The organism is Labrys sp. F242 (genome assembly GCF_057813875.1).
Genome location: NZ_JBVASG010000001.1, coordinates 448,051 through 562,203, shown reverse-complemented (window position 1 = coordinate 562,203; position 114,153 = coordinate 448,051). Strand labels below are relative to the sequence as shown.

The following is a 114,153-nucleotide window of genomic DNA, read 5'->3' as shown; positions in this document are numbered from 1 at the left end:
CACCCTGTCGGCTACCCTGGCCGGCATTGCCGGCGCCACCAAGGCGCTGGTGTTCCAGCTCGCCTCGCTGACGGACGTGCACTGGACGATGTCGGGCGAAGTCGTGCTGATGGCGCTGGTCGGCGGCACCGGCACGTTGTTCGGCCCGATGCTCGGCGCGCTGATCGTGGTGGCGATGGAAACCTATCTCGCCCCGCTCGGCTCCTGGGTGACGGTGGCCCAGGGCGCGGTCTTCGTCATCTGCGTGCTCGCCTTCCGCGACGGGCTCGCCGGCACTTTGGCCAAGCTGCTGCGCAAGGCCGGCTAGGCGGTATTGCCACCCTCCTCAATCGGGGCCGCGGTGCTCCAGCCGTTCCGTTGCGAAGGAGGCCAGTCCGGCGATGCCGAGAGCGGCACCGGTCGCGGCCGTAAACATCCAGCCGCCGGAGTGATAGGTCAGCGTACCCAGCACCGATCCCAGGGCCCCGCCGACGAACACCGTCGTCATATAGAGAGCATTGATGCGCCCCCGAACCGCTGGGGCGGTCGAGAAGATGGTGCGCTGGCTCACGATCTGGTTGGTCTGCACCGCCGCGTCGATCACCAGCGTCGCAACGATCAGCACCAGAAGAGACAGGATACGCTCGCCCAGAGCCGTGGCGAGAAAGGCCAGCGCCAGAGAGGCCATCGCGCCGTAGGTCGCCATGCGCCCATGCCCATGATCGGCAAGGCGCCCCGCCAGCGGCGCTGCCAGCGCTCCACCCGCCCCGGCGAGAGCGAAGAGACCGATCGCATAGTCGGACATGCCGAAACGTTCCGTCAGCATCAGGGGCGCGGCGGTCCAGAACAGGTTGAAGGCTGAGAACAACAGCATCTGGTAGAGGGCGCGGCGGCGGAGGATCGGCGTGTTCCGCACGAGGCCCGGCAGCGAGGCCAGCACGGCCCCGTAATGGCTCGTGCCGGACGGCTGATAGCGTGGCATCATGCGCCAGAGAACAACGCCGATGCCGATCATCAGCCCAGCGGAGACGAGGAAGACCGCCCGCCAATTCAGATAGGCCGCCACGAAAAGCGCGGCGGGCCTTGCCAGCATGATGCCGGTGATCAGACCGGCCATCACCAGGCCGACCGCGCGGCCACGCCGCTCGGGCGGAACGAAATGAGTGATGAAGGGCACCAGGATCTGGGCACCGGCCGAGAATATGCCGATGGCGAGCGATGCGAACAGGAAAGCCACGACACCTTGTGCGACAGCCGCGAGGAGCAGGCTGGCGGCAGCGCAAACGAGCGTCGCCAATGCCAGAACCTTGTTCTCGATGAGATCGGCCAGGGGGACCAGCAGGATGAGCCCCAGCCCATAACCGATCTGGGTGAGGCTGACGATGGCGCCAGCCAGATCAGGGCCGATACCGATCTCGGGTGCGATCTTGGCGACCAGCGGCTGGGCATAATAGAGATTGCCGACGATGGCCCCGGTTGCGACCGCCAGGGTCAGGACCAAGGCGGGAGCAGCCTGCCGAACGGCGGTGGGGGCAGTATTTTCCATCTGATGCATCGGGTTCACGGCAGGCGGTTTCACGGCGAGTACTCGCCGATTAATGAAACGATACGTATCGTTATGATTGAATAAAACGATACGTTTCGTTATGTCAAGATGGGGAGGCACCGCATGGAGACGACAACCACGCAGCCAAGGCGCCGCTCGATCGGCGCCCGTCGCAATCCGCACACCGAGACCGCCATCATCGAGGCCGCACGAGAGCTTCTCGCGGATCGAGGCTATGCCGGGTTTTCCATCGAGGAGGCCGCCCGGCGAGCCGGTGCCGGCAAGGCCACCGTCTATCGCTGGTGGCCGACCAAGGCCGACCTGTTCATGGCAGCCTATGGAGCCGAAAAGGCGCGGGCGATAAGCCTGCCGGACACGGGCAGCCTGGTCGAGGATCTCGTACAGCATACCGCCGATCTATGGCGCTTCTGGCGAACTCCCCCCGGCGGCGCCTTCAGGGCCCTGCTCGCCGAAGCGCAAGCGAGCGAAGCGGCGGGCTCGCGCCTGCGCAACGAGTTTCTGCCCGTGCTGTTCCGGCCAGCGCGCCGTCTCTTCGAGCGGGCAGCGGCGCGCGGCGAATTTCCTGCCCGATTGATCGATGAACGCATCGCATTGTGGGCAGGATTCAACTGGTACCATCTGCTGACCTGGCAGATCGACGCCGACGAGGCACTCCTGCGTCGGATCGAAACACTGGTCGCCTCCGGCGGAAATGGCGCCGGATAGGGTTCCGGCCGGTTACGGCTTCACCCAGACGCCACCCTTCTTGGAGGATTTCACAGCCGCCTCGATGAAGGCCATGCCGGCGATGCCGTCGTCGATGCCCGGGAAGAGCACGGCCGGATCGAGGGCTTCACCGCCGCGGGCGGCCCGGATGGCACGGGCGATCTCGGTATAGATGTTGGCAAAGCCTTCGAGATAGCCTTCGGGATGGCCCGGGGGCACGCGTGTCATCCGCGCCGCATCCTCGCCGGCTGCGGCCGAGCCCCGGGTGATGATACGGGTCGGCTCGCCGTGCGGGGTGAAATAGAGATAGTTCGGATTGTCCTGGCGCCAATGGAACCCCGCCTTCTCGCCATAGACGCGCAGCATCAGGCCATTCTCGTTACCCGGCGCCACCTGGCTTGCCCACAGCGCCCCGCGCGCGCCATTGGCATAGCGCAGCAGGATCTGCACATTGTCGTCGAGAGCGCGGCCAGGCACGAAGGAAGTCAGTTCGGCCAGCAATTCCGAAACCTCCAGGCCGCCGACAAACTGGGCCAGGTTGAAGGCATGGGTGCCGATATCGCCGATGGCGCCGCCGGCGCCGGAGCGCTTGGGATCAGTGCGCCAATCGGCCTGCTTCTGGCCGCTCTGCTCGATCGGCGTGGTCAACCAGTCCTGCGGGTATTCGACCTGGATCAGGCGGATAGGCCCCAATTGCCCCGACTTCACCATCTCACGCGCCGCGCGGATAAGAGGATAGCCGGTGTAATTATGCGTCACCGCGAAGATCACGCCCTTGTCGGCGGCGAGCTTCTTCAGGCGCAGGGCGTCCTTCAACGTGGTGGTCACCGGCTTGTCGCAGATGACATGGATGCCCGCCTTGATGAAGGCTTCCGCCGCCGGGGCGTGCATATGGTTGGGCGTGACGATGGAGACAGCCTCGATGCCGTCCTTGCGGCGCTTTTCCTTGCGCGCCATTGTCTCGAAATCGGGATAGATCCGGTCCGCAGCGAGCCCGAGCGCCTCGCCGGAACGCTGGGCCTTCTCCGGCGTGGACGACAGGGCGCCCGCCACCAGCACGTAATCATCGTCCATGCGGGCGGCGAGGCGATGCACGGCGCCGATGAAGGCACCCTCCCCGCCACCGACCATGCCATAGCGCACGCGCCCGCCTGCCTTGCTGTCCGAACGGCCCTCGATCGCCATCGTATTTCCCTCTGCTTATCGGTTGAGGCCGAGTATGCGCCGGACCGCCTTGCGATCGGTGCCACCGCCGGCGAAATCGTCGAAGGCCTTCTCAGTCACGCGGATGATATGGGCGGCGATGAAGGGCGCCCCTTCCGCCGCACCGTCTTCGGGATGCTTGAGACAGCATTCCCATTCGAGCACGGCCCAGGAGGCATAATCATATTGCGCGAGTTTGGAGAAGACACCGGTGAAGTCGACCTGCCCGTCGCCCAGCGAGCGGAAGCGTCCTGCCCTCTCCGTCCAGGAGGCATAACCCGAATAGACGCCCTGGCGACCCGTCGGGTTGAACTCGGCATCCTTGGCGTGAAAGGCCTTGATGCGCTCGTGATAGATATCGATGAAGGCGAGATAGTCGAGCTGCTGCAGCACGAAATGCGACGGGTCATAGTTGATGTTGGCGCGCTTGTGCCCTTTCAGGCGGTCGACGAAACGCTCGAAGGTCGCGCCGTCGAACAGGTCCTCGCCGGGATGCAGCTCATAGCAGACGTCGACCCCTACGGCGTCATAGGCATCGAGGATGGGTTTCCAGCGCTTGGCCAGTTCGCCGAACGCCTCGTCGATGAGGCCGGCCGGCCGTTGCGGCCAGGGATAGGCGAAAGGCCAGGCCAAGGCACCGGAGAAGGTGACGCTGGCATCGAGGCCGAGATGGCGGGAGGCGGTTGCGGCAGCCTTCAATTGCTCCACGGCCCAGGCCTGCCGCTCTTTCGGTTTGCCGCGCACCTCCGGCGGCGCAAAGCCGTCGAAGGCCTCGTTATAGGCCGGATGTACGGCAACCAGCTGGCCCTGCAGATGGGTCGACAATTCGGTGATGGCAAGGCCATGCTTGGCAACCACGCCGGCGACCTCATCGCAATAGGCCTTCGATTCCGCCGCCTTCTTCAGATCGAACAGACGGCTGTCCCAACTCGGGATCTGTACGCCCTTATAACCCAGCGAGGCAGCCCATTTGCAGATGGAATCGAGGGAGTTGAAGGGCGCGGCGTCGCCCGCGAACTGGGCGAGAAAGATCGCCGGTCCCTTGATCGTGGCCGCCATGACTGCGTCTCCTGCGGTGATGCCTTTGGGCCGGAGAGTCCGGAGCGACTACGGATGCCGCCTCACTCTTTCGGCTTGGGACCATTTGTCTGACTTGTCCCTCGGCTTGCCTCACCATGGCAAATCCTTTTGGACTGCGCAACGGCGATTTGATGTACGTACCCCAGGAAGCAGTGATGGCTTGCCTTGCCCTTCGGGGCAGCGCAGGTTGTAGCCCACCGAGCCCCTTGGTTCGCATCACCGGGAGGACGGGAGCGGCGGCACTCGACAGGAGGCGCGAAGGTGGAAGGCGCATTCGATCTGGCCATCATCGGCGGCGGCATCAATGGCTGCGGCATTGCCCGTGATGCGGCGGGACGCGGGCTCAAGGTTTTTCTGTGCGAGCAGGACGATTTTGCCTCAGGCACCTCCTCCAAGGCCACCAAACTGATCCATGGCGGCTTGCGCTATCTGGAATATTACGAGTTCCGGCTGGTGCGCGAAGCACTGATGGAGCGTGAGGTGCTCTGGCGGATTGCCCCGCACATCATCTGGCCGCTGCGTTTCGTGCTGCCCTATCACCAGGGCTTACGCCCAGCCTGGATGCTCAGAGTGGGCCTGTTCCTCTATGACCATCTGGGCGGCCGCAAATTGCTGCCGCCCACGCGCACGCTCGATCTCACCCGCGACGTGACGGGCGGACCGCTCAAGCCGGGCGCGCAGGAAAAGGGTTTCGAATATTCGGACTGCTGGGTCGAGGATGCCCGCATGGTCGTCCTGAACGCGCGGGACGCCGCCGATCGCGGCGCCGTCATCTTGCCGCGCACCCGTGCCGTCTCGGCCCTGCGTGGCCCCGACGGCTGGACTCTCATCGTAGAGGATACGCTCACCGGCTCGCGCCAGACGGTGATCACCAGAGCGCTCGTCAACGCCGCTGGTCCATGGGTCGCCGATGTACTGGAAAACAAGCTCGGCCTTGCCAGCAAGGCCCATGTGCGCATGGTCCAGGGATCGCACATCGTCGTGCCCCGCCTTTACGACCATGACCGCTGCTACATCTTCCAGAATGCCGACAACCGCATCATCTTCGCCATCCCCTATGAGCGCGACTTCACACTGATCGGCACGACGGACCGCGATTATCACGCCGATCCCGCCACCGTGAAAGCGAGCGAGGAAGAAATCGACTATCTCTGCCGAGCCGCCAGCGAATATTTCACGCAAGCCGTCACGCCGCAGGACGTGGTGTGGACCTATTCAGGCGTGCGACCGCTCTATGACGACGGCGCCAGCGCGGCCCAGGCCGCCACGCGCGATTACGTGCTGGTGCTCGACGATGAGGCCGGCGCGCCGCTGCTGTCGATCTTCGGCGGCAAGATCACCACCTATCGCCGCCTCGCCGAGCATGCGCTGGAGAAACTGGAGAGATACACGGCCCCCGCCGCCAATGCCAAACGCGGCTGGTCGGCCACCGCGGCACTGCCGGGCGGCGACATTCCCGTGCTCGGTTTCGACGCCTATGTCGCGGACCTGAAGTCGCGCTTCACCTGGCTCGATGCGGACCATGCCCGGCGTCTCGCCCGTGCCTATGGCACCAAGGCGGAACAGCTGCTCGGCCAGGCCCGCTCCTACGCAGATCTCGGCCGCGACTTCGGCGGCACGCTGACGGAGGCCGAGGTCGACTATCTCATGCAGCACGAATGGGCCCAGCGCGCGGAAGACGTGCTCTGGCGCCGCTCTAAACTCGGCCTGCGCATGACGGCCGAGCAGGCTGAAGCACTCGATCTCTACATGCGGGAGCAGGCGCGAGGGCGTGCGCAAGCGACGTCCTGAGGATGCGGCCACATCATCCATCTCGCCAAAAGCAAAGGCCGGGCATCGACCCGGCCTCGCGTGAACGCCGCAAATCGGCGGATTTTATCTGCCTCAGGCTTCCGACATGCCCGGACCGAGGACGACCACGCGGCCACCGAGGGGCGCGCGCTTGTAAAGGTCGATCGCGTCCTGGACGATCATGCGGATGCAGCCCGAAGAGGCATTGTGGCCAATGCTGTAAGGCTCGTTGGTGCCGTGGATACGATAGAGCGTATCCTTGTTATCCTGCCACAGATACAGCGCGCGGCCGGTGATCGGATTACGCGGCCCGCCGCGCACGCCCACACCACTCTGCAATTGCGCCAGGCTGCCCCTCAGGTCGGGCCGACGGGCGATCATTTCCTTGGGCGGATACCAATCGGGCCATTCGCGCTTGTAGCGGATTTCTGCCGAGCCCGACCAGCCGAAGCCCTGCTTGCCGACGCCGACGCCGTAGCGCATGGCCCGTCCGCCACCCATGACGTAGTAGAGATAATGCGCCCTGGGATCGACAACGATGGTGCCGGCTGGCTCGCTGGTCGGATAATCGACCTCGGCTCGCAGGAATTGGGGACCGATACGCTTCGTATCCACGGCCGACACGACGAATTTACCGTCAGTCGTCTGACCGTAGATCGCCTTGTAGTCATAGGTCCCCTCGGGGGTGAGGGGCTGTTCGGGCTGCGTGATCTCATCGATCGGCCGGCCATCAACCGGCACCGCCGGCAGCGTTGCCGGATCGGCCGAAGCTACGACCACCGGCTTGATTGCGGCTGAATCGGTCACGCAACTGGCCAGGCTTAGGCCCAGTCCAGTCAGCGAAGCGCCCATGAGAAAGGCGCGGCGGGAGAGAGACGACATTACACATCCTACTGGGATCGGGAGAACCGGCACATACAATAAGCAAGACTTCAGTGTTCGGCTGTGCCTTTGCTGCAACGTTCCGAATTTCTTTATCTCGCGTTCTCGTGAACGTACCGCCGTTCACATTGGCTTCATCTACGCCCCGCAGACTGGCTGGGACGTGCTTTAGGACACAGTGCGCACCGAATGAAGGCTTGACCCGTCTCGTGCCCGCCTGCACAAGGCGCGCATGGCTCCTCCCCTGCTCTTCCTGCGCGACGTCCATCTCACCTTTGGCGGCACCCCGACCCTGGAGGGAGCCGACATATCGATCGCCCCCGGCGAGAGGCTCTGCCTCGTCGGCCGCAACGGCTCGGGCAAGTCGACGTTGCTCAAGATCGCCGCCGGCCTGATCGAGGCCGATCGCGGCGAACGTTTCGTGCATCCCGGCGCCACGGTGCGCTATCTGCCGCAGGAGCCGGATTTCAGAGGTTTTACCACCACACTCGCCTATGTCGAGGCAGGCCTCGGGCCGGGTGACGACAATTACCGCGCCCTCTATCTGCTCAACGAACTCGGCCTGACCGGCGAGGAGAGCCCCGAAAACCTTTCCGGCGGCGAGGCCCGGCGTGCGGCGCTTGCCCGGGTGCTCGCCCCCGAGCCGGACATCCTGCTGCTCGACGAGCCGACCAACCATCTCGACCTGCCCGCCATCGAATGGCTGGAAAAGGAAATCGGCTCGCTGCGCTCGGCCCTGGTGCTGATCAGCCATGACCGCCGCTTCCTCGAAAACCTGTCGCGCGCCACCGTCTGGCTCGACCGTGGCCTGACCCGCCGCATTGATCGTGGTTTCGCCTTCTTCGAGGAGTGGCGCGACCAGGTGCTGGAGGAAGAAGAGCGCGACCGCCAGAAACTCGACCGCAAGATCGTGGCGGAAGAGCATTGGGTGCGCTACGGCGTGACCGCCCGGCGCAAGCGCAATGTCCGGCGTATGGCCAACCTCAGCGCCCTCCGCCAGGAGCGCCGTGATGCCCGCCGTGTCACCGGCACGGTGAAGCTGACCACGACGGAGGGCGAGGAAAGCGGCAAGCTCATCGCCGAGGCGGTCGGCGTGAACAAGAGTTGGGGCGGCCCGCCGATCGTCAAGGATTTCTCCATCCGCATCGCCCGCGGTGACAGGATTGGCATCGTCGGCCCCAATGGCGCCGGCAAGACCACCCTGCTCAACCTCTTGACCGGCGCCATCCCGCCCGACAGCGGCGTGGTGAAGCTCGGAGCCAGCCTGCAGATGGTGACGCTGGACCAGCGCCGCGAGAGCCTGGATCCGCAGACGACCCTCAGCGATACACTTACGGGCGGAGGCTCGGACTATGTCGAAGTCGGCGGCGAGCGCAAACATGTGATCGGCTATATGCGCGACTTCCTGTTTCCACCGGAGCAGGCGCGCACGCCGGTTTCGGTGCTTTCGGGCGGCGAGCGCGGCCGGCTGATGCTGGCACGCGCCCTTGCAAAGCCCTCCAACTTCCTGGTGCTGGACGAGCCGACCAACGATCTCGACCTGGAGACGCTCGATCTCCTGCAGGAGATGATCGGAGACTATCAGGGCACGGCCATCGTCATCAGCCATGACCGCGACTTTCTCGATCGGGTCTCGACCTCGATCCTGATGAGCGAGGGCGATGGGCGCTGGACGGAATATGCCGGCGGCTATAGCGACATGGTCGCCCAGCGCGGCGCCGGCGTGGCTCGTAAACCGGTGGAGAAGACCGAGGCGCCCAGACAGGCGCCGACGGACCAAGCGGCGGCCCGCTCAGCGCCGGAACGCACCGGCAAGCGCAAGCTTTCGTTCAAAGAAAAGCACGCCCTCGAAACCCTGCCCCGTAAGATCGAGCAGCTTGCCACCAAGGCTGCGAACCTGCAGGAGCGGCTGGCTGACCCTGACCTGTTTGCCAAGGATTCGAAGAAATTCGCCGAGCTCGGCCAGCAACTCGCTAAGGTGGAAGCCGAGAAGACGCAGGCCGAGGAGGAATGGCTGACCCTGGAGATGCTGCGTGAGGAAATCGAGGGCTGACAGGCAACCTGCACGGCCCGCCTGCGCCGATAAGAATTATTCCATAGTGAATTCAAAAGCTTGCAATCTTTCGGGAAAAGCAACAAGGGTATTCGCCTGAGCTTTGCGGAAAAATCCATGTCTGCCTTCCAACGTCTTGCGCTGATCCTGGCTTTGCTTGGAGCGCCCCAGGGAGCGCTTTTGGCCACCTCGCCCGTTTGGGCCCAGTCCAAGCCGGCACCCACGCCTCCACCCATCACCGATGCCAAGAGCTGGCATACCGCTCTGCTCAGGCAGGTGTGGGCCAATACGCAGTTTCCCACCCTGCCTCAGCCGCCCTTGAAGGAAGGCGAAGTGCCGCCTCCTTTGCCATCCGCGCAGGTCACGGTCGGCTTTGTCCTCGATCGTGACGGACGCGTGTTGTCGGCCAGGGTGGTCCAGGGTTCAGGCAAGAGCGAGTTCGACCAGGCTGCGCTGGAAGCGCTCAAACGAGCTACGCCCTTTCCCAAACCGCCGGCCAATGTGACGGGAGAGAACTTCTCGCTTCAGCTCCCGATTCATTTCATGGGCGGGCCACAGCCACAGAATAAACCCAAGGCCAAGCCGCCCCGCGCAAATTGAGCGCGACAGCCCCGGCATCGTGCTTCATCCTGTCGGCCGCGCCGAGGACGATGCGACGGGATCGAGCATGATGGGAGCAGCGGAACCGTCCGGACCTGGGAATATCGGCCGTCGGCCGACGCAGGCCGAGCTGGACCAGGCCTTGGCGGATGTTGCGATTACACCCATCCCGCACGCGGCTCCGGCGATCGACGAGGTGCTTGCCCGGTTTCGCCAGACCTATTGCAATGGCAACGCCTTGTTCGCGGCTTTCGAAATCGGCGCCGAACCGGCTTTGGATTGGCATATCGGACGCAACCAGCTGCATCTTGATACCATCCTGGCGCGTTTCCTGGTCCACCCAGCCATCCGAGCCGGCCTCCCGGATCTGATAATTGATCCCTCGCCGCTTCCCGACATCGAATTCGAGCTCCATGACAGCCTCGAGGTGGATACGCTGCTCGCCCGGGCGCTCTATCATGGCGGCGCGTACTGGCACGCCACCGGTTCGGGCATGCCGGAAAAGGCATTGGCTTTGCGTTTTTGTGACGCCCTGTTCGAGCTGCGCTTCGACGAGATCGCATTCTATACCAGCAGCACGGCCTGGACCGACTGGTTCTACGACATTGCTTGGGACAAGACTTTCGTCGTTCTTGACAAGCGCCATCGGCGGCTCTTCCTGCTGGCTGTGACCGATACCGATTGAAATCACGCTGCCGTCATCTTTCCCATCTAGAGCAAAATGCGTTCGGGTTGACACGTTCCGTTGGCTGAACTTACTGAAAACAGAGCATTTTGCGGTTCTTGGCGATTCCACCTAATCGCAAAAACGCTCTAGCGGGATGGGCAATCCTCCATTCCCTTATCGCAGGGCCTGTCATGATTACCACGCATCGCTTGTGCCCGACGACCAAGGACAGGCTGCTGCCCCATACACTGCAACCCGGCGAGCCCCTCCCGGGGGATGTCTTGTGGATCGACCTGCTCAACCCGACACGTGAGGAGGACCAGCAGGTCGAGACGCTGCTCGGCATCTCCATTCCCACCCATGAGGACATGGACGATATCGAGCCCTCCGAACTCATCTGGTCGGAGAACGGCACGCGCTACATGACCACGCGCCTCCTGGTGAACGTCAACACCAGCGAGCCGGCCATTTCAGCGGCAACCTTCATTCTCACTGCCAGCGTGCTGGTGACGGTACGCTACAGCGAGCCGAAGTCCTTCACCACCTATACCGGCCATGCGGTCAAGCCCGGCGGCTGCGGGGGCGGTCCCGAGGCGATCATGGCGGGGCTGATCGACGCCATCATCGACCGTGCAGCCGAAGTGCTGCAGGATACCGGCGAGCGGCTCGACGCGCTCTCCCGCAGCGTGTTCAAGGACGCCGTCAAGCAAGGCAATCGCAACGCCACCCTGCAGCGTACCTTGCAGGCCCTTGGACGGCATGGCGATCTCGTCTCGAAATGCCGTGAAAGCCTGGTCTCGATCGAGCGGGTACTATTGTGGTTCTCGGCTGGCCTCAAAGCCGCCAAGGTCCCCTCTGAACTGCGCGAGGAAGTCAAGATGACACTGCGCGACCTGCAATCGCTCGAGGAACACGCGACCTTTCAGTCGGGGAAGATCCAATTCCTGCTCGACGCCACTCTCGGCCTGGTCAATCTCGAGCAGAACAACATCATCAAGCTTTTTTCGGTGATGGCTGTGATCTTCATGCCGCCGACGCTGGTAGCCTCGGTCTACGGCATGAATTTCGAGAGAATGCCGGAACTCAAATGGGCGCATGGCTACCCCATGGCCCTGATCCTGATGGTGGTGGTCGCTATCGCCCCCTATGTGCTGTTCCGCTGGAAGAACTGGCTGTAGCGCCAGGCAATTCCACAGCGGCGATTTGCTACTTCTTTGCCACGGACCTCGCCAACGCGGCCCGGCCGCGCGAAGTGAGGCAATAGCCGATGGCGCGATAGCCTGCCTTGATCACCGCAATCGAATCCATCTGGCTGGGCAATTCCGATCGTGTCTTCTGCGAGCCGTCCGGTAGATGGAACACGGCCTCGCACCAGCCGAACTTCCGGCACATATGTCCGGCCTGCCCGCTGATCGAAGGCCTCAACTCCCCCGCTTCCAGGGCCGTCAGATAGGACCGTTCGCGAGGCGTCGGATCGCGGTCCGGTAAGGGCATGAAATTCATGAGATTCCCGATCGTCGCTTTCGATGATGCCGGGGCATCCCGAATCTTGGAAAACCTGGGCCTGATGACGCTGGGGCAAGCGGCCGGCGTCTCATCCAGGGCGGTGTCGAACGCATGCCATGTCCCCTATTCCGCCGCCGCGGCCGTGCCCCTGCCGCCGTGACCGCTATCCAGAGCCACAGGCGCGCCGGCTTCCCCTGCCTCATCCTTCGGCCCCACCAGGGGCCCGAACAGGAAGGAAATGCCCCGCGTGAGATCGTCCATGACCGCATAGAAGGACGGCACGAAGATCAACGACAGCAAGGTGGAGACGATCAGGCCGCCGATCACGGCGATCGCCATCGGCGAACGGAACTCGCCGCCATCCCCGTGCCCCAGCGCTGTCGGAATCATGCCGGCCACCATGGCGATGGTGGTCATCACGATCGGTCGCGCGCGTTTGCGCCCGGCATCGATGATGGCGTCATGGCGATGCATGCCATGCTTGACCCGTTCGACCGCGAAGTCGACCAGCATGATGGCGTTCTTGGTGACGATGCCCATCAGCATCAGGATGCCGATCACCACCGGCATCGAGATCGAGTTGTGGGTAGCGAGCAGCGCCAGGACCACACCGAGCATCGACAACGGCAAGGAGAGCAGGATGGTGATGGCGTGGAAGGGGCTGCCGAGCAGCAGCACCAGCACACCCGCTACCATCAGCAGGCCCGTCCCCATCGCCATCGCAAAGCCCGAAAACACCTCTGCCATCACTTCGGCGTCACCAGTGGGTGCAAAGACCACGCCCTTGGGCAGGTTCTTGGCCTCCGGCAGTTCCATGGCCAGATCCAGCGCCTCGCCGATCTCCAGCCCCTTGCGCAAGTCGGCGCCGATCTTGATCTGCCGCTGACGGTCGTTGCGCTCGATCGAGGTCGGCCCCTGGCCGAACTCGACGTCGGCCACCGCGGAGAGCGGCACGCTGCCGCCCGAGGCGGTCGTCAGGCTGAGCGCCTCGATCAGGCCGAGATTGCCACGGGACTCTTCGGTCAACTGCACGCGGATCGGCACCAGCCGGTCCCCCGCATTGAACTTGGCCAGATTGGCGTCAATGTCGCCGATGGTCGCCACACGCACCGCCTCCGAGATCTGTTCGGTGGTGATACCATAACGCGCGGCATCGTCGGTTCGCGGCAGGATACGCACCTCCGGCCGCTCGAGGCCGGTATTGGCGGCGACATTGTTGAAGCCGGGCACATGGCGCATCGCGCCTTCGAGGCGCGATGCCGCCAGGGCAAGCGCCTTCGGATCATCGCTCTTCAGCGCCAGGTTGACGTCACGCTCACCATTGTCCTTGACGCGCCAGGCACGCAAATCGGGAATGGCGGTAAGGATATGGGCGATGTCATCCTGGATGGCGAGTTGGTGGCGCGCCCGATCCTCGCGCTTGGAAAGCTTGACATAAATGGCGGCCCGGCGCGGATCGAGTCCGCCGGTCGGCGAGGTGCCGCCGATGACGAAGACCTGAACGACTTCCGGAACCTTACGGATCTCGGCAACGATCTGGTCGGTCTTGGCCTGGGTGCTCTCGAGCTTGCCGCCTGGCGGAATCTCGGCGGAGATGACCACGCGTGCATTGTCCTCCGGCGGGATGAAGCCCTCGGGCAAAAAGCCCATCAGCCTGAAGGTCAGGATCAGCAGCCCAAAGCCGGCCAGGATGGTGAGATAGGGAGAGAACCAACGCGCCAGCGTCATCTCCAGGAAGCGGGTATAGGCCCGCATGATCCAGCCATCCCGCGGCTCGACATGAGCGTGCGGCCTGAGGAAATAGGCGGTCATCATCGGTGTTATCAGGCGCGCGACAAGGAGCGAGAAGAACACCGCTACCGCTACCGTCAGGCCGAACTGCTTGAAATACTGGCCGACGATACCGCCCATGAAGCTCACGGGCGCGAAGATGGCGATGATGGTCATGGTGATCGCCATCACGGCAAGACCGATCTCGTCCGCCGCCTCGATGGAGGCGCGGTAGGGCGACTTGCCCATCTTCATGTGCCGGACGATGTTCTCGATCTCTACGATGGCGTCATCGACCAGGATACCCGTGACCAGCGTGATGGCGAGCAAGCTGACGAGGTTGAGCGAGAAACCCATCACGCTCATCGCCCAGAAGGTCGGGATGGCCGAGAGCGGCAAGGCAATGGCGGCGATCAGCGTAGCCCGCCAGTCGCGCAGGAAAATCAGCACGACGATGACGGCGAGGATGGCGCCTTCCACCAGCGTCTGCATCGCCGCTTCAAAATTGCCATAGGTCGAGGCGACACCATCGTCCACCACCGCATAGCTGACCTCGGGGTGGGCCGTGTGCAGCGCCTGGATCCTGGCGGCGACCGCTGCGGCCACCACCGTGTCGCTGGCACCCTTGGACCGGAAGATCGAGAAGGCGACGATTGGCGTCGACCCATTCAGCCGGGCGAATGACGTCTGATCCGCATAGGCATCGGTGATGTTGGCGATCTCGTTGAGCCGTACCTGCCGCCCACCGGGCAGCGTGATCTTGGTATCCTTGAGTTCATCGATCGTATGGGCGCCGGCCAGGGTACGAATGGCCTGCTCACGATTGCCGACCTCACCCTTGCCGCCCGACAGATCGACCGTCGTCGCCCTCAGCACGCGATTGACGTCGGCAGCGGTGATGCCGAGCGATAGCAGCCGATCGGGATCGACGGCCACCCGGATCTCGCGTGTCACGCCGCCTATGCGGTCGATGCGGCCGACGCCGCGCAGGCTCTGCAGGTCTCGCTTCACCACATTGTCGACATGCCAGGACAATTGTTCCAGCGTCATGCCGGGTGCCGTGGCCGAATAGGTCATGATCGACTGCGACTCGATTTCGAGGCGCGAGATCACCGGCTCCTCGATATCGCGCGGCAGTTCGGTGCGGATCTTGGTCACCGCATCCTTGACGTCGTTGAGCACGCGGTCCGTGTTGGTGCCCAGCCAGAACTCGATGGCAACCGTCGAGGTTGAGTCCGTAATGGTCGACTGCACATGCTTGACGCCGGCGACGCCGGTGACGGCGTCCTCGATCTTACGCGTCACCTGCGTCTCCAGCTCGGAAGGTGCGGCACCGACCTGGGTTACCGTCACAGTGATGACGGGGATATCGATATTGGGGAATTTGGTGATCGGCAGGTTCTGGAACGAGACCCAACCGAGCGCCATCAGCACCACGAACAGGACGATCGAAGGCACCGGATTGCGGATGGACCAGGCCGAGACGTTGAACGACATCGGTGCCTCACTTGGACTCGGTCGCGGGCTGGGCTGCATCAGCCCCGTTGACGGCGCTGACCCTGTCACCGTCGCGCACGAAGGTGCCGGCAGTGGCGATCACCGTATCGCCCGCCTTGACGCCTTCGACCACCTCGGCCTGCTTTTCGGTACGCAGGCCGAGCTTGACGGGCGTGGTCGCCACGACACCGTCACGCACGACCTGCACCGTCGCGCCATCCTCGGTATAGAGCACGGCCGATTGCGGCACGAGCACGCCGGTATGACTGGCAACCGCTACGCTGGCGCGGCTAAAGGCGCCGATCGTCAGGCCCGGCGCCTGGTCGATGGCGATACGCACGCGGCCCAGGCGTGTGACGGAATTGACCTCAGGCGAAACCAGGCGCACGCGAGCCGCGAAAGGCTCCTTGCGGCCCGCCGTCGCCACCTCGGCCGTCATGCCCGGCCGGATGCGCGCCAGCGTCGCCTCCGATACGTCCGCCGCGAGTTCGATGTCACCGTCGCGAATGATGCGGAACAGGGGATCACCGGACGCCGACGCGATCGCACCGATACGAGCGACCCGGCGGCTGATCACGCCTGCCGCCGGTGCGCGCACCTTGGTGTGCTCCAGACGCACCATCAATTCGGAACGCTGCGCATCAGCGAGCTTCTTGTCGGCCCTGGCGACGGTCAGGGCATGTTCGGCCGCTCCCGCACGCGCGTCCGCCATCTTGGCGGCGGCCTCGCGCTGGTCGAGCTGTTCGGCTGTCGTATTGCCGGTCCGGACCAGCGCCTTGGAGCGCGCAAAGGCACTGGCGGTCTGTTCCCGATTGGCATTGGCTTCGGCTATGGCGCTCTCGGCCTGCGCGATCGCGGCCTCCGCCCTGGCGGTCTGAGCCTCATTCTGGGCGAGCGAGGTATCGATGGTGGTGGTCGAGAGCTCAGCCAGCATTTGGCCTTCGCTGACGCGATCGCCTTCCTCCACCATGATCTTGTCAACGGCATAGCCTTCGATCTGGGGCGACACCAGAATCTCCTCGCGCGCCGCCAGATTGCCGGTCACCACCGCCTGCTCGGTGATGGCTCCGGTCACGGCCGGCGTCACGGTGACGGCTGGCGGCTTGGCGTCCACCACAGGCGGTGGCGGCGGGTTGAGGCGGGCCATCAGGGGCTCGCGATAGGCATAGAGAGCCGCAGACACGGCGATGACGACAAGCACCAGGATGGTAAGTTTCGTATACCAGGGAGTTCGCCGATAATCGGTCGGTGCATGCTGGGCATGCCCCGACAGACGCACCGCCGTCAGGCTCGCCTCATCGACAAAGCCCCCTTCCCGCCGCTGCCGCTCGCCATCGCGTTCGGGCCGGTTCTGCTTTTCAACCGCGGACATGGAGCTGTTCCTCTGAAACGGGCTGCTCGCCCGGAGAATCTGAAATCGCAGGCAAAGGACGATCGAGCGGGATCTTTCCCGACATCAAGGCGTCCATAACGTTCACCAACAGCCGAAAACCGTCCTCGACATCGAAATCCGGCTCCAGGGCGCGACGGGTGAACATGCCGTCTCCCATGGCCGAAAGCACGGTGATCACAGCCGCGCTGTCCACCGATGTGGGGATCTGGCCTGAGGTCTTGGCCGCCTCCAGGATCGCGACCATGAAGTCGTTCACTTCCTTGTCGACGGCCGCGCACATCTCCGCCACCTGTGGGTTGCGGCTGGCCTCCGCCCAGATTTCCATGAACTGGACGCAGCGCTCGCGCGGCGTTTCGAGGAAATGCTTGCGCCCCAGCGCGACGAAGGACCCCATGACATCGCTGGAACGCGCCACATTCATGAAATCGGCACTGAAACGTTCGCGATCGCGCTCAATCAGGCCCGACACCAAGGCCTCCTTGGAGGGAAAGTAGCGGTAGAGATTGCCGGCGCTCATGCCGGCTTCCCTGGCAACGTCCTGCATGGTGGTGCGATGGAATCCTGTGCGCTGGATGCACACCTCGAAGGCATCGAGAATGTGAGTTCGACGCGCGTCGATTCCCTTTGCCACCGCGGGTGGCGGCACCACCACCCCTGCTTCGATCGCCACTATCACAACCCCGAACGAGAATGAACGTTCATTCTCAGTATCAGAGATTGTACAAGAAACCAAGCCACACCCGTATGGACGGGCGGGATGATGCTTCCCATCCGGCGGCGGAATTAAGGCGAAAGACGTACGCCTGCGCGGAAACGGCGGCCAAATCCACGCGAATCAGCGCAAAAAGCCCCTCCGCGGTGTGAAAAGGGCTTGGTATTGCGGTTAACAATCGGTTGTGACGCTGGCACTCCGCACAGCCGGACCGAGAGGCCGACCGGAGCGCCAACGGGAATGTAACTCCCGCGGTCAGGCTTCGAAGTCGAGCACCAACAGGCCATCGACACCGCCTTGCGTAGCGGCGACGAGCGCCTGGGCCACCTTGGCGTGATGCGGATGGGGCAGATAGGCGTCGCGGGCCGTTGCGTCGACGAAGTCCACGGTGAAGGCATGGCCATAGCCGCGCGCCAGACCTTCGGGGCTGTTGTCGGCGCCGACTTCTATCTGCAGGATTCCCGCAATCTCGGTTTTCATGCCGCGAATGGCCGACAGCAGGGCCACGACCTCAGCTTGCGGCAGATCCGTCCGCAAACGGGCAAGAACGATATGGCGGATCATGGTGTTCTCCTGCTCAAGATCCGAAATTGACGGCGGGGAGCGGTTGCCTGCCCGCGATGAGATCGGCGCCCTTCTCTCCGATCATGATGGTGGGCGCGTTGGTGTTGGAGGAGTTGACGATCGGCATGACCGAGGCGTCGCAGACACGCAAGCCCTCGAGCCCCCTTACCTTGAGCTCGGGCGTCACCACGGCCATGTCGTCGACACCCATCTTGCAGGTGCCGGCGGGGTGGTGGTCGGTCTTGCTGGTCCGGCAGGCATAGTCACTCAATTCCGCCTCGCTGACCTTGTCCGGCCCCGGCATGCGTTCGGCCAGAATGAAAGGGGCGAGTGCCTTCTGGCGCAGGATCTCGCGCGCCATGCGCAGCCCTTCCAGAGACATTGCCTTGTCGTAGGGATCCGACCAATAATTGGGATCGATGAGGGGATGGTCGGCGGGATCGGCGGATCTGAGCCGCACGGTGCCGCGCGAACGCGGCTGCAGGAAGGCAGAGTTCAAGGTGACGCCGGCATTGCGCAGCCGGGCGACACCGGCCTCGATGCCTGAGCCCGAGCCGAGATGGAACTGGATGTCGGGCGAGCGGGCAGCCTTGTCGGCATAGGCAAAGCCACCGGTCTCGAACAGGGTCGAAGCCACCGGCCCTTTCTTGAACAGGAGATATTGCAGCCCGGCCCAGGCGGTGCGGTGGGGCTTGGCGACGTTGTCATAGGTGTGGTCGCCGGTGCATTCGGCGATGACATAGAGATCGAGATGGTCCTGCAAATTCTCGCCGACGCCGGGCAGATCGTGCACCACATCGATGCCAACCTCTTTGAGGTGGGCCGCCGGCCCGATGCCGGACAGCATGAGCAGGCGCGGCGAACCGATGGCGCCGGAGGCGACGATGACCTCGCGCTCGCAGCGTATCTCGCTCCTACCGTCCTTCCCGGCGATCTCGACACCGACCGCCCGCCCCTTCTCGACGAGGATACGCGTCACCATGCCATCGGTGCGGACGGTGAGGTTCGGCCGCTTGCCTTCGATCGGCTTCAGATAGGCGGCCGCGGCGGAAGAGCGCCGGGCATTGCGCACCGTGACCTGGTAATGGCCGACACCCTCCTGGCTGGCGCCGTTGAAATCGGCATTGTAAGGCAAGCCATATTCCTGGCCGGCACGGATGAAGGCCTCGTTGATCGGCAAGGGATTGATGGGAATGGAGACGCCGAGCGGTCCACCGGCGGCATGGTAGCTGTCGATGAATCGCTGATTGTCCTCGGCCCGTTTGAAATAGGGCAGCACCTCGGCATAGCTCCAGCCTTGGCAGCGATGCACATAGGCCCAGATGTCATAGTCGCGCGGATTGCCACGGGTATAGATCTGCGCATTGATCGAGGAGCCGCCCCCCAGCACCTTGGCCTGGGTGTACCAGAGCACCCGTCCGTCCAGATGCTTCTGGGGCACCGTGGACCAGCCCCAACTCGCGATGCCCTTGGTCATCTTGGCAAAGCCCGCCGGCATGTGGAAGAAGGGATGGCTGTCGCGCCCGCCCGCTTCGATCAGCAGAACCTTGACGGCCGTATCCTCGCTCAGCCGCGCCGCCAGGGCGCAGCCAGCCGGCCCCGCCCCGACGATGATGTAATCGGTCATAGGACACTCCCGGGTGCGCGGACGTCCCGTCCGCTCTTCGTCTCCGCAAGTGCGCCGTTTCGACGAGCGGGCAAGGTGCCCGCGCACCCGGACGTCATCACAGCCTCGAGATCGAGAGTGCGCCGTCGCAGGCGATGGCACTGCCAGTGGCGAAACCGAAGGAACTGCCGGCAAGCGCCAGCGCCATCTGGGCGACGTCGGCCCCTTCCCCCCAGCGCCGGGCCGGTACCAGCCCCCCGTCGATGATGGCCTGGTATTTGTCGGCGACCGCGGCCGTCATCTCGGTGCGGATCACGCCCGGACGGATCTCGAACACGGGGATGCTGTCCGGTGCCAACCGGACGGCAAGGTTCTTCACCCACATGGAAAGCGCGGCCTTGGAGACGCAATAATCAGCCCGCTCGGGCGAAGCCATTTCGGCGCTGACCGAGGTGATGAACAGGATGGAGCGGTTGCGTACGGGCTTTTGCGGCGAGGGCAGCTTCAGCATGGTGCGGGCCACCACCTGGCTGAGAAACATTGCCCCGCGCATGTTGACGTTCATCACCCGGTCGAAATTGCCGGGTTCGAGATCGAGGAGGTCGCCGCGTACCGGCGAGCCGATGCCGGCATTGGAGACGAAGCAGTCGAGCCGGCCATAGCTCGACAGCACCTCGTCGACCAGCCCCCGATGGCTGGCGAGATCCGCGACGTCGTTCTGGAAGAACAGCGCCGCGCCGCCCGCCTGGCCGATCGCCAGTTCGGCATCGCCGATATCGTCATTGTCGACGATGTCGGTGAAGGCGATGTCATAGCCGCCTTCGGCGAAGGCCACCGCGATGGCAAGGCCGATGCCGCGCCGGGCACCGGTGACAAGGACGACGGGACGGCTCATCGGTTCAGCTCCGTTTCACGAATATGCTTGTTCACGAATGTGCTTGGCGGTCCGCAGGGACAAAGCCGCCACCGTCAGGGATGGATTGACGGCAGCCGAAGTTACCAGGGTCGAGGCATCGGCGACGAACAAATTGGGATGGTCGAAGGCACGGCCGAAGGAATCGAGCGGCGCCTCTGCTGGATCGGCACCGATGCGGATGGTGCCGCATTGATGCGACGGCGTCTTGCGATCGAACAGATGGGTGAGCACGATCGGAAAACCCGCCTGCTTCAGGGCTCGGCGCATCGCCACCTTCAGCCCCTCATGCGCGGTCATGTTGGAACGCCGCCATTCCAGCACGATTTTCTCACCCTCCAGCCGGACGCGGCTGGAGGGATCCGGCAAGTCCTCGCTCATGATCAGGAAATCGATGGTCTTGCGCGCCACGGCATTCAGCACGAATTCGGGCACCTTGCGCAGGTCCGATTTCAGGATGGTGCCGGAGACGCGGCCGAGCAATTGCACATTGCCGAGCGGTGGGCCGCCTTTGCCGTCACCGAGATAGAAATCATTGAGCGCGAAGGTCTTCTGGTAGATCGAATCGTTGTTGAAGCGCGGATCGATCCCGATCATCGCCGACAGATTGTGGTTCATGAAATGCCGGCCGACCATGCCTGAGCTGTTGGCGAGCCCCTCAGGCGAGGAGGCCAGCAGGATCGCCGCCGAGCGCACCGCCCCGGCCGCCAGCACGACGAGGCGCGGCGTGAGGCGCTTGAGCTCGCCGCCTTCCAGATATTCCACCGCCTCGATGCGCCGGCCATCGGCGGCCGGGATCAGCCGACGAACCTCGCAATGGTTCTGCAGCCGCACATTGGCATGTTCGAGCGCCGGCAGCAGCGCGCAGGTCTCCGCGTCCATCTTGCCGGTGCGGGCGTCCGGAAAGGCATCCCATGGCGTGCGGCCATGCGAGAGCCATTTGTCAATATCGACACCGAGCGGCAGGGAGAAGGGCTTCAACCCAACGCGGGAGAGGCGTTCGCGCACCTCGGCGATCGCCCGTTCGTCCGGCACGGGCGGAAAGGCAAAGTCGCCGGTGCGCGGCGGTTCCGTCGGGTCCTCGCCAGCCCTGCCTCGCACCTGGTAGAGCCGCTCGGCCTCGTCGTAATAGGGCGCGAGTTCGTTGTAGCGGAACGGCCAGGCTGGAGCGTCGCCATCGGCATGGGCGATGCCGTCGAAATCTTCGGCACGATAACGCAGCAGCACCGCGCCGTAGAATTTCGTATTGCCGCCGTTGCAGTAATAATTGCCCGGATTGAACGGATTGCCGTCGCTGTCGTACCAGCTCTCCTGAGGGCGGAAAAAACCCCGCTGGAAGATCGCGCGCGCATCGCGGTTCTCCGGCCGGTCCGGCAATTGGCCGCCCTTGTCCAGGATGAGGATCTCGGCCCCGCTCGGCGCCAGGGCATGAGCCATCGTCGCTCCGCCCATGCCGGCGCCGATGATGACGATGTCAGGCGAAGGCATGAAGGCTCCTGGATCAAAACAAGGGTTGGGCGAGATGGCGAAGGCGACGAGAAAACTCTGCGCTTGTGCCCCCTCTCCCCGTAAGAACGGGGCGAAGGGGCGGCTGGCGTCGCGTTTTTCGTGTCAGGGCACCGCCCTCCTCAACAAATGAGGGAGGGGTGTAACGAGCTCTACAACCTCTTCCCGCTCGCCGGATCGAATACCACCGCCTTGTCGAGGTTGAAGGCGAAAGGCAGTTCCTGGCCCGGCGCCACCATGGCGTCGGAACGCATGCGCGCCGTGACCTCCTTGCCGCCGAGATGGGTGACGACGAAAGTATCGGCGCCGGCCGGCTCAACCACGTCGACCACCGCATTGACCATCTCTATCGCCTTGGAATTGCGGTCAGCGCCGTCATGGTCGGTGATCGCCTCGGGCCGGATGCCGAAGATCAGCTCGCGGCCATCCTCCAGCGACACCTCGGCGATATCCTCGGGTACCGGCAGGCTGACGCCGCCTCCGCTCTTGTTGAGGATCTTCAGCACCGTCCTGCCATTCTCCCGCGCCGCCTTGGCCTGGATCAGGTTCATGGCCGGCGAGCCCATGAAATCGGCGACGAAGAGATTGTTGGGCTTGTTGTAGATCTCGGCGGGCGTGCCGACCTGCTGCAACTCGCCATCCTTGAGCACGGCTATCTTGGTGGCGAGCGTCATCGCCTCGATCTGGTCATGGGTGACATAGACGATGGTCTTGCCCGTGGTGGCGTGCAGGCGCTTGATCTCGACGCGCATGTCGACACGCAACTTGGCGTCGAGGTTGGAGAGGGGCTCGTCGAACAGGAAGAGCTTGGGGTCGCGTACCAGGGCACGACCCATGGCGACGCGCTGACGCTGGCCGCCCGAGAGCTGAGAGGGCCTGCGGTCGAGGAGATGGCCGATCTGCAAGGTCTTGGCGACCTGCGCCACCGCCGTGTCGCGTTCGGGCTTGGCGACGCCGCGCATCTCCATGCCGAAGGCGATGTTCTGGCCCACGGTCATGTTGGGATAGAGCGCGTAGCTCTGGAACACCATGGCGATGTCGCGCTTGGATGGATGCAGGCCGTTGATCTTGTTGTTGTCGACCCGGATCTCGCCTTCGGTGATGTTCTCCAGCCCCGCTATGGTATTGAGCAGGGTCGACTTGCCGCAGCCGGACGGCCCGACCAGCACGAGGAAACCGCCCTTGTCGAGGTCAAGATTGATCCCCTTGAGGATTTCGACGGCGCCGTAGCGCTTCTTGAGATTGTTGATTTCCAGGAACGCCATTGGGTCAGCCTTTCACAGCGCCCGCCATCAGGCCACGCACGAAATAGCGGCCGGCGACGATATAGACGAAGAGGGTGGGAAGCGCCGCGATCATCGCAGCCGCCATATTGACGTTGTATTCGACCGCGCCGGTGGTGGTGTTGACCACGTTGTTGAGCGCAGCCGTCATCGGCATCACGTCGCCGGTGCCGGCGAAGGCGGAGGCGAACAGGAAGTCGTTCCAGATGTTGGTGAACTGGTAGATCACCGTGACCACGAAGATCGGGATCGAATTGGGCAGCAGGATGCGCCGGAAGATCTGGAAAAAGCTGGCTCCATCGACCATCGCCGCCCGCACGAGTTCGTTGGGGAACGCCTCGTAGTAATTGCGGAAGAACAAAGTGGTGAAGCCGAGGCCATAGACCACATGCACGAAGACGAGGTTGAAGGTCGAGGAACCGAAGCCGAGCGAGGTACCGATCGTCGACTGCAGGAAGGTGCCGACGCCGCCGAACTGACCCAGTACCGTCGCCATCGGCAGCAGCACCGACTGGAACGGGATGAAGCAGGCGAACAGCATCATGGCGAAGACGATCTTATGGCCGGGGAAGCGCCATTTCGTCAGCACATAGCCGTTGAGCGCACCAAGGATGGTGGAGATCGCCACTGCCGGCACCACCATCTTGATCGAATTCCAGAAATAGCCCTTGATCCCCGCACAGGTGAGGCCGACGCAGGTCTCGTTCCAGGCCTTCAGCCAGGGCTGCACCGTCGGCGCGCCTGGTAGAGCGAGCATGTTGCCGCCCTGGATCTCGTCCATGGTCTTGAACGAGGTGGTCAGCATCACGAACAGGGGCACGAGATAGACGAAGGCGAAAATCAGCAACAGGCCGTAGATCACGACGCGGCTGACCCAATTGGAGCCGACCGGCCCCGAAACGTCCCGGGTGGCGGCGCTCATCACTTCTTCTCCCGCAATTCGGAATAGAGATAGGGCACGATGATGGCGCTGATCGTCATCAGCATGATCACGGCGCTGGCCGAGCCGATCGCCATCTGATTGCGCTTGAAGGTGTACTCATACATGAAGTTGGACGGCAGCCAGGCCGAGCCGCCAGGCCCGCCGGAGGTCAGGGCGACCACGAGGTCGTAGGACTTGATCGCCATGTGGGCCAGCACGATGAAGGCGGACAGGAAGACCGGGCGCAGGATCGGGATGACGATGCGCCAATAGACCTGGAAGGTGGAGGCGCCGTCGATCTGGGCAGCCTTGAGGATCTCGCCGTCGACGCCGCGCAGCCCTGCCAGGAACATCGCCATCACGAAGCCCGAGGCTTGCCAGACGCCGGCGATCACCACCGTGTAGATCACCCGGTCCTTGTTCTTGATCCAGTCGAAATGGAAGCTGGTCCAGCCCAGATTGTGCAGCGTTGCCTCCAGGCCGAGACCGGGGTCGAGGAACCATTTCCAGGCCACGCCGGTGACGATGAAGGAAAGCGCCATCGGGTAGAGATAGATCGGCCGCAGGATGCCCTCGCCCCGGATGCGCTGGTCGAGAAGGATGGCGATGAACAGGCCCAGCACCATGCAGATGCCGATATAGAGCACGCCGAAAACAGCCATGTTGGTGATCGAATAGTACCAGCTCGACGGCGGGTCGCTTTCGAAAGTCCAGCCCCACAGGCGCTGATAGGCGAGGCCTCCCGTCAGCTCATAGCTCGGAAAGGTCTTGGAATTGGTGAAGGACAGATAGACCGTCCACAGGATGAACCCATAAACGAACACCAGGATCGCGGCGAAGCTCGGCGCCAGCACGATCTTGGGCAAGGCATCCTGAAGTTTCTCGCGCAAGCCCGGGCGAGGCGGCGCGCTTGTCGTAGCCAATGTCATGAAGGTTCCCCGCTTTTTTGTTCTTGTGCCCCGAGAGCCGAGAGTGTTCTGCGATTAGACGGACTCACCAAGAATCGCAAAGACGCGCCAAAACAAGAAGTTAGAGCAAACAAGCGTTCAGTCATGAACGCTCTTTGCTCGAGTCGACCGGGCGCAATAGGGGCGCCCGGTCGGTTCGCTTCCCATGGAAACGCTTGCTTCAGCGCTTACTTGGCTTCGTCGATGGCCTTGACGAGCTGGGTGACAGCCTCGTCCGAGGTCTTGATCTGGCCGTTGAAGAACTTGTCCACCACGTCCTTGTAAGCGGTGGCGACGGCCGGCGTCGCGCCATAGCCTTGGGCGAGCGAGCCGAACAGCGTACCGCCGTCATTGGCCTTCTTCAGATCGGCGATACCCTTCTTGCCGCAGGCGTCGAAGTCGGTGTCCGGCACGTCGGTGCGGGCGGGAACCGAACCCTTGACCACGTTGAAGGACGACTGGAACGACTTGGACAGCGTTGCCTTGGCGAGCGCGAGCTGGGCTTCCTTGCGATCAGCAGGAACCGCGAACATGCCGAACATGTCGGAGTTGTAGACGACGCTGCCGTCGGTGCCCGGGAAGCGCATGCAGATATAGTCGGTGCCCGGGGTCTTGCTGGCGGCCTTGAACTCGCCCTTGGCCCAGTCACCCATCACCTGTACCAAGGCATCGCCCTTGATCACCATGGCGGTGGTCAGGTTCCAGTCGCGGCCCGAGAAGTTGGGGTCGACATAGGTCTTGAGCTTGGCCAGGTTGTCGAAGGCCTTCTTCATGGTGTCCGACTTCAGCGAGGCTTCGTCGAGGTCGTTCATCGCCTTCTTGTAGAACTCGGGGCCGCCCGTGGAGAGCACGACCGAGTCGAACATGGTGGCTTCCTGCCAATCCTGGCCGCCGAGTGCGAGCGGCGTGACGCCTGCAGCCTTGGCCTTGTCGAGCAGGGCGATGAAGTCGTCAAAGGTCTTCGGTTCGGTGCCACCGATCTTGTCCATCACGGCCTTGTTGATCCACAGCCAGTTGACCGAGTGGACGTTGACCGGGACGGCGACCCACTTGCCGTCATAGACGGCGAATTTCTGCAACGGTGCCGGCACTGCCTTGTCCCAGCCTTCCGACTTGGCGAGCTCGGTCAGGTCGCCCATCTTGCCGGCGGCGGCATAGTCGAGCACGGTATAGCCCAGCATCTGGGACGCCGTCGGATTGTTGCCGGCTGCGACCATGGCCTTCAGCGCGGTCATGGCGGCATCGCCACCGCCGCCTGCGACCGGGACGTCCTTCCAGGCATAGCCCTCCTTGGCCAGATCCTGCTTGAGGACGTTGAGCGCGGCTGCCTCGCCGCCCGACGTCCACCAGTGCAGCATCTGCACTTCCTTGGTCTGTGCCTGCGCCGCGCTGACGAGACCAAGGCTGGCGAAGCCGAGGCCGGCGGCGGCGAGCGCTACGCCTGCGATCAGTTTGGTACGAACGGTCATCTAATCCTCCCATGACCTTATGATGCCGGATACGTTCCGGCGACGTCTCATTCCAAGCCTCGAAGACGCAGATGCATCCTCGGCTTGAACACCTGCCGATTTTCTCTTCTCCAAATCAGGGATTTGAAGAAAATCGGCAGAAGGCACCAAGAGGCATTTTCAATACCTCTTGGTCTCGATCGCCTACCGCGGCAGCCACCAGGCCGTGCGCGGTCCGCAATGAAGATGCATCGTCTTTTCCTCGGTGTAATCAGCCACGGCATTGCGGCCGAGTTCCCGTCCGATCCCCGATTGCCGGAAACCGCCGAAGGGCAGCTCGGCAGCCCCGTCCATGAAGGTGTTGGTCCAAACCGTCCCGGCCTTGAGGCGCCTGGAGATGCCGACGGCCGTGTCGAAATCCCGGCTCCATACGCTGGCCGACAAACCGTAATCGACACCATTGGCGATGGAAACGGCCTCGTCGGCACTGGTGAAACGCATCACGGTCGCCACCGGCCCGAACACCTCGTCGCGGGCAATCGCCATCGAGGCGCGCGCGCCGGCAACCACCGTCGTTGCCATGAACTGGCCGGCGTCGCTTTCCAGGCGGTCTCCTCCCAGGGCTATTTCGGCTCCCTCCGCCCTGGCGGCGACGACATGGCCCTCGACCTGGGCCAGATGCTGCGGCGAAATCAGCGCCCCGACGAGGGTTGCCGGATCCAGGGGATCGCCGACCACGACCTGGCGAGAGCGCTTGACGAATTCGGCCTCGAACTCGGCAGCGATGTCCTGATGTACGAGCAGGCGACTGCCGGCATTGCAGCATTCGCCTGCGTTGAAATAGGAGCCGAACACCGCGGCATCGAGCGCCGCGTCGAGATCGGCATCGGGGAAGATCAATTGCGGATTCTTGCCGCCCAGTTCCATGGACAGCTTCTTCAGCGTACCCGAGGCCGCCGCCATCGCCGCCTTGCCGACCCGGGTCGAACCGGTGAAGGAGACCATATCGACACGGCCATCCGTGGTCATCGGCCCGCCCATCTCGGGACCGTAGCCGGAGAGGATGTTGACCACCCCCTCGGGCAGGCCGGCCTCTGCCAGCAAATGGCCGAGCAGCAGGGTCGAGCCCGAAGTCATCTCGCTCGGCTTGACCACCGCGGTGCAACCGGCGGCCAGGGCGAAGGGCAGCTTCTGGCTGACGATCAGGAAGGGGAAGTTCCAGGGCGTGATGATGGACACCACCCCGATCGGCTCGCGCATCACCAGGCCGAGCTTGTTGGCGCCGATGGTGTTGTAGCTCTCGCCATGCAAATCGCGGGCAAGGCCTGCCGCATAACGCCAGATGTCGACGGCTCCGGCCATCTCGCCGCGGGCCTGGCTGATCGGTTTGCCGGCTTCGAGGCTGTCGAGCGTGGCGAAGATCTCGAGCTTTTCGTCGATCAGGTCGGCGACCTTGTGGAGGAAGCGCGAGCGCTCCGCTCCGGTCAACGAGGGCCATGGCCCGTTATCGAAGGCTTGGCGCGCCGCGTCGAGGGCGCGATCGAGATCGGCAGCCCCCGCTTGCGGATAAAGGCCCACCCGCTCGCCATGGCCGGGGCTGAGCCGTTCGATGGTCCGCCCCTCGGCGGCGGGCCCGAAGGTTCCGGCAATGAAAAGCTGGTGCTCACGGGGGATGCCGGCGAGCGCGGCGGCGAAACGGGCCTTGTCGAGGCGGACGGCAATCGTCACGGTCATCTTCCCTTGAAATCGGGCGTGCGCTTCTCGACGAAGCTGGCGACGCCCTCCTTGAGATCGTCGGTGTAGGAGACCAACGATCCGGCGAGGATCTCGATGGCGGCGGCGGCATCCTCGCCTTCCGCCGCATTGATCATCTGCTTGGCGACGGCATTGGCGATCGGTGCGCGCACCGCAATCTTCCGAGCAAGTTCGCGCGCCTGTTCGAGCCCCTGCCCCTTGGGTGCGATCTCGTCGATCAGTCCGAGTTGCAACGCCCGCTCGGCCGTGACGATCTCGCCGGTCAGGGCAAGGCGGCGCACCGCGGCAGCGCCAAAGCGGGTGACGAGGCGCTGCGTGCCCGACCAGCCTGGCACCATGCCGATGCCGGTCTCGGGCAGGCCGAACTTGGCCTGTTCCTCGGCGATGCGGATATCGGCAGTCGCCGCCAATTCGAGGCCCCCGCCTAGCGCATGCCCGTTGATGGCCGCGATTAGCGGCGCGCGCAGCCGCGTCAGGCGGTCGAAGACGCGATGGCCGTCGCGCACCCATTGCTGGCCCATGTCGAGGGGCGAAAGCTTGCCCCAGGCGGCAATGTCGCCGCCCGCGCAAAAACCCTTGCCCTCACCGGTGAGGATGGCGGCACGGATGGAACCATGCCGGTCGATCCGTTCGGCCGCGATGGCAAGCCCGGATATCATCGTCTCGTCGAGTGCGTTGAGTTTTTCGGGCCGGGCCAGCGTGATGACGGCGATGCCGTCTTCGATATCGAGACGGACGGGATCAGACATCGGCCTGCCCTCCTCCGATATCCAGCCCGATCGGCTCCGGCCGGAACAAGGCCGCATCCATCACCTTGAGGTCGTCGGAGACCAGCAGCGCGAACTCGGCCTGGGCCAGGACATCGCGCTCGAGGTCGACGCCGGGTGCGATCTCCGTGACCACGATGCCCTTCTGCGTCAGCTTGAGCACGCAGCGCTCGGTGACATAGGTGATGTCCTGCCCCTGGGCGACGGCGCGGCGACCGGAGAAGGAGACATGTTCGACCGTCTCGACCAGTTTCCTGACCTTGCCTTCCTTGGCGATGACCAGCGCGCCGTTCTCGACGGCCAGGCCGGCGGCGGCCGTGAAGAAGCCGGAGAAGATGATGCGCCGGGCCCGAGCGGTGATGTCGACGAAGCCTCCGGCCCCCGCCGTCACATGCGGACGCACGCCGAGCTTGGAGACGTTGACGCTGCCCTCGCGGTCGATCTGCAGGAAGGAGAGCAGCGAGGCATCGAACCCCGCGCCCTGAAAATAGGTGAACTGATAGGGCGAAGGCATGATCGCCTCGGCGTTGGAGGCACAGCCGAACTGGAAGTCGGTGAGCGGTACGCCGCCGACGGCCCCCTGTTCGATCACCCAGGTCACCTCGCCATGACGGCCTTCCTCGATCAGGATGCGCGGCACGTTGGCCGAAATGCCGAAGCCGATATTGACGGCATCGCCGTAGCGCAATTCCTGCGCCACCCGACGGGCAATCACTTTGGAGACGCCGAATTCGGGGATCTCGAAGCTCGACAGCGGCCGGAAGATCTCGCCCGAGATCGCCGGCTCGTAGGGTGTCTGCGTCGTCTGCATCTGGTCCGGCGCGACCACGATGGCATCCACGAGCACGCCGGGCACCAGCACGTTCTGCGGCTTGAGCGTGCCGCTCTCGGCGAGGCGTTTCACCTGGGCGATGACGATGCCGCCATTGTTGCGTACGGCCAGCGCCTGGTCGAGCGGACCGAGATAGCCGCCCTCATGTTCGTAGGAGAGATTGCCGCGCTCATCGGCCGTGGTGGCTCGAATGATGGCGACCTCGGGAATGATGGTCTTGAAATACAGCCAGTTCTCGCCGTCGAATTCGACCTGGCGCACGATCGGCGCTTCCATGGCCCGCTTGTTCATGGCGCAGCCCTCGCGAGCGGGATCGACGAAAGTGTCCATGCCGATCTTGGTCAGCACGCCGGGGCGCTTGGCCGCCGCCTCGCGATGCATGTCGAACAGGATGCCGGAGGGGATGTTGTAGGCGGGGATCTCATTGCCGGTGATCATCTTCCAGATCGCCGGCGGCTCTGCCGAAGAGGGGCCGGAAGGATAGGAGCCACCCAGGATACAGGAGAGCAGACCGGGCTTGGCGATATGATCGACGCCCTTGATGCCCCACATGTCGCCTGCCGCGATGGGGTGCAGCGTGGTGAGGTTGCGCGGATGGCCGGAGGCTTCGAAGCGGCGGCCGATGGCAGCCAGCATTGCGTCCGGACAGCCGAGGCCGGACGAGGAGGAGACGGTCACCACGGCGCCGTCGGGGATGAGCGCGGCAGCCTGGTCGGCGGAGAGGACTTTCGGGAAGGCCATCGGATCAGAGCCCCGGCTCGACAGCGACTTCGCGGCCTGTTTTGGCGGATTTCAGCACGGCCAGGGCCAGCGCCATCGAGCGGATGCCGTCCTCGCCTGTGGCCGATGGCGTGCCCTTCCCGCGCACAGCGTTCTGGAAATTGGCGACGCTGCGGACATAGAGGTTTTCCGGCTCGAACGGCAGCTTGTGCTCGCCGGATGCATTGCGCAGCACCACTTCGCCGACGGGCTTTTGCGTCATGCAATTGGTACCGATCAGGGAGCCTTCGCTGCCGTGCACTTCGAAGCCCGTATTGGCATAGGCCGTGGTGAAGGCGTCGTGGAACTGCGCCAGCAATCCGCTCTCGAAGCGCACCACGCCCATGACGCCGTCCTCGATGCCGGCACCACCCATGCCACCCTGCTGGGTGAAGGCCGTTGCCGCTACCGGCTCTTCGCCGAGCACGAAACGCAGCGTGTCGGCATCGTGCACGGTGATGTCCATCACCACGCCAGAGCCGGCCTTGGCATCCTTGATGCGCCAGCCCTGCAGATGGGGCGGCAGATAGACAGCGTGGAAGACCCGGGCAAACAACGGCTTGCCGATCCGGCCCGTAGCAACGGCATCGCGCATGACGCGGAACGCCGCTGCATTGCGCAGATGGTGATTGGTGGCCATGACGACGCCGGCTTCCTTGCAGGCGGCGACCATCCGATGCGCATCGGAAAGCTTGAGGGCAAGCGGCTTTTCGCACAGCACATGGATGCCGGCCTTGGCGGCTGCCAAGGTCTGCGCCTTGTGCTTCTCGTTGGTGGTGGCGATGTAGACGGCGTCGATATCCTTGGCGAGCAGCGTCGCCAGGCTCCGGGTCGAATGGGGAATGCCGTTTGCCTTGGCATAGGCCCTGCCGCGCTCGGCATCGGAAGACATCACGCTGACGACTTCGCCGCCGGTTTCGCGGATCGCTCCGATCATCCATTCCTTGGCGATCGTCGTGGCGCCGACGATCCCCCAGCGCAAGCCCCTTTTTGAAGCTGCCACGTTCTTACCCGACGTTGGCTGGGCCATTATGCCGTCTCCTTCAAGATAGTATGTCCATGAGCGCCGCAGGATTCACGCACCACCAGACGGGTCGTGCCGATGAAGGACATCGCCTCCGGATCGGCCCCATCGATCAGGCCGAGCAGGCTGCGGGCCGCGCGGGTACCCATGACCCTGGTATCGGCGTTGACGGTGGTGAGGGGGGGCGCATTGTGCTCGGCCTCGACGATATCGTCGAAGCCGATCACCGCGAAATCGGTGCCGACGCGGATGCCGCGCAAGCCCAAGGCGCGGGTCGCCCCCATCGCCACGATGTCGTTGTAGCAGAAGGCGGCCGTCGGCTTGTGGGCACTCGCCAGGGCAGCGGCGATCGCCTCGGCGCCCCCGGCGCGCGTCGGCATCGCTTCGAAGATCAGTTCGCCGCGCAGCGGCAGACCAGCGGCGATCAGGGCGTCCTGATAGCCGGAAATGCGCTCTTTCTGCGTGGTCATGGTGCCGAAGCCGCCGAGAAAGGCGATGGAGCGGTGGCCGAGATTGATGAGGTGACTTACGGCCTCGCGCGAGCCGGTGCGGTTGTCGGGACCGATATAGGGCAAGGTGCTGCCCTCGACCCGCCGCATGGTCAGCACCATCGGCAGGGAGCGCGGCAGGGTCTCGGCCAGCGACCAGACATCGGTACCGCGAGCCGGGCTCATGATGATGCCGGCGACCCCGTGCTCTCGCAGGGATTGCAGCACACGGGTCTGCCGCTCGACGTCTTCGTTGGTGTTGGCCAGGATGGGCACGAAGCCCATATTGTGCAGCCCATCCTCGATGCCGACCGCAAGCTCGGTGAAGAAGGGATTCATCAGATCGGAGATCACCATGCCCACGAAACTCGAACGGGCGGTGCGCAGACTCGCAGCCGAGCGGTTGTAGACATAGCCGAGCTGGTCGATGGCCCGCATGACGCGGTCGCGTGTGGCCGACTTGACGAGGGGAGAGTCCTTGAGCACCAGCGACACGGTCGACTTCGACACGCCGACCGCCCTGGCGATATCGACGATCGTCGTGGCCCGGCTTACGCCGCGCTTGCCTCCGCCCATCCTCACGCTCCCTCGGCTGGCCTCTTGAAGCGGGCCAGTGATCTATATTTTTGGAACGTTCCTACATCCATGTCAATACCGCTTTCGCTTGGTCAAGAACCCATTGAAATGAAAGGATAAATATCCTCATCAATGAAATATTCTTGACTTTGGAACGTTCTAATTGACATGCTTATTCCCAAGGCCGCGACGCCATGGCCACTTTTTGCCAGTATCTTGGGACGATGTGTCGGATCCTGCTTTGCAGCAGATTCCCCGCCAGGACCCAGCCATCGGGCGAAAAGTGCCCCAAGCGAATTCCTTCCGGTCGAGTCCCTGCTCGACCAGAAGGAATTCGCGGGATTTCAAAGGCTTGCAGAATTTCCCGAGAGTGCCCACGAAGGAGCACTATCGGGAAATTCTGCTGGGCGTCGAAGAAGCCGGACGAGAGAGGAACGAGGAGAGGCCGATGAGCGCGCTGATATTGCCCACTGTCGATGGCGGCCTGGAGGCCTATCATTATGGCCCCTCCTCCCCCTACCCCCTCGTCCATACCGGCAATTTCCCACGCACCCTTTATGCAGCCGCCCATGTCGTCGCCGATCCGCGGCGGCTGGACGACCCCTGGCGCAGCCCCGCCATCGATTGGGAAGCGACGTTGCGGTTTCGCCGCCATCTATGGGGGCTCGGCTTCAAGATCGCGGAGGCGATGGACACCTCGCAGCGCGGTCTGGGCCTGGACTGGGCCGCCGCCGCCGAACTGATCGAGCGCTCGCTGGCCGAAGCTCGCAGCATGCCCGGTGCGGACCTGGCCTGCGGGGCCGGCACCGACCAGCTCACCCCTGAAACCGCCACCACGCTCGACGACGTCATCCGTGCCTATGAGGAACAGATCGCCCATGTCGAGAAGCATGGCGGACGCATCATCCTGATGGCGAGCCGGGCCCTGTGCCGCCTTGCCAAGGGGCCCGACGACTACCTCACCGTCTATGGACGGCTGATCGAGCAGACACGCGACAAGGTGATCCTGCACTGGCTCGGCGAAGCGTTCGACCCGGCACTCGCAGGCTATTGGGGCTCGCAGGCCTTCGAGCCCGCCATGCAGACGGTGCTGGAACTGACCCGCAGCCACGCCGGCAAGATCGACGGCATCAAGATTTCCCTTCTCGACGCCAGCAAGGAAATCACCATGCGCCGGCTGCTGCCGGAGGGCGTGGCGATGTATACCGGCGACGATTTCAACTATGCCGAACTGATGCAGGGCGACCTGCAGGGCTTCTCGCATGGATTGCTGGGCATCTTCGATCCGATCGCGCCGGCGGCCGCCGCTGCGATGGACCGCCTCGCGGCGGGCAACGCCGAGGGCTATCGCATCATTCTCGATCCCACCGTGACGCTGGCGCGCCGCCTGTTCGAGGCGCCGACCCAGTTCTACAAGAGCGGGGTGGTGTTCCTGTCCTGGCTCAACGGCTTCCAGTCGCATTTCCGCATGGTGGGCGGCGCCGAGTCGGCCCGCGGCATCGCGCATTACGCCGATATCTTCCGCCTGGCCGACAAGGCCCAGCTCCTCATCGATCCCGAGAAAGCGGCCCATCGCATGAAGCTGCTCTGTGCCCTGAACGGTATTGGATAACTCTCCAAGCACCTGCGACGGACCATGACGGCGCTGCGCCCCGTGCTATGCAAAGGGCGATCGATCGGAGTTGTCATCATCATGGTCATGGACATCGGGGCGCGGGCGCGGAACCTTTTGCTGTCGCCGTCAGCCGAATGGCGAAATATCGCTGCCGAGGCGACCAGCGTCGAGCGTATCTATCGGAACTATGTGCTCTATCTCGCCGCCATCGGCCCGATTGCCGGTTTCATCGGCACTTCGCTGATCGGCGTCGGCGGTCTGCGCATCGGCTTGGCCTCGGGCCTCTGCCTGGCCGTCCTGCGCTACCTCGTTTCCCTCGCCACGCTCCATGCCATGGCTATCGTCATCAACCGCCTGGCTCCCCATTTCGGCGGCAGACCCGACTTCCTCGGCGCCTTCAAACTTGCCGCCTACAGCATGACCGCAGCGTGGCTCGCCAACGTCTTCACCGTCATTCCGGCGTTGGGACTGTTTGCTATCGTCGGCCTCTACAGCGTCTATCTCCTCTTCACCGGCATTCCAGTGCTGACGCGAGCGCCGGTCTTGAAGGTACCGATCTATACGATTGCAGTGGTGTTGATCGGCATTCTTCTCAATTTCCTGATGGGTTCTGTGCTGGCGTGGCTGTTCGTGCCCCCGTTTTTCCCGGGATAGGGATTGGGCTCGACACAAGCCGAGGAGAGGGATAGAAGGAACTTAATTTAGAACCATTCTAATCTGAGTTCGCTATGAAACGCTTTGCCGACCTGAACGAGGCCGAGATCCTCGCGCTCGCCATCTCCAACGAGGAGGAGGATGCGCGCATCTATCTGCAGTTCGCCAATCGCCTGCGCACCGATTTTCCGGGCTCCGCCAAGATCTTCGAGGCAATGGCACAAGAAGAGCACGGCCATCGCCACCGCTTGCTGGAGACCTATACAGCCAAGTTCGGTGATACCCTGCCCTATATCACCCGCCAGGATGTCAGCGGCTTCCTCAAGCGCAACCCGATCTGGCTGCTCGACAATCTACGCATCGACGCGGTGCGCGAACAGGCCGAGGCCATGGAGCTGGAAGCCGCCCAATTCTATGCCAAGGCGGCGGAACGGGCCCATGACGTCGAAATCCGCACCCTGCTGGCCGATCTCGCAGAAGAAGAAAAGCGCCACGAAAGCCTGGCCGAGACGCTGGAGTCCAAGCTGCCGGCCGATCAGAAACGCAGCGAGGAAGAAACCTCCCGGCGCCTTTTCGTGCTGCAGATCGTGCAGCCTGCCCTGGCCGGGCTGATCGACGGTTCGATCTCCACTCTCGCCCCGATCTTCGCCGCCGCCTTCGCCACCCTGAACTCCTGGGACGCCTTCCTGGTCGGCATGGCCGCCTCGATCGGCGCCGGCATCAGCATGGGCTTGACCGAGGCCCTGTCGGACGACGGCGAGATCACCGGGCGCGGCCATCCCTGGGTGCGCGGCGCCGCGTGCGGCGTGATGACCACCGTGGGCGGCCTCGGCCACACCCTGCCCTACCTCATCCCCGACTTCTGGGTGGCGACCGGCGTCGCCGGCTGCGTGGTCGTGCTGGAGCTCATCGCCATCGCCTGGATCCGCACCCGCTTCATGGCCACGCCCTTTACCTCGGCGATCGTGCAGGTGGTCCTCGGTGGCATCCTGGTTTTGCTCACTGGCATCCTGATCGGCAGCCAGTGAGGACAGGGCGAAGGCAACGATCGTTGTAGCCGCTCTGTCTTCAACCCTGCTTCCACAGCCAGCGCAGATAGATGAATAGGCCGATGCCGCTGATAAACGGCCCGATCACCGGGATGAGGACGGGGACAATCAGGATCGCGGCAATCACCAGCAGGCGCTGCGGCGTGAAGCGCGGCCTCTTGCCGGCTGGCGGCTCGCGGCGTGTCTCCCGCCGGTCCGCCGTCTGGCCCACCGAAGACGCCGCCGTCTCGGCGGAAGGCCGCCGCAGGGCACTTTGCACGGCAGGCCGGGCTTCCGCCTGACGCCGGGCCTGTTCGGCCTTCCTGGCCTCTTCGCGCGCGAGAGCCGCCAGTACGGGATCGAGAGCCGGCGCTGGCCTTTCCGCCGGCAACCAATGATGGCCAGCCGGCGCGCGCCCGGCCGCGGCGGCGGCGCGGAAAGCCACTGCACCGCCCGGCTGCTTCGGTCTTGCAGCCGGGACGGCATACGCCGCGGCGATGCGGCGCGCGCGCTCCAGCAGGGCGGCACCCTGCTGCGGATCCACCATGGCCGCGAACTGGCCGAAGCCGAGCAGGGAGCGCACAACATCCTTGCCGGGACCAAAATGGCGGCCAGCCGGACCGTGTTTTTCCACCTGCTGCAGCACGGCGCGATAGCGGCGCAGCAAGGGACGGGGAACGGCGACCCGTTCGTTGACGGTCAGTCCCGTGACCTCCTGATGCCCCGAGCGGCGCATGATGCGGGTCTTGTCGGGATGGACGGTGAAGCCCTCGGCGGTGACAATGCTCTGCACCGCCTTCAGCAAGGTGCCAATCTTGCGCACCGCCTCGCCCGAGCCCGAAAAAGTAAGGTCGTCGGCATAGCGGCTATAGGTAAAGCCGAGTTCGTTGGCGAGGCCGTCCAGCCGGCGATCGAGATAGCGGCAGATGACATTGGTGATCGCGGGGCTGGTCGGCGCGCCCTGGGGCAAGAGGCGCCTGCCGTCGCCGACGAAATGGCGCTCGCCGTCGAGATGGACCTCGTCGACCATCGCCTCGGTGCAGAGCAGCGCGAGCAGGATCGCTGCTTTTTCCGCATACCCTAGGGACCGGAACATGCCCTTCACCCGTGCATAGGTGAGGGTCGGGAAGAAATCCTTGAGGTCGAGATTGACAACCACGTCCTTGCCGACATGGTTGCGGGCATTGGTGAGGATCGAACGCTCGGGCACGAAACCATGCGCCGCCTCGTGCAGGCCGACGCGAGCGAGGATGTTGTCGAGCACCCAATATTGCGCCCGCTTCAGCCTTGGCATCGGCGCCGAGATCAGGCGCTCTCCACCAGTCTTTTTGGGAATACGGAAACGCTGATAATGGCTGACGGAAGAGACTTTGCGACTGAAGGTGAGAAAGCGCAGCTCTGAAAGGGGAATACCGATGCCGTCCGCCAGGGCCTTGGCATCTGCGATATCGGGTAGTCCCGGCAGGAGCGGCCGCCTGATCGGATCGGCGCTGAGACCGGCGGAGACGCCCTCCCCCAGATAAAGCACTTCGCGCTGGCGCCGCAGATGCCAAGCCTCGGCCCGGTCCTGCCGGGCCTGGGCATGGCGGCGCCTGGTCTCGGCCCGCCGTGCCAGGGCCTCGGCCTTGCGGCGCTTGTGCATCTCCTTGATCGCCCGCTCCGGATCGCTCCACAGGGCGTTCTGGCGCTGAAGCTCACCGAGTTCGCGCAGGGCCTCGCCGCGCTCGCGTATCGCCGCGGCCGCCGGGCTCGGCGCGGCCGTGCCATCCGGCCAGAAGCCGAGCCGGATCATCTCTTCGAGAATGACCTCGTCCTTGGACGATACGCGGATGCGGTCATAGAGTTCCTGCCGGGTCAGGCTTCCCGGTGCGACGGTCTGGTTCACGTCGCCTCCCGCCATTGGGGACGAAGGAACGCGTCGGCGCGGGGAACCGGAAGGGGCGCAGGCCGGGCTGCCTTCGTCTCATCCAAGGACTGGATCAATCCACTCGAAGCGGGGACGCCTACCGGTGCGCTATTGGGTTCAAGGAACCCAATCTGCAATAGCGCACCGGTAGGCAGTCCCCGCCCAGTGAAGATTGGGCCAGTGATGCGTGAACGGTCATGTTGCAAGGACGGCGATACGCCGCCCGGGTTGCAAGGTCCTGACCGGCCCGCGCCCTTCCGATAGGTGAGGTAAGCGCATCCGCTCACCGATTTCAAGCCATGTCGCCGTTCCCGGCGGAACAGCGGCGAGAAAGCTCCAACGTGACGGCGCGCCGTCCCTGGCGACGGCTCGGTAAACAAGGGAAGCCTCATGCCGCGCCCCCCTTGTCCTGGGCCACGCCCTCGACCTCGGCATGGAAGATGCGCCTGAGCGCCAGCATGTGCTCGCAAGGCCCGCGCATCATCTTGTTGTGGCCGTAGAAATGACAGCTGCAGCGTGCCTCGACCAGGCGATCGTCAGCGTCGATCGTGAGCGCGACACTCTCCTTGCGGGCGTTGTCGAGCACGGTGCCGGTGACGACGCGGCGGCCCTGATTGCGGTCGACGCCGGCGATGGTGACGAGATTGGCCTCGACCAGGCGATCGGCGTTGGCCTCCTGCTCGCTGGCGAAACGCAGTTCCGACAGCGCCAGGGGCTCGCGCGTGAGTTCGCGCCGGCGATAGACCCCCTTGTCGAGGTCGAACATCACCCGCCCCGCCTGGGTATAGGCGGCCAGAGCGGCCTGGACGATACCCTCCTCCAGCCCGAGGTCACGGGCGAGGTCCCGCGCCGGCGCGGCATGCCGGTCTCCGAGTGCGGCGAATACGCGCCGGGCCGTATCGGCATCCACCTTGTGGCGGGGGGCCAGCAGATCGAACTGACCGGCCGAGGACCAGTCATTGGCCGTCCAGCCGGAGAGGCCGAGGGTGAAGCGGATCCCGCCGAAATCGACCACGAAGAAAGAGGGAAGCCCCGTGCCGGTGAGGTGCACGCGCACGCTGCGGGCAAGCGGCAGCGCCCGTTCCAGGATGGCGAGGCGGCGCCGGCCCCAGAGCCGGATCTCGCCTCCTTCCCGACCCCGATAGATCGAGCGCCGGAAGGTGAGGCGCTCGCCCCAGGGCTCGACCAGGACCTCTACCGGCGCATCGGGCTTGAGCAGGAAGCGCAACGAGCGTGGGCCGACGCGCTCCTTCCGGCGCGCGAGGCTGGTGAGGATATTGGCAAGATCCATCGGATTGAGGTCGAAGACATGCGCCGGCAGGGTCATGGCGCTCGATACCTGCAGGAAGCCCCGGACCCAGCTATCGGGGAGGTCGATCTTCTCCTCGCGGAAGCCGTTGTCGTCGGCGGTCTGCACTTCGAAGCCGGACGGATCGATGCTCAGCGTGGTGTCGCGATAGGTCCTGATCTTCTGGAATTCGTCATAGAGCGCATGGCTGTAGTCGATATTGGTGGTGCCATAGGCCATCTCGCCGAGTTGCTCGAACACGTCGTGATCGCAGGACAGGCGCCCATAGCTGGACTCATCCAGGCTGAAGCATTCGAAGAAGATCTCGTCCGGATGCACGGTGATGACCGGATCCAGCACGATCCAGGCATCGCGATTTTGCTTGTAGAGATAGTTGAAATAGGCCTGCCGCGCCGTGAAGAATGGCTTCATCAAGCGCTGGCTCTCGTCATCGAGCGTGCGAATGCGCTTTTGCAGCGTTTCGATGCGCGGCTTCAATTCCTCGCGGCGGGTGGCCGCCTCGGCCAGCAAGGCCGCCTCGTTCTGCTTCAACCATTCGAAATAGGCCGTGCGATCGCGCGGCTTGAACCTGAGATCCGACACCACGACATGGTGCAGCGCGGAGATCGCCTCGCGAAAGGCGAGGTGGCGCGCGACCTTCCCGGTGAAGAAGGTCGGCTGGCGCAGCGTATCGGGCGCGAAGCCGAAAGTGGACGCCCCCGCATCTGTACTGGCGCGGCTTTCGCCGAGAAAACGGTAGACGAAATTCATGCCGCGCTCTCCTGCGAGGCTGAAGGAACCGCCAGACGGGCCGGTGTAAAACGAATCGGGGCTTGGGCGATCGGCAAGGCGATATCCGGCCACCGGCGGGCAATCTCGGTGAGGATGGCGAGCGCCGGCGCCCGGTCCTTGGCAACAGCGCTGAGGGTCAAATCATGTAAGAGGCGCCAGATCGCCTGCGCCCTTTCATGGCTTTCGAGCGCCTCCCGCCGGAGCGCTGCGAACACGCGGTCCTTGGCGATCCGGCCACGATTGATCTGCATCAGAATGATGCGAGCCTGCGTCAGGAAGGTCGCGAACAAGGTGGGATTCGCAAGGCTCTGTCCGGTGATCAGTTCGGTGACGAAGAGATGGAAGCTGCCCGAGGGGTGTTCGAGCACGCGCGCGAGCACCATGCCGGCATCGCCCGTATCGAGGCTCCGGCGCAGCAATTGGCGTGCACTCTCCTGCACGGCCGGCGAGGTGGAATCGGCCATCACCGCCAATGCGGCAGCCGGCAAGGCGCCATCGGGCCAGGCCAGCAGCCGCCGTGTAGCGGGCTCGCGTATGTCATCCCACTCGCTTTCGACCAGCAGCACCGCATCCTCGGGTGCTGCCAGGAAGCGGGCCTGGTCGGTCTCGAAGGCATTGAGGGCGAAGGCGCGCACCGCCGCGAAGGGATGATTGCCGAGCCGGGCAAGCTGCTTGACGGAAAAGCGCGAAGCATCGCTCTGCGTGATCGCCCGGGTGCCGAGCAGCCGCGCACCCTTGGCCCGTGCCTGCAACAGGCGCCAGAGCGTCGATGTATCGATGCCGGTGAGAAAATCGGGCAGGCTTGCGGCGAACAGCTCGACCATATCGGCCGCATGCCCGTCGGAAGGTTCGGCCCGGAACAGGCCATCGATCAGCCTGTCCCTGAGAGCCTCCGCAAAGCCGCGATTGTGCACAGCAAGCCGGGCCACCAGTGGGCGGGCCGCCGCGCGCAGATCCGCGTGGGCCCCGGTGGCGGCCGCGAGGATGGTCTGGCTTTGCGCTTCGAGTTCAGCGTCTTCGAGCCGGGCGAGCAGGCGCATGGAGGCGGACCGCACCGGCAGCGATTCGGCTGCGAGGACGGCATCCCAGAAGGGGCGCGGCAGCTCGCCAGGGCGAATCGGCGTAACGGCGAGCAGTTCGATCGCAGCCCCCTGCACCACGCTGGCCTTGTGGCCCGTCAATGCCCCGATGGCGGCCGGGGGCAGCGGGCAGTCATGGGCGGGCCATAGAGCAGGCAGCAAAGACAGGGCAAAGCGCAGGCTGGCGACCTGGCGCTCGTCCGGTTCGGCCGACAGGGCTCCCAGCCAGGTTGCGAAATCCTCGGTCAGGCGGACCCGCTGCTGCCAGTTCGGCGGGCGTTGTTCCAGCCAATCGCGGCTCGCCTGCTGCATGCGCGCCTGCGTGGTGAGCAGGGCCGCCAATGCCAAAGCCGGTTCGGACCAGGGCCATTCGGGACGCGCGGCGATCGCCCGTATTGCCAGCATATGGGCCTCGCCGAGGTCGGCCTGCATCAGGGCCGCGATCAAGGCGGCATCGGCCTTGCCATCGTTGACGAGGCGGCGCGCCAACGATACCGCCAGGCCCAGCACCTCGATATAGGGAGAGGTCAGCAGGTCAGGGATCGCTGCGGCATCCATCGCCGCCGGCCGCACCGGCCCTTCCTGCAGGGCCTGGACGGCAAAGAGTGCCGCGGCCTGGTAGCGTGCCCCTGCCGCCACCCGCAGCAGGCGCTGCGGCTGGGTGTCCCACAACGCCGGAAACGCCTCCCCGCGCCCATCCGCACCCGCTTCGTCGGCAACCGAGAAGCTCAGCCTGTTGGGACGGAAGCCCACGCCGGGTTGATTGCGGTGAAGCAGTTGGCCGAGACTCCAGATCCGCCGCAGGGCCGGATAATAGAGCGTGCGCCGCTGATACCGCCCGTCGACCTGCACGAAATGCTGCTGCTCATAGGCCTTCTCGCCATCGGCATCGCTGAAAGCCAGCAGCAGCTCGCACGCCATCGCGGTGAAAGCGTCCTGGCCGAGTTCGCCGCGCTTGCGCAGGCTGCGCCAGGCCCGGCGCTTGAAATAAAGCAGCGTCTGTTCCGACAGCGCGACGCGCGGCGTGGCGCTGGCCTGCTCCTCACTGAGCTTCAGGGGCTTGCGCTCGCCCGGGAGCCAGACCTGGCCGCGATAGGCATAACGATACATCGGCGAGGCCAGCTCGAACTGGCGGGCCGTCGCCGCAAAGAGCGGACCATCATCGGTGAGGTCGGCATATTTGAACAGGCGCCGCAACACCTGCACGAAGGGAGGCCGGGCGGAGACGGCGGCGAGCCCCGCCAGCAGGGCCTTCCGGGCGGCGGCATCGACGAGCGCGCGATGGGCAAGGGCAATCAGGAACTGGTTGGCGAAGCCCGGCTGCATCGCTGCCACCGCAAGCAGCGTATCGACCAGGGCATGGCCATCGGCGGCGGCGATGGCGGCCTCGATGGCCGCAGCCTGCGCCGCATTGCCGGCCCTGGGCAGCGCAAGGCGCGGCGGCTGCCGGGCCGGACCGAGGAGATCGCTGGCGAGAGCGTAGGCGGCATAGTCGCGCGCTATCGCGCTGATATTGGTCTCGGCGATCCCGGCCAAAAGCCCGGCCGCATCCGGGCCGCCGCAGCGCGCCAGGGCATGCACCAGGCTGTAGCTCGCCTCGTTTGGGCCAAGCTTTTCGGTCATGGCCGCGAGCTGCGGCCAGGCGGCCCTCAGACGGATAACGCCGATGCGCCAGAACAGGCGATCGCGCTCCTTGGCGGGCCAGGGCGAACGCAGGCAGGACGCGAGCTGGTTCAGCAACTCGCCATCGCGGCCGCCCACCGGCGGCTCACCAGGCGCTTGGGAGGTCGCCACAGGCTTGGCTTCCTCGCCCATGCGGCGATAGCCGTCATTCACCTTCGAAATGACGACGCTGTCATAAAGCTTTTCTGCCGATGACAACGCGACCGGGGAAGGTGTCTTCGTACCATCTCGCAGCGTCGCCCCACGCCTGCCATATCGAAAATTGACCAGATAACGTTCTTCGACTTGCTGACGCTCGAGATCGACGAGATCCACCTCGTAGATCTTGTCGGATGTCCCCTCTTTCATCCATAGGCGGACAGAACGGACGAGTTTCATTACCACCCCATGGATGCATTCTTCGATGAAGGTGTGGCAAGTTCCGCCTCCGGCGTCAATCGGCTGCGCGCATCAGGCGATCCCGAGGAAACACTGCCGGAAAGTGCGCGCGGCACCTTCAGCGCGGCATCATGGCCGTTGCGGTCAGCCCGCCGGCACGGGATAAGAAAGCTTACCATCCCGTGATCGGACGAATGCAATGCCTGATATCGACGTCTTCCGCCGCGAACTCGCGGCCGCCTTCCGCCTTGCCGCGAAGTTCGACTTCAACGAAGGCATCTGCAATCATTTCTCGGTGCAGGTCCCGGGTGCCGACGAGCGCTACCTCTTCAATCCCTACGGTGTCCACTGGTCGGAAATGCGTCCGGCCGATCTTCTGCTCGTTGATGGACAGGGGCAGATCCTGGAGGGCGAAGGCGAGCTGGAGGCGACCGCGCGCAACATCCACATTGCCGGGCACCGCGCCAATCCACGTCATCTTTGCCTGCTGCACACCCATATGCCCTGGGCCACCAGCCTGACCATGATCGAGGGGGGGCGGCTCGAAATGGCGCATCAGACGGCGGCCCGCTTCTACGGCCGAACTGCCTATAACGATGAATTCGGCGGCTTCGCCTCGGGCAAGAAGGAAGGCGAGCGCATCGCCAGTTCCGCCAAGTCGGACCAGAAGGCCGATATCGTCTTCCTGGCCCATCATGGCGTCATCGTCGGCGGCCCCTCCGTCGCCACCGCCTTCGACGATCTCTATTACCTCGACCGCGCCTGCCGCCAGCAGGTGCTGGCGATGTCGACCGGCCGGCCGCTCAAGCTCATTCCACAGCAGGTCATCGAGAGCACGGCGCGCGAATGGACTGATGTCCTCGACCACCAGGCCAAGCTGCATTTCGAGGCGCTGATGCGGATCAACGGCCTGTGACGGCGCTACGCTGGGTGCGTATCCGCCAGAACGGCCGGGCAGAATTGTGGAAGCTCGACAAGCCGCTTACCGAGGGCGGCGTTGCCACTTTCTATCGTGGCCGGCTCTTCGAACAGAAGGGTGGTGAGCGGGTGAAGCTGGACGAGGAGGTCAAGTTTACCGAGGCCGAACCGGCCTTGGCCTGGTTTGAACGCCAGCAAGCCTCCTAGAATCACTTCTGCGCTGCGTGAGCTATGCGCTGAGCGCGGATGGCCCTACGGATGCCTCTGTATAACCAAGAGGTACGCTATCCCCTTCCTTTCGCAAGTGCAGCATAAGCGCCCCTGCATTTCCTGGGGAACCGGCTCAAGCAAGGACAAAGAAAAAGCCGCCGGGAATCATCCCGGCGGCTTTGCATTCCGTAACGGATGCTAAGCTCGATTAGCGAGCAGCGCCGCGAGCGATTTCCTCGATACGGCCGCGGAAGATGCCGAGATCAGCAAGCTCACGGTCATCGAGAGCCGAGAGAGCCTGAAGGGTACGGCGATAATTGCGATAGGCCGTGAAACGAGAAGCGATCGAAGAGACGAAACCGAAGAGAACCATGACACTTACTTTCCGAAGAGATTGATTTGTTGCAGTGCATATACTCCTCTTTTGCACCGCACGGTAAAAAATCGCACAGACCGGCGCGTATGCCCGGTATGCGGCGCTTGCATGGATTTTGTGCATAGCGCTTAGCAATAGGGCAACATTCCGCCTCAATCGAATGCCGGCGCCCAAACGGGGACGGATTCCGCCTCCGAATTGCCGCAGGGGTAACCAAGCTGGTAGGATCGCCACCAAAATAAAGCCGGCAACACAAGCCAGCCACAATTGCGCCTTTCCATCGACGAAGCCCAGTAAGGCTGGGGTCGCCGTCAATCAGGGAGCTTGCCCGTGGCCAAGGAGACATCCGACATCCTCGCCATCGACATTGGAGGCACCGGCCTCAAGGCGGCGATCATCAATCCGGGCGGCCAGATGCAGGGAGAACGGGTGCGCGTTGCCACGCCCCATCCTTGCCCGCCCGATCTATTGGTCGAGACCCTGGCGGAGCTGGTCGCGTCCCTTCCCGCCTATAGCCGGATCTCGGTGGGCTTTCCTGGCGTGATCAGGCATGGCCGCGTCCTCACCGCCCCCCACCTTGCTCCCGATGGCTGGGACGGTTTCCCGCTCGGACAGAAACTTTCGGCACGGCTCGGCGACAAGCCGATACGGCTGATCAACGATGCGGAAGTCCAGGGCCTCGGCCTGATCAGAGGCAAGGGCATCGAGCTTACCTTAACCCTGGGCACCGGAGCGGGGACGGCGGTGTTCCGTGACGGCGAGCTGATGCCGCATATGGAGCTGGCCCACCACCCGATTACCCGCTCCAAGACCTATGACGACTATATCGGCGAGGCAGCACGGGAGAAGATCGGCAACAAGCGCTGGAACAAGCGGTTGAAGCATGTCATCGACGTGCTTTTCGTGCTGTTCCACTATGACCACCTCTATCTCGGCGGCGGCAACACCAAGCATGTGAAACTCGCGCTACCGGCCAACGTCACGCTCGGCTCCAACGATGCCGGCCTCGACGGAGGTGCGGCGCTCTGGCGCCTGAAGAATTTCCACGAATCCGAAGAAGCGCCGGTGCCCCGCAAGGCTAAACCTTCCAGCAAGGACAAGCCTCCCGGCAAGTCTCGACCACCCCGCAAGGCCGAATCGATCGGCAAAAAGGGCAAGGCATGAGCGAAACCAATCCGCCCCCCGGTGCCCCGGGCGTCGAGCCACGCTGGACCTCGGCCGCCAAGAGCGGCATCGGCACCGCCGGTTCCGCGTCGAGCCGTGTCTGGTTCGCCCTCAGCCACGGCATCCTCAATGAGATCTACTATCCGCGCATCGACCTCGCCTGCATCAGGGATTGCGGCCTCCTGGTCACGGCGGCAGACTATTTTTCCGAGGAAAAGCGCGACGCCGACGGCGACATCCGCATGGAGAGCGACGGCATCCCGATCTTCGAACTCGTCAACACGGCGCAGGACGGGCGTTATCGCATCAGCAAGACTGTGCTGGCCGACCCCTTCCGCGACAGCCTGTTGCAGGACATTCGATTCGAGGCTCTAAAGGGCGAGACTGAGGATTACGGCCTGCACGTGCTGCTGTCGCCGCACCTCGTCAACCAGGGCAGCCACAACACCGCCTGGGTCGACGACTACAAGGGGCACGGCCTGCTGATGGCCAGCGGCAGCTACGGTTATTCGCTCGCCCTCGCCGCCTCGGTTCCCTGGCAGGCCCGCTCGGCCGGCTATGTCGGTTTTTCCGACGGCTGGCAGACCCTCAAACGAGGCGAAGGCGTCAACCCCGCCTGGCTCCGCGCCGAGGATGGCAATGTCGCGCTGAGCGGCACGCTCGACCTTCGCGGCAGCCAGGGCCGTGTGCTGCTCAGCCTCGGCCTGGGCCTCAGGCCGGAGGAAGCGGCTCTCAACGCCATCGCCAGCCTGCAGCAAGGGTTCGAGCCCGCGCGCCGGCGCGTGCGCACCATCTGGCAGGGCTGGCAGGCGGGCCTCGAGGATCTCGACCATATCAGCCCCGCTCGAGGCACCAGCTACCGCACCAGCACCGCCGTGCTTGCCGCCCATCGCACCGGCGCCTTCACGGGCGGCGCCATCGCCAGCCTGTCGACGCCCTGGGGCTACAACAAGGGTGACAACGATCTCGGCGGCTACCACCTGATCTGGCCGCGCGACCTCGTCGAGACGGCCGGAGGGTTCCTGGCGGCCGGCAGCCCGGCCGATGCGCGCGGCATCCTCGACTATCTCGCCGCCATCCAGGAGGGCGACGGCCATTGGGCCCAGAACAACTGGACCGACGGCCATCCCTATTGGGACGGCATCCAGATGGACGAGACCGCCTTCCCCATCCTGCTCTACGACATGCTCGTGCGGGCCGGCAGTCTCGATGCCACCGATGCCAGGCGCTTCGTACCGATGGTGGAGCGCGCCGCGAGCTTCGTGCTGCGTAACGGGCCGGTCACCGACGAGGATCGCTGGGAAGAGGACGCCGGCTATTCACCCTTCACGCTTGCCGTCGAAATCGCCGCTTTGCTCGCCGCTGCCGACGCCATGGACGCGGCGGATCGCCCGGATGCCGCCGCGTTGCTGCGCGAGACGGCCGACGCATGGCATGCCGAAATCGACGACTGGACCTTTGCCATCGATACCGACCTTGCCAGGGCGCTCGGCATTCCCGGCTATTATGTCCGCATCGGCCCCGGCGACACCGAGGACGGGCCGGGCCTCGGCGGCAATGTCGCCATCAAGAACCGCTCCGCCCAGGAGGCCGTGCTCAGCGCCAAGATGCTTCTCAGTCCCGACGCCCTCGCCTTGGTGCGGTTCGGCCTGCGTGCCGCCGACGACCCGCGCATGGTGGCGACCGTGAAGGCGATCGACCATCTCCTGAAAAAGGATCTGCCCAGTGGCCCCTGCTGGTATCGCTACAACAATGACGGCTATGGCGAGCATGAGGACGGATCTGCCTTCGACGGCACCGGCGTCGGCCGGCTCTGGCCGCTCCTGACCGGTGAACGCGCCCATTACGAACTCGCTGCCGGCAGGCCTGAAGAGGCCCGGCGCCTGCTGGCAGCGCTCGAAGCCTCGGCGGGGCCTGGCGGCCAATTGCCCGAACAGATCTGGGACGGCGCCGACCGGCCGGAGCACGAACTCTTCCTCGGCAAGCCGACCGGCAGCGCCATGCCGCTGGTCTGGGCCCATGGCGAGCATATCAAGCTGCTGCGCTCGCTGCGGGATGGGGCCGTGTTCGACACCCCACCCCAGACGGTCGAGCGTTATCTGAAGCGCAAGATTACGAGCAACCGCCGCTTCTGGCGGCTCAACCACCAGCGCCGAGCCATTGCCCCCGGCCAGGTCCTGCGCATCGAACTCGCCGACCTTTCGGCAATTCGCTGGAGCTTCGACGGCTGGGCCAGCCATGACGAAGGCCGAACCCATGATGCGGGCCTGTCCCTCCATGTGCTCGACCTGCCGACCTCGGCCCTGCCTGATGGCGCCGAGATCCGCTTCCGCCTCGCGCCGATCGGCGGCCCCTGGCTGGAGGAGGACTATCGGGTGACGGTGGGGTAGAAAAAGCGCAACTTCCTCGAATGTATTTGCCCTTTACCACGAAGGCCGCGCCGCCCCTCGCTCTTACAAATGAGGCGAGCAACTGCCTTCACGAACCCACCCCCGTCAGGGCCGAGGCCAACATCCAGACAGCGACCAGCGCCAGCATGAAGGCGTAGGCAAAGCCCTGGATGCGCAAGGCCCGGGGCGAGGAGAAGCGCCGGGCCAGCCACATCGCGCCGAGTGCCCAGACGAAATGCGAGACCAGACTGAGGATGGTGAGGGCGACGGCGATGATCAGGGCATTGGCGACCAGCTCTTTATCGGGCAATTGGAACTGGGCGTAGATGATGAGCAGGAGCGTCAACCCCTTCACGTTCAGGCCCTGTACCAGCATGCCACCCCCAAACCCCATCGGCGATGCGTCGGTGGCCGTCGACGCGCTGAGTGCCGAACCCCGTGCCATCTCGAAGGCGATATAGAGAACGACCAGTGCCCCGACGACCTGCACCATGGTGAGCAGACCGGGATAGTTGACCAGGAAGCCGGTGACACCCAGGCCAACCAGGAAAGCGGGCAGGAACACCATCAGGTCCATGCCGAGGATCATCGGCACCGATCGCATCAGGCCGTGGCGGCCTCCCGCCGCCGCGCAGAGGAAATTCGTCGGCCCGGGGCTGAACATCAGCGGAAAGACCAGCAGGAACAGCTTGACGAAAGCTTCGACACTCACCGAATGGCTCCGCCGTCATCATGTCGAGAGTTCATCACCACCCCTTTTTCCGTTTTACAGCCGCCCGCGCCCATACGACAATCAACCCCGTTCAGGCCTGCGGACACCCGGTTCGAACGGATCATACAAACATGTCGGGATTTCCCGAAGTCATCATCATCGGTGGGGGCATAGGCGGACTGGCCGTCGCCAACGCCTTGACGCAGGCGGGAATGAGCTGGGAGATTCACGAGCGGTCGCCACACATCGGAATGGGCGGCACCGGCCTGACATTGTGGCCCAACGCGCTCAGGGCGCTCGGTCGGCTCGGCCTCGACCGCGGCGTCCAGACCTTGGCCGACCCGCTGGAGTTGGGCGAGATCTATGACTGGCGGCAAAGACCATTGAAAACCATCCCGCTGACGCCGGTGCGCGAGCGTAGCGGCCTGCCTCTGCTCTGCCTGCGCCGGGTCGACCTCTATGCCGAATTGTTGCGTCCGCTCGATCCAGCGAGGATCCATACGGGCAGCCGCTGCGTCCGCTATCAGCGTCAGGCCGAGGGCGCTAGCCTGACCTTCGAGGACGGTTCGGCACGTCGCGCTACCCTGGTGGTGGCGGCCGACGGCGTGCGATCCTTCCTGCGCGATGCCATGATCGGCTTCTCGCCGCTGCGCTATGTCGGCTGGATGACCTGGCGCGGCGTCGCCAAACTGCCTGCCGGCACCTTCCCGAAGGGCCGCTACCGCGAGTTCTTCGGCCGCGGCAGCCGCTTCGGCGTATTCTGGATCCGCGACGACTATGTCTATTGGTACGGCACGCTGAACAGCGCCGTGCACGACAAGCCTGCCATCCATCCCGCGCACAAGGCCGAGGCCCTGGCGCATTTCGCGGACTGGCCGCCCCTCGCCCATAGCGTGATCGGCGCGACCGATCCGGAGGATCTGGTGCGAACCGGCGTCTATGACACCCTGCCGCTCCCCCGCTGGACCGACGGTGCCCTCGCTTTGCTCGGCGATGCCGCTCACCCGATGACGCCCGATCTCGGCCAGGGCGCCTGCCAGGCCATCGAGGACGCCCTGGCCCTGGTGCACTGCATCAAAGCCGGCTCGGAGCTTTCGGCGGCCTTGTCGACCTACCAGGGTATCGGGCTGGCGCGCACCTCGCCCCTCGTCGCGCGCTCGCGCAAGATAGGCAAGATGCGGCAATGGCAGACGCCGGTGACGGCCACACTGCGCAACACCATCATGCGACTGATGCCGCAAGGCGCCATCCTCAAACTGTTCGAAACCTGATGGCCGATGGCGGTAACAATCGAACAGGGGCACTCGGATGAATAGAACCGCCAGCATCGTGTGCCTCATCTGCGCCCTCAGCTATGCGGCGACCGGCGCCACCTTCTTTCTCGATCCGACCTCGCAATTCAAGACCGGCACGCTGGAGTACTGGAATGCGCTGGCAGGGGCGCCGTTCGGGCGCCAGGCCTTCCTGATGGCCTTCGCCCTGGCCGGTCTCACCGCTTTCTGCGCCATGAGCGAAGTGCAGCGCCTGATAGGCCCGGCGAGCGGCCTCGCCCGGCTCGCAGCCTCGCTCGGCCAGCTCGGCTTCGGTGTCACCGCCATCAGCTATGTCCGCCTGCTCGGCGGCGAGGCCCAGCGCGCCCAGGCCTTCGCAGCAGGTACGGATGCCGTGAGGCAGTCGATCACCTCCTTCTCACTCGTCCTCGATCCGCAAGGCTGGCTGATCTTCTTCCTGAGTGGCGTAAGCCTCCTGCTGTTCGGTGCTCTGGGCTGGCGGCTCGGCACGATCCCCAAGGTCCTGGCCCTGCTCGGCATGGCCGGCGGCCTGCTCTATGTCGTCGCCTTCATCGCACGCGCCAACCAGCAGATGCTGATCGTCGATGTCGCCGCAGGCCTCGGTGGCGTCATCATCGGCCCGCTTTGGTGGGCCGGCCTTTCCCTGCGCTTCCTCAGATCCGGCGATCAGGCCTCGGCGAGGCGGTAGGGCTCAAGGCCCTCGCGTTCGACCTTGCGCTGCCACTCCCTGAGGGCGCGCACATGGTAGAACGGAACGTGGCGGGACCAGATGTCGCGCCAGCGCGTAAACACCGGCCTTATGCCCCTGATTGCCCGCAGTACCGGCTCGTCACCAACCTTGTCCCATTGCCGGGACACGGTGCAGAAGCCGCCATGGGTGCAAAGCGCCAGATTGAACAGGAGGCGGTAGAGCGGCCTCGGCAGAAGACGGCCGAGATGTCGGCGCCAGGTCGGGCCGGCGTCCACTTCTGTCCCGTCGGCGAAATCGGTCAGCAGCACTTCCGCCTCGACCCGGATCCGAGCCAGGCGCGCGATGCGGACGACGAAACCCACGCAGCTCTGGTCGAGCAGATCGAAGCTGAGTTCACCCTCGCCCTTGCCGCGCTGGAGCGCCTCGATGCTGGCGCAGATGCCCGCGAAGGCCGGCCGGGACAGGATGACGCGCGTGATCAGCGGGTTCCAGGCGACACGGTCATATTTGTCCGGCAGCAGCAGCATGCCGGGCATGCGCAGGCCAGGGAAATCATCCGGCTCGATACCGGTGCTCTCATCAGGAAAGAAGCCGATAGGGCGAACACCGCCCTCTTCATCCACGAGCCGAACGAAAGCATGGCCGTGATTGCTCACCAGTCCCGGCACCTCCGACTTGCAGACGGAGACGATCTCCAGGACCGGTGTTTCAGGGCGTTCGGCCTCGGCCAGCCAGCGCACGGGTCGAAGCTCCGTCCACAGGGCCCGCTCGTCGATCGGGCCCCGCTTGCGGAGATCCAGGCGATCGGCCTTGCGCTGCCGGCAAAGCATGGTTCATTCCGCGGCCACTGCCCAATCGGCCCGCCGCAAATAGCTCCGATCGGAGACGACATGCAGGTTGCGCGCCTCGAAGCCGGCCACGAACTCCTCGTGGCTGGCGAAATAATGCATGAACTGCTCGCCCGACATCACCTCCTCGAAGGTCGGCGTCGCCTCGGCAACGCCGCGGACCCGTTCGAACATGGTGTCGAGTTCCGCCTGCTTGAAATCGAGATAGGCGCCCGGCGAGATCTGGACCAGGGTCGAGGTGAAGCAGCACGCCGTCTCGACGCAATCGGTCTGGATATCCGGCGGCACCCGTCCATTGGCGAAGACCCAGGCCATCCGATCGGGGAAGGCCAGCAGATAGATGGCGGCGATCAGTTCGAAATTGCCCTGTGTGTCGAAATCAAACTCGCTGGCGGGCCGGTTGTCGCTCGCCTGCGTCAGGATCGGATTCCAGGCCGGCATGCCGATGATCAAGGGCTCGACCGCATCGCCATAATGCTCGATCAGCCGGCGGCCATGCAGGACGACGGACAGGATATCGGCCTCGGTGACCTTCGACAGGCCGATCATCGCCCCGAGCCCGGCCTGCAGGCCGGCACGTATGGCCAATTCCTGGGAGCGCAGCCGATGCAGGAAGCCGACGGGCTCGTCCGTCTTTTTCTGCAGACGCAATTGTTCGTCGACACCCCAGGCTTTCGGTCCGCTCGGAATATGATAGCCGTAGAGTTCGCGGTCATAGGTCTCCTGCCAGGTCAGCACGCAATCGAGCCCTTCCTGTCTGAGATCGCGATAGTGCTGCTCATGCATCGGCACGAGGCAGACCGAGACGCGCGCCTCCGGATTGACGGCCGAAGTTTCTTCCTTGAGGCCGCGCACCAGCCCCTTGAGATGCTGCTGCAACAGGGTCAGGTCGTCGCCGCCCGCGATTTCGAAATGGGAGAAGCCCTTGCGCGCCAGAATGCGTGCCTGCTCACGGATGGCGGTTTCGGTGATGGAAAGGCGCACCATTTCCTTGTTGTCGGCGCGCCAGCCGCAGAAACGGCAGGTGCTCGCGCAAAAGGACGTCACCTCGATCGGCACCATCGTCGCCACGCTCTGGCCGAAGGTTCTCTGGCGTTGCCTGCGCGCCGCCTCCACAACCATTGCACGAAGTTTCTGATCCGGATTGCGGCGTATAAGATGAAGAAGAGTGGCCGTTTCCTCAGGCAATAGGCCTGTCGACGACTCCCTATTCTCCAAGATGCCCGAGATAAGATCGACTCTATCGACCATCTCCATATCATCAGATACTTTATTTTCTTTAAATATTTCTATCGAATTGTCAAAAATAGAGAGATAGAACGAAGAAGAAATTGGATCAATCATCAGATTCCCTCCAACTTAATTCGCAGAATTAAGATAAAATCATGAATTCGCGCGACATGCAATGTCCTCTTAATGTTGTTTTTAGCGCCAACTAGTGTTATCGCGCTAGTAAAACAAGGATAATAGTACCAGTACAGCCTTTCCATGCCGCGGTTCGGCCGGCCCGAAATCTGAAACTGACCCATGATCCCGACAGAAACCCATTCGACGGATCTGGTAGGTGATCGACCGCCTCCTTCACGCATGGTGCCGACCTGCCTCGTGCAACAAGTGAAAAAATACGTCAGCATTGTTGACATATTTTTTCACAAGGAGGATGCTGCACGCAACATGAGCATCGCGCCCTGAAAACGGGCAGGCTTTTTCCAATTGGAGGCGATGCCGTGGTTGTGTGGCGGCATGCGTCTTGCTGCCGTTTGTCAGGAGAACAGGATCTTGGACTGGGAAGCGATCTTCGCCACGCGGGCGGGACGGATGCGTGCCTCGGAAATCCGCGAACTTTTGAAACTGCTGGAACAGCCGGACATCATTTCCTTCGCCGGCGGCATTCCCGACCCCGCCCTGTTTCCGAGCGAGGCCTTCCGGACGGCCTATGCCAGCGTGCTCGGCGATGCCAGCGCAGGCGCGGCACTGCAATATTCCACCAGCGAGGGCTTCCCGCCCTTGCGCGACTGGGTGGTCAGGCAGATGCAGCGTATCGGTGTTACCTGTGGGCCGGACAACATCCTCATCACCTCCGGTTCTCAGCAGGCGCTCGATTATCTCGGCAAGCTGCTCATCTCGCCCGGCGATACCGCCCTTGTCACCTGGCCGACCTACCTCGGCGCTCTGCAGGCCTTCAACGCCTATGAGCCGCGCTATGACAGGCTGGCGCCGGTGGAAGGCAACATGACCCCTTCCGCCTATGCCGACGCCGCCGCGAAGGCCGGTGGCCGGGTGAAATTCGCCTATCTGACGCCGGATTTCGCCAATCCGACCGGCGAGACGCTGGACCAGGCCGGGCGCGAACGCGTGCTCGATCTCGCCCGCGAACTCGACATCGTGGTGATCGAGGACACGGCCTATCAATCCCTGCGCTATGACGGCGCCGATGTGCCGTCGATCCTGGCGCTCGACATTGCCCGCGAGGGCCATATCGACGCCACCCGTACCATCTCCTGCGGCAGCTTCTCCAAGACGCTGGCGCCGGGCCTGCGCATGGGCTGGATCTGCGCCGCCGCCGGTGTAATCAAGAAGCTGGTGCTGATGAAACAGGCTTCCGACCTGCACAGCCCCACCATCAACCAGATGGCGATGCACCATGTGGCAGAACATGCCTTCCCCGCCCAGGTCGAGAAGATCCGCGGCGCCTATCGCCATCGGCGCGACCGCATGCTGGCGGCCCTCGAACGCCACATGCCTGAGGGCGTGCGCTGGTCGCGCCCCGAAGGCGGCATGTTCGTGTGGGTGACGCTGCCCGACGGCATGGACGGCGCCCGCCTCCTGGCCCGCGCCATCGAGACCGCCCGCATCGCCTTCGTGCCGGGCCAGGCCTTCCACGCCGACGGCTCGGGCGCCAACACGATCAGGCTGAGCTTCTCGCTGGCCAATGACGCTGCGATCGACCAGGGCATCGAGCGGCTCGGCCGCGTCATTCGCGAAGCTGGCGCGGCCTGATCGCAGCGACCCTGTTTCCTCTGTCCCTCGCTCCGGAATGTGCTTAAATCCGGAGCGGGTACAGTCCACGGAACGGGATCATGACGGCAGAACCGACGAGACCGGCATTTTCCAACCGCCTGCTGGATTGGATCGGCCTCGGCCTGCTCTATGCCGTGCTCCTGGCCGTCCCGTTTTTCGGCGCGCGCTGGCTCGGCGAGATGCTGCCCTCGATCTTCCATCCGATTGGCCGCATCATCGCCAATGCCGTGGTGATGCCGTTCTTCTATCTGTGCCTGCATCTCATCCTCCGGCGCTTCGGCGCTCGGGTGCAGAACTTCATCATGCTGGTGGTGCTGATCTACGGCATCGCCACCTATATCGAACTCCAGCGCGCTTTGCGGACCGGCGACAACAATGCCTGGTTCAGCGCCTTCGTCGCCGCGGTCTATACGCTCGGCTTCGCCGCCCTCACCATCAACAGCCTGATCGCCTGGCGGCGCGAAAGGCGGGCCGAGCGCCTGGTGGCAGAGCGTGAAGAGGCAGAACAGCAAGCCGAAGCCTTCGCCAAGGCCCGGCAGATCGGACCCTGACACGGCCCCGTGCAGGCCAGGGCCAGGCGATCGCGCCGCCCTCCATCTGCTGAAGAAGGCTCGATCCCAGGCGGCCTCGGGCGATCGAAAAACCTGCCAGCACAAGAATGGTGGAATCTGCGGCATCTGGCAGCGCCCGCCGATGTAGGATGCTTCGTCGGGGATGCGCATACCAAGTCTTTCAGCCTGGTGCCGGCATCACCACAACAACGAACAATCACATCGGGAGGAAATGATGCGACTGAAAGTTCTGGCCGGACGGATGATGCGTTGGGGGCTCGGCGCCGGCGCCGCGCTGTGCATAGCGTTCTCGTCTGCGCCGTCCCCGGCCGAGGCGGCCTCCAAGACATTCTACTGGATCTCGCACGGCTCGGCCGCCGACCCCGTCTGGACCTATTTCCTGGCCGGCGCCGAGCAATGGGCCAAGGACACCGGCAACAAGGTCAACACCTCCTTCCACAATGGTGATGTCGCCTCCCAACAGGAAGCCATCCGTGCCGCCATCGCAGCCGGCGCCGACGGCATCGTCACGGCGAGCCCCGCGGCCGGCAGCCTGGTGCAGCCGGTCGAGGAGGCCAATGCCAAGAAGATCCCGGTGATCGCCTTCAACTCCGACGACAAGACCGTACGCTTTTCCACCTTCGTGGGCGGGGACAATGTCAAGGCCGGCGCCGACCATGCTCGCTACCTCGTCGACAAGGGACTGGTGAAATCGGGCGATTTCGTCTGGATGCCGGTGGAAGTGCCGGGCGCGACCTATGGCGCCGACCAGGAAAAGGGCATCGCCAGCGTGTTCAAGCCGCTGAATATCCGCTGGGAGATCACCGACGCCACGCTCGATCAGGCCGATATCATCTCCCGCATGAGCGACTACCTCACGGCCAACCGCAGCAAGATCAAGGCGATTCTCCCCCTCGGCGACCTCGTCTCCGGCAGCATCAAGCGCGTGTTCGACCAGGTCGGCGTGAAGCCGGGCGCGATTCCGGTGGTCGGCTGGGGCAATTCGCTCGATACCGCCAACGAGGTGCAGGACGGCTATGTGATGGCGGCGGCCTGGCAGGACCCTCAGGCCCAGAGCTATCTCGCCCTCTCGCTCGCCGCGATGCAGGCCGGCGGAATCAAGCCCGGCTTCGACATCACCACAGGCTCCATGTACGAAAAGGACAAGGCCGCCGACTTCATCGCCCTGATGGGCGGCAAGAAGTAGGAAGTCATGGAACAGCTGGCCAGCCATTGGCCCGAAAAGCAAAAAGCGGCCCCGAAGGACCGCTTTTTTGTTGTTTCCCCGAAGGGTCCACTGGAGCGGGAGAAGGGATTCGAACCCTCGACCCCAACCTTGGCAAGGTTGTGCTCTACCCCTGAGCTACTCCCGCATCCGTGGGCCGCAGATGCTCGTTGCATCGGCGTGGGCGCTCTATGCCAAAGCCCGTGACGGATTGCAACAGGCAAGTTTCAGTTTTTTTGCATTGCGTGATCAATCCACAGGCCGCGCTTATATCGCCGGGGGTGACGCGAGCCCCGTTTCGTGCCAAAAGCGCGCCAATTCCCGATGATCGCCCCCGCTTCTGGGCCTCAAACTTTTCTGCGGTTCCGCCTTGAACGATCTGTCACACACTTCGGCCATCACCCCGCTCGCCCGCGAAGTCGAGCGGCGGCGCACCTTCGCCATCATTTCCCACCCGGACGCCGGCAAGACCACGCTGACGGAAAAGCTGCTGTTGTTCGGCGGGGCGATTCAGCTGGCCGGCCAGGTCAAGGCCAAGGCAGAAAAGCGCAATACCCGCTCGGACTGGATGTCGATCGAGCGCGAGCGCGGCATTTCGGTGGTCACCTCGGTGATGACCTTCGAATATGAGGGCCTCGTCTTCAACCTGCTCGACACGCCGGGCCATGAGGACTTCTCGGAAGATACCTATCGCACGCTCACTGCCGTCGATTCTGCGGTGATGGTGATCGACGCGGCCAAGGGCATCGAGGCGCGCACGCGCAAATTGTTCGAGGTCTGCCGCCTGCGCGACATTCCCATCGTCACCTTCATCAACAAGATGGACCGCGAGGGGCGCGACCCCTTCGAACTGCTCGACGAGATCGAGAAGACGCTGGCCCTCTCCACCGTGCCGATGACCTGGCCACTCGGCCGCGGCCGCGACTTCGCCGGGACCTATGATCTCGCAGCCAGCCATGTCCGACTGCTCGACAAGGACACCGCGCCGATTCCAGTCGAGGCTGGCGATGCGGCCGCCCTCGCCCGCGCCGTGCCTTCCATCGACGCCGAAGCAGCCTCCGAGGAGATCGCGCTGGTCCAGGAAGCCTGCGGCGAGTTCGATCTCGCCGCCTTCCGCGAAGGCCATATGACGCCGGTGTTCTTCGGCTCGGCCATCAAGAATTTCGGCGTGGGCGACCTGCTCAAGGGCCTGGGCGATTACGCGCCCCAGCCGCGCGACCAGGAGGCGGCCACCCGCATGGTCGAGGCGACGGAGGACAATTTGTCCGCCTTCGTCTTCAAGATCCAGGCCAACATGGATCCCAATCACCGTGACCGCATCGCCTTCGTACGGCTGTGCTCGGGCAAGCTGACGCGCGGCATGAAGGTGAAGCAGGTGCGTACCGGCAAGTCGATGAGCCTCAACGCGCCACAATTCTTCTTCGCCCAGGATCGCGCTCTGGCCGAGGAAGCCTATGCGGGCGATGTGGTCGGCATTCCCAACCACGGTGCCCTGCGCATAGGCGACACGCTCACCGAGCGCGAAGAGATCGCCTTCCTCGGCGTACCCAGCTTCGCCCCGGAAATCCTGCGCCGGGTGCGCCTGCCCGACGCCATGAAGGCCAAGAAGCTCAAGGACGCCCTGCAGGACCTCGCTGAGGAAGGCGTGGTGCAGGTGTTCCGTCCGCGCGACGGCTCCCCTGCCCTGGTCGGCGTGGTCGGCGCCCTGCAGCTCGACGTGCTGCAGGGTCGGCTCGCCGCCGAGTACGGGCTGGAGATCCGCTTCGAGCCCTCCGAATTCGCGCTGGCGCGCTGGGTTTCGGCACCGACGAAGCAAGAGCTCGACAGTTTCCTCACTTCCCACAACTTCTCGATCGCCGACGATCTCGACGGCGATCCGGTGTTCATGGCCAAATCCGCCTTCGACCTGCGCTATCAGGGCGAAAGGTCACCGGCCATCGTCTTCGCCGACATCAAGGACGTGAAGAAGGCTAAGTAAAGGAACGCGGAGATCCTAGAGCAAAGCGCGTTTAGACGGAAACGCTGTTCTTGGTGATTCCACCAAATCGCAAAACGCTTTAGCGACATGCCTGCATGTCGCGATGTCCGCTCTTGGAAACGCTGCGCGTGCAGGACAGGAAGAGCGGACTGGAAGTCCGCGCTCCCAGGAGGGTCACGCCGGCACTTCTTCCAGCGCCGGATAGTCCGTATAGCCCTCGGCGCCCTTGGCATAGAAGGTCGCGGCATTCCACGGGGTGAGTGGTGCGCCGAGCGACAGGCGCTTGGGCAGGTCCGGATTGGAGATGAAGAGCTTGCCGAAAGCCGCCGCATCGGCTGCGCCGCTCTCGACCAGGGCCTCCGCATCTGCGGCCGTCAATTTTTCGTTGGCGATGAAGACGCCCTTGAAATTGCTGCGGATCACCGGAGCAACGCTGGAACCATCGGCGTATTCGCGAGCGCAGATGAAGGCGATCCCGCGGGCGTCCAATTGCCGGGCGACATAGCCGAACAGGGCCGGCGCGTCGGAATCGCCCATCGAATGCGAATCGCCGCGCGGGGCGAGATGCATGCCAACCCGGTCGGCACCCCAAACCGAAATCACCGCGTCGGTGACCTCGAGCATCAGCCGCGCCCGGTTCTCGATCGAGCCGCCATAGGCGTCGGTGCGCTTGTTGGTGGAATCCTGCAGGAATTGGTCGAGCAGATAGCCGTTGGCGCCGTGGATCTCGACGCCGTCGAAGCCGGCCTCCTTGGCATTGGCAGCGCCCTGGCGATAGGCCTCAACGATAGCGGGGATCTCGTCGAGTTCGAGTGCACGCGGCGTGACATAGGGCTTTTCGGGCTTGATGAGGCTGACATGGCCTGCAGGCGCGATGGCGCTCGGCGCTACCGGCAGGGCCCCGTCGAGATAGACAGGATCGGAAATGCGACCGACATGCCAAAGCTGCAGGGCGATGCGCCCGCCGGCCTCGTGCACGGCCTTGGTGATGACCCTCCAGCCCTCGACCTGCTCCCGCGACCAGATACCGGGGGTATCGGGATAGCCCACGCCCATCGGCGTGACGGCGGTGGCTTCGGTCAGGATCAGGCCGGCCGAGGCGCGTTGGACATAGTAATCGCGCATCAGCGTGTTGGGCACGCGGCCTGCGCTGGCGCGGGTGCGGGTCAACGGGGCCATGACGACGCGGTTGGGCAGGTCGAGCGCGCCGATACGAATGGGATCAAGTAAGGAGGGCATTGGAAGAACCTTGTTCCAAATGGCTTTTCTGGGTGATCGATTGACACTCCTGCACCTGGCTTACACAGACTTAACTGGTGGTCGGCTCGCCGAGGCGTTAAAGTTTCAAAGTTCGATGTTCGTCGAATATAGGTAGAAGAAGCCATGAAGCAACACCCTCACCCCGATGTGAACAACATCAATCTGATCGGCGTTCTGGCCGCCCTCGGTGATCCGGTGCGGCTGCACATCGTCACCACGCTGCTCGCGGAGGGCGAGAAGGGATCGACGGAATTCGATTGCCAGGTCGCCAATTCGACGCTGAGCCATCACATCAAACAGTTGCGCGAGGCCGGCATCGTCAGCCACCGCAAGGAAGGCACGCGCTGCTTCGTGGCCCTGCGTCCGGACGTCGAGGACAAATTCCCGGGTTTGCTGCAATCCGTGCTGAAATTTGCCGACTAAACTTCTTAGATCGCAGGCTTTCAGCCCATAGGCGCTCACTTTGTGGAACTCGGTGCTTATCTGGTGGGTCGATCTCCAGATCGACCATCTTGGAAGCGCTGTGCTTGCCGGCAGGAAGATGCCGATCTGGAGATCGGCACACCTCGTTTCAGGCGCCTCCACTCGCAAAGTTAGCGCCTATGGGCTTCCAGCCTGCCTTGGACAAGCTCCGGCTAGGAAGAAGCAGGCTGGAAGCCTGCAATCTCAGGAAGAGCTACCCGCCGTAAAAGCGCGCCCGATAGGCCGCAGGACTGACGCCCACGCGACGCCGGAAATGATGGCGCATCGTCTCCAGCGAATTGAAGCCGCAGCTTGCGGCAACGTCACCGAGCGAGGCGCCGAGATTGCGCTCGAGCTGTTCCCGAGCCAGCCGCACGCGCTCGGCCACCAGCCATTCTCCCGGCGGCAACCCCGTCGTCTCCTCGAAACGGCGCTGGAAGGTGCGCTGGCTCATGCCGGAACGAGCGGCAATCGCCTCGATACGATGGGGGAGGGCCAAATTCTGCCGCAGCCAGTCGATCAACGGGGCGAGTCGGGCGGACTCGCGCTCGCGTGGCACCGGCCGTTCGATGAACTGGGCCTGGCCGCCATCGCGATGCGGGGGCACCACCAGCCGGCGCGCCACGGTGTTGGCGGCATCCGGCCCGAAGTCCCGCCGGATCACATGCAGGCACAGATCCAGCGCCGCCGCGCTGCCGGCAGCGGTGAGCACGTCGCCGAGGTCGACATAGAGTCGGTCCGGGTCGAGCACGATACTGGAATGGCGAGCGCCGATATCAGCCGCATAGCGCCAATGCGTGGTCGCCTCCCGGCCATCGAGCAGGCCGCAGGCGGCGAGCACGGCGATACCGGAACACAGCGACATCAGGCGGGCACCGCGCCGATGCACGGATTTGAGACAGGCGATCAGATCCGCCGGCACCGGCGTGTCGATACCACGCCAGCCCGGCACGATGACGAGATCGGCCTCGTCCAGCAGTTCCAGGCCGGCATGCGGTTCCACCGTCAGCCCGCCTGCCGCCCGCAACGGGCCGGGCTCGATGGCGCAGGTGGCATAGCGATACCAGGAAGGCCCCATCTCGGGGCGCGGCAGGCCGAACACCTCATAGGTCACCCCGAACTCGAAGGTGCACAGGCCATCATAGACGAGCACGGCCACGAGGGGACCGGCGGGAGAGGAAACATCTGGCATGATCTTGACGGAATGTGCCAGTTCGGCCAGGACGGCGCAAGGGACTGTGGGTTTCCAACCTCCTTGGAGGGTCGATCTCCAGATTGACCTCTTTATCCGCACACTCAGCGTTTCCAAGAGGTCAATCTGGAGATCGACCCTCCAGTACCCCTAATCCTGCCGAACCTCGTTGCGACGCATGCGCTGCTCCAGCCGGCGCACCAGGAGGGTCAGGCCGATGGTCATCACCAGATAGAAGAAGGCCACCACCGTATAGGTCTCGAAGAAGCGGAAGGTGGAAGCGGTATAAGTTTTGCCGTTCTGGGTGATGTCGGCGATGCCGAGCACAGACACCAGCGAGGAATCCTTCAGCATGGAGACGAGGTCGTTGCCGAGCGGCGGCGTCATCGTCTTGAAGGCCTGCGGCAGCACGACCAGGCGCATGGTCTTGAAGCGCGTAAGGCCGAGGGCCTGCGCGGCTTCGAACTGTCCTGCGGGGATGGATTGGATACCGCCGCGCACGATCTCGGCGATGAAGGCCGAATAGGCCAGGGTCAGCGCGAAGATCGCCCGCCACTCGAAACTAAAATCGCGGATGGTGATCTCCGGCATGAAACCGGCGGCGATGGCTGGGCCGAACAGCGCGACATAGCCTTCGATCAGTGCCGGGCCGACCGCAAAGGCGATATAATAGAGCAGCACGATCATGGGCACGCCGCGCATGACCTCGACATAGGCCTTGAGCGCCTCCCCGAGCCAGCGCGAGTGCGACACCAGGCCCAGCGCAAGAATGGTGCCGAGAACCAATGAAGCGGCGAAGGCGATCACGGTCACCCGGATGGTGACGAAGAGCCCCTGCCCGACCACGCCGAAGATGATGCGATATTGCTCGCTGGCCAGGCCGCCGATCAGGACGGCGGCCCCGAGCACGACGAGGATCACCAGCCACCAGGGCACTTTCGACAGGAAGGAGGGCGGCGGCGGTGGCGCGTGGCGGGGCGTGCCGGCGGCGGGAGATGTCGTCATCTGCAGAAAGGAAGATCCGGAAGTGAGGCAGGCGGCCCGAGGATCGGACCGATGGGCGTTTTCGTCATCGCTTCGTTCCGCCCGCCGTGACGCCATGGCACCAGGCGGCCGACACCGGCTCAGTTCGCGGTCTTGTAGTCGAAGAACCACTTCTTATCGAGAGCCTTGGTCGTCCCGTCGGCCTTCATCGCAGCCAGGGCAGCGTTGACAGGACCGATGAGATCGGAGCCCTGCTTGAGGATGAAGCCGAACTCGTCATGCCCGAGGCCGTTGCCGACGATCTTGAAGCTGTCGGGCGAAGCGGCGATGTTGCCTTCGGCGCCGGCCTTGTCCATCAGCACCGTATCGACATCGCCCGATTTAAGCGCCTGTACCGAGGCCCCGAACGTCTCGAACAGCTTGAGGCGTGGGCTCTTGTCGTTGCCGCCAAGCAGATCGGTGACCGAGACGAAGAAATTGGTGGTGCCGGACTGGGCACCGACGAACAGCTTGTCGTCGGTTGCGAAGCCCTTGGCGTCGGTGAAGCGCTTCTCATCGGCCCGCACCAGCATGAACTGCTCGGACACCAAATAGGGGTCGGTGAAGGCGACCTGCTTCTTGCGCTCATCGGTGATGGAGATGCCGTCCATGCCGATGTCGAACTGGCCGTTCTGCACGGCCTGGATCATGGCGTCCCAGGACGAGGTCTTCCATTCGATCTTGGCATTGAGGCGCTTGCCGACCTCGTTGATCGCATCATATTCCCAGCCGATGCCCTGCCCCGTCTTCGGATCGGTAAAGTTCAGCGGAAAATAGGCGTTCTCGGTGACGGCGACGATGGTGCGGCCCTTGAGATCGGGCAGCGTCTGGGCCTCGGCCGGTCCCTGGGTCAATCCAAGGGGAACGGCCATGGCAGCGAGGGCGCCAAGGGCAAGAAAGGTGCGGCGAAGCATCGGGAAACTCCGGTGTGGCGGGCTCAAGCCGCAACCTTGCCACGCGGGTTTCATGCCGAACAGGGGATTTTCACGGTCCCACATGGAAAAGGCCGGTCTCGGGACCTAATACGGTTCACTTAAGGGACAAACGCTCCGAATTGTGATTGCCGGGTCGAGCCCGGCAATGACAAAGATCGTGCAAACTCGAAGACGCTTAAGTGAACTGCATTGGGTCTCGGGACCGGCCTTTTGGCTATTCCGCGATCTTCGTGGCCAGCAACGCCACCGTCTTGCGATAGAGCTCGCTGCCATTCCAAGCCTTGAGGGCATCGAAATTCGGCTCGCCAGGGTTCCAGCCGGCGCCGCGCTGCCAGCGGCCTGACAGGAACTTGGCCACGGAACCGATTACGTCGGCCTGGCTCTTGACCAGATCCTTATGGCCATCGCCGTCAAAATCCACCGCATGCTTGAGATAGGAAGTCGGCATGAACTGGACTTGGCCGATCTCGCCCGCCCAGGCGCCGCGCATTTCGTGCAGCGGCACGTCGCCCTTGTCGACGATGGTGAGGGCGGCAAACAATTCGGGGCGGAACCTGTCACCGCGGCGGCAATCGAAGGCGAGGGTCGCCAACGAGCGGATGCTCTCGAACTTGCCGACATTGGCACCGAAATCGGTCTCGAGCGCCCACAGGGAAGCGATGATCGGCGCCTGCACGCCATATTCGGCCTCGGCCTTGTCGAACACCGCCTGGTACTTCTTGATCACCTGCTTGCCGCGTTTGATGCGGTAGGCATTGACCATGCGGCCCGAGAATTCCTCGAAGGTCTGCGAAAAGGTCTTCCGTTGGGCGCGATCGAGCCCGATCACCTTGGGGTCGTAGCTGACGCCGTCCAGAGCCGCCATTCCCTGAGTGCCGATGCCCCTGGCCAGCGCATCCTTCTTGAAATTCTCAAGCCAGGCCGGGAAGCCGGCGGGATCGGTGGGCGTGGTGCAAACCTGGACTTGAGTCTGGGGCTGCGGCTGTGCCTGCCCCTGGGGCTGTACGGCGGGCTGCGTCCCGGATTGCGGCTGGGCTTGGGGAGCAGGTTGGGCTTGGGGAGCGGGTTGACCTTGAGGCTGCTGTTCGGCCTGAGGCTGTGGCTGGGCTTGGGGCGGCGAAGGTTGCGGCTCCGTCTGGGCCAGGGCTGGCGAGGCCATCAGCAACAGGGCAGCAAGCAGGGGGGCAGTGCGCATGAAACCATCTCGGAGGGAAGAAGAGCCACAAAAGCCAAACAAGAATGCGCAAAATGTGGCGGTTGCCGGGAAAGAGCAAGGCCTAGGCGGATTCCCTCTGGTCGAGCCCGTGGCTCGACCAGAGGGAATCCGCTGGATCTCAAACGCCTGCAGAATTTCCTGATAGTGCCCGTTCGTGGGTGCTATCAGGAAATTCTGCTCGACCGGAAGGCGCGCTTCTCATGGCTGCAATCGTGGCATGACGCAAGAGGAAAGCGGCAACCGGCGGAGCGTCGCATTGTTGCGGGCACGAATCTGTGGCACGGGAGGCGCTTTGGGGCATCTCGAAGAGCTGCCCGTCGTGAGGAAGCATGGCCTATCGTCCCGTTCTGTGTGCAGGGGGCTGCGTCATCGACCGCGTCGGCGAGACCGCCGATGCGAAGGAGCGCCTCTACACCTCGAACATCGGCACGATGCGCACCAGCCTGGGGGGCGTTGCCCGTAACGTGGCGGAGAATCTGGCGCGCCTGGGCGTCGATGTCGGCCTCATCTCGCTGGTCGGTGACGACCTGGAGGGTCGCCGAGTCATGGAGGAAAGCAGCCGGGCCGGCATCGACATGACCAGCGTCACCACTGCAAGCGGGGGGACGACCGCCTCCTACACCGCCATCTTCAGCGGCGAGGGTGAGCTGGTGATCGGCCTCGCCGACATGGCGATCTTCGACCGGATCGCGCCCGAAGCCATCGCCGCCCGGCTGGCTGCCTTCCCTTCGGATGGCTATGTGTTCGCCGATGCCAACCTGCCGCCAGCTGCATTGCAGGCCGTGGCAGAAGCCAAGGGTGCCCGTCCCCTCGCCTGCGTGCCCGTCTCGGTACAGAAACTGGCCAAGCTCGTACCCATCCTGGCTGCGATCGACATCCTCTTCCTCAATCTCTACGAGGCGCGCGCCCTGCTCGGGAGCGAGGACGAAGCGGAGGATCTGGCTGCCAGGCTCGCTGCCGGCCCGGTGCCGCGCGGACTGCTCACGCTCGGTCCCCGAGGGGCTCTCGCCTGGGAGGGGGGCAAGGTCACGCCGATCGCGGCGCTTCCCTCCCGCCCGACCAACGTCAACGGTGCCGGGGATGCGCTGGCCGGCGGCACGCTGGCGCGCCTTGCCGCCGGCGACACCTTTCTCACGGCAGCCCGTCGCGCCATGGCCGCCGCCGCCCTTACGGTCGAATCACCCCAGACTGTGCGCTCCGATCTCACCATACAGGCCGTGCTGGCCCGCCACGCCCTTTCCCATCCCCTCGAAACGATAGAGCCATGACCTCCATTACCCATTCGCCCGCCGTCGCCGCAGCCCTCCGCGAGGGCAAGCCGGTGGTTGCCCTCGAGTCCACCATCATCACCCATGGCATGCCATGGCCCCAGAATGTCGAGACAGCCCGCAAGGTCGAAGCTGCCGTCAGGGCTGGAGGCGCCGAACCGGCGACCATCGCGGTGCTGGACGGCGTCATCCATGCCGGGCTCGAGGACAGCCAGCTCGAAGCCATGGGCCAGGCCACGGGCTTCCTGAAGCTCAGCCGCGCCGATCTCGGCTATGCCGTGGCCACCAGGAAGAACGGCTCCACCACGGTGGCAGCCACCATGATCGCCGCCGACCGTGCCGGTATCCGCGTCTTCGCCACGGGCGGCATCGGCGGCGTGCACCGCGGTGTCGAGAAGACCTACGACATCTCGGCTGACCTGCAGGAACTGGCGCGCACGCCGGTCTGCGTCGTCTGCGCCGGCGCCAAGGCTATTCTCGACCTGCCCAAAACCCTGGAAACGCTGGAAACGCTCGGCGTGTCGGTTGTCGGCTACGGCTCCGACGAATTTCCCGCCTTCTGGAGCCGCAAGAGCGGCCTGGCGGCGCCGATGCGCCTCGATGATCCCGCCGACATCGCCGCCCTGATCCGCGCCCGCGCCGAATTGCGCCTCGATGGCGGCGTGCTGGTCGGCAATCCCATTCCGCTGGCCGACGAGATCGCCGCTAATGAGATCAATCCCGCCATCGAGGCGGCCGTGGACGAAGCCGATGCCATGGGCATTTCCGGCAAGGCTCTCACGCCGTTCCTGCTCTCGCGCATGCTTGACCTCACCCAGGGGCGCAGCCTGATCGCCAACATCGCCCTGGTGGAAAACAATGCGCGCCTGGCGGCGAAGATCGCCGCCGCGCTTTAAGCCGAGATCATTATACCGGGTCGCGAAAAGAGTGACTCACGGCAAGCCGATACGGGAGGCGGCATTTGGGGGGCGGGTCTGATGACCCCCCTTTCAAGATGTTGAGTTCTGAAGTCCAGATAGAGCGGTGCAACCCCTCATCCGCTTGCCAGCACCTTCTCCCACAAGGGGAGAAGGGGATCACTTTGGAAGGCGCAGCGCTCGCCGCTCGCCTTCTCCCCTTGCGGGTATCGGTCCACTCCACTTGGAGTGGACTGGGTGCCCCGAGGGGGCGGATGAGGGGTCGCAATGCCCTATCCAGCCTTCGCCGGGTTTTAGATTCGAAAGACCTTGAAAGGCGTCGGTATAACTACAAGCCGAGAATGCATGGGCAACGCCGTCAGCGGGGCGCGGCTTCCCGGCTGTCTGCAGCCTGCGGCTCGTTCGCCGCCAGATCGTTCGCCGCCTGGCGCTCCGGTCCGGGCACCACGCCGACGGCCCTGCGGGTCGCCGCCTCGCGGGCGATCTCGGCAGCGACCTGTGCCATTTCACGCCGCAGCAGGCTGTTGTCGGCTTCGATGCGCAGCCAGGATTCATGAGCCTCTTCGCGAAGAGCGGCAAGTTCGGCCTGCAAGCGAGCCCGCTCGATCTTGAGGGCACCGATTTCTTCCTCGGCCGCGCTCGGCTCCGCGCTGCGGCGCAGGCGATTGAGCTCGGCGATCAGTTCGGCCTCCCGTCCGGCCGCCAGCGCAAGCCGCGCATCGCGCTCGGCCAGCAGGGCGTCCTTGCGGCGCAGGTCTGCCTCCCAATCCGAGAACCGGACCTGACTGTCCGATTTCTCCGTTTCGGCCACCTGCCTCCTGTCGGCCATCGTCTGCAATTCGCGCTGCAACGAGGCCGTGCGCGCCTCGAGGGCGGCGATCGCAGTATCGCGCCGCATCAACTCGATGGACTGGGTGGCGAGGCGATCATCCTTGCCGGACGCCAGTTCCAGCACTTCCTGCAATTCATGCTGATGCAGAACCGCGCCATCTTCCGCCGCAGCGAGCTTGGTGCGAAGAGCGACCACTTCGATGCGCAGGCTGTCATTGCTTCCCCGCGCCGAGGCAAGTTCGCGGCCATGATCGAGCGCTTCGTCGTCGCGCAGCGCAATAGTTACCTGCGCTGCCGCCAGCTCTGCCTTGAGGGCTGCAACATCCTGCTGGGCGGCGAGCACGCCGCGCTGGGCGTTGGCAGCACCTTCTTCCATCTGGGCAAGCCTGGCAGCATCAACTCCGAGCAGGGTTTCGAGCCGGCGCAGCCTTTCGGTCTGCCGGCCATGTTCAGCCATGAGCTGATGGCGCCGGGCTCTCTCGTTCTCAACCTTCTGCTCAAGGCGGCGATGCCGTATGGCCGCTTCCGCGCGGACATGATCCTGAGCAGCCCGAACCTGCGCCATCGACAGGGGCAGCGCCGTTTCCATTTCACGGCGGATCAAGCGACGCGCACGGCCCCAGATCGCGGGCACCATGGCCAATGCGGCCAGGGCGGCGAGCGCTCCTCCCAGGAAAAAGGCAATCGCATAATCGAGCACGGCAGAGTCTCAGTACGGCGATATCTTCGCTGTACTATACGTCAATTCGACGACATTGCAGGGTGAAAACGCACAGCGTGCTTAAAATCGCACTTCGATGTCCCGTCAGCATCCATGACGTGCGGTTTGCCTAGATGATCTGATGGCAGCGCTGGCATCGGCGTTTTTCTGCCAAGATGAAAGCCAGCAACCGCCCTCAGGATCCCGCAAGGTTGTGCGTGATCAGAAGGGATTCCACGTCGCGGACGGCGTGAATTTGAGATAACCCAGATTGATGCCGAGGCGGGCTCCGACGCCGGACTTGATGGGCACCACCATCATATTGCCATCGCCCAGCGCGGTCATGCCAAAGCCACCGATAATATAGGCTGAACCGGCGATTCCGGGGAAGCGGCTGTAGATCTCGTCGATCCGGTCCATATTGTAGACCAGCATCATGGTGCGCGCGCCGTCGCCGCCGAAATCCCACCCGACGGAGGGGCCCTGCCAGTAGACCTTGCGGTCGCCGACATTGCGGGTGAACATCGTGCCCTCGCCGTAGCGAAGCCCTCCGATGAAGGCGCCCGAGCCTTCCTGGCCGAGGATGTAGCCGTTGGGCTCACCCCAGCGCGCCACGGCCTTCTGAATGGTGAGCGCCAGGTCCCTCGACACGGTGCCGAAGAAACGATGGCCTGAATTGACGAGTTCGTTGGAGGAGATGCGCTCCGGCCGCTCCGACTGCGCAAGCGCCAGAGACGGGGAGACGAAGCCGGTCGCGGACAGAGCCATGCCGGCCATCATGGTAAGAGCCTTGCGGCGGGGAAGAATATCGTTCATCGCGAGCCTCGTTGGCTGAGGGTCTGGCCTCTGTGAGCCCTATTTTGTGGCCCATCAGCGTTAACAAATTGCTTCCAAGGGCAAAGTGCGTCTGCAAGGCAGCGCTGCCTTGCCCTCGTTCTTCGTTTCGACGCGTCCGCGCGGGTCCCGGTGAGGCCACCAGATCGCAGGAGGCTTTGGCGATACGACCATGCGATTCCAACAGGCAAAACGACCGGAAGCATGGCTAGATTTACGCAGGATTGAGGCAAGGAGGCCTGCAGGATTGCACCGACCCGGGATCGAGCGGGGCCGCCGCAAGGGCTCGACCGTGGCTATTTACGGGGAGCGAGCTTATTTGCCAGGAGTGTCTTGCTTGGGAGGCGTGTCTTATTTGCGGGGAGTATCTTGGCCCCAGGCCACGAAGGCGACATTGCGGAAGCCGGCCTCGGTCTTGCCATAGAGAAAATCTTCGCCATCGGGCATCAGAACCTGCCCCCCAGCAGCGGAGAGCACGGCATGGCCGGCGGCGACATCCCATTCCATGGTCGGCCCGAAGCGCGGATAGACATCGGCGACGCCTTCCGCAACCCGGCAGAACTTCAGCGATGACCCCGCCTCGCGCCGGTCGGCAATGGGGTATTCAGCCAGAAAAGCCTCGCTCTTGGCGTCAGGATGCGAACGGCTGCACAGGGCCGTCAGTCCTTCGGCCGGGTAGGCCCGCGTGGAGATCGACTCTTCGACGCCGTCCTGCACGCGCCACGCCGTGTCGCCGCCAGCGTAAAGCGTATCCACAGCCGGCGCGAACACGCAGCCCGCCACCGGCCTGCCATCTTCGATCAGGGCGATGTTGACGGTGAACTCGCCGTTGCGGTGAAGGAATTCCTTGGTGCCATCAAGCGGGTCGACCAGGATGAAGCGGGTTCCGACCTCGGGAATTACGCCCTTGGCCGCGCACTCTTCCGCCACCACCGGCACATCAGGCATCACATCCGCCAGCCTTCGCAGGATGATCGCCTCGGCCAGTTCGTCGGCCTCCGTCACGGGCGAGCGGTCATCCTTGATGCGGGCCGTGCATTCCTTGGCATAGACCTGCATGATGGCGACGCCCGCTTCACGGGCAATGTCGGCAAAGACACGCGCAATAGCATCGGGCGTGGAAGCGAGCGGGGACGAGGACTGAGCGGTCTGGTTCAAAGGGGCCTCCGATAACAGGGCCTGTTTAGTCTCATGGACACCATGCCGCAAGAATATTGGGTCTGCCTTGCCTTTCCGCATCCCTTCGAGATCGCGCTCCTGGGTTGTACAAAGCGCGGAACGGAACGGCGGTATGCCCAGGCAGAGTCTCCCGATATCGCCCGTAAACGGGCGATATCGGGAAGCACGGCAACCGTTTGAGATTGTGCCGATTCCCCCTGATCGAGCCTGGCTCGATCAGGGGGAATCGGCTTAGCGCCTTCACATCCCGTGCGGCAGAGTCTATCTGAAAACCTTATTTCCGAGACCTGATTCTCTCTTGATTTACCCTGGGTGCTGCGATGACCGCTGGTTTTCAACTCGATGCGCTTGATCTGGCCGCCCTGCTCTGCTCTCGCGTGTGCCATGATGTGATCAATCCGGTCGGCGCCATCGTCAACGGGCTCGAGGTCCTCGAGGACGAGGACGATGCCTCGATGAAGGCCTTCGCCCTCGACCTGATCAAGAAAAGCTCCAGGAATGCCTCGGCCCGCCTACAATTTGCACGGATCGCCTTCGGTGCCGCCGGCTCGGCCGGAGCCTCGATCGACCTCGGCGATGCCGAGAATGTGGCCAGGGGCTTCATCCAGGACGAGAAGGTGACGCTCAGCTGGTCGGCGCCGCGCCAGTTCATGCCCAAGAACAAGGTCAAGCTGCTGTTGAACCTGCTCGTGGTCTCCACCACCACCATTCCGCGCGGCGGCTCCATCAATGCCAAGGTGACGGGAGATCCCGAGGCTCCGACCTTCGAGGTGATCTCGCTCGGGGGCAATTCGCGCATTCCGCCCGGCCTGATCAACCTTCTGGCGGGCGAGCCGGAGAACGGCACGCTCGATAGCCATCTGATCCAGCCCTATTATACCGGGCTGATCGCCCGGGCCGCCGGCATGTCCGTCGCCGTCGAGACGATCGATGGCGGCGTGCGCATCGCGGCCACGCCGGTGTGAGGAAATATCCATGCCCCGCAAACTGATCTCGACCGGCTCCCCGCTCGAACGCAGCGCCGGCTATTCCCGCGCCGTGGTGCAGGGCGACTGGTGCTTCGTTTCAGGCACCACCGGCTATGATTATGCCAGCATGACGCTGCCGGAAGATGTCGCCGCCCAGACCGAAAACACGTTGGCGACCATCGAAAAGGCGCTGGCCGAGGGCGGCTTTGCCATGAGCGAGGTGGTGCGCGCGACTTATTATGTGACCGGCACCGAGCATGTGGAGACCGTGATGGCGGTGACTGGCCGGATCTTCGGCGAGATCAGGCCGGCAGCCACAATGCTGATCTGCGATCTCATCAAGCCAGAGATCAAGGTTGAAATCGAGGTTACGGCATTTCGCGGCTGACGCACTTTGCTCTAGGATCCCCACCGAGAAGGCCGATTGCAGGGAGTATGTCTCATGCGCAGCGTGCTGATCCGCCTGTGTCTGGCTGCGGCCCTGCTGACCGTCGGCCAGGGATGGTGGCCGGTGCTGGCGCAGGACAATCAGGCCAAACCGGCGGAGCCTCCGGCTCCTTCCCAGCCTGTTGCCCCTGACGACCGCGTGTTTTCCTTCATCGCCGGTCACCCCGATTGTACTGAAATCACCGATGAATGCATCATTTGTGCGGTGGTGAACGGCAAGCCGATGTGCTCGACCCCGGGTATCGCCTGCGTGCGCAAGGATCTGCGCTGCACCAGTACCAAGCCGCCGACACCCAAGCAGTGAGCGGCGGCCCCGTATCATCCCGATGGTACCCAAGCCGGAGGCCGGCCGGGCCTGTACGTCCAGCGTCGGTATCTATTGAGCGGCGATGCTGCGCTCGCTTGCCTTCTCGCGGTCATCGAGCGTCTCGACCATCTTCAGATCCTCCAGGGCATCGGCGAGCGCGCTCCTGGCATCTTCCAGCTTGACCTTCAGATCATCGGCAGAGCCACGCAGATTGTCCCGACGCGCAGTCGCTGCGCGGGCATAGGTCGGATAGGCAAAATGGCTTGGATCGGTGATGCCGGCCTTGGCTTCCTCAGCCTTGATTTCGCGGTCCAGTTCGGCTGCCATGCGCTCGAACTCAGCCACCATGGTTTCGATCTGGACGACCTGGCGGCGTCTCTCGTCTGCCTGGAAGCGCTTGAGACGAATAAGGGTATCGCGCGACTTCATTACTCATTACTCCATCAGCCGCATCGGCCCGCCGCCCTATGGTGGAGGATAGGCCGCACAATCGGATCGCCAAGCCATCGGCCCGGCGAAGACCCACAGCATCCGGCATGGACGTGAATTCTTCCTTACTCGCCGCAAAAAAGCCGCGAACCAAGGCGGGACAGTCGACAGTCAAGAAAATCGTGCGCCATGATTTACCAAGTCGATACATCACTTCTCCATGCGGCGGCCGCTTTTCTTAAGATTTCTCCTGGGATCGGCCGACTGCGGAAAGACTACCGGCTCCGGTCGGCACTATGCTTCACACTGGGCAGCGACGGCAGAATTAATACTGCGTTCACTTGTTTCTAACAGCTTGAAGAAGCAAGCAGATTCGATGAAGCGGCCCCGCAATGAACCGACCAGCCTCTTTCCTCGCCGATGAAGCAGCCGCCGCTCTCGCCATGGGACGGGGCACTCGAGGAAAGCTGTTGATTCGTTCTAAATCCCTAAGAACCTGCCCCGACGGTAACCATTAATTTACCTGCCTCGTTAATGATCCCTAACAACGGTCAACGAACTCACCGCCACGTTTGTCCAAATCCTGCGGCGAATGGGTGAGTCGGTTGAATCGCTTAGGCAGGTTTCTTCATGTGAATGTTGACGCTTGCTGCTCACCGAATCTGTCTTTCAGGCAATGTGTTACAGGGAGTTTTGTACCTTGTTTTCAAGTTTCGCTTGCATGAGAGAATCACAATTTGTTAACCATGCCTGCGTAGCGTCGCGGTTGATCATCGACGAGGTGACTTCACCGTGCCGTCTGCGCATTCGCGACGGCGGTCGACCCTCCGAGGCCGCAGTGGGGGATTGAGATGCGCGTACTTCTTGTCGAAGACGATAGCGCCACGGCGCAAAGCATTGAGCTGATGCTCAAGTCAGAGAGTTTCAACGTCTATACGACGGATCTGGGCGAGGAAGGTGTCGATCTCGGCAAGTTGTACGATTACGACATCATTCTGCTCGACCTGAACCTTCCCGACATGTCGGGCTACGAGGTTCTGCGCTCCCTCAGGGTGGCCAAGGTCAAGACGCCGATCCTGATTCTATCAGGCCTTGCCGGCATCGAGGATAAGGTGAAGGGTCTCGGCTTCGGCGCCGACGACTATCTGACCAAACCTTTCCACAAGGATGAGCTGGTTGCGCGCATCCACGCCATCGTCCGCCGTTCCAAGGGCCATGCCCAGTCGGTGATCGCCACCGGCGACCTCGTGGTCAATCTCGACACCAAGACGGTCGAGGTCCATGGCTCGCGTGTGCATCTGACCGGCAAGGAATATCAGATGCTGGAGCTGCTCTCGCTGCGCAAGGGCACCACGCTGACCAAGGAGATGTTCCTCAACCATCTCTATGGCGGCATGGACGAACCCGAGCTGAAGATCATCGATGTCTTCATCTGCAAGCTGCGCAAGAAGCTCGCCAACGCCACCAACGGGTCCAATTACATCGAGACCGTCTGGGGTCGCGGCTATGTGCTGCGCGAGCCCAACGAGATCGAAGAGCGCATCGCGGTCTGACGCCGCGCCTCCCCCATGAACGAGACGAGGTGGCCGGGCTCAGTCCCGGCCTTTTCTTTTGGCAAGGCCGGCGGCCGCCTCGGAATGGCTTGACATCAAGACGATGAACGAATGGCCTATGGTGCCTGTTCCCGCCTTCGCCGAACCGCCCTCCCCCGGAAGCCCCCATGACAATCTCTTCTACCTCGCCCCTCGGCATTCTCGTCCCGCTCGCCGAGGAGGCCGAAGCGCTTTTCGCCCTGATGAAGCAGGACGGCGCCACACAGACACTGCGCATCGGCGGCAGGGATTATCACAGCGGCCATCTCTTCGGCCGTCCCTGCGTGCTGACGCTCTCGCGGGTCGGCAAGGTCGCCGCCGCCACCGCCACTGCGGGCCTCATCCATGCCTATCAGGTCGGCGCCATCCTCAATGTCGGCGTGGCCGGCGGCGCGGCCCGATCGGTGAAGGTCGGCGATATCGTGGTCGGTGATGCGATGCTCCAGCACGATCTCGACGCGAGGCCGATCTTCCCGCGCTATGAGGTACCCTTGACGGGCATGTCCCGCTTTGCCGCCGATGCCGCCATCAGCAACAGCCTGTCGCGGGCGATCGAGACCTTCCTGGCCGAGGATCTGCCGCAGCTCTCCGCCGAGATTCGCGAACGGTTCGCTCTCGCCGCCCCCCGCCTCCATCGCGGCCTGATCATCAGCGGCGACCAGTTCGTCAACGGCCATGCCGCGGTCGCAGCCCTGCGCAACGACATTCCGGACGCTTTCGCCATCGAGATGGAAAGCGGAGCGATTGGCCAGATCTGCCACGACTATGGTGTGCCCTGTGCCGTGCTGCGTACCATCTCCGACAGCGCCGACGACAATGCCCATGTCGATTTTCCGGCTTTCCTCGCCACAGTCGCCAGTTTTTACTCCCATCACATCCTGCGCCGCTTCCTGCAGCACACGGACTGGTAATCGGACCGAAGGGCCTGTGCATGCGCGCGCCTGCCGGACTGGCCGAAGCCGAACGGCATGCTATAAGGACGCCGTGCATTCAGCGGAGCGTGACGATGGTTGGCAGTCAGTATGGCGTCTGGGCGGCTCGTAGCGCCCTGTTGGCAGGTGTGGTCGCCCCGGCGCTCCTTCTCGGCGGCTGCACCAGCAGCATGATCACCGGTGTCTATGGCACGCCGACGGAAACGGCTGCGCCAACGCAGACGCAGACCGCCTCCCAAGCGCCGCTGCGGGTGGATTTCGACCCCGATACCGAATGCCCGCAGATCAACATTCCTACCGGTGCTGCGGCCTATGGCCCTCCCAGCGCGCAATTCTCGATCACCAATTTCGCCCGTGAGTGCGACCTTGCCAGCGGCAATACCGTTACCATCAAGATCGGCGTGGAGGGCCATGTCGCCTCGGCCGGGGGCGGCGGCTATTCGGCGCCGGTGCGCATCACCATCCGCGACCGCGACGAGAAGCCCGTCTACACCAAGGTGATCCGCGTCTCAGCCGCGGCGACGCCTGGCGGCGGCCCGGGCAGTTTCCGGGTGGTCGATACCTCGGCACCGATCACCATCGGCCTCGAACAGCCACTCAGTTCCTATGACATCGTGGTCGGTTTCGACGGCAAGGGCGGCACGGTCACCAAGAAAAAGCGGCGGGGCTGAGCGCCTTAAAATTCCTCAGACCTTTTCTCATCGCGCCGTATTCTGTTGGGTTGACGACAGGTGAGGCCAGGGATAGCTTCCCGGCATTCGGCCGATCCCCGCGGAAGAGTTCGGTCTGATTCTCTTGGGAATCACGGACCGGCGCCGAAGGAGCAACCGCCCCGGAAACTCTCAGGCACCCGGACCGCGGGGGAACGAAACTCTGGAAAGCGGCACGAATGCGCAAGCATTCGGGCTCACCGAAGGGCGTAAGTGGTTCCCCAGGGTGCGGAATCGCGAAATCTCTCAGGTAACCGCGACAGAGGGGGCACAACCGGACATTCGTCCGGCGTGCACCCTTTTGCCGGAGTCCCCATGGCCGAGCCAGCCGCAAGCCCAGATCCGCAAACGCTCCTGAAGACTCCTCTTCATGCCGAGCATGTCGCCCTCGGCGCGCGCATGGTGCCGTTTGCCGGCTACGACATGCCGGTCCAGTATCCCACCGGAATCATCGCCGAGCACAACCACACGCGCAGCGCCGCCGGCCTGTTCGACGTATCGCATATGGGGCAGGCCTATCTCATCGCCGACAGCCATGACGCCGTCGCTACCGCCCTGGAAACCCTGGTGCCGGCCGATATTCTCAATCTCGCCCCCGGTCGCCAGCGCTATACCCAGTTCCTGAACGATGAGGGCGGCACACTCGACGATTTGATGGTGGCGCGCTCGACCGACCCCGCCGAAGACGGCAAGCTTGCCCTGGTGGTCAATGCCGGCTGCAAGGAAGCCGATTTTGCGCTCCTGCGCGATAAGATCGGCGACAGCGCCCAACTGGTCGTCGCCGCCGACTATGCCCTGCTCGCGCTGCAGGGCCCTCTCGCTGCCGCCGTGCTGGCGGATCATTGCCCGGACGCTGCAGCCATGCCCTTCATGGCCTCCCACCGCTCGACCTTCGACGGCATTGCGGTCGGCCTCTCCCGCTCGGGCTATACCGGCGAGGACGGCTACGAGATTTCGGTTCCCAACGACAAGGCCGTTGCGCTCTGGCGCACGCTTCTCGCGGACGAACGGGTCAAGCCGATCGGCCTCGGCGCCCGCGACTCGCTGCGCCTGGAAGCCGGCCTGTGCCTCTATGGCCATGAACTCGATCCCACGATCTCGCCGATCGAGGCCGGTCTTCTCTGGTCGATCCAGAAGCGCCGGCGCGAACAGGGCGGCTTTCCCGGCGCTTCCCGCATCCAGCGCGAAATCGCGGAAGGGCCCGCTCGCATCCGCGTCGGCCTCAAGCCGGAAGGGCGCTCGCCCGTACGCGAGGGCGCGGCCCTGAAGAACCAGGCCGGCGAGACCGTCGGCATCGTCACCTCGGGCGGCTTCGGCCCCACCGTGGCCGGCCCCATTGCCATTGGCTATGTGGCCCCTGCCCTGGCGGCCGAAGGCACCGGCCTCACCGTCGAATTGCGCGGCAAGGATGTGCCGATCCAGGTCGTACCGCTGCCCTTCGCCCCGCACCGCTTCCACCGTTCCTGAGCCATCCAGAGATTGAGGAAAACCATGGCCACGATCAAGTTCACCAGCGACCACGAATATGTGTCCGTCGAGGGCGACGTCGCCACGATCGGCATCACCGACTACGCCCAGTCGCAGCTCGGCGACGTGGTGTTCGTCGAGCTTCCGGCCACCGGCAAAGTGCTCAAGCAGGGCGACGAAGCCGCGGTGGTCGAATCGGTGAAGGCCGCCAGCGAAGTCTATGCCCCGGTATCCGGCACAGTGATCGAGGCGAACGAAGGCCTGCCCGACTCTCCCTCCACGGTGAACGAGGACCCGCTCGGCAAGGGCTGGTTCATCAAGATAAAGCTCTCCAATCCGGCCGAGCTCGATGCCCTCATGGACGATGCGGCCTACAAGGCCCATATCGGAGCCTGATCCATGCGCTATCTACCCCTGACCGCCGATGATCGCAGCGCCATGCTGGCGAAGATCGGCGTCAACGGCATCGACGATCTCTTCGCCAACGTCCCCGCCGACAAGCTTCTGAAGGCGCCCCCCGTTCTGCCCAATACCAAGAGCGAAATGGCGGTCGAGAAGATCATGACCGCCTTCGCCTCGCGCAATGTGACGGCGTCCTCGGTGCCCTTCTTCGTCGGGGCCGGCGCCTACAAGCACCACGTGCCGGCAACCGTCGACCATCTGATCCAGCGTTCGGAATTCCTCACCTCCTACACGCCCTATCAGCCCGAGATCGCCCAGGGCACGCTGCAATATCTCTACGAGTTCCAGACCCAGGTCGCGTTGCTGACCGGCATGGAAGTCGCCAATGCCTCGATGTATGACGGCTCGACCGGCACGGCCGAGGCCGTGCTGATGGCCCATCGCGTCACGCGCCGCTCCAAGGCGATCCTCTCCGGCGGCCTGCATCCGCACTACACCGATGTGGTGCACACCATCTCGAAAATGGCCGGCCATCACGAAGTGGCCATGCCTGCCGACGTCGACGGCAGCGAGGATCTGATCGCTGAGATCGACGGGGAAACCTCCTGCGTGGTGGTGCAGAACCCGGACGTCTTCGGCAATCTGCGCGACCTTACTCCGATCGCCGAGGCGGCGCACAAGGCCGGCGCCCTCTTGATCGCGGTGTTCACCGAAGCGGTTTCGCTCGGCCTCGTCAAATCGCCGGGCGAAATGGGCGCCGACATCGTGGTCGGCGAAGGCCAGTCGATCGGCAATGCCCTCAATTATGGTGGGCCCTATATCGGCCTGTTCGCGACCAGGCACAAATATGTACGCCAGATGCCGGGCCGCCTGTGCGGCCAGACGGTGGACGCCGAGGGCCGGCGCGGTTTCGTGCTGACCCTGTCCACCCGCGAGCAGCATATCCGCCGCGACAAGGCGACCTCCAACATCTGCACCAATTCCGGCCTGTGCGTGCTCGCCTTCACCATCCACATGGCGCTGCTCGGCGAGAAGGGCCTGCGCAAGCTCGCCCGCGTCAACCACGCCAATGCAGTGAAGCTGGCCGACATGCTGGCCAAGGTGAAGGGTATCGAGATCATCCAGAAGAGCTTCTTCAACGAATTCACCATCCGCGTGCCCGGCAGCGCCGCCTCGCTCTTAGAAAAGCTGGCCGCCAGGGGCATTCTGGGAGGCGTGCCCTATTCGCGGCTGTCGCCCAATGCCGAGCTGAAGGATCTGTTGATCATCGCTTCCACCGAAGTGAATACCGACGAGGACCGCACCGCCCTCGTGAGCGCCCTGAAGGAACTGGTCTGATGTTGAACCGTCAGGGACGTCCATCCTCCCCCGGCGAAGGCGCCGAGGCTTCCCATCCCACCTTCACCGGCAATCGCGCCCTCATCATCGAGGAAGCTTTGCTGTTCGAGACTGGCCGCACCGACGTGACCGGCGTCGACGTCGAGGAGGTCGAGGATTTCGAGCCGAGGCTCGGCGCCTTCGAGCGCAAGGATCCGATCGGCCTGCCCGGCTTCTCCGAGCCGGAGGCGATGCGCCATTTCGTGCGCCTGAGCCAGAAGAATTTCGGCATCGATACCGGGCTTTTCCCGCTCGGCTCCTGCACCATGAAGCACAACCCGCGCCTCAACGAGAAGGTGGCGCGACTGCCAGGCTTTGCCGATATCCATCCGCTGCAGCCGATCTCGACGGTGCCCGGCGCGCTGGCGGTGATCGACCATCTCGCCCATTATCTGAAGACCCTCACCGGCATGCCGGCCGTAGCGATGAGCCCGAAGGCCGGGGCACATGGCGAGCTTTGCGGCATGATGGCGATCAAGGCGGCCATCGCGGCCAGGGGCGAAGGCGATACGCGCAAGGTCGTGCTGGTGCCCGACTCGGCCCATGGCACCAATCCGGCCACTGCCGCTTTGATCGGCTTTTCGGTGGAATCCATCCCCGTGCGCGAGGACGGCACCGTCGATCCGGCCGAAATCAAGAAGGCGCTGGGGCCGCACGTCGCCGCGATCATGCTGACCAACCCCAACACGTGCGGCCTGTTCGAGCGTGATATCCGTGCCATCGCCGATGTGGTGCACGAGGCGGGCGCCTATTTCTACTGCGACGGCGCCAATTTCAACGCCATCGTCGGCAAGGTCCGCCCCGGCGATCTCGGCGTCGATGCCATGCATATCAACCTGCACAAGACCTTCTCGACGCCCCATGGCGGCGGTGGGCCGGGCGCGGGGCCGGTGGTGCTTTCCGACAAGCTCGCGCCCTTCGCGCCCTTCCCCTATGTCGTCAATGCCCGCGTGCTGGTCGAGCGGGCCGAAGAGGTGATGAATGGCGAGACGCCCTTCGGCCGCCTCACCGCCTTCCACGGCCAGATGGGCATGTTCACGCGGGCGCTGACCTATATGCTCTCGCATGGCACCGACGGCATGCGGCAGGCCTCGGAGGACGCGGTGCTGTCCGCCAACTATATCCGCGCCAGTCTGCAGGATTTGATGTCCGCCCCCTTCGGCGACCAGCCCTGCATGCACGAAGCGTTGTTCGACGACACCTGGCTCAAGGACACCGGCGTGACCACGCTCGATTTCGCCAAGGCGATGATCGACGAGGGCTATCATCCGATGACGATGTATTTCCCCCTGGTGGTGCACGGCGCCATGCTGATCGAGCCGACGGAGAGCGAATCCAAGGCCTCGCTCGACCTCTTCATCGCCACGCTGCGCGACCTTGCTTTGGCCGCCAGGCGCGGCGAGACGGAGCGCTTCTCCGGCGCCCCCTATCACGCACCGCGCCGGCGCCTGGACGAAACCAGGGCCGCCCGCCAGCCCGTGCTGCGCTGGACGCCGCCGGAGCCGATCAAGGACGCAGCGGAATAGGATCATCATTCCCGCCGGTCACAAGTCCGGCGGGATTTTCACATCATCGGGCAAGGCATGGGCTTCTTCCAGCTCTTCATTGACCGTCATCTCGATACCGAGACGATCAAAGGCGCTGTCCGGCACTATTTCGAGCCGGACCGGACGATCGCCTATTTCGGCTCCAAGGACGAGATGATCGAGAGCTGGGATGCGGGTAGCGACACGCCGCTCGACGTCCATGTCATCGTGCGGCCCCTGAGCGAAACCTATCCTTTCCTGATGGAAATCTGGCAGCCCGGCGCTGACTCGATCGAGGAGGAGCGGCGCTTCGCCCTCTATTTTTCGAAGGCCGCGGATTGCCGCTCAATCATCACAGACGAGGAACTGAACCCCTATAGCTGGTATTGCGTGCATCCATCGGGAACGATCGAGACGATCTACCTCACCGATGCCGATATGGGCACCGAGGAGGGCTGATGCCTGCAGGGCAATTGCCCTATCCCCGCCGATGCTCGCTTACCTTCACCCGCCCTGGCGCGAAATGAGCCTCCAGCACCGGCAGGGCCTGGCGGGGATCGCAGCGCCCGCACATGAAGATGTCGAGGGCGGCATAGCCGGTCTCAGGCCAGGTGTGGATGCTGATATGGGACTCGGCGAGCAAGGCGACGCCGGTGATGCCGCCGGTGTCGCCGAAGCCATGCAGCTTGACGCCGAGCACCGTGGCCCCACAGGCGGCCGCAGCTTTGCACAAAGCGTGCTCGATGCCCATGGCGTCGGTGAGGCCCTGGCAGTCCCAGAAATCGATGAGCAGATGCAGGCCGGGGGCAAAGGCCCGGGCCTGGACGGCGGCTCCATCCGCCATCGAGTCTGGCTCGGCTCCCGAGGTTTGTGCCTGCACTGCCAATGGCTTTCCCTGCTCTGCCCGCGCCATCACAGCACCGTTTCGAAGGGATGGGCAAGAGAGGCCATGGCGTTCTCGGCCGCACGCACGCCATGCGTATAGGCTTCCTCGAAGATGGAAACGCCGCTCATGTCGGAATGGGCGGTGAAGACCGGCGGCCGCTGCTGCAGTCCCGCCCGCCGCTGTCCACCCCAGATGAAGCCCGGCACCGGCCGGATCATGGCGTGTCCCCAGATCCAGACATCGGCCCGCTCGACATGGCCTTCGAGCTCGGGATGCACGGCAAGGAGTTCCTTCAGGAAGACCGCCTGCCATTCCGCCAGGGGACGGGCAAGAGCCTCGCGGCGGGCGTCCTCGGGCGGCAGATGGCTGATCGGCCAGTAATAGGTCAGCACCGTCTTGGTCGGGCGCATCTGCGTGATCTGATGGGTGGCGACGACATAGCCGAGCAGGGGGCTGTCGAATACGACATTGTCCCAGCTCAGATTGGCGCCGGTGCCGCCGGGCAGGCGGCTCAGCGTAATGTTGGCGACCGCCCAGGGCGCATAGGAGAAGCCGGCGGCAAGGTTCTGGTCGCGCAGCAGCCGCGCTGTGACGAAATGCGGCGTCGCCAGGATGGCGGCCTTCGCCTCGATGCGGAAGACCTTGTCTTGAGCCGCGTCCCAGACGTCGACGGCGACGCCGCCCTCTCCGGTCTCGACGGCGTAGGCCAGAGAGCGCGTCCGTATGCGGGGACCGAGCGCTTCGGCGAGGCGGCGCGCGAGATAGCCATTGCCCTCCGGCCAGGTGACCAGGCCCTGGTCCTCGGCATCGGCGCCGCGGCCATTGCGGGCAGCGAAATAATGAATGCCGGCCCAGGCCGACACGTCGCGCGAGCGCGTGCCGTAGTCGTCGCGGCAGCAATAATCGACATACCAGGCCAGGGACGGCGAGCGATACCCCTCCCGCTCCATCCAGGCCGTCATGGTGATGCCGTCGAGCGCCATCAAATCGGCATCCTGCGAGCTCAGATCGAGCGGGATGGCGAAGGCGCGCCGACCGTCACTGCCGATACGCTGGCGAAACGCCTTCATCGCGGCAAAGAAGCGCTTGCCGTCGGCCTCTTCGTCGGCGTTGAGACCGATAGCGGGCATCAGGCCTTCCTGCCAGCGCCCATAGCGATAGAGCCGCTCGGAGGGATCCGCGCAGAGGGCATAGTCGTCATAGATGGCCGTGCCCTTGGCGTCGTAGCCGGTGATGATGCCGAAATCCCGGAACAACGCCCTGACAGCCCTCGCCTCCTCGGTGAGCAGCGGCACGTAATGGGCACCCCAGGGGAAGGCACAGACCTCGTTGCGGCCGCCGGCGGCATTGCCGCCGGGTGAAGCCTCGAGATCGAGCAGCAGGAAATCGTCATAGCCGGCCTTGGCCAGGCGGTAGCCCGCGCCGAGACCTGCGATCCCCCCGCCCACGATAAGGATGCCGGTTTTCAGGATCTCCCCCGGGCTGGAGAAGCCACTGCTCCGCAGCCTGTGGCCGATGCGAGAGGAGGCGCCGACCAATTCACCGGGAACAGCGCCGCCCTCGCCGCCTCCCGGCAGCCCCTTGCCCGCCAGCAAGTCTCCTCCGACCAGCCCGGCACCGGCTAGTCCGAGCGAGGCAGCCCCCAAAGCGAGGAATTGCTTGCGGCTGATCCGGGTCACGGTGAAGGTCGCCCTGAAAGCGGTAAGCTCGAAGCCGAATGTCTAATAAATGAGGTAATTGCCCCACTCCTCGTCGAAATAGCGCACCAGCGGCTGGTCATCGAGGCGCTGGATGGCGGTGGCGACATGGGCCATGTCGGGCGGGAACTGAAACATCGCCTGCATGGTCGTGAGGTCGAGGAAGCGCAGCCCCTCGGGCAGGCGGTCCGGCTGACGATAGGGCGAGAAGGAGCCGATTATGAAGCCCCACTCCCCGAAAGAGGGCACGAAGAGGTGATAGGCCGCGGTCTGATAGCCGGCCGCCGCCAGCGTGTTGTTGACACACCAGAAGGATTTGCGCGCGACCAAAGGCGAGGTGCTCTGGATCACCACCAGGCCATCTTGGTTCAGCGCCGATTTCAAGAGGCGGTAGAAGGTGAGCGAATAGAGCTTGCCGATCGAGAAATTGGATGGGTCGGGCAGATCGATGATCACCGCGTCGAAGCGCATCTCGGCCGGTTTCTGCTCGCGCAGCCAGAGGAAGGCGTCGGCGTTGATGAGGGTTAGCTTGGGCGAGGACAGCGAACCCCCATTGAGGCCCGTCATCATCTCGTTGTGTGAGAACAGCCGAGTCACGGCCGGATCGAGATCGACCATGGTGACCGCCTCGACCGCCGGATATTTCAGGACCTCCCGCAGCGCCAGCCCGTCGCCGCCGCCGATGATCAGCACCCTGCGCGGTGCCTTGAGCGCGCTCATCACCGGATGCACCAGCGCCTCGTGGTAGCGATATTCATCGAGTGAGGAGAATTGCAGGTTCGAATTGAGGAAGAGGCGGACGTCGCGCTGCTGGCGCGTGACCACGATGCGCTGATAGGGCGTGGATTCGGCGTAAACAACCGTGCCCGGATAGGCACTCGCCTCCGCTACCGACTGGATGCGTTCGGACCAGACGAAGCCGGCGCCGAGTGCGATCAGAACGACAAAGGCGGCCATCTTGTGTGCGCCGCGGCGGAGTATCGGCGCCTTGATGGCATAGAGCACCCAGATCGCCACCAGGGTGTTGAGGATGCCGAACAGGAAGGCCGAGCGGATCAGGCCGAGATAGGGCACCAGCACCAGCGGAAACAGCAGGGAGGCGAAGAGCGCACCGATATAGTCGAAGGTGAAGACCTTGGAGACCAGGTCCTTGAAGGCGAGCCGCCCTTCGAGGATGCGCAGCAGCAGCGGAATCTCGATGCCGACCAGGATGCCGATCACCCCGACCAGGGAATAGAGCCAGAGGCGGAAAGAGGCGACATGGTCGAACAAGATGAAGAGGGCCGCAGCCGAACTGCCTCCAACAGCCCCGACCAGCAGCTCGATACGGACGAAATGGCCGAGCAGGTCGCGCTCGATATAGCGTGAGAGCCAGGAGCCGACACCCATGGCGAAGAGATAGGTACCGATGATGGTGGAGAACTGCGTGACGGAATCGCCGAGCAGATAGCTCGCCAGAGTGCCGGCGATCAGTTCGTAGATCAGCCCGCAGGTTGCGATCACGAAGGCCGAGAAGAGCAGCAGGATTTCCACGAACGCGCCTTACCCCAATCTGCTTCGAGACTGCTTCTTCCTGGGACCACAGGAGTCTCGCCTGCTCTTTCTATCGGCCTGCCTCTGCGCTTCCAAGTGCAGGCGAGACGCCTGCGGTCCCTGGAGCATTAGGGCCATCAGCCATGGATGGCCGAGGCGATGATGATGGCGATGCCGAGCGCCACGGCGCCCAGGAAGATCGCCAGCGCCGTGTTCCGTTTCTCGCACAATTCCTTCCAGACCTGCACCTTCGGGGTCAGCAGGTCGAGCAGCCAGAAGGCGATGACGAAGACGACGAGGCCGATGCCGGAATAGACCAGCGAGGCAACCACATATTTCAGTTCGATCAGGCCCGAGACATCCATGAAAGCCCCCTATTTATGATATGAATAGCCGCCGCCAGAGCTTCTACCGCCGCCGAACCAGCCGGAGGAGCCGCCATCGTCGCTGCTCCTGATGCCGCGGCTGGTCGTCTGTTTGCCGTGCCACATAGTGGCCAGCGAATAGCCGCCGAAATTGCCGAGGGTCATGCCGAACACGACCGCAGCGGCGTAGATCATCTGCATCCTGCTCACGTGTCCTCGCTTTCGGAACTGCTGCTGGAATCATCGCTGGACGAGGAACTATCGTCGTCATCGTCGTCGCTCGACGACCACCAATTGCCGGTTCCGGAATCGGAGTCGCTGCTGGCGCCGCCGGCGATGAAGCCTCCCGCCGCCAGGCTGCCGGAAACCGAGGGCGCTTCCTCATCGATGCCACCCTGTTCCCAGCGGTTCTGTTCGAAACGCCTGTCCCGGAAGAAACCGAAGCCGGCACCAACGGCCAGGAGGCCGACGGCACCGAGATAGTTCGACCAGATCGGCACGTCGTGGCGGACCGTCACGGTGAACGTCTCCGAAGGCAGGGGCTTGGGCGGTGCGGGGGCGATGGCGGGCTGCGAGGCAGGTGTACTGCCGGCCTGGCCATTGTTGCGCAGCCAGGTCTGCAAATAATCCTCCCGCGCGACCATGGGCGTGGTCTCCGCCACCTTGCTGAACAGGCCGGCATTGGCATCGATCAGCAATTTGTAGGTGCCCGCCGGCACCGGCGCCAGCAATTCGCTGGTGCGCTCGGTGACCCGCCCGCTGCTGTAATTCTCCAACCCCTGGGTGGCGCGATAGCTGCGATTGGTCTCGACATTGACCAGAGCGACGTCGAGCTCCAGCCAGTCATCCTTCAGTTCGGCGCTGGTCTCGAACTCGACATTGCCACGGCCGTCGAGGCGGAACGGCTCGGAAGCGAAGGTCTTGCCCTTGTCGGCGGAGGTCAGGGTGAAGGTCTGCGAGGCGACCTGGCGCCCGGGCGAGAGGGCGAGCGAGCCGAACTGCAGCAGCGTCGCCACGCCGAGCGCGGCGAGCGGTACCCTCAGCCAGCGCCGGTGCGGATTGGGCTGGTTGACGCCGGGTCCATGGCGTTCGTCCGCAAGCGGCAGCTTGAAGGCTTCGGCCACCTGACTGGGTTCGAGATAGATGCCTTCGGAGACGATGATTTCCTCGTCGTTGCTCTCCACCATCAGCCGATGAGGCGACGCGATATAATCAGCCGTCTCGGTGACATCCGCCGTGGAAGCCCGCCAATAGAACTCGCCGGCGACATATTTGGTGCGCGCCTGCCCCTTGCTGAAGAAGGCGTAGCGGCGCCCCTCGACCGTGAGGTCGATGGTGCTGCCGGCCGCCGGCACGTCGCGGGTGAGCATCTTCACCACGGTCCAATGGCCGGCTTCCCGAACCAGGAAGCGATAGCCCCGATAGGGATTGAAGAGCAGATATTCGATCCACTCGTAATATCCCGTCCGGTCGCTCCGGCGCATATAGCCGACGACCTCCCATTCGACGTCCTGCAACCGCCCGCGGGTGCCGATCGGAATCTCCGAGGGTTCGAGCGCGGCCTCGGCCTTCTGGATGATGCGCAGATTCTCGTCGGCGACGTCGATCAGCGAGGAGCACTGGCTGCAGGTGGCGCTGATCGACTGGCCGACGGCGCGCAGCGTCACCGACCCGCCGCAATTGGGGCAGGCAAAGGTTCGCGGCCGACCGGGAGGCCGCGGCGCAGGCACGGATGGTGCCGATGGTGGCGGTGCGAGAGGCTCCTCCATCACCAGCCCTCCAGCGGCCTGAGATTGGAGAAGCGCAAGGCATCCCATTCGAGATAGCGACCCAAATAGGCACTGGCCTCCTCGCCATCATGTTCGAGCGTGGCGAATTCGCCATCGGCACCGACACAATCGATCGACACGGTGCGCCGGCCCTTGGGGGCTGCGAAAGGCAATTCGCCTTCCGAGCCCAGGCAGGTCGCCAGCTTGATGTCGACGGCCCTGAGCTGAACGCCATTCACCGACACCGAAAAGCCCGGCCTTATGTCGGCAGCGCCATTCTCGCTCGCCGTCAGCAGCGGCCGGCAGCGATCCAGCGCCTCGCGCACGCCGCCCCAGGAGGTCTCCTCCGCCGCCAAGCTCACCGAGAAGAAGCCTTGCGCCTCGCCGATCCAGCCTTCCCGGCCGTCATCCATCAGCATGTGCCATTCATTCCACAGCCCGTCGCTCCAGCCGATCTTCAGGCGCCCGATAATGGTGAAAGACTGCCCGTCGAAGACACCGCCGGTGCCGAGCTGAAGGGGGCTCATGTCGTCGGGCAGCGCCGCCATCACGCCGAGCGACGTCACGTCGACATCGGTTCGCACCACCATGGACTGGCAATAGGCACAGACGGCATAGACCGACTGCGCCGACCGGAACACGACATCCGCTCCGCAGGAAGGGCAGGCGAATTTACGCATTGGGCCTCGTATGGATCACGGGATTGACCGGCCTGTTCGGCCAAGATGACCGTTCCGAAATTAGGGCTTCGTCATCCCCGGCGAGGCCATAGGCCGAGGGAAGGGGATCCAAGGGCCGATAGGTGTGATTCATGGCCCCTGGATCCCCTTCCCTTCGCTCTCCCTCGCTACGCTCGTGAGTAGCTCAGCCGGGGATGACAGGCTCTTCAATTCGTTTATCGGCAAACGGTTCTCAAGCAGAGTTTCCCGGCGAGCGGGGCGAAGTCCGGCCTATTTGATCCGTGACAGCAGTTCGGCCTTCTTGGCGTCGAATTCCTGCTGGGTCAGGATGCCCTTGGCCAGCAGCCCGCCGAGCTTTTCCAGGAGCTGGATCGGATCCTCCGCCGGCTGCGCAGGCGCGGCCGGCTGTGCGGGCGCTGACGGGGCCGGCGCCGGCGCCGCATTGGCAAAGCCCTGCGCCATGGCCTGGCCTATCGCCATGCCGGCGCCGAGCCCTGCCCCAGCCCCTGCGAGGCCACCCGGATTCTCGGCCGCCAGCGGGATGGATTCGGCCGTCTGGAACTGGGCGTAGCGATTGAGGTCGCCCAGCATGTTCATCGAACTCGCCTTGTCGAGGATACGCTGGAGTTCCTCCGGCAGCGACAGGCTCTGGACGTAGAAGCTCTTGACGTCGATGCCATAGTCCCGGAGCGCCGGGCGGATGGCTTCCGCCAGCTTCTGCGAGAAGGCCTCCTGATTGGCGGCCATGTCGATGAAGGCGACATTGCTCTGGCCGAGCGTCGAGGCGATGGCGGTGAGCACGGCGCCGCGAAGCTGGCCCTCGATCATCTCGGAGGTGCAGCGCTCGGCCGTACCGACCAGGCGCGACCAGAACGCGCCGACATCGCCGATGGCATAGGAATAATTGCCGAAGGCGCGGATGCGGATCGGGCCGTATTCCTTGTCGCGGATGGTGAGGGGCTGGGTGGTGCCCCATTTGCGGTCGATCTGATCTTTGGTGTCGAAGAAATAGACGTCCGACTTGAAGGGCGATTCGAAGAACTTGTCCCAGTTCTTCAGATAGGTCAGCACCGGCAGGGTCTGCGTGGTGAGCGTATAGGTGCCGGGGCCGAAAATATCGGCGATCTTGCCTTCGTTGAAGAAGGCCGCCTTCTGCGTCTCGCGCACCACGAGCTGGGCGCCGTTCTGGATTTCCATGCCGGACATCGGGAAGCGGTAGGCCAACAGCCCCGCTTCCTCGGCCGTCCATTGGATGACATCGATAAATTGCTTGGAGATGAAGTCTAGAATGCCCATGCCCGTATGCTCCATACCGACGGATCGCAAGCCGCAGACAGCCTACTCTACCTAGCACGCGTGGCAATGGGAAAGGGTAACCCAAGGGACAGGCATCATGCGCGTCAGTATAGAACCTGCAGGAGCCCCCACCCGAGAACGGCGCACGCCTCAATCGCCTGTTTGCGGGAGAATATGACAATCAGTGACGGATCAAGGGCATCGCCGCGGTCGATATAGTCTTTTCGTGTCTTCCTGCCTGCCGGTCTACCGGCAATGCTGATGTCATGTCGAACCCTGCGACGGGAGAAGATACCGTGACCCTGAACCCTGCTGCATGCGGATGGAACCGGCGGCGCCGGCGAACGTGACATTAACGCACCAATTGGTTACTTAATTCAGGAAACCCTGGCAGCTTTGTTTGCACCGATTCCAAAAACGTGAAAAAAGCACGGGCACTCCAAGCTATTTCAAAACCACCGGAGACTTCTCGATGACCGACAGTGCCGATCTCGGCCCCCGCGAGGCGATGGAATATGATGTCGTCGTGGTCGGCGCCGGACCTGCCGGCCTGGCGGCCGCGATCCATTTCAAGCAGCTCAACCCCGAGACCAGCGTGGTGGTGGTGGAGAAGGGCTCGGAGGTCGGCGCCCATATCCTCTCCGGCGCGGTGATCGATCCCATCGGTCTCGACAAGCTGCTGCCCGAATGGCGCGAGGCGGAGGACCGCCCGCTGGTGACGGAGGTCACCGAGGACCAGTTCTACTATCTCGGCCCGTCCGGCGCCCTGCGCCTGCCCAATTTCGGCATGCCCAAGCTGATGTCGAACCATGGCAATTTCGTCGGCTCGCTCGGCAATGTCTGCCGCTGGCTGGCTGTTCAGGCCGAAGCGCTGGGTGTAGAGATCTACCCGGGCTTTGCCGCCGCCGAAGTGCTCTATGACGACAAGGGTGCGGTGATGGGCGTCGCCACCGGCGACATGGGCATCGGCCGCGACGGCCAGCCCAAATCCGGCTTCACCCGCGGCATGGAACTGCACGGCAAATACACCCTCTTCGCCGAGGGCGCCCGCGGTAGCCTGACCAAGACGCTGATCGCCAAGTTCAATCTGGCCGACGGCCGCGAACCCCAGAAATACGGCATCGGCATCAAGGAACTCTGGCAGATCGATCCGGCCAAGCATGTCCCCGGCCGGGTGCAGCATTCCTTTGGCTGGCCACTGGATTCGAAGACGGGCGGCGGCTCCTTCCTCTACCATCTGGAGAACAACCAGGTGGTGGTGGGTTTCGTCATCCACCTCAACTACACCAACCCCTATCTCTCGCCCTTCGACGAGTTCCAGCGCTTCAAGCACCATCCGCTGATCGCACCGACCTTCGAGGGCGGCAAGCGCATCGCCTATGGCGCACGCGCCATCACTGAGGGCGGCTACCAGTCGGTGCCCAAGCTCTCCTTCCCCGGCGGCGCCCTGATCGGCTGCGCGGCCGGCTTCGTCAACGTGCCGCGCATCAAGGGCAGCCACAATGCCGTGCTGTCGGGCATGCAGGCGGCCGAGCATATTTCCAAGGCGCTGGCCGAGGGCCGCTCGCATGACGAGCCTGCCTCCTATGAGGCGGCCTGGCGTTCCAGCGAGATCGGCCGCGACCTCTACAAGGTGCGCAACGTCAAGCCGCTGTGGTCCAAGCTCGGCACCATCGCTGGCGTAGTGCTCGGCGGCATCGACATGCACCTCAACGAAAAGCTCGGCTTCTCCCTGTTCGGCACGCTCAAGCATGGCAAGCCCGACTACGCCACGCTGAAGCCGATCGCCGAAAGCAAGCCGATCAACTATCCCAAGCCCGATGGCAAGCTGTCCTTCGACAAGCTTTCCTCTGTCTTCCTGTCCTCGACCAATCACGAGGAAGACCAGCCTGTTCATCTCACATTGAAGGATCCCAAGGTTCCGATCGAAAAGAACCTGCCCCTCTATGGCGAACCGGCCCGGCTCTATTGCCCGGCCGGCGTCTACGAGGTTGTCTATGGCGACGAGGCAGCCAAGAAGGATCCGCGTTTCGTGATCAACGCGCAGAACTGCGTGCACTGCAAGACCTGCGACATCAAGGATCCCGCCCAGAACATCAACTGGGTGACGCCGGAAGGCGGCGGCGGCCCGAACTATCCGAACATGTAAACGGATCTCGGAGCTGTCTTTATGAAAACCTTCCTTTATGCCGGCCTCGGGGTCGTTCTCCTGGGTGTCGGCCTCTATCTGCAGTTCGGCACGGTTGGGGTTTCCCCGGCCGACCGGCTGCGCTGCGAGCAGGCCATCGAGAAGATCTATGGCGACAGCGACGAAGCCAAATACACGCTCCTGCCCAAATGCGGCGAGCCGGGCATGGTCGCCATGATGGATGCGAGGGCCGGGGGGGCCGGCGCCGAACAGGCTGCTCAGGCGATCGCGACCGCCAATCGCAGCGATCTTATCGGCATACTGCTCAATTGCGCTCTGATCGGCGCCGGTATCGGCGCCTTGGGCGCGGCCGCCGCTGCCTCCCGACAGTCGAAAAAGCGGGCCGCATAGCGGAGCGAAAATGGGGGGCGGGTCTTCATGCCCGGCTTCCTATGAAGCGGCAGCGCAGGCGGGTCCGAAGACCCGCCCCCAAGAGCAAAGCGCGTTCATGACTGAACGCTTTTTCGCTCTAACTCATTGTTTCGACGCGTCTTTGCGGTTCTTGGTGACTCCGTCGAATCGCAAAACGCTTTAGAGCAACGCCTCAAGCGTAGATGGCCTTGATGGCGGCCTTCTCCAGCAGATCGCGGGTGCGGGGCGTATCTTCGGTGACGAGCGTGTCGATCGACGATAGCGCAGCGAAATGGTGTGCCGCCGCGGTGCCGATTTTATCCGGGGTCGCCACTGCGACGATCTCGGCAGCCGCCTTCATCATGGCGGCCTTGATCGCGGCCTCGTCATAGCCGGCGGTGGTCAGCCCGAACTCCTCATGAATGCCGTGCACGCCGATGAAGCACAGATCGGCATTGATGGCGTGAAGCTGATCGAGCACGCGCGCGCCCAGGACCATCTGGCTGCGCTTGTCGAAGACGCCGCCGAGCAGGATGACCTCAAGATGCGGATGCTCGGTGGTTGATGTCGCCACCAGCGGACTGTTGGTGACGATGGTGGCCCTGAGATCGCGCGGCAATTGCCTCGCCACTTCGAGATTGGTGGTACCGCCGTCGATGACAACCACCTGATCCGGCAGCACGAGCTGCGCCGCCGCCCTGGCCAGGCGCGTCTTCAAGGCGGCCGCGATCTTGTAGCGCCCCTGGAAGGGCAATCCTCCCGGCGAGACCGGCAGGGCAGCACCGTGGACACGCTTGATCAGGCCTTCCGCCGCCATGTCCCGGAAGTCGCGCCGGATGGTGTCCTCGGAAACCTCGAAATGCGCCGAGACCTCCTGCGTCGACAGCCTGCCCTTGGCCTCCAGCTTCGACAGGACGAAGGCGCGCCTCTCGTCAGGCGTTGATTCGATGGGCAAGGCGATTCCTCAATTGCACGTTTGTGACGATATCGCTAGATACATGCATTTCTATCACAACAGCTATCGCCGGATCCAGCATGAAAGAGCTTCTCCTGAAAGGGAACGTTATCCTCGAAGATGCCATTCTCGAAGACGCCGTGATCCACTGCGTAGACGGCCGGATAGAAGCGATCGAGCCGCCTGCTTCCAAGCATGAAGGCAAGGAATGTCTGGATTTCAGCGGCCGCTACCTGTCGCCGGGTTTCGTCGACATTCACGTGCATGGCGGCGCCGGCGCCGACTATATGGACGGCACGGTGGAAGCCGTGCGGCGAACGAATATCGCCCATGCCAGGCACGGCACCACCTCGATCTTCCCGACCACCACGACGGGGTCCTTCGCCCAGCTCGATGCGATGGTGAAAGCGTGCGAAAACGTGCAAGCCACCTGGACACCTTCGGATGGCGCCCGCATCGCCGGCATCCATTTCTACGGTCCCTATTTTGCGGAAGACAAGGTCGGCATCCACGCGCCCGAGGGCCGGCGTGATCCAGTGCGGGAGGAATATGAATATTTCCTCGGCCGGGAGGTCATCAAGATCGCCACCTGCGCCTCGGAACTGCCCGGCGCCCTCGATTTCTTCGACCATGCCCGCGAACGGGGCTGCTTCATCACCTGCGGCCATTCCAACGCCTGCTGGGATGAACTCGAGGCGGCCTTCGCGCATGGCATGCGCCATGTCGACCATTTCTGGTGCGCCATGAGCTCGGTCGCCTCCCTGCGCAAGCGTTTCGGCACGCCGATGCAGGCGGGCATGGAGCAATATGTCCTCGCCAATGAGGGGATGAGCACCGAGGTGATCGCCGACGGCATCCACCTCTCCGACGACTTGCTACGCTTCGCCTTCCGCCTGATCGGGCCGCTGCGCTGCTGCCTCGTCACCGATGCCAACCGCGCCATGGACATGCCGCCGGGCAAATATCGCTTCGGCTCTAGCGAGGATGGCAGCTGGGTCTGGAGCGACGGCCATTCCGTCCGAGGCGAGGACGGCAGCCTGGCAAGCTCGATGCATGGCATGGACCGCATGGTGAAGACCATGGCGCACGCCGTTGGCAAGGACCTCCCCGCTGTCATCCGCATGGCCTCGCTGACGCCGGCCGAGCTTGCGGGCATCGCCGGCCAAGTCGGCAGCCTCGCGCCAGGCAAGTGCGCGGACATCGTGGTTCTGAGCGCGGAGCTGGAGGTCGAGCGGGTGTTCATCGGCAGCGAGCCCCTGCCTGCCGCATATGCGAGGCCCGATCAGGCAGCCTGAACCCGGACCACCTGCGCACGCCGCACCCAACAGCGGGCAGCGAGAGCGATCAGGGCGAGGATGATGCCGACGACGGCTGGCTCCGCGTGCTCGTAAAGACGAAATCCTCGGGAGGCAGCGAGCCGTAGACGAAGGGTTCCTGCCGGTTGTCGGTTCGCGACATCACATCACTGGTCACGAAGCGAAACACCTTGTTGATCTCCAGCCCCGGCTCCACCAGCCGTCTGGCAAAGGCCTCCGCGAAAGCGCTGTGCTGGCTATCGCCATCCTCGGCCACCGTGCCCTCCTTGGCCGAATAGACCACCAGCGTCGCCCCCGAGGGCTCGACCCGTGAGAGACCGCGCCCGACCGAACGGGTGGGCGTGGTCATCGTCATCTGTGCGGCGAAGGGATTGTTGCGGCAGGCATCCAGCACCACCAGCTTCAGGCGCCGCGCGCCGCTCAACGCCGACAGCACACGCAGGAGGCTGACGGTCTCGTCGGGGACATCGCGATCGGACTGCAGGCGGGCATCGACGGGTATGAGATAGTTCTGCCCCGTCAGCTCCATACCATGGCCGGCATAATAGAGGATGGCCCAGTCGGCCGCGTCGGCCTTGGCGGAAAAGGACCGGAGGGCGTCGACCATGCCGGCGCGCCCGAGATCGTAGGCGACCGTGACGTCCTGCACGCCGGCTGTCCGCAGAGCCCCGGCGATGAGATCGGCGTCTCGCCTGGGATTGGGCAGTTGCGACACCCCCGCATAGCGCGAATTGCCGATGACGAGCGCGACCCGCCGCGAGCCTTCCGCAGCAGCCTTCTGCGTGGGTACAGGCTCATTCTTCTTGCTGGCCCCGGCCTGCTGCACCGCCTTCGAGGCACGAAAGAGCGTCACATAGCGCTGGACATTGGGCAGGTTCGGATTGATCGAGAAGGCCATCTCCATGTCGGACAGGCCAGCTTCTCTCTCCTCGAGGCGCCAATGCGCCAGCCCGCGATTGAGGTAGGCCTCGGCATAGTCGCGCCGTGCCGCGATGGCCGTATCGCAATCCGTCAGTGCCTCCCGCAGCGCTCCCTTCGCCAGATAGAGCGCGCAACGGCCCGAATGGAATTCCGCCATGCCCGAATTCAGGGCGATCGCCTTGCTGACATCGGCAATGGCTTCGTCGATCTTCCCTTTGGCGTAATGCAGGTTCGCCCGGTTGTTATAGGCATTGAAATTGCCGCCATCAGCCGCGATCGCCTTGTCGAAATCGGCCATGGCGAGGTCGTAGCGCTTGAGATTGACGTAGGAATTGCCGCGATTGTTGTAGATCAGCGAGACACCCTGCTTCAGCGCGATCGCCTTGGTATAGTCGGCGACGGCCTTGTCGTGGCGGCCGAGCCGCTGCTGCAGATTGCCACGATTGGCAAAAGCAGGCCCCATGCCCGGATCGAGATCGACTGCGCGCGAATAATCGGCGACGGCGTTTTCGACATCGTCCTGCTCCGAGCGGGAATTGGCGCGGTAGAAATAGACTTCCGCCGATCCCGGCTTGATGGCGATGGCCTTGTCGTAATCGTCGATCGCCGAATTATGGTCGCCGAGCTCGGCATAGCTCAAGCCACGAAAGACATAAGCGAGGTAGCTCTTGCCGTTATGCCGGATCGAGGCGCCGAGATCGTTGATCGCCAGACCATATTGCTTCTGCCGGTAATAAGCGCGCCCACGCTGCAGATAGGCGGTAGCCTGGCTGCCGGGCGTCACCGCGATGCGATTGATGGCGGTGGTGCAGGCAGGAATGGCAACAGCCGGATCATCCGAGGCGCAGCCGCCTTTGGGAGCTGCGAACGCCGGCGCGGCCAACCATAGGGGCATAGCAGCAACCAAGATCATCAGGCGAAATGCGTTCATGATCCCGCTCCCCGGCGCCCGTCTCGATTCTACTAGAGTAAAAGTGCGATTTCTCCGAACCGCACTTTTACTCTAACTCTTTGTTTCCAAGCCAATCCAACGGATCGGCTAGAGCGTCTTTGCGATTCCAGGTGACTCGGTCAAATCGCAAAACGCATTAGCGGCACGACGACGACATAGTCGCTCGCCTCCCCCTTGTCTGTATCGCGCCGAACATGACCGTCAACCAAACGCAGGTCGATACCTTTGTTCACCTGAAGCTGTCTCCTCGCATCCGGCATCGAGGCAGGCGCGTTTGCGAACTGCCGGCTCCTTCATCATCGCAGGCGGCTGCTCCCTAGCCGCACCGCGCATCCGATGGCGAGCCCGATCAGGAGCAGTGTGAATCCGACCACGGCCGGCCATCCTCCTACACTCCAGAACCAGCCACCGGTCGAGCCCACGATGCTGGCGCCGAGATAATAGGCGAGCATGTAGAGCGAGGCGGCATGGCCCTTGCTGTCACCGCCCAGCCGGCCGACCCAGCCGCTCGCTACCGCATGGCAGGCAAACTGGCCCGCCGTCAGCACCGCGATGCCGGCAATGATGCCGGTGAGGGTCGAGGAGAGCGTGAGGCCGATGCCAACAGCCATGGTCACGAGGCTGGCGATCAGCACCGGTGCCCGCCCCAGCCGGTCGGCCGCCATGCCGCCGAGCGAGGAAGAGATGGTACCGAACAGATAGACGGTGAAGATCAGGCTGGTCTGCGTCGGGCTGAGATCGAAGGGCGGTGCCATCAGCCGGAACCCGGCGTAATTGTAGACGGTCACGAAGCTGCCGAAACCACAAAAGGCGATGGCGAACAGCAGGGGCTTCGCCAGCACGGCGCCGGGTCTTTCCCGGCCGAAATGCGAAAGCCATGCCCTGAGGTGATAGCGAAGATCGAAGCCCTTGCGCGGTGTGAAATGCCGCGAGGGCGGCAGGAGCAGCACGAAACCGAGCGCCAGGACGAGGCCGCCGATGCCGACGATCGCCAGAGCGAAGCGCCAGGTCAGGAATTCGGCGAGGATGCCGGTCAGTACCCGGCCCGACATGCCGCCGAGCGCAGTGCCGGCGATGTAGAGCCCCATGGCGAAGCCGAGGCCATCAGGCTCGATCTCCTCGGCCAGATAGGCGATGGCGATGGCCGGCACCCCGCCAATGGCCAGCCCCTCGACCGCGCGCAAGGCGAGGATGGCGTGCCATCCCGACGTGACCGCCACGGCAAGATTGAGCAGGCTGGCGAGGCCGATGGATGCGAACATCAACTCGCGTCGACCGAAGCGCTCGGACACCGCCGCAGCAGCGAAGATGGCAAAGGCGAGAGCGCCGGTGGTCAGCGATAGGGCGAGTGAACTCTGGGCTGCACCGACATGGAATTCCTCGGCCAGCAGCGGCAACAGCGGCTGTACGCAATAGATCAGCGAAAACGTGCCAAAACCGGCGAGAAACAAAGCGAGGCTGATCTTGCGGTAGGTGGCCGAACCACGTGCGACATGGGGCACGGGCGAGGAACAAGCGGCGGGAACTGACATGCCCAAGGCGTCGTCCCGTAAGGTGAGCTTGTCAAGCGCCGATCCCGGACCAACCCAAGAGGGACGGGCGATACCCCTGCACAAAGCCGCTATCTGGAGTTGTCATGCCTGGCGCCGAGGGCTGAAAGCTCGTCGAGCCCACATGCAAAATCGCGGTTTTCGAGCCCCAGACGGGTTGTTCCCTCGCCTCAAAGCAGCCATGGTAGCGGCGAATAATTCGCGACTGCGTCGCCTGTGTCGAGGCGGCCGGCTGATTCGGAGTTTTCTTAGCAGTGCCCCTGTCTTCCCGCACGTCTTTTTCCGCCGCTTTGCTGGCGATCGCCTTCTCGACGACCCTGATGGCGCCGGCATTGGCGGCCAAGGCGGTCGAGCGCCCGTTCCGGCCGACCTCCGCCTCCGGCAGCCTGTTGGCCGGGCGACTGGCCGCCAATGTGCGTGACGACGACAACGCGGCCTCCTTCTATGCCAAGGCGCTGAGCAGCGGCCTGTTCAAGGACGAACAGGCTCGCCAGGAGCTGACCAATCGTACCTTCATTGCGCTGCTGACCTCGGGCGAGATGGACAAGGCCGTCACTTTCGCCCGGCGCGTCGTGGCGATCGACAAAAAGAACCCGATCGCCCATCTCGTACTCGGTATCCGGGCGCTGAAGGGCCGGGACTACACCAAGGCCCGCGACGAACTCGCCTTCACGCTCGACAAGCCTATCCTGCAGCTGGCGACGCCCCTGATCTCGACCTGGACCTATGCGGGTGCCGGCCAGACTAAGAAAGGCGTGGTGGCCGGCGACGACATTTCGTCCAATGACGGCTTTTCCACCTTCAAGAATTTCTCCACCGGCATGATGCTCGACATGGCGGGCATGCGGGATGAGGCGATCGCCCGGCTCAAGGACGCCCATGAGCGCGACGCCAATGCTGTCTCCATCGTCGACGCCTATGCGCGCGCGCTGGTGCGTGCCGGCAAGAAGGACGACGCACTCAAGGTGCTGGACGCCTATTCGGCCAAGGTGCCGCGCCAGCCGATCGTCACGGCGCTGACCACCGACATCAAGGCCGGCAAACGCATCGGCCCGGCCGTGACATCAGCCCAGCAGGGCGCCGCCGATATTCTGGTTTCGGTCGCCGCCGGCATCGCCAAGCAAGGCGGCGCCGACTATGCTGTGGTGTTCTACCGTCTGGCGCTCTATCTGGAGCCCAACAACGCCACTGCCCTGATCGGCCTCGCCGAGCTTTACAGCGATCTCAAGCAGCCCCAGACTGCCGAAACCCTGTTCAAGGCCGTGCCTGCCTCCTCGCCGCTCAAGCGCAACGCTGAGATCGAGCTTGCCACCACGCTGGACGAGCTCGACAAAACGGATGAGGGCGTTGCGCATCTCAGGAAGATCATCTCGGCCAATCCGCAGGATCTCGACGCCATCATCTCGCTCGGCGGCATCTTCAATCAGCGCAAGCGCTGGGAAGAGGCTGCGGTAGCGTTCTCGCAGGCGGTCGACGCAATCGGCAAGCCCACCCGCAATGACTGGCCCACCTTTTACTATCGCGGCATCGCCTATGAGCGCACCAAGCAGTGGCCGAAGGCCGAGGCCGATTTCAAGAAGGCTCTCGAGCTCTTTCCCGACCAGCCATCGGTGCTGAACTATCTCGGCTATTCCTGGATCGATCAGGGTATCCATCTCCAGGAAGGCATGGAGATGATCAAGAAGGCGGTCGATCAGCGTCCCGATGACGGCTACATCGTCGACAGTCTCGGCTGGGCCAATTACAAGCTCGGCCAATATGACGAGGCGGTCGAACAGCTGGAGCGCGCCGTCTCCCTCAAGCCGAGCGACCCCACCATCAACGACCATCTCGGCGATGCCTATTGGAAGATCGGGCGCAAGCTGGAGGCGACCTTCCAGTGGCGCCACGCCCTCGACGCCAAGCCCGAACCTGACGAGAAGGCCAAGATCGAGCAGAAGATGAAGGACGGCATGCGGGACACGGCCTCGGCCGATGCCGGCAAGGCCGGTGACGCGGCCAAGTCCCCTGACGCAGACAAGTCCCCTGATGCACCCAAGCCTGCGGATGAGGCAAAACCTGCTGATGCTCCGAAGGCACCGGATGCCGCCCAACCCTCGCAGCCCGAAAAGCCAGCCGAGCCCCGCAAGCCGACCGGTGCCGACAAGCCCGTAGAAGCGCCCAAACCGGCGGATGCGCCTAAGCCCGCAGACGAGACGAAACCGGCCGCCCCCCCCAAGCCGGCCGACGCGCCCAAGCCGATGGAAGCTCCCAAGCCCGACGATACACCTAAGCCTGCTGACGCACCCAAGCCGACGGACGCGCCTAAGCCGGCAGAGCCCGTAAAGCCTGCCGCACCGTCCAACAACAATGGTGGCTGACGTTCCGGCGGCCGGAGAGGCGGGAGCCTCGCCTGTCCGGCTGAACGAGAAAGCCCGCGCCAAGGTCAATCTGACCTTGGCCGTTCTGGGGCGGCGCGCGGACGGCTTTCATGTGCTCGACAGCCTGGTCGCTTTTGCCGATATCGCTGACGAGCTCAGTCTCGAACCAGGCCTCGGCCTTTCCCTGGAAGTCTTTGGTCCCCGCGCGAATGAGGCCGGTACCACCACCGACAATCTCGTGCTCAAGGCCGCCAGGGCCCTCGCCGAGAGGCGTGATGGCCTCACTCTCGGGCATTTCAGACTCGACAAGCGCCTGCCGGCAGCGGCCGGCATCGGTGGCGGCTCGTCCGACGCCGCGGCGGCCCTGCGTCTCATCGCTCGAACCAACGGCCTGCCGCTGACCGACCAGAATATCCTGGCCGCCGCCCGCGCCACGGGCTCGGACGTGCTGGTCTGCCTGGAAGGTATGAGCCGCTGGATGCGTGGTGCGGGGGAAACCCTGTCCGCTCCAGTCCCTCTGCCGTTCCTGCCCGCCGTCCTCGTCAATCCGGGGGTTGCCACGCCGACGGCGGACGTCTTCCGTGCCCTTGCCCGCCCTGCAGGCTCGGTCGCTTCTGCGGATCTTTCCCTGGCCGCAGCCATAGAGGGCGAGCGCGACCCGATGGCATTGATCGACAATCTCGGCCAGGGGCGCAACGACCTCGAGCCGCCAGCCCTTGCCCTCCGCCCAACCATCGGCGAGGCGCTCGCCGCCCTGCGTGACCAGCCTGCCTGCCGCCTCGCCCGCATGTCGGGCTCGGGCGCCACCGTGTTCGGTCTGTTCCAGACGGCCGAGGCCGCAACGGCGGCAAGACAGGCGATCGCAGAGCATCGGCCGGGTTGGTGGGTGGCGGACACGGTCATCGGCTGACGCTTCGACATTGCATCACGGCGCCCGATCGGGCAAAGGTCCGGCCAATGAGTTTCAGCACTTCGAGCAGGCGGTGACGATGAACATTCTTCTGATCGGATCGGGCGGGCGCGAACATGCCCTGGCCTGGGCTGTTTCGGCGAGCCCGCTTTGCGAGAGGCTCTATGCCGCGCCCGGCAATCCCGGCATGGAGGAATGTGCGATCTGCGCCGCCGTCGACGCGACCGACCATCAGGCCGTCATCGCCTTCTGCCGCGAGAACGAGATCGACTTCGTGGTCGTGGGTCCGGAGGCTCCGCTGGTTGCCGGCCTGGTCGACGATCTCGCTGCTGCCGGCATCAAGGCCTTCGGCCCTTCCAAGGCCGCCGCCCAGCTCGAGGGCTCCAAGGGCTACACCAAGGACCTCTGCCAGGAATTCTCCATCCCGACCGCTGCCTACCGCCGCTTCACCGACGCTGCCGCCGCGCGCGCCTATGTCCGCGAACAGGGTGCACCGATCGTGATCAAGGCCGATGGCCTGGCCGCCGGCAAAGGTGTGGTGGTGGCGATGACCCTGGAAGAGGCTCTCGCCGCCGTCGATGCCATCTTCGCTGGCAGCGTCGGAGAAGCCGGCCACGAGGTAGTGGTCGAGCAGTTCCTCGACGGGGAGGAGGCGAGCTTCTTCGCCCTGTGCGACGGTACCACCGCCATTCCCCTCATCTCCGCGCAGGACCACAAGCGCGCCTTCGATGGGGACAAAGGCCCAAATACCGGCGGTATGGGTGCCTACTCCCCTGCCCCCATCATGACGCCCGAGATGGAAGAGCGCGTGATGGAGACCATCATTCGCCCCACGGTCCAGGCCATGGCCGCCCGTGGCACGCCCTTCAAGGGCGTGCTCTTCGCCGGCCTGATGATTACCAAGGACGGGCCTGAGCTGATCGAATACAATGTCCGCTTCGGCGATCCGGAAACGCAGGTGTTGATGCCGCGGCTGCGCTCGGATCTCTTGCCGGCCCTGATCGCTTCGGCCGACGGCGTGCTCTCCACCATCTCGCTGCGCTGGAAGACCGATGCGGCGCTGTGCGTTGTGATGGCGACCAAGGGCTATCCCGGCAGCTTCCTCCGTGGTTCGGAAATCCGGGGCCTCGCCAAGGCGGCCTCGCTCGATGAGGTGTTGGTCTTCCATGCCGGCACCAAGCGCTCGGGCGATCACATCCTGGCCAATGGCGGGCGCGTGCTCGGCATCACTGCCAGCGGCAAGAGCGTGGCAGAGGCGCAGAAGCGCGCCTATGAGGCCGTCGATCTCGTCGACTGGCCCGAAGGTTTCAGCCGCCGCGATATCGGCTGGCGCGCCATAGGCAAGGCCTGACATGACGACCACGGTCAAGAGTTCAACCAAGACCGTGACCAAGACCGTGGCATTGGCCCTGGGCGGTGGCGGAGCACGCGGCCTCGCCCATATCCCCATGCTGGAGGTCTTCGACGAACTCGGCATCCGGCCGGTCGCCATGGCCGGCACCTCGATGGGAGCGATCTACGCCGCCGCCTATGCCGCCGGCCTGTCGGCCGCCGAACTCCATGCCTATACGCTCGCCACGCTCGCCGACCGGCGCGGCACCCGCAGCAAGCTGATGGCGGCCCGCACCGGGCGGTTGGCCGATCTGTTCTCCGGCCTCGGCAATCCGGTGATGATCGATGCCGAAGCCTTCTGCGAAGCCTTTCTCCCTGAAGCCGTCCCCCAGACCTTCTCCGAGCTTGCCGTCCCGCTCACCATCGTGGCCACCGACTATTACGGTCGTCGCGAAAGGGCGTTCACCTCGGGCCCGTTGCGCCAAGCCGTCGCCGCCTCCATGGCGATCCCTGGCGCAATCCGGCCGGTGCGCATCGACGGCCAGGTGCTGATCGACGGCGCCACCGTCAATCCGCTGCCGCTCGACCATCTCGCCGGCAAGGCCGATATCCTCGTGGGCATCGATGTCTCCGGCGCGGCCACCATCGCCATGGAGACCGACATGCCCGGCACCTTGGAGGCGATGTTCGGCGCCCTGCAGATCATGCAGGCGGCGATCGTCGACGCCAAGGCCGCCCATTATCGTCCCGACATCCTGATCCGGCCCAATGTCGGCAGCATCCGCGCCCTCGATTTCGCCCGTTCCAGCGTGGTCTTTCGCCTGGCGCGGCCAGCCAAGGATGAATTGAAGAGACGCCTCGGCGAACTTATGGAAAGCCCATAAGGCGTAAACCGGGCCGGCGGCCCAGCGAGCGCACAAGCCTGCGCGGCCCCTTGTCTCTTCCCAGCCCGGCTTCGAGGGCTTATGTGAGGGACACCGACATCCTGCCGCCCCTGACTTCATTCGACCGAAAGGCCCTGTCTTGGCTTCCTCGCCCCGTCTCATCCATGGCTTTCGCGAGATTGCCAGCGCCTATGACCTGATCTTCTGCGACATCTGGGGCGTCATCCACAATGGCCACAGGGTGTTCGACGGCGTTGCCGATGCGCTCATCGCCTATCGCCGGCAGGGCGGCACCGTAGTGCTGGTCTCCAATGCGCCGCGGCCGGCCCAGTCGGTGATGCCGCAGCTCGACCGGCTCGGCCTGCCTCGCGAATGCTGGGATGCCATCGTCACCTCGGGCGACGTGACACGGGCGCAGATCGCCGCCGTGGCAGCCAAAAAGGTCTTCCATCTCGGCCCGGATCGCGACAGGCCGCTTTATGAGGGCCTCGGCATCCGTTTCGCCGACACGGCCGAGGCAGCCGAAGTGGTTGTGTGCACCGGCCTGTTCGACGACACCACGGAGACGCCGGAGACCTACAGGGACATGCTGGCTGGCTTCAAGGCACGTGATGTGCCGATGATCTGCGCCAATCCTGACCTCATCGTCGATCGCGGCGGCACCATCATCTATTGCGCCGGGGCGCTAGCAGAAGCCTATCGCGCCGTCGGCGGCGAGGTGGCCATTTGCGGCAAGCCCTACAAGCCGATCTATGACGCCGCCTTCGAGGCCGCCGCCTCGCTCCGCGGCAAACCGACACCCTCCGAGCGCACTTTGGCCATCGGCGATTCGGTCCGGACCGACCTCGCCGGCGCAGCCGCCATCGGTTGCGGCGCGCTGTTCATCTCCGGCGGTATCCATGCGCTCGAAGCCGGTCACGAAGGCGATGGCGTCGACCCCGAGGCGCTTGCCGCCTTCCTCGCCGACAAGGGCGTCATTCCCGACGCGGTCATGCCGCGGCTGATCTGGTAGACATCATGGCCTTCGAGCAGTTTCTCGATCCCGTCACCTTACCCTCGCGTCTCACCGGCGCCGCCATCGCGATCGGCAATTTCGATGGCGTGCATCGCGGCCACCTGGCGGTAATCGAGGCAGTCGAGGCTCTCGCCAGAGGTTCGCAGCCGGGACCCCATCATCGGCCGCGCCCCGCCATCGCCCTCAGTTTCGAGCCGCATCCGCGCAGCCTGTTCCGGCCGGACGAACCCTTGTTCCGGCTGACCCCGCCCGCCTTGAAGGCCCGCCTCCTGGAGAATGCCGGCCTTGACGCCCTGGTCACCCTCACCTTCGACCGGGCGCTTGCCGGCATGACGGCGGAGGAATTCCTGGAAGAACTGGTGGTGCGGCGGCTCGGCGCCCATGCCGTCGCCGTGGGTTACGACTTTCATTTCGGCAAGGACCGACGCGGCACCCCTGAATTCCTGGTGCAGCATGGCCGCGCCCTCGGCCTCGACATCGCCATCGTGGCGCCGACGCGCGAGAGCGGCGAGGCGGTGTCCTCCTCGGCCATTCGCCGTGCCCTGGCGGCGGGCGACATCACGCGCGCCAATCGCCTGCTCGGCCATGAATGGTCGGTGCTATCAACCGTTGTCCACGGCGAGAAACGAGGCCGCGAGCTCGGCTTTCCCACGGCAAACATGGCGCTCGATCCGCAATGCGGCCTGGCTCTCGGCATCTACGCCGTGCGTGCAATGATCGACGGCGTCGTGCATGCCGGTGTCGCCAGTTTCGGCCGACGCCCGACCTTCGATAATGGCCCGCCCCTGCTGGAAACCTTCGTGTTCGATTATTCCGGCGATCTCTATGGCAAGGAAATCGAGATCGCCTTTGTCGGCTATATCCGCGGCGAGCTGAAATTCGATTCGATCGAGGCGCTGGTCGAGCGCATGAACGAGGATAGCCGCATCGCCCGGCAGATGACGGCACCGGACGCACCATGAAACTCGGATTCATCGGTACGGGCGCGCTGGCATCGGCGATCGTGACCGGCTTCAAATCCGTCGCCGACAATGACGTGTCGGTTCTCCTGTCGCCCCGCAACGAGGCTATTGCCGCCGACTTGGCGTCGCGCTTTGCCGATGTTCGGATCGCAGCCGACAATCAGGCCGTCCTCGACGCCTGCGACACCATCATGCTCGCCGTCCGGCCCCAGATCGCACATGACGTGCTGCCGAGCCTGCGGTTCCGTCCGGACCATCGCATCATCAGCCTGATCGCCACCTTGTCCCGCGAGGAGATCACTTCGCTGGTCTCTCCCGCCACGCATGTCACCAAGGCGCTGCCGATGCCGATGGTCGCCCAGCGACAGGGCCCTACGATCATTTATCCGCCCGATCCCGACGTCGTGGCCTTCTTCGCCCGGCTGGGCAAGACGATCGCGGTGGCGGATGTCGGCGAGTTCGATGCGTTGAGCGTCGCCACCGCCACCTTCGCCACCTATTTCAAATATCTCGATACGCTTCACGGCTGGCTGCAGGGCCATGGCGTTGCCGGTCCGACGGCCCGCGACTATGTCGCCGCCCTCTTCAAGGCCCTGGCTCACGCTCCGGAAGCCGCGCCCGATGCTGATTTCATGCATCTGGCGCAGGAATATGCCACACGTGGCGGCATCAACGAGCAGGTCCTGCGCGAACTGACCGATCGCAAGCTCTTCGAGACTTTCGCCGAGAGCCTCGACGGCGTGCATCGGCGCATTACCGCGCCCTGAGTGTTCCCTCGGACGAGTTTCGATATCGGTCACGCCGCCATATGGCTGTGGCAAGCTTGGTTGATCATGCGCAAAACCCCCAAGGGGGAAAGGCGGGATATCGACAATGCTGGAGGATTTCGGCGACGGGATTTGGATTGCGAATGGCCCGACCACCTCGGTGGCCGGCTTTCATTATCCCACCCGCATGGCGGTGATCCGATTATCGGGCGGCGGTCTCTTCGTCTGGTCTCCGATCACCCTTTCGCAAGATCTGCGCGCGCAGGTCGATAAACTGGGCGAGGTGCGTTACCTGGTGCCGCCCAATTCCCTGCACCACCTGTTCCTGGGCGATTGGCAGCGCGCCTATCCGAAGGCCGAAATCTATGCGCCGCCTGGCCTCAGGGCCAAGCGCAAGGACATCCGATTCGACGGCGATCTCGGCGAGGCCCCCATGCCAGCCTGGGCTGGTGACATCGACCATGTCCTCGTGCCGGGCAATCTGATCACGACCGAGGCGGTGTTTTTCCATCATGCGAGCAGAACGGCCCTATTCACCGATCTCATCCAGCATTTCGACGCCACCTGGTTCGACGGCTGGCGGGCAGTGGTGGCGAAACTCGACCTCATGGTCGCCGCCGAGCCATCGGTGCCCCGGAAGTTCCGCATGGCCTTCGTGAACCGGCCCGCCGCGCGCGATGCCATCAAGCGCATTCTGGCATGGCCGACCGAGAAGGTGCTGATGGCGCATGGCGAGCCTGTAACCGGGGTCGGCCAGGCTTTCCTCGGCAGGGCTTTCACCTGGCTGGTCAAATGATCCGCCGATCAGGCGTCGGGGGTCCGGCGAGCCATGATGGCCGGCGACCGCGCCACGATGACGATACCGGCCAGGGACACCACCAGCCCCGCAACCATGGCCCATGACAGCGGCTCGCCAAACATCAGCCAGGCCCAGATCATCGTCACCGGCGGGCTCAGATAGAGAACCGAGGTGACACGGGTGGGCGACGACTTGCGAAGCGCGATGTAGTAGAGGCTCCAGGCGCCGAAGGTCGCGACGAAAACCAGCCAGAGGATGCCGCCGACAAAGCCGGGATCGAGCCTGGGCAATACGCCGCCCTCATGCCAGGCGAACAACGCAAAGATCGCGGACGCCGACAGGCACTGGATGCACAGGCTCTGATGCACCGGCATGGCGCCGGCCGGGCTGCGCTTCTGCAGCAAGGTCGCCAGGGCCAGCGACAGCGTGCCGAGGACCGGCAGGCCATAGGCCCAGAGCGGCACGTGCCCCATGTCGAGGGACCAGCCCGAAGCGATCAGGACGCCTGCCAGCCCGAGAATGGAACCGAGCCACTGGCGTGCGCTCAGGCCTTGCCCAAGCACCGGCCATGACAACAGCGCCACCGCCAGCGGCAGCATGTCTGCGATCAGGGCGACAAGGCCGGTTGGGACCCCGAAGGCGATCGCCAAGGCGAAACCGGCGAGATAGCCCGACATGGCCAAAGCGCCGAACAGGATCTGCCGCCAAATGTCTTTCCAGCGCAGCGGCGGCCCGATCGCGAGTGCGAAGGGCAGCAGGACGAGGCCTGAGACCAGGCTTCGCCATAGCAGGATCAGGAAGATCGGAGCATGGTCGATGGCAAACCGCACCCCGACGAATCCTGCGCTCCACGAGACCACTAAGGCGGCCTCGAGCACGAGCAGCGTGGCGACCGCCAAAACCCGGTTCTCCCGGCGACAGGGCGCGGTGACGGCTTCGCTCATCGGTGCGGCCCACCTCAGAATTGATCGAGAATCGAGGCGGCGATCCTGCGCGCGGTTTTCAGGCGCCCGTCATGGCCGTCCAGCCCCGCCCGCGCCATCGCGCCTTCGAGCATGAAGGAAAGATGCTCGGCGGTCTCGTCGATCGCCGTACCTGCGTCCGGCCGCATCTCGCCGAGATAGGCCTTGAAAAGCCGCTCGACCTCTTCCTTCTGCGAAGCGACTGACGCGCGGCCGGGATCGCCGACGGGAAGTTCCGCGGCCGCATTGAGGAGCCCACAGCCTCGGAATCCCCAGGCATAAGCCCCTGTCGCATGATCCAGATAGGAATCGAAGATCGCGAGCACCCGTTCCTGGGGAGTCGCTGCAGCCTTGAGTCGTTCCTGATAGATCCCCCGCCATTCGGCATGGCGCCCCTGGAGATAGGCGTTCACGAGATCCGCCTTCGAGGAGAAATTGTTGTAGAGGCTCATTTTGGCGACCCCCGCGCGTGCCGTGATGGCATCGATCCCCGTCGCACCGACCCCTTCGCTATAGAAGAGTTCAGCTGCCGCCTTCAGCAGACGCTCCCTGGCTGGCATTCTATCGGTCATGAGCTCGGCTCCAAAATTATGTAGACCGATCTACCTAATTTTGCCTTCTGTCAAGTTCCTTGTTGGCGATGGGACGACCCCGCCAGTGCCTAGCCTTCGGTTTTACAGACGGCCTCGATGCGATGACCGTCCGGATCGATCACGAAAGCGGCAAAATAGGTCGGGCCGTAATGAGCACGAAGGCCGGGCGCACCATTGTCGAGGCCGCCATGCACGAGGGCCGCCTGGTGAAATTGCGAAACGGCCGGGCGGCTGGGGGCGCCAAAAGCGAGGTGAAAACCCGCTCCGGGCGAGCGTGCACTCTTGGCACGCAGCTTGATCGTGAATTTGTCGCCACCGCCGGGCAGCCCGTAGCCGACCGCCTGATCCGGATCACCCGGCTCTAAGTCCTCCCAGACCCGCATATAACCGAGCGCTCCGAGAACGGCGTCGTAGAATGCCGCGGAACGCTGGATGTCCGCGACGCCGAAGGAGATATGATGCAGCATGTCGGGCTTCCCTGAAGCAAAGTGCGATTTCTCCGAACCACACTTTTCTCTAACTCTTTGTTTCCAAGCCAATCCAACGGATTGGCTTGAGCGTCTTTGCGATTCTGGGTGACTGCGTCTAATCGCAAAACGCTTTAGCCAGCGGCCGGTCGATGCCGGCTGGAATCACCCGGCGATCATAATGCGTCATGTCTCCCGAGTGACTACCGGTGATGATCAGACGGCATCCGCCTGCGACACGGCCTCGCCGCTCGCCTCGACCCGCTCTTCGGCGGGACCGGTATGCCGCGCCAGATTGAGAGCGGTGTTGATCAGCCCGATATGGCTGAAGGCCTGCGGAAAGTTGCCGAGCATGCGCTCTGCGATCGGATCATATTCCTCCGACAGCAGCCCCACATCGTTGCAAAGGCCCACCAGCCGCTCATAGAGGCGTCGCGCGTCGTCCTCGCGGCCCTGCAGCACGTAGACATCCGCCAGCCAGAAGGTGCAGACCAGGAAGGCACCCTCGCCCGGCGGCAAGCCGTCATCGACGTGGTCGGTGTTGTAGCGCAACAGGAAACCATCACGCATGAGCATGTTCTCGACCGCCTTGACCGTGCCGATCACCCGAGGGTCATCCGCCGGCAGGAAGCCGACAAGCGGGATCTGCAGGAGACTGGCGTCGATCGTCCTGGAGCCATAGGCCTGCACGAAACTATCGAGATTGGTATCGAAGGCCTTGCTGCAGACATCTTGGTGAATCTCGTCAGCCACGCGCTGGCAGTGCTCGGCAAAGGCAGGCCTGTCGCCGGATTTGATCGCCATATTGGCAGCCCGGTGGAAGGCGACCCAGGCCATCACCTTGGAATGGGTGAAATGCTGCGCCCCGCCGCGCACCTCCCAGATCCCCTCGTCGGGGCGGCGCCAGGCCGTTTCGAGGAAGTTCATGATGACTTCGCTGAGCGCCCGCGTCCTGGGGTGACGCGCCAGGCCGCCCGCGGCCGCCTGCATCATGGCATCGGCGACCTCGCCATAGACGTCGAGTTGGAATTGCTCGGCGGCGGCATTGCCAATCCGCACCGGCCGCGAGCCCTCATAGCCGCTGAGCCAATGGGGCTCCCATTCCAGCAGGTTCCGCTCGCCCGACAGGCCATACATGATCTGCATCTGCTCGGGCGCGCCGGCGATAGCCCGCATCAGCCATTCACGCCAGGCGGAAGCCTCTTCGTAATAGCCGAGCTTCATGAAGGCCTGCAGCGTCATGGTGGCATCGCGCAGCCAGCAATAGCGGTAATCCCAGTTGCGCGGGCCGCCGATCTGTTCAGGCAGCGAGGTGGTGGCTGCCGCCACGATGCCGCCCGTCGGCATATAAGTGAGTGCCTTCAGGGTGATCAGCGAGCGTTTGACGACATCGGTCCAGGCACCGACCGATGGGCAGCGCCCGGCAAAATCGCGCCAATAGCTCTCCGTATTCGTCAGCGCGGTCTGGACATCCGGCTGGGCTAGAGGTGGCGTCGTGGAAGGACTGTAGGTCAGGACGAACGGCACCTGTTCACCGGCGCTGACCTTGAACGTGCCGGCGGTATGCAGATCTTCGCCTTCCAGGGGCACCGGGGTCGAGAGAATCAGCCGATCGGGTCCGGCCACGGCCGTGATGGTGCCGTCATCGGCCCGGGTAACCCAGGGCACGGTACGGCCATAGTCGAAGCGCACGACGAAATCGATGCTGAAATCGACGCTGCCCTTCTGGCCGACCACCAGCCGGATGAGGTCGTTGCTGCCATCGCGTAACGGCATGAAGTCGATCAAGGTGGCAACGCCCTCCTCCGTTTCGAATGTCGTTTCCAGGATGAGGGTATCGGGCCGATAGCGGCGGCTGACGCGGGCCTTCCTGTCGGTGGCGGCAATACGCCAGCGCCCATTCTCCGACGTGCCGAGCAAGGCCGCAAAACTGGCGGGCGAGTCGAAGCGAGGAAAGCAAAGCCAGTCGATGGAACCGTCGCGGGAGACGAGGGCTGCCGTTTCGCAATCACCAATCAGGGCGTAGTCTTCAATCCGAGACGTCAAGGGCATCACTCCTTTTGACAAATGGGGATGAGGCTTGGCTATTCTCTTGTCCTGAATGCGGCGATTTAGCGCCAAAAACGCAATTCATCCCCGATTTGGTCCGTTCAGGCTCCGGCACCACCCTGTCCCTGGTTCGGCATGGCGGCAATCGCCCACACTCTTTAGCTCGTTGCTCTCGACCATGACTACCCCTGCCCTTTGCCGCAAGCTCGTCAATTTGATGCCTCGGCGGGGTTTCGCAGCACGCAGCCGCGCGAGAGACCCAAAGAAAGCCACGAAAGTATAGGCTGGTAACGGGATAGTATGATTAACACATCACGCGAGGTAAAATATTACTTTTGTGGCAAAAATAATCTAATCCTAAAGACTTAATTTCAATGGATTGAAGTTATGAAGATTACAATATATAGGTGAATTATATACTTTTATTAAAGCATGTCTTCGGCAACGAGAGTATATTAACTATCCTTGAAACAAGGAGGAAAATAGACTTACTGAGGAATCTGCATGAGCGATCTGCAATATGTTGGCAATATAGCCTTGATCAGCAGCAATGTATTAATACGGGATTGCCTCAATTTTATTCTTACTCTTAATTTTCCACAATACAGAATACAAGTATTTTCTGCCGTAGATGAATGGGGCATTTCTTCTTCGCCTGTGCAGACGCGATTGGTGATCCTGCACGACCGGGGGTATATGGATGCCTCAAGGACCCTGGCGACCGCGCGCGCCAATGACCCCCACATTCCCGTGCTCGTCCTCGCAAATGCCAGCGACGCGGCGAGCATCGTCCAGGCTATCGATCTGGGCGCCAGAGGCTATGTCCCCAGTTCCTTGCCCGTCAGCGATCTGATCTTTGCGGTGAACCGCATCCTGGCGGGAGGAACGTTCGTTCCGCCTGAAACGAAGTTCGGCAAACAGGCATGGAAGCCCCTGACGCCTCGGCAATTGTCCATTGTCGCCGCCATCCGGCAAGGCAAGACCAATGCGCAAATAGGAAAAGAGCTCGGCATCAGCGAAAGCACCGTCAAGGTGCATGTCCGCCGAATCATGAAGCAGATGCAGGTCATCAACCGGACGGCTATCGCCCATCGATCGAAGGACATTCTGTCCACCGACGAGGATTAGGGCGTTTCGGCTTAAACGCACCTTGCTCTAGAGGCAGTGGTGCCGATGCAGATGCGAGGGCCTTGGCGAGCACAGCCTTCGATTGCTATGGTTCACACCGAAATGGGCACCGCGGCGTGTCGGCATCGTGAGGTTGCAAATTTGTCGGCGCTCGCCAAGCTTCCACCCACATGGATGGCGCTGCTGCGGCGCTACTGGCCGCATTTGATGGCGCTCTGGCTGGTTGGCGTGTTGGCCGAGGACGTGTTGACCGAAATCGCCGTGCGTGTCGGCTTCCTCAACCAACTGGCCGGGCTCTCGACGCTCACATTGGTGGTGCTGGTCAAGCTGGTGGTGATCGTCGCCCTGTTCGAGATCGTCCGACCGGGGCTGCCCTCGCTGCAAGCCGCGGCCAAGGCCGCCGAAACATCGCAAGCCGACAGGCCCGAAGGAGAATCGGCCGGCTTCACTACGGCGCTCTCCCTGGCCTTGGTTCCCTTCTTCGCCTTCTACGCAGCCTGGGGCTTTCTCGGCGACACGGTCCGCGAATATTCCAAGCTCGCGCTCGACCTCACCCCCTTTGGCCAGAACGCGCGTATCCTCGAGGTGAGTGGCGGCTGGCTCCTTCTGGCCTCCGTGGCCATCGCCTGGCTGGTACGGCTCGGCGCCAAGCAGATGCACAAGCGCTCCAAACATGTGTTCTGGCCGTTTCTGATCGTGGTGTGCGAAGCGAATTGGGCTTTCATTGCGCTCTATGTGCTGTCCAACTGGCACAATGAGATCATGGCGTGGGTCTCGCACCTGCCCGAGACCTTGAATGGCTGGCTGTTCCCAGCCGCGCGAGCCGCGGCGGCCGCGCATGCCGCGGCGATCGCACCGCCCGTGGAGTATGCGCCCGCCTCGTGGTTCGACATGCTGTCGGCCCTGTTTATCTATGCGCTCTATCCCATGGTCTGGCTGACGCTGGCCGCCCTGGTCTACGGCTATGACATCGGCCGGGCAGGCCTGCCGGTTGAAGGTCGCTGGAGCAAAGCAATCGGGCATTGGGGCCGATTGCCCAAGTTCTTGCGCGATTTTCTCACCCATTTCGTGGCTGGTACAGCCAAGCGCTACCGCGCGCTTGCAGAGGGCGTCGGCCTGACCTTCGGCACGGGCCTTACCCTCGTCGTCACCGTCATCGTCGCCTTCCGTCTCCTCGACTGGAGCGCGGCCTGGGCCTGGTACGGTGCTGCACGCCTGATCGGGCCGCATGAAATCGGCCTTTGGCAGATCATCGCCCATGCCCTCTCCATCTTGCTGGGCAGTCCAAGTGCGCCCGGCAACGGAGCGTTGGTCATGCCCTTGAAGATCACCCTGCTCGCCGCAGGACTGGAGACGGGCTTTGCTCAGGGACGGCAGTGGCGTAGCGCCCGTCGGCCGATCAGCGCAATTCCAGCGGGAAGCTAAGGGCGTCCGGCAGGGCCGAACGGAAGGAGAGGCGCGCAGAAAGCCCCGCAGCGGCCTCGGCCGGGATCAGGAACTTCTCTTCGACCAAAGTTGGCTGGCCATCCAGCCCGATGGAGCGAGAGGCTTCCAGGCACCCCGCCACGGGCGTCGCCGTCGGCTCCAGCGCGCGGCTGATGTCGCGGGACAGGACGAAGGATAGCGGGCTCCAGCGCTGCCCCCCGCCATCGACCAGGGTCAGGCTGCAGCCCATCCAGGCCGACTGCCGATCCGCTTCATCGATGATCTTCCCGTCAGGTACCGCCTTGAGGCGAACAATGAGAAGCTTTCGGTCTTTCGATAGGGGCAACCGCGCGCCTTCGCCGCCATCGACGAGTTGTGCCGATGCGAGCGACCAGGTAGCGCGGGCATAGGGAGCGGCCTCACCCGGCTTGACAGCGGCGATACGAAACTCATGCGAAGCGAGATAGTCCGTGATGTCGACCCGGGCACCGAAGGCGAAAACGGCGACAAAAAGCACGGGTATCGCAATCATGCTGCGCCAATACCAGCGCGCCGCAGGCCGGCCTTCGGGAGCTGCCTGTTCAGAGAGGGTCACGGCCGATCTCCAGGACGGTACGACGGATGGCGGTGCCCCCATCCAGCGCCACGGCGAGCTGGGATGTGAGCCGGGGAAAGACTTCCCGCGAGACCACCAGTTCCGCACCCGCGAGTTCATCGGCTGGCAGTTCGAACACGAAAAGGCCACGCTGCCGCAGGCCGGGCTGCAATTCCTTGCCGGAGAGCAACTGAGACATGCCTTCGATCCGGGGGCTCTGCATATAGGTCCGCCCGCTTGCTCCCCGAAGCGCGACACCACCCAGCATCAGAGAGCGCTGTTTGCCCGACACGTCGGCGGCGACCACCGCCCAGATGCCGCCGGTGCCACGCTCGACCCTCTTGCCATAGCGCTGGAAGATCAGCAGCTCGGACAGGATCAGCCTGTCCACCTTGAGACTGAACTCGCTGGTCCCGGCGCGCGTCCCCTGCCTGCCGGCCGTCTCGATCGGGCCAGTAAGGACGGCATAGCCAGGCGTCGTCCAGCGCAGCAGCGCCAGCACGGCAATGCCGATCAGTACGATCGCCACGGTGACGGCGGCATTCTTCATCCCGGGCTCCCGGCGGCATCAAGCGGTACGCTTACGCGCGCGACGTCATGCGGGTTGAACCAGCCCGGGGCACCATAGAGATTGTCCCTTGGCTTGAAGGTCGCGCCGGCAACGGTGAGCTCCAGAGCCTTGGGCAAAGCACCATCGCCCGGCAGGGTCCAGACGGCCTGCAGGCGTTCCGGCAGGCGAGGCTGCAAATCCATGAGCCGCTCCTTGTCGCGGACGAGGTAGAAATCCGGTCCCTCGGCATTGGCCACATTGGTGAGCTTCAGGATGCCGGCGACGGCATTGGAAGTGCGCTCTGTCCGGTTGGTGACCACGAGCTCGA

102 protein-coding genes, 1 tRNA gene and 1 riboswitch (2 of these 104 cut by a window edge) are annotated in these 114,153 nt (G+C 63.9%); of the genes, 47 read left to right on the top strand and 56 right to left on the bottom strand.

Annotated elements, in window-relative coordinates:
* On the top strand, positions 1-307 hold the 3' portion of the coding sequence (locus tag ACZYTC_RS02645; RefSeq protein WP_454816815.1) for a branched-chain amino acid ABC transporter permease. Its footprint begins 659 nt before the window's first position; the window shows 307 of its 966 coding nt (coding positions 660-966); the start codon falls outside the window, past its left edge; its stop codon occupies positions 305-307.
* Between the two features lie 18 nt (positions 308-325).
* Here ACZYTC_RS02645 and ACZYTC_RS02640 read toward each other — a convergent pair whose 3' ends face one another.
* Positions 326-1,525: an MFS transporter gene (locus ACZYTC_RS02640; RefSeq protein WP_488988838.1), complete on the bottom strand. Its 1,200-nt coding sequence runs from the start codon at positions 1,523-1,525 to the stop codon at positions 326-328.
* A 123-nt stretch (positions 1,526-1,648) separates the two neighbouring features.
* Between ACZYTC_RS02640 and ACZYTC_RS02635 the strand changes: the two genes are divergently transcribed.
* Positions 1,649-2,251, top strand: a complete 603-nt coding sequence (locus ACZYTC_RS02635) for a TetR/AcrR family transcriptional regulator (protein ID WP_434957559.1) — start codon at positions 1,649-1,651, stop codon at positions 2,249-2,251.
* A 12-nt stretch (positions 2,252-2,263) separates the two neighbouring features.
* On the opposite strand, the gene ACZYTC_RS02630 is transcribed toward ACZYTC_RS02635, so the two are convergent.
* Both ACZYTC_RS02630 and ACZYTC_RS02625 read right to left on the bottom strand, forming a co-directional pair.
* The gene (locus ACZYTC_RS02630; RefSeq protein ID WP_434957560.1) at positions 2,264-3,436 is read right to left on the bottom strand and encodes a Gfo/Idh/MocA family protein; all 1,173 of its coding nucleotides are present in this window, start codon (positions 3,434-3,436) and stop codon (positions 2,264-2,266) included.
* 15 nt (positions 3,437-3,451) lie between these two features.
* Positions 3,452-4,513: a sugar phosphate isomerase/epimerase family protein gene (locus ACZYTC_RS02625; RefSeq protein WP_488988837.1), complete on the bottom strand. Its 1,062-nt coding sequence runs from the start codon at positions 4,511-4,513 to the stop codon at positions 3,452-3,454.
* A gap of 282 nt (positions 4,514-4,795) precedes the next feature.
* On the opposite strand from ACZYTC_RS02625, the gene glpD reads away from it, so the two are divergent.
* Positions 4,796-6,325 carry a glycerol-3-phosphate dehydrogenase gene (gene glpD, locus ACZYTC_RS02620; protein ID WP_434957562.1) on the top strand — a complete coding sequence of 510 codons (1,530 nt, stop codon included), beginning with the start codon at positions 4,796-4,798 and terminating at the stop codon, positions 6,323-6,325.
* A 93-nt stretch (positions 6,326-6,418) separates the two neighbouring features.
* On the opposite strand, the gene ACZYTC_RS02615 is transcribed toward glpD, so the two are convergent.
* Complete coding sequence (locus tag ACZYTC_RS02615) at positions 6,419-7,207, bottom strand: L,D-transpeptidase (protein ID WP_434957563.1); 789 nt, start codon at positions 7,205-7,207, stop codon at positions 6,419-6,421.
* 232 nt (positions 7,208-7,439) lie between these two features.
* Between ACZYTC_RS02615 and ACZYTC_RS02610 the strand changes: the two genes are divergently transcribed.
* The 4 genes from ACZYTC_RS02610 (at position 7,440) to ACZYTC_RS02595 (ending at position 11,705) form a co-directional block, all read left to right on the top strand.
* Positions 7,440-9,260, top strand: coding sequence for an ABC-F family ATP-binding cassette domain-containing protein (locus tag ACZYTC_RS02610; protein WP_488988836.1), 1,821 nt, complete (start codon positions 7,440-7,442; stop codon positions 9,258-9,260).
* A 117-nt stretch (positions 9,261-9,377) separates the two neighbouring features.
* Positions 9,378-9,860 carry an energy transducer TonB family protein gene (locus ACZYTC_RS02605; RefSeq protein WP_488988835.1) on the top strand — a complete coding sequence of 161 codons (483 nt, stop codon included), beginning with the start codon at positions 9,378-9,380 and terminating at the stop codon, positions 9,858-9,860.
* 67 nt (positions 9,861-9,927) lie between these two features.
* On the top strand, positions 9,928-10,545 hold the full coding sequence (locus tag ACZYTC_RS02600; RefSeq protein ID WP_454815225.1) for a hypothetical protein: 618 nt from the start codon (positions 9,928-9,930) through the stop codon (positions 10,543-10,545).
* Positions 10,546-10,718: 173 nt separating this feature from the next.
* Positions 10,719-11,705 (top strand): magnesium transporter CorA family protein, encoded by a 987-nt coding sequence (locus ACZYTC_RS02595; RefSeq protein WP_441770433.1) that lies wholly within the window; start codon positions 10,719-10,721, stop codon positions 11,703-11,705.
* A gap of 28 nt (positions 11,706-11,733) precedes the next feature.
* On the opposite strand, the gene ACZYTC_RS02590 is transcribed toward ACZYTC_RS02595, so the two are convergent.
* The 17 genes from ACZYTC_RS02590 to ACZYTC_RS02510 form a co-directional block, all read right to left on the bottom strand.
* Positions 11,734-12,021, bottom strand: coding sequence for a hypothetical protein (locus ACZYTC_RS02590; RefSeq protein WP_488988834.1), 288 nt, complete (start codon positions 12,019-12,021; stop codon positions 11,734-11,736).
* A gap of 135 nt (positions 12,022-12,156) precedes the next feature.
* Positions 12,157-15,300, bottom strand: a complete 3,144-nt coding sequence (locus ACZYTC_RS02585; RefSeq protein ID WP_441770432.1) for an efflux RND transporter permease subunit — start codon at positions 15,298-15,300, stop codon at positions 12,157-12,159.
* A gap of 7 nt (positions 15,301-15,307) precedes the next feature.
* Positions 15,308-16,672 (bottom strand): efflux RND transporter periplasmic adaptor subunit, encoded by a 1,365-nt coding sequence (locus ACZYTC_RS02580; RefSeq protein WP_488988833.1) that lies wholly within the window; start codon positions 16,670-16,672, stop codon positions 15,308-15,310.
* Complete coding sequence (locus ACZYTC_RS02575; protein ID WP_434957571.1) at positions 16,659-17,363, bottom strand: TetR/AcrR family transcriptional regulator; 705 nt, start codon at positions 17,361-17,363, stop codon at positions 16,659-16,661. Before ACZYTC_RS02575 ends, ACZYTC_RS02580 begins: the two co-directional genes overlap by 14 nt.
* A 297-nt stretch (positions 17,364-17,660) precedes the next feature.
* Complete coding sequence (locus ACZYTC_RS02570) at positions 17,661-17,969, bottom strand: Dabb family protein (protein WP_488988832.1); 309 nt, start codon at positions 17,967-17,969, stop codon at positions 17,661-17,663.
* 13 nt (positions 17,970-17,982) lie between these two features.
* Positions 17,983-19,596 (bottom strand): GMC family oxidoreductase, encoded by a 1,614-nt coding sequence (locus ACZYTC_RS02565; protein WP_434957573.1) that lies wholly within the window; start codon positions 19,594-19,596, stop codon positions 17,983-17,985.
* Between the two features lie 97 nt (positions 19,597-19,693).
* Positions 19,694-20,470 (bottom strand): 3-ketoacyl-ACP reductase, encoded by a 777-nt coding sequence (locus ACZYTC_RS02560; RefSeq protein ID WP_488988831.1) that lies wholly within the window; start codon positions 20,468-20,470, stop codon positions 19,694-19,696.
* Between the two features lie 15 nt (positions 20,471-20,485).
* Complete coding sequence (locus tag ACZYTC_RS02555) at positions 20,486-21,976, bottom strand: FAD-dependent oxidoreductase (RefSeq protein ID WP_434957575.1); 1,491 nt, start codon at positions 21,974-21,976, stop codon at positions 20,486-20,488.
* A 170-nt stretch (positions 21,977-22,146) separates the two neighbouring features.
* Entirely contained in the window at positions 22,147-23,259 is a 1,113-nt protein-coding gene (locus tag ACZYTC_RS02550) for an ABC transporter ATP-binding protein (protein ID WP_434957576.1), read from the bottom strand.
* Positions 23,260-23,263: 4 nt separating this feature from the next.
* On the bottom strand, positions 23,264-24,199 hold the full coding sequence (locus tag ACZYTC_RS02545; RefSeq protein ID WP_434957577.1) for a carbohydrate ABC transporter permease: 936 nt from the start codon (positions 24,197-24,199) through the stop codon (positions 23,264-23,266).
* Positions 24,199-25,128 (bottom strand): carbohydrate ABC transporter permease, encoded by a 930-nt coding sequence (locus ACZYTC_RS02540; RefSeq protein WP_434957578.1) that lies wholly within the window; start codon positions 25,126-25,128, stop codon positions 24,199-24,201. The genes ACZYTC_RS02545 and ACZYTC_RS02540 overlap by 1 nt, the downstream gene beginning before the upstream one ends.
* Positions 25,129-25,334: 206 nt before the next feature.
* A complete protein-coding gene (locus ACZYTC_RS02535; RefSeq protein ID WP_434957579.1) occupies positions 25,335-26,615 on the bottom strand; it encodes an ABC transporter substrate-binding protein in 1,281 nt (426 codons plus the stop codon).
* A 183-nt stretch (positions 26,616-26,798) separates the two neighbouring features.
* Positions 26,799-28,328, bottom strand: a complete 1,530-nt coding sequence (locus ACZYTC_RS02530) for an aldehyde dehydrogenase family protein (protein ID WP_434957580.1) — start codon at positions 28,326-28,328, stop codon at positions 26,799-26,801.
* Complete coding sequence (locus tag ACZYTC_RS02525; protein WP_488988830.1) at positions 28,325-29,098, bottom strand: enoyl-CoA hydratase/isomerase family protein; 774 nt, start codon at positions 29,096-29,098, stop codon at positions 28,325-28,327. The genes ACZYTC_RS02530 and ACZYTC_RS02525 overlap by 4 nt, the downstream gene beginning before the upstream one ends.
* Positions 29,091-30,689, bottom strand: a complete 1,599-nt coding sequence (locus ACZYTC_RS02520) for an acyl CoA:acetate/3-ketoacid CoA transferase (protein ID WP_441770425.1) — start codon at positions 30,687-30,689, stop codon at positions 29,091-29,093. Before ACZYTC_RS02520 ends, ACZYTC_RS02525 begins: the two co-directional genes overlap by 8 nt.
* Positions 30,690-30,693: 4 nt before the next feature.
* A complete protein-coding gene (locus ACZYTC_RS02515) occupies positions 30,694-31,737 on the bottom strand; it encodes a Gfo/Idh/MocA family protein (protein ID WP_434957583.1) in 1,044 nt (347 codons plus the stop codon).
* Positions 31,737-32,795 (bottom strand): LacI family DNA-binding transcriptional regulator, encoded by a 1,059-nt coding sequence (locus ACZYTC_RS02510; protein WP_434957584.1) that lies wholly within the window; start codon positions 32,793-32,795, stop codon positions 31,737-31,739. The genes ACZYTC_RS02515 and ACZYTC_RS02510 overlap by 1 nt, the downstream gene beginning before the upstream one ends.
* A 448-nt stretch (positions 32,796-33,243) precedes the next feature.
* Here ACZYTC_RS02510 and ACZYTC_RS02505 point away from each other — a divergent pair, with 448 nt between their 5' ends.
* The 3 genes from ACZYTC_RS02505 (at position 33,244) to mbfA (ending at position 36,092) form a co-directional block, all read left to right on the top strand.
* Positions 33,244-34,407: a dihydrodipicolinate synthase family protein gene (locus ACZYTC_RS02505; protein WP_488988829.1), complete on the top strand. Its 1,164-nt coding sequence runs from the start codon at positions 33,244-33,246 to the stop codon at positions 34,405-34,407.
* Between the two features lie 81 nt (positions 34,408-34,488).
* Positions 34,489-35,064, top strand: a complete 576-nt coding sequence (locus ACZYTC_RS02500; protein ID WP_488988828.1) for a Yip1 family protein — start codon at positions 34,489-34,491, stop codon at positions 35,062-35,064.
* 74 nt (positions 35,065-35,138) lie between these two features.
* Positions 35,139-36,092, top strand: a complete 954-nt coding sequence (gene mbfA, locus ACZYTC_RS02495) for an iron exporter MbfA (RefSeq protein ID WP_434957587.1) — start codon at positions 35,139-35,141, stop codon at positions 36,090-36,092.
* A 40-nt stretch (positions 36,093-36,132) separates the two neighbouring features.
* On the opposite strand, the gene ACZYTC_RS02490 is transcribed toward mbfA, so the two are convergent.
* The 3 genes from ACZYTC_RS02490 to ACZYTC_RS02480 form a co-directional block, all read right to left on the bottom strand.
* A complete protein-coding gene (locus ACZYTC_RS02490) occupies positions 36,133-37,977 on the bottom strand; it encodes a reverse transcriptase family protein (RefSeq protein ID WP_488988827.1) in 1,845 nt (614 codons plus the stop codon).
* 409 nt (positions 37,978-38,386) lie between these two features.
* Positions 38,387-40,057, bottom strand: coding sequence for an SWIM zinc finger family protein (locus tag ACZYTC_RS02485; protein WP_488988826.1), 1,671 nt, complete (start codon positions 40,055-40,057; stop codon positions 38,387-38,389).
* The gene (locus ACZYTC_RS02480; protein ID WP_488988825.1) at positions 40,054-43,218 is read right to left on the bottom strand and encodes a hypothetical protein; all 3,165 of its coding nucleotides are present in this window, start codon (positions 43,216-43,218) and stop codon (positions 40,054-40,056) included. The genes ACZYTC_RS02485 and ACZYTC_RS02480 overlap by 4 nt, the downstream gene beginning before the upstream one ends.
* Positions 43,219-43,417: 199 nt before the next feature.
* On the opposite strand from ACZYTC_RS02480, the gene ACZYTC_RS02475 reads away from it, so the two are divergent.
* Together ACZYTC_RS02475 and ACZYTC_RS02470 are read left to right on the top strand one after the other, a co-directional pair.
* On the top strand, positions 43,418-44,134 hold the full coding sequence (locus ACZYTC_RS02475) for an aldolase (protein WP_441770419.1): 717 nt from the start codon (positions 43,418-43,420) through the stop codon (positions 44,132-44,134).
* The gene (locus ACZYTC_RS02470) at positions 44,131-44,343 is read left to right on the top strand and encodes a hypothetical protein (protein ID WP_434957592.1); all 213 of its coding nucleotides are present in this window, start codon (positions 44,131-44,133) and stop codon (positions 44,341-44,343) included. Before ACZYTC_RS02475 ends, ACZYTC_RS02470 begins: the two co-directional genes overlap by 4 nt.
* A gap of 211 nt (positions 44,344-44,554) precedes the next feature.
* On the opposite strand, the gene ACZYTC_RS02465 is transcribed toward ACZYTC_RS02470, so the two are convergent.
* Positions 44,555-44,719: a DUF1127 domain-containing protein gene (locus tag ACZYTC_RS02465; protein ID WP_082979645.1), complete on the bottom strand. Its 165-nt coding sequence runs from the start codon at positions 44,717-44,719 to the stop codon at positions 44,555-44,557.
* Positions 44,720-45,052: 333 nt separating this feature from the next.
* Here ACZYTC_RS02465 and ACZYTC_RS02460 point away from each other — a divergent pair, with 333 nt between their 5' ends.
* Both ACZYTC_RS02460 and ACZYTC_RS02455 read left to right on the top strand, forming a co-directional pair.
* Positions 45,053-45,886 (top strand): ROK family protein, encoded by an 834-nt coding sequence (locus ACZYTC_RS02460; RefSeq protein WP_488988824.1) that lies wholly within the window; start codon positions 45,053-45,055, stop codon positions 45,884-45,886.
* Entirely contained in the window at positions 45,883-48,276 is a 2,394-nt protein-coding gene (locus ACZYTC_RS02455) for a glucan 1,4-alpha-glucosidase (RefSeq protein ID WP_488988823.1), read from the top strand. The genes ACZYTC_RS02460 and ACZYTC_RS02455 overlap by 4 nt, the downstream gene beginning before the upstream one ends.
* A gap of 88 nt (positions 48,277-48,364) precedes the next feature.
* On the opposite strand, the gene ACZYTC_RS02450 is transcribed toward ACZYTC_RS02455, so the two are convergent.
* A complete protein-coding gene (locus tag ACZYTC_RS02450) occupies positions 48,365-48,988 on the bottom strand; it encodes a LysE family translocator (RefSeq protein ID WP_441770416.1) in 624 nt (207 codons plus the stop codon).
* Positions 48,989-49,119: 131 nt separating this feature from the next.
* Between ACZYTC_RS02450 and ACZYTC_RS02445 the strand changes: the two genes are divergently transcribed.
* Together ACZYTC_RS02445 and ACZYTC_RS02440 are read left to right on the top strand one after the other, a co-directional pair.
* Positions 49,120-50,259 carry an FAD-dependent monooxygenase gene (locus ACZYTC_RS02445; RefSeq protein WP_488988822.1) on the top strand — a complete coding sequence of 380 codons (1,140 nt, stop codon included), beginning with the start codon at positions 49,120-49,122 and terminating at the stop codon, positions 50,257-50,259.
* 37 nt (positions 50,260-50,296) lie between these two features.
* Positions 50,297-50,968, top strand: a complete 672-nt coding sequence (locus ACZYTC_RS02440; RefSeq protein ID WP_434957597.1) for a DUF4386 family protein — start codon at positions 50,297-50,299, stop codon at positions 50,966-50,968.
* On the opposite strand, the gene ACZYTC_RS02435 is transcribed toward ACZYTC_RS02440, so the two are convergent.
* Positions 50,947-51,801, bottom strand: a complete 855-nt coding sequence (locus tag ACZYTC_RS02435) for a hypothetical protein (RefSeq protein WP_434957598.1) — start codon at positions 51,799-51,801, stop codon at positions 50,947-50,949. The two genes, ACZYTC_RS02440 and ACZYTC_RS02435, sit on opposite strands and share 22 nt — an antisense overlap.
* Before the next feature lie 3 nt (positions 51,802-51,804).
* Positions 51,805-52,941, bottom strand: coding sequence for a radical SAM protein (locus tag ACZYTC_RS02430; RefSeq protein ID WP_454815281.1), 1,137 nt, complete (start codon positions 52,939-52,941; stop codon positions 51,805-51,807).
* A 654-nt stretch (positions 52,942-53,595) separates the two neighbouring features.
* On the opposite strand from ACZYTC_RS02430, the gene ACZYTC_RS02425 reads away from it, so the two are divergent.
* The 3 genes from ACZYTC_RS02425 (at position 53,596) to ACZYTC_RS02415 (ending at position 56,598) form a co-directional block, all read left to right on the top strand.
* Positions 53,596-54,819 (top strand): aminotransferase-like domain-containing protein, encoded by a 1,224-nt coding sequence (locus ACZYTC_RS02425; RefSeq protein WP_488989971.1) that lies wholly within the window; start codon positions 53,596-53,598, stop codon positions 54,817-54,819.
* 80 nt (positions 54,820-54,899) lie between these two features.
* On the top strand, positions 54,900-55,391 hold the full coding sequence (locus ACZYTC_RS02420; protein ID WP_488988821.1) for a hypothetical protein: 492 nt from the start codon (positions 54,900-54,902) through the stop codon (positions 55,389-55,391).
* A 265-nt stretch (positions 55,392-55,656) separates the two neighbouring features.
* Positions 55,657-56,598, top strand: a complete 942-nt coding sequence (locus tag ACZYTC_RS02415; protein WP_488989970.1) for a substrate-binding domain-containing protein — start codon at positions 55,657-55,659, stop codon at positions 56,596-56,598.
* Between the two features lie 91 nt (positions 56,599-56,689).
* Here ACZYTC_RS02415 and ACZYTC_RS02410 read toward each other — a convergent pair.
* A tRNA-Gly gene (locus ACZYTC_RS02410) sits at positions 56,690-56,764 on the bottom strand.
* A 222-nt stretch (positions 56,765-56,986) separates the two neighbouring features.
* On the opposite strand from ACZYTC_RS02410, the gene ACZYTC_RS02405 reads away from it, so the two are divergent.
* Entirely contained in the window at positions 56,987-58,594 is a 1,608-nt protein-coding gene (locus tag ACZYTC_RS02405) for a peptide chain release factor 3 (RefSeq protein ID WP_434957668.1), read from the top strand.
* Between the two features lie 174 nt (positions 58,595-58,768).
* Here the strand turns inward: ACZYTC_RS02405 and ACZYTC_RS02400 are convergent, their stop codons facing one another.
* Positions 58,769-59,833 (bottom strand): alkene reductase, encoded by a 1,065-nt coding sequence (locus tag ACZYTC_RS02400; protein WP_441770410.1) that lies wholly within the window; start codon positions 59,831-59,833, stop codon positions 58,769-58,771.
* Positions 59,834-59,977: 144 nt separating this feature from the next.
* Between ACZYTC_RS02400 and ACZYTC_RS02395 the strand changes: the two genes are divergently transcribed.
* The gene (locus ACZYTC_RS02395; protein ID WP_441770409.1) at positions 59,978-60,277 is read left to right on the top strand and encodes an ArsR/SmtB family transcription factor; all 300 of its coding nucleotides are present in this window, start codon (positions 59,978-59,980) and stop codon (positions 60,275-60,277) included.
* A 253-nt stretch (positions 60,278-60,530) separates the two neighbouring features.
* Here the strand turns inward: ACZYTC_RS02395 and ftrA are convergent, their stop codons facing one another.
* The 4 genes from ftrA to ACZYTC_RS02375 all read right to left on the bottom strand — a co-directional run bounded on the left by ftrA (position 60,531) and on the right by ACZYTC_RS02375 (position 64,661).
* Positions 60,531-61,529, bottom strand: a complete 999-nt coding sequence (ftrA, locus tag ACZYTC_RS02390; protein ID WP_488989969.1) for a transcriptional regulator FtrA — start codon at positions 61,527-61,529, stop codon at positions 60,531-60,533.
* Between the two features lie 129 nt (positions 61,530-61,658).
* Positions 61,659-62,513, bottom strand: a complete 855-nt coding sequence (locus tag ACZYTC_RS02385) for an amino acid ABC transporter permease (RefSeq protein ID WP_434957671.1) — start codon at positions 62,511-62,513, stop codon at positions 61,659-61,661.
* A gap of 119 nt (positions 62,514-62,632) precedes the next feature.
* Entirely contained in the window at positions 62,633-63,445 is an 813-nt protein-coding gene (locus ACZYTC_RS02380) for a transporter substrate-binding domain-containing protein (RefSeq protein ID WP_441770407.1), read from the bottom strand.
* Positions 63,446-63,680: 235 nt separating this feature from the next.
* Positions 63,681-64,661 carry a lytic murein transglycosylase gene (locus ACZYTC_RS02375; RefSeq protein ID WP_434957673.1) on the bottom strand — a complete coding sequence of 327 codons (981 nt, stop codon included), beginning with the start codon at positions 64,659-64,661 and terminating at the stop codon, positions 63,681-63,683.
* Positions 64,662-65,011: 350 nt separating this feature from the next.
* Between ACZYTC_RS02375 and ACZYTC_RS02370 the strand changes: the two genes are divergently transcribed.
* Entirely contained in the window at positions 65,012-65,950 is a 939-nt protein-coding gene (locus tag ACZYTC_RS02370; RefSeq protein WP_488988820.1) for a carbohydrate kinase family protein, read from the top strand.
* Positions 65,947-66,846: a pseudouridine-5'-phosphate glycosidase gene (locus ACZYTC_RS02365; RefSeq protein ID WP_441770404.1), complete on the top strand. Its 900-nt coding sequence runs from the start codon at positions 65,947-65,949 to the stop codon at positions 66,844-66,846. The genes ACZYTC_RS02370 and ACZYTC_RS02365 overlap by 4 nt, the downstream gene beginning before the upstream one ends.
* 379 nt (positions 66,847-67,225) lie before the next feature.
* Here the strand turns inward: ACZYTC_RS02365 and ACZYTC_RS02360 are convergent, their stop codons facing one another.
* The 3 genes from ACZYTC_RS02360 to cysQ all read right to left on the bottom strand — a co-directional run bounded on the left by ACZYTC_RS02360 (position 67,226) and on the right by cysQ (position 70,390).
* Positions 67,226-68,398: a hypothetical protein gene (locus ACZYTC_RS02360; RefSeq protein WP_488988819.1), complete on the bottom strand. Its 1,173-nt coding sequence runs from the start codon at positions 68,396-68,398 to the stop codon at positions 67,226-67,228.
* 222 nt (positions 68,399-68,620) lie between these two features.
* Entirely contained in the window at positions 68,621-69,214 is a 594-nt protein-coding gene (locus tag ACZYTC_RS02355) for a DUF1134 domain-containing protein (RefSeq protein ID WP_068286233.1), read from the bottom strand.
* Between the two features lie 369 nt (positions 69,215-69,583).
* On the bottom strand, positions 69,584-70,390 hold the full coding sequence (gene cysQ / locus ACZYTC_RS02350; protein ID WP_441770402.1) for a 3'(2'),5'-bisphosphate nucleotidase CysQ: 807 nt from the start codon (positions 70,388-70,390) through the stop codon (positions 69,584-69,586).
* Between the two features lie 341 nt (positions 70,391-70,731).
* On the opposite strand from cysQ, the gene chpT reads away from it, so the two are divergent.
* Genes chpT through ACZYTC_RS02335 form a run of 3 tightly spaced genes read left to right on the top strand, consistent with a single transcriptional unit; the run spans position 70,732 to position 72,130 of the window.
* Positions 70,732-71,376, top strand: a complete 645-nt coding sequence (gene chpT / locus ACZYTC_RS02345) for a histidine phosphotransferase ChpT (protein ID WP_454815301.1) — start codon at positions 70,732-70,734, stop codon at positions 71,374-71,376.
* A gap of 10 nt (positions 71,377-71,386) precedes the next feature.
* Positions 71,387-71,767, top strand: coding sequence for a RidA family protein (locus ACZYTC_RS02340; RefSeq protein WP_454815303.1), 381 nt, complete (start codon positions 71,387-71,389; stop codon positions 71,765-71,767).
* A 54-nt stretch (positions 71,768-71,821) separates the two neighbouring features.
* Entirely contained in the window at positions 71,822-72,130 is a 309-nt protein-coding gene (locus ACZYTC_RS02335; protein ID WP_434957680.1) for a hypothetical protein, read from the top strand.
* A 72-nt stretch (positions 72,131-72,202) separates the two neighbouring features.
* On the opposite strand, the gene fliJ is transcribed toward ACZYTC_RS02335, so the two are convergent.
* Positions 72,203-72,562 carry a flagellar export protein FliJ gene (fliJ, locus tag ACZYTC_RS02330; RefSeq protein WP_434957681.1) on the bottom strand — a complete coding sequence of 120 codons (360 nt, stop codon included), beginning with the start codon at positions 72,560-72,562 and terminating at the stop codon, positions 72,203-72,205.
* Between the two features lie 851 nt (positions 72,563-73,413).
* On the opposite strand from fliJ, the gene ctrA reads away from it, so the two are divergent.
* The 8 genes from ctrA (at position 73,414) to ACZYTC_RS02290 (ending at position 81,027) form a co-directional block, all read left to right on the top strand.
* A complete protein-coding gene (ctrA, locus tag ACZYTC_RS02325) occupies positions 73,414-74,115 on the top strand; it encodes a response regulator transcription factor CtrA (RefSeq protein ID WP_434957682.1) in 702 nt (233 codons plus the stop codon).
* Positions 74,116-74,282: 167 nt separating this feature from the next.
* Positions 74,283-75,065, top strand: coding sequence for a 5'-methylthioadenosine/adenosylhomocysteine nucleosidase (locus ACZYTC_RS02320; RefSeq protein WP_441770401.1), 783 nt, complete (start codon positions 74,283-74,285; stop codon positions 75,063-75,065).
* A gap of 95 nt (positions 75,066-75,160) precedes the next feature.
* Entirely contained in the window at positions 75,161-75,757 is a 597-nt protein-coding gene (locus tag ACZYTC_RS02315; protein ID WP_434957684.1) for a hypothetical protein, read from the top strand.
* Between the two features lie 91 nt (positions 75,758-75,848).
* Positions 75,849-75,954: riboswitch (glycine riboswitch) on the top strand.
* A gap of 157 nt (positions 75,955-76,111) precedes the next feature.
* Positions 76,112-77,263 carry a glycine cleavage system aminomethyltransferase GcvT gene (gene gcvT, locus ACZYTC_RS02310; RefSeq protein WP_488988818.1) on the top strand — a complete coding sequence of 384 codons (1,152 nt, stop codon included), beginning with the start codon at positions 76,112-76,114 and terminating at the stop codon, positions 77,261-77,263.
* 24 nt (positions 77,264-77,287) lie between these two features.
* On the top strand, positions 77,288-77,659 hold the full coding sequence (gene gcvH, locus ACZYTC_RS02305) for a glycine cleavage system protein GcvH (protein WP_322430885.1): 372 nt from the start codon (positions 77,288-77,290) through the stop codon (positions 77,657-77,659).
* Between the two features lie 3 nt (positions 77,660-77,662).
* Entirely contained in the window at positions 77,663-79,003 is a 1,341-nt protein-coding gene (gene gcvPA / locus ACZYTC_RS02300; protein ID WP_488988817.1) for an aminomethyl-transferring glycine dehydrogenase subunit GcvPA, read from the top strand.
* Entirely contained in the window at positions 79,003-80,568 is a 1,566-nt protein-coding gene (gene gcvPB, locus ACZYTC_RS02295) for an aminomethyl-transferring glycine dehydrogenase subunit GcvPB (protein WP_488988816.1), read from the top strand. The genes gcvPA and gcvPB overlap by 1 nt, the downstream gene beginning before the upstream one ends.
* 57 nt (positions 80,569-80,625) lie before the next feature.
* The gene (locus ACZYTC_RS02290; protein WP_441770397.1) at positions 80,626-81,027 is read left to right on the top strand and encodes a hypothetical protein; all 402 of its coding nucleotides are present in this window, start codon (positions 80,626-80,628) and stop codon (positions 81,025-81,027) included.
* Between the two features lie 19 nt (positions 81,028-81,046).
* Here the strand turns inward: ACZYTC_RS02290 and speD are convergent, their stop codons facing one another.
* The 8 genes from speD to ACZYTC_RS02250 form a co-directional block, all read right to left on the bottom strand.
* Positions 81,047-81,412: an adenosylmethionine decarboxylase gene (gene speD / locus ACZYTC_RS02285; protein WP_434957689.1), complete on the bottom strand. Its 366-nt coding sequence runs from the start codon at positions 81,410-81,412 to the stop codon at positions 81,047-81,049.
* A 68-nt stretch (positions 81,413-81,480) separates the two neighbouring features.
* Positions 81,481-83,133, bottom strand: coding sequence for an FAD-dependent oxidoreductase (locus ACZYTC_RS02280; protein WP_488988815.1), 1,653 nt, complete (start codon positions 83,131-83,133; stop codon positions 81,481-81,483).
* 42 nt (positions 83,134-83,175) lie between these two features.
* The gene (locus tag ACZYTC_RS02275; RefSeq protein WP_488988814.1) at positions 83,176-84,684 is read right to left on the bottom strand and encodes a polyamine aminopropyltransferase; all 1,509 of its coding nucleotides are present in this window, start codon (positions 84,682-84,684) and stop codon (positions 83,176-83,178) included.
* Between the two features lie 137 nt (positions 84,685-84,821).
* Positions 84,822-85,049: a DUF350 domain-containing protein gene (locus ACZYTC_RS02270; protein ID WP_434957692.1), complete on the bottom strand. Its 228-nt coding sequence runs from the start codon at positions 85,047-85,049 to the stop codon at positions 84,822-84,824.
* A gap of 9 nt (positions 85,050-85,058) precedes the next feature.
* The gene (locus ACZYTC_RS02265; protein ID WP_454815322.1) at positions 85,059-85,259 is read right to left on the bottom strand and encodes a hypothetical protein; all 201 of its coding nucleotides are present in this window, start codon (positions 85,257-85,259) and stop codon (positions 85,059-85,061) included.
* A complete protein-coding gene (locus ACZYTC_RS02260) occupies positions 85,256-86,818 on the bottom strand; it encodes a DUF4178 domain-containing protein (RefSeq protein WP_488988813.1) in 1,563 nt (520 codons plus the stop codon). Before ACZYTC_RS02260 ends, ACZYTC_RS02265 begins: the two co-directional genes overlap by 4 nt.
* Positions 86,818-87,498, bottom strand: a complete 681-nt coding sequence (locus ACZYTC_RS02255) for a DUF4178 domain-containing protein (protein ID WP_488988812.1) — start codon at positions 87,496-87,498, stop codon at positions 86,818-86,820. Before ACZYTC_RS02255 ends, ACZYTC_RS02260 begins: the two co-directional genes overlap by 1 nt.
* Before the next feature lie 270 nt (positions 87,499-87,768).
* Positions 87,769-88,794, bottom strand: a complete 1,026-nt coding sequence (locus ACZYTC_RS02250; RefSeq protein ID WP_488988811.1) for an SPFH domain-containing protein — start codon at positions 88,792-88,794, stop codon at positions 87,769-87,771.
* Positions 88,795-89,266: 472 nt separating this feature from the next.
* Here ACZYTC_RS02250 and ACZYTC_RS02245 point away from each other — a divergent pair, with 472 nt between their 5' ends.
* On the top strand, positions 89,267-90,943 hold the full coding sequence (locus tag ACZYTC_RS02245; RefSeq protein WP_434957697.1) for an electron transfer flavoprotein-ubiquinone oxidoreductase: 1,677 nt from the start codon (positions 89,267-89,269) through the stop codon (positions 90,941-90,943).
* A gap of 21 nt (positions 90,944-90,964) precedes the next feature.
* Positions 90,965-91,333: a hypothetical protein gene (locus tag ACZYTC_RS02240; RefSeq protein ID WP_454815328.1), complete on the top strand. Its 369-nt coding sequence runs from the start codon at positions 90,965-90,967 to the stop codon at positions 91,331-91,333.
* A gap of 193 nt (positions 91,334-91,526) precedes the next feature.
* Here the strand turns inward: ACZYTC_RS02240 and ACZYTC_RS02235 are convergent, their stop codons facing one another.
* A complete protein-coding gene (locus ACZYTC_RS02235; protein WP_441770389.1) occupies positions 91,527-92,288 on the bottom strand; it encodes a DeoR/GlpR family DNA-binding transcription regulator in 762 nt (253 codons plus the stop codon).
* Positions 92,289-92,368: 80 nt separating this feature from the next.
* Here ACZYTC_RS02235 and ACZYTC_RS02230 point away from each other — a divergent pair, with 80 nt between their 5' ends.
* The gene (locus tag ACZYTC_RS02230) at positions 92,369-93,583 is read left to right on the top strand and encodes an N-acetylglucosamine-6-phosphate deacetylase (protein WP_488988810.1); all 1,215 of its coding nucleotides are present in this window, start codon (positions 92,369-92,371) and stop codon (positions 93,581-93,583) included.
* 49 nt (positions 93,584-93,632) lie between these two features.
* On the opposite strand, the gene ACZYTC_RS02225 is transcribed toward ACZYTC_RS02230, so the two are convergent.
* A complete protein-coding gene (locus tag ACZYTC_RS02225) occupies positions 93,633-95,456 on the bottom strand; it encodes a tetratricopeptide repeat protein (RefSeq protein ID WP_488988809.1) in 1,824 nt (607 codons plus the stop codon).
* Between the two features lie 317 nt (positions 95,457-95,773).
* Positions 95,774-97,009 carry an MFS transporter gene (locus ACZYTC_RS02220; RefSeq protein WP_434957702.1) on the bottom strand — a complete coding sequence of 412 codons (1,236 nt, stop codon included), beginning with the start codon at positions 97,007-97,009 and terminating at the stop codon, positions 95,774-95,776.
* Positions 97,010-97,281: 272 nt separating this feature from the next.
* Between ACZYTC_RS02220 and ACZYTC_RS02215 the strand changes: the two genes are divergently transcribed.
* The 8 genes from ACZYTC_RS02215 to ACZYTC_RS02180 all read left to right on the top strand — a co-directional run bounded on the left by ACZYTC_RS02215 (position 97,282) and on the right by ACZYTC_RS02180 (position 106,053).
* A complete protein-coding gene (locus ACZYTC_RS02215) occupies positions 97,282-99,387 on the top strand; it encodes a tetratricopeptide repeat protein (RefSeq protein WP_488988808.1) in 2,106 nt (701 codons plus the stop codon).
* The gene (locus tag ACZYTC_RS02210) at positions 99,377-100,297 is read left to right on the top strand and encodes a 4-(cytidine 5'-diphospho)-2-C-methyl-D-erythritol kinase (RefSeq protein WP_488988807.1); all 921 of its coding nucleotides are present in this window, start codon (positions 99,377-99,379) and stop codon (positions 100,295-100,297) included. The genes ACZYTC_RS02215 and ACZYTC_RS02210 overlap by 11 nt, the downstream gene beginning before the upstream one ends.
* A 79-nt stretch (positions 100,298-100,376) precedes the next feature.
* Positions 100,377-101,648 (top strand): phosphoribosylamine--glycine ligase, encoded by a 1,272-nt coding sequence (gene purD / locus ACZYTC_RS02205; RefSeq protein WP_454815342.1) that lies wholly within the window; start codon positions 100,377-100,379, stop codon positions 101,646-101,648.
* A gap of 1 nt (position 101,649) precedes the next feature.
* A complete protein-coding gene (locus ACZYTC_RS02200) occupies positions 101,650-102,513 on the top strand; it encodes a patatin-like phospholipase family protein (RefSeq protein ID WP_488988806.1) in 864 nt (287 codons plus the stop codon).
* 139 nt (positions 102,514-102,652) lie between these two features.
* On the top strand, positions 102,653-103,525 hold the full coding sequence (locus ACZYTC_RS02195) for a TIGR01459 family HAD-type hydrolase (RefSeq protein WP_434957707.1): 873 nt from the start codon (positions 102,653-102,655) through the stop codon (positions 103,523-103,525).
* 5 nt (positions 103,526-103,530) lie between these two features.
* Entirely contained in the window at positions 103,531-104,490 is a 960-nt protein-coding gene (locus ACZYTC_RS02190) for a bifunctional riboflavin kinase/FAD synthetase (RefSeq protein WP_488988805.1), read from the top strand.
* Positions 104,487-105,257 carry a pyrroline-5-carboxylate reductase gene (locus ACZYTC_RS02185; protein ID WP_488988804.1) on the top strand — a complete coding sequence of 257 codons (771 nt, stop codon included), beginning with the start codon at positions 104,487-104,489 and terminating at the stop codon, positions 105,255-105,257. Before ACZYTC_RS02190 ends, ACZYTC_RS02185 begins: the two co-directional genes overlap by 4 nt.
* Positions 105,258-105,363: 106 nt before the next feature.
* On the top strand, positions 105,364-106,053 hold the full coding sequence (locus tag ACZYTC_RS02180) for a DUF4336 domain-containing protein (protein WP_488988803.1): 690 nt from the start codon (positions 105,364-105,366) through the stop codon (positions 106,051-106,053).
* 8 nt (positions 106,054-106,061) lie between these two features.
* Here ACZYTC_RS02180 and ACZYTC_RS02175 read toward each other — a convergent pair whose 3' ends face one another.
* The 4 genes from ACZYTC_RS02175 to ACZYTC_RS02160 form a co-directional block, all read right to left on the bottom strand.
* Entirely contained in the window at positions 106,062-107,000 is a 939-nt protein-coding gene (locus tag ACZYTC_RS02175; protein WP_434957711.1) for a DMT family transporter, read from the bottom strand.
* A 14-nt stretch (positions 107,001-107,014) separates the two neighbouring features.
* Complete coding sequence (locus ACZYTC_RS02170; RefSeq protein ID WP_488988802.1) at positions 107,015-107,590, bottom strand: TetR/AcrR family transcriptional regulator; 576 nt, start codon at positions 107,588-107,590, stop codon at positions 107,015-107,017.
* 89 nt (positions 107,591-107,679) lie between these two features.
* Entirely contained in the window at positions 107,680-108,078 is a 399-nt protein-coding gene (locus ACZYTC_RS02165) for a VOC family protein (RefSeq protein ID WP_488988801.1), read from the bottom strand.
* Between the two features lie 216 nt (positions 108,079-108,294).
* Positions 108,295-110,130, bottom strand: coding sequence for a glycoside hydrolase family 15 protein (locus tag ACZYTC_RS02160; protein WP_434957714.1), 1,836 nt, complete (start codon positions 110,128-110,130; stop codon positions 108,295-108,297).
* A 501-nt stretch (positions 110,131-110,631) separates the two neighbouring features.
* On the opposite strand from ACZYTC_RS02160, the gene ACZYTC_RS02155 reads away from it, so the two are divergent.
* On the top strand, positions 110,632-111,255 hold the full coding sequence (locus ACZYTC_RS02155) for a response regulator transcription factor (protein ID WP_488988800.1): 624 nt from the start codon (positions 110,632-110,634) through the stop codon (positions 111,253-111,255).
* 141 nt (positions 111,256-111,396) lie between these two features.
* The gene (locus ACZYTC_RS02150) at positions 111,397-112,680 is read left to right on the top strand and encodes a hypothetical protein (protein WP_488988799.1); all 1,284 of its coding nucleotides are present in this window, start codon (positions 111,397-111,399) and stop codon (positions 112,678-112,680) included.
* Here ACZYTC_RS02150 and ACZYTC_RS02145 read toward each other — a convergent pair.
* The 3 genes in view from ACZYTC_RS02145 to ACZYTC_RS02135 are tightly spaced (each overlapping or abutting the next) and all read right to left on the bottom strand, a layout consistent with a single transcriptional unit that may run on beyond the window.
* Complete coding sequence (locus tag ACZYTC_RS02145; RefSeq protein ID WP_434957717.1) at positions 112,655-113,275, bottom strand: hypothetical protein; 621 nt, start codon at positions 113,273-113,275, stop codon at positions 112,655-112,657. The two genes, ACZYTC_RS02150 and ACZYTC_RS02145, sit on opposite strands and share 26 nt — an antisense overlap.
* Entirely contained in the window at positions 113,262-113,825 is a 564-nt protein-coding gene (locus ACZYTC_RS02140) for a hypothetical protein (RefSeq protein WP_434957718.1), read from the bottom strand. The genes ACZYTC_RS02145 and ACZYTC_RS02140 overlap by 14 nt, the downstream gene beginning before the upstream one ends.
* Positions 113,822-114,153 carry the 3' portion of a hypothetical protein gene (locus ACZYTC_RS02135; RefSeq protein ID WP_488988798.1) on the bottom strand. It continues 277 nt past the right edge of the window, so the window shows 332 of its 609 coding nt (coding positions 278-609); its start codon lies off the right edge, out of view; it ends in the stop codon at positions 113,822-113,824. Before ACZYTC_RS02135 ends, ACZYTC_RS02140 begins: the two co-directional genes overlap by 4 nt.

Bases quoted from the DNA above. Each gene is read 5' to 3' on its own strand.
- ACZYTC_RS02375 (WP_434957673.1), bottom strand. From the start codon at position 64,661: ATGCGCACTGCCCCCCTGCTTGCTGCCCTGTTGCTGATGGCCTCGCCA.
- ACZYTC_RS02140 (WP_434957718.1), bottom strand. From the start codon at position 113,825: ATGAAGAATGCCGCCGTCACCGTGGCGATCGTACTGATCGGCATTGCC.
- ACZYTC_RS02385 (WP_434957671.1), bottom strand. From the start codon at position 62,513: ATGACGACATCTCCCGCCGCCGGCACGCCCCGCCACGCGCCACCGCCG.
- ACZYTC_RS02435 (WP_434957598.1), bottom strand. From the start codon at position 51,801: ATGCTTTGCCGGCAGCGCAAGGCCGATCGCCTGGATCTCCGCAAGCGG.
- ACZYTC_RS02365 (WP_441770404.1), top strand. From the start codon at position 65,947: ATGACCTCCATTACCCATTCGCCCGCCGTCGCCGCAGCCCTCCGCGAG.
- ACZYTC_RS02525 (WP_488988830.1), bottom strand. From the start codon at position 29,098: ATGTCTGATCCCGTCCGTCTCGATATCGAAGACGGCATCGCCGTCATC.
- ACZYTC_RS02200 (WP_488988806.1), top strand. From the start codon at position 101,650: ATGACGACCACGGTCAAGAGTTCAACCAAGACCGTGACCAAGACCGTG.
- ACZYTC_RS02190 (WP_488988805.1), top strand. From the start codon at position 103,531: ATGGCCTTCGAGCAGTTTCTCGATCCCGTCACCTTACCCTCGCGTCTC.
- ACZYTC_RS02590 (WP_488988834.1), bottom strand. From the start codon at position 12,021: ATGCCCTTACCGGACCGCGATCCGACGCCTCGCGAACGGTCCTATCTG.
- gcvT (WP_488988818.1), top strand. From the start codon at position 76,112: ATGGCCGAGCCAGCCGCAAGCCCAGATCCGCAAACGCTCCTGAAGACT.
- ACZYTC_RS02225 (WP_488988809.1), bottom strand. From the start codon at position 95,456: ATGAACGCATTTCGCCTGATGATCTTGGTTGCTGCTATGCCCCTATGG.
- ACZYTC_RS02240 (WP_454815328.1), top strand. From the start codon at position 90,965: ATGAAAACCTTCCTTTATGCCGGCCTCGGGGTCGTTCTCCTGGGTGTC.
- ACZYTC_RS02515 (WP_434957583.1), bottom strand. From the start codon at position 31,737: ATGGCCCAGCCAACGTCGGGTAAGAACGTGGCAGCTTCAAAAAGGGGC.
- speD (WP_434957689.1), bottom strand. From the start codon at position 81,412: ATGGCGGATGGAGCCGCCGTCCAGGCCCGGGCCTTTGCCCCCGGCCTG.
- ACZYTC_RS02255 (WP_488988812.1), bottom strand. From the start codon at position 87,498: ATGCGTAAATTCGCCTGCCCTTCCTGCGGAGCGGATGTCGTGTTCCGG.
- ACZYTC_RS02555 (WP_434957575.1), bottom strand. From the start codon at position 21,976: ATGCCTTCGCCTGACATCGTCATCATCGGCGCCGGCATGGGCGGAGCG.
- ACZYTC_RS02635 (WP_434957559.1), top strand. From the start codon at position 1,649: ATGGAGACGACAACCACGCAGCCAAGGCGCCGCTCGATCGGCGCCCGT.
- ACZYTC_RS02260 (WP_488988813.1), bottom strand. From the start codon at position 86,818: ATGGAGGAGCCTCTCGCACCGCCACCATCGGCACCATCCGTGCCTGCG.
- ACZYTC_RS02175 (WP_434957711.1), bottom strand. From the start codon at position 107,000: ATGAGCGAAGCCGTCACCGCGCCCTGTCGCCGGGAGAACCGGGTTTTG.
- ACZYTC_RS02440 (WP_434957597.1), top strand. From the start codon at position 50,297: ATGAATAGAACCGCCAGCATCGTGTGCCTCATCTGCGCCCTCAGCTAT.
- ACZYTC_RS02170 (WP_488988802.1), bottom strand. From the start codon at position 107,590: ATGACCGATAGAATGCCAGCCAGGGAGCGTCTGCTGAAGGCGGCAGCT.
- ACZYTC_RS02480 (WP_488988825.1), bottom strand. From the start codon at position 43,218: ATGAAACTCGTCCGTTCTGTCCGCCTATGGATGAAAGAGGGGACATCC.
- ACZYTC_RS02290 (WP_441770397.1), top strand. From the start codon at position 80,626: ATGGGCTTCTTCCAGCTCTTCATTGACCGTCATCTCGATACCGAGACG.
- ACZYTC_RS02535 (WP_434957579.1), bottom strand. From the start codon at position 26,615: ATGACCGTTCGTACCAAACTGATCGCAGGCGTAGCGCTCGCCGCCGCC.
- ACZYTC_RS02540 (WP_434957578.1), bottom strand. From the start codon at position 25,128: ATGACATTGGCTACGACAAGCGCGCCGCCTCGCCCGGGCTTGCGCGAG.
- ACZYTC_RS02395 (WP_441770409.1), top strand. From the start codon at position 59,978: ATGAAGCAACACCCTCACCCCGATGTGAACAACATCAATCTGATCGGC.
- ACZYTC_RS02585 (WP_441770432.1), bottom strand. From the start codon at position 15,300: ATGTCGTTCAACGTCTCGGCCTGGTCCATCCGCAATCCGGTGCCTTCG.
- gcvPA (WP_488988817.1), top strand. From the start codon at position 77,663: ATGCGCTATCTACCCCTGACCGCCGATGATCGCAGCGCCATGCTGGCG.
- ACZYTC_RS02320 (WP_441770401.1), top strand. From the start codon at position 74,283: ATGACAATCTCTTCTACCTCGCCCCTCGGCATTCTCGTCCCGCTCGCC.
- ACZYTC_RS02220 (WP_434957702.1), bottom strand. From the start codon at position 97,009: ATGTCAGTTCCCGCCGCTTGTTCCTCGCCCGTGCCCCATGTCGCACGT.
- ACZYTC_RS02610 (WP_488988836.1), top strand. From the start codon at position 7,440: ATGGCTCCTCCCCTGCTCTTCCTGCGCGACGTCCATCTCACCTTTGGC.
- ACZYTC_RS02230 (WP_488988810.1), top strand. From the start codon at position 92,369: ATGAAAGAGCTTCTCCTGAAAGGGAACGTTATCCTCGAAGATGCCATT.
- ACZYTC_RS02415 (WP_488989970.1), top strand. From the start codon at position 55,657: ATGCGTTGGGGGCTCGGCGCCGGCGCCGCGCTGTGCATAGCGTTCTCG.
- ACZYTC_RS02530 (WP_434957580.1), bottom strand. From the start codon at position 28,328: ATGACCGTGACGATTGCCGTCCGCCTCGACAAGGCCCGTTTCGCCGCC.
- ACZYTC_RS02250 (WP_488988811.1), bottom strand. From the start codon at position 88,794: ATGGGCATTCTAGACTTCATCTCCAAGCAATTTATCGATGTCATCCAA.
- ACZYTC_RS02510 (WP_434957584.1), bottom strand. From the start codon at position 32,795: ATGGGCGGAGGCAAGCGCGGCGTAAGCCGGGCCACGACGATCGTCGAT.
- ACZYTC_RS02380 (WP_441770407.1), bottom strand. From the start codon at position 63,445: ATGCTTCGCCGCACCTTTCTTGCCCTTGGCGCCCTCGCTGCCATGGCC.
- ACZYTC_RS02210 (WP_488988807.1), top strand. From the start codon at position 99,377: ATGGTGGCTGACGTTCCGGCGGCCGGAGAGGCGGGAGCCTCGCCTGTC.
- ACZYTC_RS02500 (WP_488988828.1), top strand. From the start codon at position 34,489: ATGGTCATGGACATCGGGGCGCGGGCGCGGAACCTTTTGCTGTCGCCG.
- ACZYTC_RS02245 (WP_434957697.1), top strand. From the start codon at position 89,267: ATGACCGACAGTGCCGATCTCGGCCCCCGCGAGGCGATGGAATATGAT.
- ACZYTC_RS02400 (WP_441770410.1), bottom strand. From the start codon at position 59,833: ATGCCCTCCTTACTTGATCCCATTCGTATCGGCGCGCTCGACCTGCCC.
- ACZYTC_RS02485 (WP_488988826.1), bottom strand. From the start codon at position 40,057: ATGAATTTCGTCTACCGTTTTCTCGGCGAAAGCCGCGCCAGTACAGAT.
- gcvPB (WP_488988816.1), top strand. From the start codon at position 79,003: ATGTTGAACCGTCAGGGACGTCCATCCTCCCCCGGCGAAGGCGCCGAG.
- ACZYTC_RS02605 (WP_488988835.1), top strand. From the start codon at position 9,378: ATGTCTGCCTTCCAACGTCTTGCGCTGATCCTGGCTTTGCTTGGAGCG.
- ACZYTC_RS02640 (WP_488988838.1), bottom strand. From the start codon at position 1,525: ATGGAAAATACTGCCCCCACCGCCGTTCGGCAGGCTGCTCCCGCCTTG.
- chpT (WP_454815301.1), top strand. From the start codon at position 70,732: ATGACCGCTGGTTTTCAACTCGATGCGCTTGATCTGGCCGCCCTGCTC.
- ACZYTC_RS02420 (WP_488988821.1), top strand. From the start codon at position 54,900: ATGACGGCAGAACCGACGAGACCGGCATTTTCCAACCGCCTGCTGGAT.
- ACZYTC_RS02155 (WP_488988800.1), top strand. From the start codon at position 110,632: ATGAGCGATCTGCAATATGTTGGCAATATAGCCTTGATCAGCAGCAAT.
- ACZYTC_RS02370 (WP_488988820.1), top strand. From the start codon at position 65,012: ATGGCCTATCGTCCCGTTCTGTGTGCAGGGGGCTGCGTCATCGACCGC.
- ctrA (WP_434957682.1), top strand. From the start codon at position 73,414: ATGCGCGTACTTCTTGTCGAAGACGATAGCGCCACGGCGCAAAGCATT.
- ACZYTC_RS02160 (WP_434957714.1), bottom strand. From the start codon at position 110,130: ATGCCCTTGACGTCTCGGATTGAAGACTACGCCCTGATTGGTGATTGC.
- ACZYTC_RS02625 (WP_488988837.1), bottom strand. From the start codon at position 4,513: ATGGCGGCCACGATCAAGGGACCGGCGATCTTTCTCGCCCAGTTCGCG.
- ACZYTC_RS02445 (WP_488988822.1), top strand. From the start codon at position 49,120: ATGTCGGGATTTCCCGAAGTCATCATCATCGGTGGGGGCATAGGCGGA.
- ACZYTC_RS02270 (WP_434957692.1), bottom strand. From the start codon at position 85,049: ATGGATGTCTCGGGCCTGATCGAACTGAAATATGTGGTTGCCTCGCTG.
- ACZYTC_RS02560 (WP_488988831.1), bottom strand. From the start codon at position 20,470: ATGAGCCGTCCCGTCGTCCTTGTCACCGGTGCCCGGCGCGGCATCGGC.
- ACZYTC_RS02340 (WP_454815303.1), top strand. From the start codon at position 71,387: ATGCCCCGCAAACTGATCTCGACCGGCTCCCCGCTCGAACGCAGCGCC.
- mbfA (WP_434957587.1), top strand. From the start codon at position 35,139: ATGAAACGCTTTGCCGACCTGAACGAGGCCGAGATCCTCGCGCTCGCC.
- ACZYTC_RS02180 (WP_488988803.1), top strand. From the start codon at position 105,364: ATGCTGGAGGATTTCGGCGACGGGATTTGGATTGCGAATGGCCCGACC.
- gcvH (WP_322430885.1), top strand. From the start codon at position 77,288: ATGGCCACGATCAAGTTCACCAGCGACCACGAATATGTGTCCGTCGAG.
- ACZYTC_RS02315 (WP_434957684.1), top strand. From the start codon at position 75,161: ATGGTTGGCAGTCAGTATGGCGTCTGGGCGGCTCGTAGCGCCCTGTTG.
- ACZYTC_RS02615 (WP_434957563.1), bottom strand. From the start codon at position 7,207: ATGTCGTCTCTCTCCCGCCGCGCCTTTCTCATGGGCGCTTCGCTGACT.
- fliJ (WP_434957681.1), bottom strand. From the start codon at position 72,562: ATGAAGTCGCGCGATACCCTTATTCGTCTCAAGCGCTTCCAGGCAGAC.
- ACZYTC_RS02165 (WP_488988801.1), bottom strand. From the start codon at position 108,078: ATGCTGCATCATATCTCCTTCGGCGTCGCGGACATCCAGCGTTCCGCG.
- ACZYTC_RS02430 (WP_454815281.1), bottom strand. From the start codon at position 52,941: ATGGTTGTGGAGGCGGCGCGCAGGCAACGCCAGAGAACCTTCGGCCAG.
- ACZYTC_RS02455 (WP_488988823.1), top strand. From the start codon at position 45,883: ATGAGCGAAACCAATCCGCCCCCCGGTGCCCCGGGCGTCGAGCCACGC.
- ACZYTC_RS02520 (WP_441770425.1), bottom strand. From the start codon at position 30,689: ATGGCCTTCCCGAAAGTCCTCTCCGCCGACCAGGCTGCCGCGCTCATC.
- ACZYTC_RS02465 (WP_082979645.1), bottom strand. From the start codon at position 44,719: ATGGTTCTCTTCGGTTTCGTCTCTTCGATCGCTTCTCGTTTCACGGCC.
- ACZYTC_RS02505 (WP_488988829.1), top strand. From the start codon at position 33,244: ATGAGCGCGCTGATATTGCCCACTGTCGATGGCGGCCTGGAGGCCTAT.
- ACZYTC_RS02565 (WP_434957573.1), bottom strand. From the start codon at position 19,596: ATGACCGATTACATCATCGTCGGGGCGGGGCCGGCTGGCTGCGCCCTG.
- ACZYTC_RS02545 (WP_434957577.1), bottom strand. From the start codon at position 24,199: ATGAGCGCCGCCACCCGGGACGTTTCGGGGCCGGTCGGCTCCAATTGG.
- ACZYTC_RS02475 (WP_441770419.1), top strand. From the start codon at position 43,418: ATGCCTGATATCGACGTCTTCCGCCGCGAACTCGCGGCCGCCTTCCGC.
- ACZYTC_RS02355 (WP_068286233.1), bottom strand. From the start codon at position 69,214: ATGAACGATATTCTTCCCCGCCGCAAGGCTCTTACCATGATGGCCGGC.
- ACZYTC_RS02185 (WP_488988804.1), top strand. From the start codon at position 104,487: ATGAAACTCGGATTCATCGGTACGGGCGCGCTGGCATCGGCGATCGTG.
- ACZYTC_RS02335 (WP_434957680.1), top strand. From the start codon at position 71,822: ATGCGCAGCGTGCTGATCCGCCTGTGTCTGGCTGCGGCCCTGCTGACC.
- ACZYTC_RS02570 (WP_488988832.1), bottom strand. From the start codon at position 17,969: ATGATCCGCCATATCGTTCTTGCCCGTTTGCGGACGGATCTGCCGCAA.
- ACZYTC_RS02580 (WP_488988833.1), bottom strand. From the start codon at position 16,672: ATGTCCGCGGTTGAAAAGCAGAACCGGCCCGAACGCGATGGCGAGCGG.
- ACZYTC_RS02630 (WP_434957560.1), bottom strand. From the start codon at position 3,436: ATGGCGATCGAGGGCCGTTCGGACAGCAAGGCAGGCGGGCGCGTGCGC.
- ACZYTC_RS02550 (WP_434957576.1), bottom strand. From the start codon at position 23,259: ATGGCGTTCCTGGAAATCAACAATCTCAAGAAGCGCTACGGCGCCGTC.
- ACZYTC_RS02600 (WP_454815225.1), top strand. From the start codon at position 9,928: ATGATGGGAGCAGCGGAACCGTCCGGACCTGGGAATATCGGCCGTCGG.
- ACZYTC_RS02595 (WP_441770433.1), top strand. From the start codon at position 10,719: ATGATTACCACGCATCGCTTGTGCCCGACGACCAAGGACAGGCTGCTG.
- purD (WP_454815342.1), top strand. From the start codon at position 100,377: ATGAACATTCTTCTGATCGGATCGGGCGGGCGCGAACATGCCCTGGCC.